Here is a 91645-nt window from a genome sequence, read left to right as displayed (position 1 = left end):
ACGCCGAGGCGGTCCGGTCGATCCCGGCGGGCAAGCGTGCCGTGGACTACATCTCCGCCGGCGGCGACATCCTGCTCACGGGAGACGCTGCATCGGTCGGGCCGATGGTCGACGCGCTCGCCGAGAAGGCCCGCGCCGACGAGAAGTTCGCCACGCTCGTCGAGACGTCGGTACTGCGCGTCGTCGCCCTCAAGGAGCGGATGGGCCTCATCGACTGCGGCTGACCGCGGCGGACGCCTCAGGTGGCTGGGCGTCAGGTGGCTGGGCGTCAGGTGGCTGGGCGTCAGGTGGCTGGGCGTCAGGCGCTGATCCGGGTCACCGGCATCGACGAGTCGGCCGGCAGGTCGAGGCGCGAGGCGTTCCTGCCCTTGAGCACCATCTGCGCTCCCAGCGCCGCCACCATCGCGCCGTTGTCGGTGCACAGTCCCGGTCGCGGCACGCGCAGCTCGATGCCGGCGTCGTCGCAGCGCTGCTGCGCCATGGCGCGCAGCCGGGAGTTCGCCGCGACACCACCGCCGATCTGGAGGTGGTCGGCGCCGTTCTCGCGGCAGGCGAGCACCGCCTTGCGGGTGAGGACGTCGACGACGGCCTCCTGGAACGACGCGGCGACGTCGGCCACGGGCACCGTCTCCCCCGCGGCCTCCTTGGCCTGCACCCAGCGGGACACGGCCGTCTTGAGCCCGGAGAAGGAGAAGTCGAACCGGTGCCGCTCCATGTCGCGTCCGGTCGTCAGCCCGCGCGGGAAGTCGATGACGATCTCACCGTCGCGCGCCGCCTTGTCGATGTGCGGACCGCCGGGGAACGGCAGCCCGAGGACACGGGCGACCTTGTCGAAGGCCTCCCCCGCGGCGTCGTCGATGGTGGAGCCGAGGCTGTGGATCTCGTGGGTCACGTCCGGGACGAGCAGCAGGGACGAGTGACCGCCCGAGACGAGCAGCGCCATCGTCGGCTCCGGCAGCGGGCCGTGCTCGACGATGTCGACCGCGACGTGCGATGCGAGGTGGTTGACGCCGTAGAGGGGCTTCCCGAGCGCGAGCGCCAGCGCCTTGGCCGACGCGACGCCGACCATGAGGGAACCCGCGAGGCCCGGGCCTGACGTCACCGAGATCGCGTCGAGGTCCCGCAGCTCGACCCCGGCCTCGCGGCAGGCGCGCTCGATCGTCGGCACCATCTCCTCGAGGTGGGCGCGGCTCGCGACCTCGGGCACGACGCCGCCGAAGCGGGCGTGGTTGTCAACGCTGCTGGCGACGGCGTCGACGAGCAGCTCTTCGCCGCGGACGATCCCGACACCGGTCTCGTCACACGAGGTCTCGATGCCCAGGACGAGGGGTCGTTCTGGCCTCATGAGTGGGCTCCGTTCTCCCCCAACAGCTTCCGCATGACAATGGCGTCAACGTTGCCGGGTTGGTAGTAGTTCCGTCGGGTCGTGATGACGTCGTAGCCGCGCCGCTCGTAGAGCGCGCGGGCGGGCTGGTTGTCGGCGCGCACCTCCAGCATCATCGCCTCCGCGCCGCCGCGTGTGGCGCGCGACTCGAGCTCGGCGAGCAGGTCGCCGCCGAGGCCGCTCCCACGACTGTCGGGCGTCACGGCGATGGTCATGAGGTCGGCGGTCGTGCCGCCGTGGTCGACCCCTCCGTATGCCGCGATCGCGCCGTCGCGCTCGGCGACGACGTAGTCCCGGCGCGGACGGCCGGCGAGCTCTGCCCACCAGGAGGCCTCGGACCAGGCGTCGTCGGGGAAGGCCTCGGCCTCGAGCCGGGCCAGGGTCGGGATGTCCGTCCAGGCCAGAGCCCGCAGCGTGGGGGCGCTCATGGGCGGAGCAGCTCGTCGGGCCGCCACACCCGCAGCCCGGGGAACCGGGCGAAGTCGGAGTCGTACGACACCACGTCGGCACGGTGCTCGATCGCGATGGCAGCCAGGTGAGCGTCGGGCACGAGATTGCCCCCGGATCCCGCCACTTCCAGGAGGCGGCTGAGCACGTCGAGGTGCTGCGGCGTCGGGCCCACAAGCCGGGCACCAGGCATCCCGAGCCATTCACGGACCTGTTCGCAGCTCTCGGTCACCGTGAGCGCCGACGGGAAAAGGCCCGCCTTGGTGCCTATCCGGACGAACGCGGTGATGCTCGACCACGTGAACCCAATCACGTCAGCGCCCACAAGCGACCGGTCCAGCCATTGCCGCGACGCCGCGTAGTCCGCACTGTCCGTATTATGGCATACAGAAGGACGTTCGCGTCGACGACCTTCACTTCCGCAGCCGCATCTTCCGGATGATCTCCTCATCCTCGAGCTCGCCGGCGAGCTGGAGGGCCTTGTCGAGGTTCACCGTGGGCACGCCCATCGACCGCGCGCGCGTCACTGACGTGGGGACCTGTCGGGCATCAGGGGCACCCGCGCGGATCGCGTCGTTGAGAGCCACCTTGAACGAGACGCCCCGCTCCTCCATGAGCCGGCGCACCAAGGACTCGGTGTCCGGGTCCAAGGTCACCGTCGTGCGCATGGTGACAGCATAGCATCACGAATGGTGATGCCTTGCTGTCAACTACGTCTTCGGGCCTTGGCGCTCCGACGTCGTCAGCGCGTCGGGGCGGCGCAGGTAGAGCGGCTCGACGGGCATGTCCTCACCGGCCGAAATACGTTGTGCCGCAAGCCTGCCCAGTACTGCGGCGTCGACGTCGAGGACCGGCACCTGGGTGGGGAACAGCTCCAGGTAGAGCATCGGCCCGCGCCCCGCCGTCGGCAGCGCGCGCACCTCCTCGGGGAGCTCCGCCGGCCGGTCCACGGCCGGGTCGGTGAGCCGCTCCACGGAACGCGCGCGGACGGCATACCGCGCCCAGTAGACCTCCTTGCGCCGGGCGTCGGTCGCGACGAGCAGCTCGCCGTCGACCATCGGCGCCGCCTGCTCGGCGAGGACATCGAGACTGGGCACGCCGTGGACGGGGATGTCGAGCGCGTGCGCCATCGTGATGCCGGTGACGATGCCGACACGCAGGCCCGTGAACGGTCCGGGACCCACGCCCACGACGACGTCGGTGAGGTCCTCGGGACGGCGGTCGGCGGCGGTCAGGCACCGCTGGATGAGCGGGGCGACCCACTCGGTGTGGGCGCGAGCGTCGATGTGCGACTCCTGAGCCAGCGCCGACGTGCCGTCGTGCAGCGCCACGGTGATCGCGGACGTCGAGGTGTCGATGGCGAGGATCAGCACGGGACCCCATCCTTCCAGCGGCGCCCGTGGCCGGTGACGGTGGCGGTGCGGACCTCGGTGTCGGGATCGGCCTCGAGGACGACCTCGAGACGGTCGTCGGAGAGGTCCTCGGCGAGCCCGTGACCCCACTCGACGACGGTGACGCTCTGCTCGAGGTCGGTGTCGAGGTCGAGGTCGTCGAGCTCGGCGAGCCCGCTCAGGCGGTAGGCGTCGACATGGACGAGGGCGGGCCCGCCGGCGAGCGAGGGGTGGACCCGGGCGATGACGAACGTGGGCGACGTGATCGGGCCACGGACGCCGAGCCCTTCGGCCAGGCCCTGGGTGAACGTCGTCTTGCCGGCTCCGAGGCCGCCGGTGAGGATGACGAGGTCACCGGCGCGCAGCGCGTTCGCCAGCGTCGCGCCGAAGGCCTGCGTGTCCTCGGCGGTGCGCAGCTCGCGGGCCGTCACGAGCCAGCCTTCCGCGGTCCGTTCTTCGTCTTCGACGGGCGGGCCGTGGTGGAGTCTGCCTTGGTGCGGGCGGCCTTGGTGCGGGCGGCCTTGACCTTGCGGCCCTTGGCGATGTCGGTGATGGTGCGCTTGGTCTTCCTGCCCGTCGTGCCGCGCCCCGTGCGGGCCGTCGCCTCCGCGGCCGCGGACCTCGCCTCGGCACGGTCGAGCAGCGCGAGGATCTGTCCGGTGACGAGCTCGGGGTGCTCAAGCATGATGAGGTGGCCAGCGTCGCGGACGACGACGAACTCGGCCTCGGGCAGGCGTTCGGCGATGAGCTCACTGCGGTCGAGCGGGGTGAGCTTGTCACCCTCACCGCACAGGACAAGTGCGTCCTTGTCGGCGAACGCCGCGAGCGTGTCGATCTCGTCGTGGTCGCGCAGGACCGGGATGAACGCCGCCATCACCTCGAACGGCGTCGCGAGGATGATGTCCGCGGCGAAGCGCACGAGCTCCTCGCTCACGGGGGAGTCGAAGCCGTAGAAGTCGATGACGGCGTCCTCGACCCGGCGCCCCGCCTTGCGCACGGGCGAGAGCCAGCGTTGCGTCGGGGCGAGGCGGCTGAGCAGGCGGGGAGCGCCCTGACCGATGGCGCGCCCGACGAGCGGTCCGAGCCCGAGGTCGGTGATGCCGTCGCCGGCAGCCGCGGTGGCCAGGAGGGCGACGGCCACGACGCGCTCCTTGACGAGGTCGGCGTGGTGGCGGGCGAGGGCCATCGTCGTCATGCCGCCCATGGAGTGCCCGACGAGGGCGACCGGGCCCTCCGGAGCGGCGGCGTCGATCACGGCACGGAGGTCATCTGCGAGCTGCTCCATCGTGAGCTGGCCCAGATCCGAGGCTTCCGAGCGACCGTGGTTGCGCTGGTCCCAGAGAACGACGCGGTAGCCCGCCTTGACGAGAGCCCGTCGCTGGAAGATCCACGACCGCAGGCTCAGGGTGTAGCCGTGGGTGAGCACGACCGTGGGCAGCGCCGGGTCCGGCTCGGCTGGCTCGTCGACCTCGACGTGGAGCTGGACGCCGTCGGCGGCGACGACCGTCAGCTCCTTGCCGGCCGTATGGGTGAAGCCACCCTCCGGGTCGAGGACCCCGAGCCGGCGCCGGTCCGCGGCCACGCGGTCGGCCTTGACTCCTGCGGCAGCGGCACCGACGGCCGCTGCGGCGGCGGCTCCAAGCCCGACCGCCGTGCTGACGCGGCCCATCAGGCGCCGCCCCCGACGCCCGCGCCGCCGACGAACACCCGCGGCAACCGGTTCGAGATGCGCGTGACGATCTCGTAGTTGATCGTCCCAACCGTCGCCGCCCAGTCCTGCGCCGTCGGCTCCCCGTCACCGCCACGGCCGAGGACGACGACCTCGTCACCGGCACGGCCGGCATACGAGGGACCGAGGTCGACGACGAACTGGTCCATGCACACGCGGCCCGCGATGGTGAGCCGCTCGCCGCCGATCTGCACGGGTCCGACACTGCTCGCGTGCCGCGGGATGCCGTCGGCGTAGCCCAGCGGGACGAGGCCGAGGACGGTGTCGCGTGGCGTCGTGTACTCGTGGCCGTAGCTCACCCCCTGGCCAGCAGGGGCGTCCTTGACGAGGGCGAGCCGCGCGGTGAGGCGCATCGCCTCACGCAGCCCGAAGGCCTCCGGGGCACCCAGGTCCGGGACCGGCGAGAGTCCGTAGACCGCGAGGCCCGGGCGGACGAGGTCGAAGTGCGCGTCCGGATTCGTCAGTGTCGCAGCGGAGTTCGCGAGGTGGCGCAACTGTGGACGTATGCCGGCCCGCTCGAGCTCCGCGGTCGCCTCGACGAACCGTTCGCGCTGGGCGAGGACGGTCGGGTGCTGCGGGGCGTCGGCGAGAGCGAAGTGCGACCAGACACCGACGACCTCGACTGCTCCTTCGGCGACGGCCGGGCCGAGGGCGGCGACGAGGTCGGTCCACCCGGTGCCGAGGGCGCCGTTGCGGGCGAGGCCGGTGTCGACCTTCGCGTGGATGCGGGCGGTGCGGCCCCGGTCGCGGGCAGCGGCGACGACCTCGTCGAGGGCCCAGGGCGCGGACACGGAGACGTCGAGGTCGGCGTCGATCGCGGCGCCGAAGTCGGCACCCGGCGGGTACAGCCAGGTGAGCGCTCGGGTCGTCACGCCGGCGCGGCGGAGCTCGAGGGCCTCGGTGAGCTGGGCGACGCCGAGCCATGTCGCGCCACCGGCGACGGCGGCACGCGCGGCCGGGACGAGGCCGTGCCCGTAGGCGTCGGCCTTGACGACGGCCATGACCTCGGCGTTCGTCGCGCGGCGGTCGAGCTCGCGCACGTTGTCCCGGATCGCGTCGAGGTCGACGCTCACCCACGCGGACACACCCTCGGGGGGCGCGGCGGGGTCGGTGACGACGGGCGCGGTCGGCTGGCTCATGGGAGCACCAAGTCTAGGTGCGCGCGGGTAACCGGCGCGCGAGCAGGTACCCGTGGTCACCCATCACGGTGGCTCATCCACGCGCATCGTGGCGCCCTGTCTCGAGGAGGCCTCGGCGTGGCGGGAGCGGGCCTGGACCGCCCCTCCCACAGCAGCCACGATCATGGCCAGCCCGACCGCTGTCCAGTCGATCGTCGCGGGCACGAGAGCGTCCACGGCGTAACCGACGGCGACGGACAATCCGATGCCCAGAGCCATGGCAGGGAGCGGGTGGCGTTGCCGACGGGTCGCTACGGCGACCCCACTCATGATGAAGAAGACCGACAGCAGGGCAACCATCAGCGTCGGCCAGTGACTCGTCACGCGCAACTCCCACCGTCCCGCCTTGGGGTGACGTCAACGTACCGCGCAGCCAAGGACACGCCACCACCGATACCAACAGCGACCTCCTCGACAATGCGTCGAGGAGGTCGCTATGCCGGACTGGAACGGCTAGGTGCGGCTGGTCGCTGAGACTCCGGCGCCAGCGCGACGCCTCAGGAGAATAACGAGCGGTGCGATCCACCCGATCGCCGGGAGGAGCGATGCGACCAGGGCAATCACGGCGCCCCCATCGCCACGGGTGGCTTTGACCAGATAGATTGCCAGCAACACCCCCGCGGCCCACAGGACGGCGAACAGGCCCTCAATTGGTGATATGGCGAACATCAGTCAATCGACCACTTTCTGATAAACGTTCCGTATCCGTTGACGCGAAAGCCCTGCACGCCATTAACCTCCTGGATTCCCGCCTTGATCACGGTCCAGTTAGTCCGGCATGTAATGGTGCCGTCGGAATTGTTCGTGTACGAAGGCCAGTAACTGATCTGACGACCCGGGACGAGGTTTGTGTACGAACCCTGACAGTACTCAATGCCATAGGCTCGCGCACCACTTGTCTGGTACTGGGCGGTTGTCTGTACCGAGGCGTATGTTACGCCCAAGAACGTCCACCACTGTTTGTACCAGCTGTTGCGGGTACCGGCCATGGCCGAGGCCTGCTGCACATCGGTCGGGTTGGCGCTCTCCGACGTGGCCACGCGGGTTGCCGCCCCAGGGTACTTCTTCGCGACCGCTGCCTCCCGACCAGGGACGGCGAAATCTGGGTCCGAGACAACCTCGACGCTTCGGCGTTGTTCTGCCTCTGACAGGGCCATAAACTTGGCGCGCTCTGACGGGTTCAACCGCTCGATGATTTGGGCGCGCGTGACCGTTGTTCCCTCCGGACCAGTCGAGGTGTCAGCCAGACCCGAGGCGCTGGCCGTTTGAGCCGCGAGGCCGAGGAGGCAGGCGATGGCGCCGAGAACTGCGATCAACGTTCTCCGAAATCCGTTCATGAGTTTCCCCTGCTGTTGCTCCGCCAGCGTCATTGCCAGCGGATGGTTCCTTGATACTTCCCCCCGGGCAGCAACCGTCAAACGGAGAGAGGAGAGTTCACCTTGCGTTCACTTCTGCGCCTCCACAGAGCGCCCGTAGCATCTCAGCGGCGAGCCAGGAGATGCGCCACGGCGTCCGGTATGCCGTGCGCGACCCTGAGTGCCCGCACCGGGCCTCCGCGTCCGGTCCGGTCCGCGGCGACCCCGTGTACGAGGGCACCCAGCGCCCCCGCCTCGGCGGCGGGCACCCCGGCAGCGAGCAGCATCCCGACCAGCCCCGCGAGGACATCGCCCGCCCCAGCCGTCGCGAGCCACGAGGGAGCATCGGACTGCGACCACACCGAGACATCGGAATCAGGCGAAACGACGACGGTCGTCGCCCCCTTGAGCAGGACCGTCATGCCGGTGCGCTCGGCGAGCAGGCGCGCATACCGCACCGGCTCCGCCTCGACGGCCGCGCGCTCGACCGTCGGCCGGTTGCGGGCGCGCGGAGTCGGTCCGAGACGGGTCAGCAGCCGGGCCAGCTCGCCCGCGTGCGGAGTGAGCAATGTCGCGCGGCCGCGGCGCGCCTCGACGACACCGTCGTCGACCAGTTCCAGTCCGCCAGCGTCTACGAGCACCGGCTCCTCACCAGCCAGCGCACGCCGGGCCACCTCGAGCTGCGCCCGCGCGTCGCGGCGCGTCGACGAGGTCTCGAGCCCAGGTCCGACGACCCAGGCCTGCACGCGCCCCTCCCCGATGACGGCCTCGGGCACGGCAGCCCGCACGAGCCCCACCGGGGTCGGGGTGCCGACATACCGCACCATTCCGGCACCAGCCTCGACGGCAGCGGTCACCGCGAGCACCGCTGCGCCCGTGTAGTTCTCGCCACCGGCAACGATGCCCAGCACACCGCGCGAGTACTTGTCGTCATCGGGCCCCGGCACCGGCCACCAGTCGGCCACGTCGTCGAACGTCAGCCGCCGCACCGACGGCTCGACGTCGAAGGTCAGCCCGATGTCGACGACGGTGAGGGCACCGCAGGCTTGTTCGGTCGGCGGGAGCAGGTGCACCGGCTTCGGCACCGAAAAAGTCACCGTTTCGTCGGCAAGCACCCCATCCGCGTCGAACACAGACCCATCCGCCGCCTGACCCGAGGGCACGTCCACGGCCACGACATGTGCGTCCTCGGCGATCGCCTCGACCCAGGCGACAGCGTGCTCGGGCAGCCCCGGACGCCCGCCCAGCCCGAGGATCCCGTCGACGACGATATCCGCCTCGGCGATGTCCTCGAGCGCCTCCGCACCGGAGACGATGACGACACCCGCCGCCCGCGCCGCCGCCAGGGCCTCCTCGTGGACGCGCCCCGGAACCACCGCGGCAGCGCACCGCAGCCCGGCGTCGGCGAGGTGCGCCACGGCATACAGCGCGTCGGCACCATTGTTGCCCCCGCCGACGAGCGCGACGACCGACTCGACCTCCAGCTGCGACGCCCGTGCCGCGACGACGTCCGCCAGCCCCTCGGCCGCGCGGGCCATGAGCTCCCCCGAGGCGAGCTCGGACTCGAGAGCCGCCTCCGCGGCATACACGTCCTCCGGCGACCACGCCTCGATCACGACAGCCCTCCCTCGGCGACCACGACGGCGGACGCGACGCCCGCGTCGTGCGACAGCGAGACATGGACGCGCTCGACGCCGAGCTCCTCAGCGCGGGACTGCACCGTCCCGGTCATGACGATGTGCGGCCGGCCGTCGTCGCGGCGCTCGACCGTGACGTCGGTCCAGGCCAGCCCTACCGGCGCCCCGAGTGCCTTCGCGAGCGCCTCCTTGGCCGCGAACCGCGCGGCCAGAGACCGCAGCGGCAGCTCCAGCTCGGCCGAGGTGAAGAGCCGCTCCCGCAGCCCCGGCGTCCGCTCCAGCGTCTCGGCGAACCGCGGGATGTCGACGACGTCGATCCCGGTGCCGACGATCATCCGCGCGCCCCGCTCGTCACCGTCGTCACCGGGCGCCGCTCACTCGACCGTGACGGACTTGGCGAGGTTGCGGGGCTGGTCGACGTCGAGGCCCTTGGCCGTCGACAGGTGCAGCGCGAAGACCTGCAGCGGCACGACCGTGAGCAGCGGCTGCAGCAGCGGCGACGACTTCGGCACCCGGATGACCTCGTCGGCGAACGGCACGACGTCCTCGTCACCCTCCTCCGCGATGACGAGCGTCCGCGCCCCGCGCGCCCGGATCTCCTGGATGTTGGAGACGACCTTCTTGTGCAGCTCGTGCGGGGTGTCCGGGCCGGGGACGACGATGAAGACCGGCTGGCCCGGCTCGATGAGCGCGATGGGACCGTGCTTGAGCTCGCCCGCGGCGAAGCCCTCTGCGTGGATGTAGGCGAGCTCCTTGAGCTTGAGCGCACCCTCCATCGCGATGGGGAAGCCGACGTTGCGCCCGAGGAAGAGCACCGAGCGCGTGTCGGCCATGAAGCGGGCGATCTCCTTGACCCGGTCCATGGTGCCGAGGAGCTCCTCGATCTTCGCGGGCATCTCGTGCAGCTCGCGCATGACCGCCTTGGCGTCGTCGGCGTAGGTGCCCCCACGCAGTTGGGCGAGGTAGAGACCGAGGATGTAGGACGCGGTGATCTGGGCGAGGAACGCCTTCGTCGACGCGACCGCGATCTCCGGGCCGGCGTGGGTGTAGAGCACCGCGTCGGACTCGCGCGGGATCGTCGAGCCGTGGGTGTTGCAGATGCTCAGGGTCAGCGCGCCGAGCTCGGTCGCGTGCTTGACCGCCATGAGCGTGTCCATCGTCTCGCCGGACTGGCTGATCGAGACGACGAGGGTGCGCTCGTTGACGATGGGGTCGCTGTAGCGGAACTCGTGGGCGAGGCTGACCTCGACGGGGATGCGGGTCCAGTGCTCGATGGCGTACTTCGCGACCGTTCCGGCGTATGCCGCGGTGCCGCACGCGACGATCGTGATGCGGTCGATGTTCGTGAGCTGCTCCTCGGAGATGCGCAGCTCATCGAGGACGAGCTCGCCGTCCTCCTTCGTGCGACCGAGCAGGGTGTCGCCGACGGCGTGCGGCTGCTCGTGGATCTCCTTCTCCATGAAGGTGTCGTAGCCGCCCTTCTCGGCGGCGGCGGCGTCCCACGTCACCTCGTAGGCCTTGCCCTCTGCGGGCGTGCCGTCGAAGTTGATGACCTCGTGCGACTCCGGGGTGATCGTGACGATCTGGTCCTGGCCCAGCTCGAGCGCGTGACGGGTGTGGCCGATGAAGGCCGCGACGTCGGAGCCGAGGAAGTTCTCGCCCTCGCCGAGCCCGACGACGAGCGGGCTGTTGCGGCGCGCGCCGACGACGACACCGGGCTGGTCGGCGTGGACGGCGAGGAGGGTGAACGCGCCCTCGAGGCGGTTCACGACCTGGCGCATCGCCGTCGTGAGGTCTCCGGTCTCGTCGAAGGCCCGACCGACGAGCTTGGCCGCGACCTCGGTGTCGGTCTCGCTGTCAAACTCGACGCCTTCGGCGAGGAGGTCCTTCTTCAGCGCGTGGAAGTTCTCGATGATGCCGTTGTGGATGAGGGCGAGCTTCCCGTCCTTGCCACCACGGTGCGGGTGCGCGTTGCCGTCGGTCGGGCCGCCGTGGGTCGCCCAGCGCGTGTGGCCGATGGCCGTGCGCGAGGCGTCGAGCGGGTGCTCGGCGAGGGCACCGCGCAGGTTCTCGAGCTTTCCCGCGCGCTTCTCCGCCTCGACTCCCTCGTCAGTGACGAGGGCGATGCCGGCCGAGTCGTAGCCGCGGTACTCCAGGCGGGCCAGACCCTCCATGACGACGGCCTCGGCCCGATCATCCATGGCCGTACCGACGTATCCGACGATTCCACACATGCGCGCAAGCGTAATGCGTCGCACGTGGTGGACCGAACCACGCGCGGGCACGCTTCAGGTGCGTTCTCGAACACGGTATGCCGTCCGCTCACCGTCCGTGGGCCACAATGGCCGGCGTGCCTGCCACCCCAGCCGTGCCGCCCGTGGGCCCGGACCCTGCGACCCCGCTGCCCTCGCCGTGGCTGGACTTCACCCGCGAGGACTGGGCTGCCCGGCGCAACAACCACCCGCTGAGCCTCACCCCCGACGAGATCGCCCGGGTGAGCGGCCTCGGGGACCGCGTCGACCTGCGTGAGGTCGAGGAGGTCTACCTCCCGCTGTCCCGACTGCTGTCGTTCTACGTCAACGCGACCGCCGGTCTGCACAGGGTCACGACGGACTTCCTCGGCGAGCGCCCGGCCAAGGTTCCCTTCGTCATCGGCATCGCCGGCTCGGTCGCCGTCGGCAAGTCGACGACCGCTCGCATCCTGCGCGAGCTGCTGCTGCGCTGGCCGCAGTCACCACGCGTCGACCTCATCACCACCGACGGTTTCCTCCGCCCCAATGCCGAGCTCGAAGCGCGAGGACTGTTGCAGCGCAAGGGTTTTCCCGAGTCGTATGACCGCCGGGCGCTGTTGCGCTTCGTCGCGGACGTCAAGTCCGGCAAACCGCACGTCGAGGCGCCGGTGTACTCCCACCTGACCTACGACATCGTCGAGGGCGAGTCGGTCGTCGTCGACCAGCCGGACGTGCTCATCGTCGAGGGGCTCAACGTCCTGCAGCCGGCGACGGTCCGCTCGGAACAGCGTGCCCGGCAGGTGCTGTCGGACTACTTCGACTTCTCGGTCTACGTCGACGCCCCCGTCGAGCAGCTGCGTGAGTGGTACGTCGAGCGGTTCCTGCGCCTGCGCGAGACCGCGTTCGCGTCACCGGAGTCGTACTTCCACCGGTATGCCGCGCTGACCGACTCCGAGGCCCGCGAGACCGCTGCCGGTATCTGGCAGCGCATCAACGAGCCCAACCTGGTCAAGAACGTCGAGCCGACGCGCGATCGCGCGACACTCGTCCTGCGCAAGGGCCCCGACCACGCCGTGACCCACATCCGCCTACGCCGGTTGTGACGGGCGGACCGTGACGAGAGTGCGATCAAGGACAGGGAGCGAAGTGCTCGTGGGGCGGCCCCACTGGAGCCAACGCTTCGCCGTGGGCATCTGGGGTCCCATCCTGCTAGCAGTCGGCGTCGTCGTATTCGTCAAGTGTGAGTGGTGGGGCGCCCCCCTGGCTGCCTTCTCGCTGTACATGCTCGCGGATCTGTGGCGCAAGGTCGCCGTGACGCCGACGACGCTCACTGCCCAGGGGAGAATCACCCGAAAGACGGTGGCACTCGCCGATATCGAGGACGCCGGAGTTTCGCCGATGAGCATCATCTGGGTCCAACCACGGGACCAGCGCGCCTTCGACCTCCGCATGGTGTCGCAGTACGGCAAGGCGGGAGCCGTCGGCGTCGCGGACTTCGCACCCCGCCTCGAGGAGCTGGTCAGGGCCGCCGGAGGCTCCGCCTCGCTCGACCTCGACCACAAACGGCCGCACCCCGAGGGCACGCACCCGACGTTCAGCGCCTGACTGGGCGGGGGACGCGTGATGAGTTGTCCCTTCCTGCGTGAGTCGTCCCCTCATGCGTGAGTCGTCCCCTCATGAAGGGACAACTCGCTACGGAAGGGACGACTCACCACTGCCCCCACCCGGCGGGGAGGCTCAGTACCAGTGCGGGAAGCGGTTGTTCCAGAAGTCCAGCGCGTTGCAGGGCGAGCCGTAGGACTTGTCGATGTACCACAGGCCCCACTTGATCTGGGTGATCGGGTTCGTGCGGTAGTCGTCCCCGAACTTCGCCATCTTGCTGGCGGGCAGGCTCTGCGGGATGCCGTACGCACCTGACGAGGGGTTCTCGGCGGTGTAGCGCCACGCGCTCTCGCCCTCCCAGAGCTGGCTGAGGCAGCTCCACTGGCCATCACCCCAGCCGTAGTCGCTGAGCATCGCGCGGGCGGCAGAGCGCGGGTCCTCCTTGGCGTTGTTGATCGCCGACTCGCGAGCCTTGTCGCGGGCGACCTTCTCGGCAGCGGCCTTGCGCGCCTTCGCGATCGCCTCGGCCTTCGCCTTGGCAGCAGCGGCCTCCGCCTCGGCCTTGGCCTTGGCGGCAGCGGCCTCTGCCTCGGCCTTGGCCTTCGCGGCAGCCTGGGCCTTGGCGTCGAGCACCGCACGCTGGGCGTTGGCCCCGGAACGGTCGTTGGAGATCCGGGCACTGTCGGCGGCACTCTGCTCGGCGGAGTCGCTGGCCTGCAGGAGAGCGGCGCGGCTGAGGGACAGCGGCTCGGACTCGGCGACCGCGTCCGTGGCGTTGACGCCGACGGCGCCGGTGGCGACGAGCGTCAGCGCCATCCCCGCAGTGACGGCGGGGCGCCGCGCGACGCCCACGGCCTGCGCGAGGGGAGCCTCGGCCGGACGTGCGTGGCGACCACGGTGACGGCCCCGGTACCTGCTCATGCGATGCGTTCCTTCTCCAGACAAGGGACAGCCCGGCTGCGTGGTGCAGACCGGGCTGCGTTACCAAATCGAGACCAACCTACGGCATGGCCCGCGAATGGACAAACGCGGGGGTGGGCGACCCACCCAGTGGGCCCGGGCACTCGGGACCACGGCATGCGGTATGCCGGCCGCGCGCGGTGCGCGGCCGGCATACCGAACGCTGGGCGTGGGTCGTCAGGCCTCGCCGTGCTCGGACTCGAGCAGGTCGGTGACGAGTGCCGCGATCGGCGAGCGCTCGCTGCGGGTCAGGGTGACGTGCGCGAAGAGCGGGTGGCCCTTGAGCTTCTCGATGACTGCGGCAACCCCGTCGTGCCGTCCGACGCGCAGGTTGTCGCGCTGGGCGACGTCGTGGGTCATGACGACCTTGGAGTTCTGGCCGATGCGTGAGAGCACGGTGAGCAGGACGTTGCGCTCGAGAGACTGCGCCTCGTCGACGATGACGAACGCGTCGTGCAGCGAGCGTCCCCGGATGTGCGTCAGCGGCAGCACCTCGAGCATGCCGCGGTCGAGGACCTCCTCGACGACCTCACGCGACACGAGCGCCGAGAGGGTGTCGAAGACCGCCTGCCCCCACGGGTTCATCTTCTCCTGCTCCGAGCCCGGGAGGTAGCCGAGCTCTTGGCCGCCCACGGCATACAGCGGGCGGAAGACGACGACCTTGCGCTGGGTGCGGCGCTCCATGACCGCCTCGAGGCCGGCGCACAGCGCGAGGGCGGACTTGCCTGTGCCGGCGCGGCCGCCGAGGCTGATGATGCCGATGTCGGGGTCGAGGAGCAGGTCGAGGGCGATGCGCTGCTCGGCGCTGCGGCCGTGGAGGCCGAAGGCGTCGCGGTCGCCCTTGACGAGCCGGACCTGCTTGTCGGCGCCGACCCGGCCCAGACCGCTGCCGCGCGGCGACAGGAGCTTGAGTCCGGTGTGGCACGGCAGCTCGGCGGCACCGAGGTGCTCGAGGCGACCGTTCTCGTAGAGCGTGTCCATCTCCTCGGTCGTCACCTCGACCTCGGCCATGCCCGTCCAGCCGGAGTCGACGGCGAGCTCGGCGCGGTACTCCTGTGCCTCGAGGCCGCAGGCCGACGCCTTGACCCGCATCGGCAGGTCCTTGCTCACGACGGTGACGACGTGGCCCTCGTTGGCGAGGTTGCGGGCAACCGACAGGATGCGGGTGTCGTTGTCGCCGAGGCGGAAGCCGGCCGGCAGCGAGCTCGGGTCGGTGTGGTTGAGCTCGACCCGCAGGGTGCCGCCCTCGTCGCCGACGGGGACCGGGGCGTCGAGCCGGCCGGCCTTGATGCGCAGGTCGTCGAGGAGCCGCAGGGCGGTGCGGGCGAAGTAGCCGAGCTCGGGGTGGTGGCGCTTGGCCTCGAGCTCGGTGACGACGACGACGGGGAGGACAACCTCGTGCTCGGCGAACCGGAGGATCGCGCGCGGGTCGGAGAGCAGGACCGAGGTGTCCAGGACGTAGGTGCGACCTGTCGGAGCGGAGGGCTTCGGTTTCGTGGCTGCTTTCCTGCGGGCGGCGCGCTGCCGGGAGCTCCCGGCGGTGGTCGGGGCGGTGGAAGCGGTCGAACGCGAGGTGGTGGCCACGGCAGATCTCCTAGGCGCGCACGGTGTGGTGCGCTGGCTCGAAGGTGCGGATCCCGGTCGGCCCTCTGCCACGAGCAGGGAGCCGGGACCGGTCCCTCCTCCGGAGCGAGGTCTGCTCCATGTGTCGGGCCTCCCGAACGCACCAGGGTGGTGCGTCACTGCCGAACCTACGTCCGGCCCGCGCTCGGCTGTCACGGATGTGTGGCGGCGTGTCGAGGTGTTCCGAGGAGTTCACTGTCACGACATGTGACTCATGTGACTGGTGGTGCAGGTGGGCATGTCGCGCCATCCCAGCTTTGCGCACGCAGAGCATGGGACCCGCCGCCCCTGCCAGGAGGTTGCGTGAGGTGCAACTACCGAAGTCGCACCTCGCGCAAGGTTCCTGCATGGGGCGGGAAAGTATGCCGGCCGCGCGTCTCAGGCGCCGAAGCGGCGGTGCCGTTCGCCGTACGCCCGCAGCGCCCGGAGGAAGTCGACCTTGCGGAAGTCCGGCCAGTACGCCTCGCAGAAGTAGAACTCCGAGTGCGCGCTCTGCCACAGCAGGAAGCCCCCGAGCCGCTGCTCCCCCGAGGTCCGGATGACGAGGTCCGGGTCCGGCTGACCCTTGGTGTAGAGGTGCTCGGCGATGTGCTCGACGTCGAGGATCTCGGCGAGCTCCTCGATCGTCGTGCCCCTGCCCGCGTGTTCGAGGAGGAGCGAGCGCACGGCGTCGGCGATCTCGCGACGGCCGCCGTAGCCGACGGCGACGTTGACGAGCATCCCGTCGACGTCGGCGGTGCGGGCCGCTGCGGCCATGAGGCGCTCGCGGGTCACGTCGGGCAGCAGCGACAGAGCGCCCACCGGGTGCAGGCGCCAGCGGCCGGTGCCAGCGAGGGCGTCGACGGCCCGCTCGATGATGCCGAGGAGAGGGCGCAGCTCCGCCTCGTCACGAGCGAGGTTGTCGGTGGAGAGCAGCCACAGGGTGACGACCTCGACGCCGACCTCCTCGCACCACGTCAGGAGGTTGGCGATGTTGTCCGCGCCGGCTTGGTGTCCCTCACTCGTGCCGGCACCGCGCGCCTTCGCCCAGCGCCGGTTGCCGTCGAGCATGACACCGACGTGCCGGGGCACGGAGTCGGCGCTCAGGTGCTTCGCGAGACGACGCTCGTATGCCGTGTAGAGCGGGTTGCTGAGCGCCATGCGGGTCACCGTACCGCCGGGATCGTGCCGATGACGTGGGGGCCACGTGGAGGACGAGTGTGATGCGGAACGTCCGCACGCGGCATACCGGAACCTACGGGAACGTAGGTATCGTTGAGGGATCATGACGAAGAGCCCGACCGACCCCTCCGTCGACACGCTCGAGGAGCGCGTCGACGCCGTCATGGACGCCGTCAAGCCGAAGCTGCGCGGCTGGCTGCACCTCGGGATGGCCCCCGTCGCGTTCGTCGGCGGGCTCGTCCTCGTCGTCCTCGGCGACACCGTCCAGGCCCGCGCCGCGGCGGCGGTCTTCACCCTGACGGCGGTGCTGCTCTTCGCGATGTCCGCGGTCTACCACCGGGGGACGTGGTCACCCCGCTGGGGCGCGGTCCTGCGCCGCATCGACCACTCGAACATCTTCCTCATCATCGCCGGCAGCTACACGCCGTTCGCGCTGATCCTCCCCCGCGACCAGGGCCGCACGTTGCTCATCCTCGTGTGGACGGGCGCGATCCTCGGGGTGATCTTCCGGCTCCTGTGGATCCACGCTCCGCGCTGGCTCTACGTCCCCGTCTACGTGGGGCTCGGGTCAGTGGCGATCTTCTTCCTCGGGCCGCTGCTGCGTCACGCCGGTCCTGCGGTCATGACGCTCGTCGTCACCGGCGGCGTCCTCTACACGCTCGGCGCCATCGTCTACGGCATCAAGCGCCCCAACCCGTCCCCGCGCTGGTTCGGGTTCCACGAGATCTTCCACGCCCTGACGATCCTGGCGTTCGTCACGCACTACATCGCCGCGTCGATCGTCCTCTACCAGCGCGTCTGACCCGGCTGCGGCCTCCTCCTCGGCCTGACGGTTGCGGTAGGACATCCGGCGCAGCCGCGAGTTCATGTTGCGCATGAGGAACCACAGGCACGCGATGAGGAAGACGAACGACACGAACGCCCACATGCCCGGCGCCGCCTGCTGGCTCGGCGTCAGCTGGTCGGGGTTGACGACCGACGGAGACAGGGACGGGGACGGTGTGGGAGTCGGCGACACCGCGGACGGCACGGTGGCGAGCCACGTCAGGTTCGAGATGAGGGTCATGACTGGCGCTCCTTGCGGGCGTCGAGGGCGAGGGTGAGGGTGCCGGACGTGGCGAGCGCGTCGGCCTCGGCAGCGTCCTCGGGAAGGCCGGCGAAGAGGTCGTCCTCGCCCTCCACGATCGGCACGTACGACATCGCCGCCTCGTAGTCCTCCCACGGCCAGACGCGAGCCTGCTCCTCCCGGGAGACCTTGAAGAAGTTGCCGTCGGGGTCGACCTGAGTCGCGTGCGCGAGGAGCGCGGCGTCGCGACGGTCGAACCACGCGTCGGCCTTGATGCGCGTGGTGACCGTGCGCTCCCGCTCCGGCGGCCAGTTCTCCAACCACGCCTCATACGGGCTCTCCTCACCGAGCGCGGTGAGGGCGTCGTGGAAGGCAACCACGCGGCCGCGGCTGAAGGTCTGGTTGTAGTAGATCTTCAGCGGCTGCCACGGCTCACCGGCGGTGGGGTATGCCGTGGGGTCGCCAGCCGCGACGAAGGCCGCCATCGAGACGTCGTGCGTCATGATGTGGTCGGGGTGGGGGTAGCCGCCGTTCTCGTCGTAGGTCGTCATGACGTGCGGACGGAAGCGGCGGATCTCGCGGACCAGGGCCTCGGTCGTGACGTCGAGCGGCTCGAGTGCGAAGCAGCCGTCCGGCAGCGGCGGCAGCGGATCCCCTTCGGGCAGACCGGAGTCGACGAACCCGAGCCAGCTGTGCTGGACGCCGAGGATCTCCTGCGCGCGCTTCATCTCGTCCCTGCGGACCTGGGCGATGTCGCGCAGGATGTGCGGGTCGTCGGCGAGGTTGGGGTTGAGGATGTCGCCGCGCTCGCCGCCGGTGCACGAGACGACGAGGACGTCGTGCCCCTCGTCGACGTACTTCGCCATGACCGCTGCGCCCTTGCTCGACTCGTCGTCGGGGTGCGCATGAACACACATGAGGCGGAGTCGTTCTGCCACGGAGAGGTTCCTTGCGTTCGGGTGGTCGCGGCCGCCGGTCGGACACGCGCGACAATGGGACTGGATCCATCTTCGCACCCCTCCATCCGAGGGGGGACGAGCCCTCTCACCCGGACACCCCACCGACAAGGACCTCCTCGATGCCGCTCCCGCGCCCCGCCCCCGGAACGACGCGCTGGTGGGTCATCGGTGGCGTGCTCACGGCGATCGCCCTCACCTACATGACGTGGTTCGCCTTCTCCGAGGCCAACGCGCTCAAGGCCACGGTCACCGACTACAAGGTCCTCTCGGACTCGCAGATCCGGCTCGGCTACGACGTCACCCGCCCGGACGGGTCGGCGGTGAGCTGCACCCTCGAGGCCCAGGACGTCCGGCACGGCCGCGTCGGCACCCTGACGGACGACGTGCCCGCCGGTCCGAAGACCGTGCACCGCGAGGTCACCGTCCGCACGAGCGCACGGGCGGTCACCGGTGTCGTCGCCTCGTGCGACCGCCCCTCCTCCCACTGATTGCCCGTTCTGGTCACGGCGACGGCGTGCATGACGACGTGCACATGCGAGCCGCCGTTGTTATCCTTGTGCTTTGCACCGCACGGGTCTGGGGCCCGCCGAAGCCAGAATCGGCTTTCGGCCCCGGACCCTTTCACGTAGGACCATCCCCTCGCGTCACCGGCCGTTGCCGTATGCCGCGGGGGCACCCAAGGAGTGACATTTCGTGAGCGAGACCGCTGTCAAGGCGAGCTACCTGACCCAGGAGGCGTACGACCGCCTCAAGGCCGAGCTCGAGGAGCTCTCGGGCCCGGGCCGCACCGACATCGCGCGCAAGATCGAAGCCGCGCGCGAGGAGGGCGATCTCAAGGAGAACGGCGGCTACCACGCGGCGCGCGAGGAGCAGGGCAAGATGGAGGCGCGCATCCGCCAGCTCACCCAGCTGCTCGACAACGCCATCATCGGCGAGACGCCCAAGGACGACGGCGTCGTCGAGCCGGGCATGGTCGTCACGGCCGAGATCTTCGGCGACGAGGAGACCTTCCTGCTCGGTTCGCGCGAGATCGCCGACGGCAGCCTGCAGGTCTACAGCGAGCAGTCCCCGATCGGCGCTGCCGTCAACGGCAAGAAGGCCGGCGACACCGCGAGCTACGAGGCCCCCAACGGCAAGCAGATCGAGGTCAAGATCCTCTCGGCGAAGCCCTACTCAGGCTGACGCGAGCACCCGTTGTGCTCTTGGGGAGCACACCGCGAAGGTCCGGACGGAAACTTTCCGTCCGGACCTTCGCGCTTCCCTCCGGAGGACGGCGGCCTCGCCACTCCTGGGCCGCCGTCAGTGGTCGAGCTGGGACTCCGGCTCGATGACCGTGTAGCCCTTGGAGCGCATGCCGTCGAGGACGCGCTGCTGGTGATCCGGTCCGCGGGTCTCGAGGCGCAGGGCGATCTCGACCTCGTCGACGTTGATCTCGGGGCCGGTGCGGATGTGCTCGATTTCGAGGATGTTCGCGTCGGCGGCGGCGCAGTCGGCGAGGATCGCGGCGAGCGACCCGGGGGTGTCCGGCACCCGGACCGAGAAGGTGAGGTAGCGCCCGGCCGCGACCATGCCGTGGCGGATGATCCGCATCATGAGCAGCGGGTCGATGTTGCCGCCGGACAGCACGGCGACCACGGGCCCGTCGAGCTGCACACTGCCGGCGTTGTCGAGGAGCCAGCCCGCAGCAGAGGCTCCTGCGGGCTCGACGACGAGCTTGGCCCGCTCCAACAGGAAGAGGAGTGCACGCGACATCCCACCCTCGCTCACCGTCTCGACGCTGTCGACGAGGTCGCGCACGATCGGGAAGGTCACGTCACCGGGGAGCCCGACGGCGATGCCGTCGGCCATGGTCGCCATCCGTTCAGCGGCCACCGGGTGCCCCGCGGCGAGCGAGGTCGGGTATGCCGCGGCCTGCTCCGCCTGGACGCCAATGATCCGCACGTCGGGCTTGAGCTCGCGCACGGCGAGGGCGATGCCCGCGAGGAGACCACCCCCACCGAGGCCGACGACGATCGTGCGCACGTCGGGGCACTGTTCGAGGATCTCGAGGCCACACGTCGCTTGACCGGTGACGATGTCGGTGTGGTCGAAGGGGTGGATGAGGATCGCACCGGTCTGCTCTGCCCAGGCACGGGCGTGGACGAGGCTCTGGTCGAGCGTCTCCCCCACCTGTTCGATCGTCGCACCGTAGGCCTTGGTCGCCTGCACCTTGGGCATGGGAGCGCGCACCGGCATGTAGACCTTGACGTCGATACCGAGCATCTGGCCCGCCAGCGCAACGCCCTGGGCGTGGTTGCCGGCGCTCGCCGCGACGACGCCGCGCGCCTTCTCCTCAGGGGTGAGGCGCGACATCCGCGTGTAGGCGCCGCGGATCTTGAACGACCCGGCGCGCTGGAGGTTCTCGCACTTGAGGAAGACGTCGCTGCCGACGCGCTGGGAGAGGCCGCGGTTGTACTCCATGGGTGTCGGAGCGATGACGGTCGAAAGCAGGTCGGCGGCGGCGCGGATCTCGGCCACCGTCACCTGTGACGGCGTGGATGTCATGGTGCGAAGGCTAGCCCCGTGCCAGCACGGCCCCGACGGCGATGGCGCGGATCCCGCGCCGTGCCGCAGAAAGTACTGCGTCACCGCGCGCAAACTGCGTCGGAGAGCGAGAGTCAGCAGACGGCGAGCGCAGGCCAGCAGCTCAGGGAACGGCGGGCCGGCTCGTGGGAGCCGAGGACTTCGCGGCAGTCGCGAGGCGCGCGATGACGGGGTCGACCTTGTCAGGGCCACCGCGCAGCACGATGAGCGCGCGGGCAGCCGACACCTGGTCGGGGCTCACCTTGATGCTGCGCTGGCTCATGACCACCCTCCTCAAAGTCCGTCCCCATCATCTCCCATCGCCGAGCTGTGTCCCTCGCCTTCATGCCTCGAGTCGCGGAGTCTTCGGCGGGTCGAAGCATGAAGGACGATCGGAACGACTTCGCCAAGTCGGACTCAGTCGGTGGTGCGGGCGTTGAAGGCGCGCAGCGCGAGCGGCGCGACGACCAGCGTGATCGCGAGCGACCAGATGAGCGTCGCGAGCTCCGGGTGGTGCAGCGGCCACGGCGCATCGGCCCGGACCGGGATCCCGGCGATGCCCCAGTTGTCGCGCATGGCCTGCGCCAGCGAGCTGATCGGGTTCCACTCCGCGATGGTCCGCAGCCACGCCGGCATGACGTCGGTCCGGGCGAAGGCGTTGGAGAGGAACGTGATCGGGAAGATCGTCGTGAACATCAGTCCGTTGACCGCCTCGATGGAGCGCATCGCCGAGCCGACGAGGATGCCCACCCAGATCATCGCGAACCCGAAGAGCAGGAGCAGCCCGTAGGCGAGCAGTCCCTTCGCGATGCCCTCGTTGATCCGCCAGCCGATGAAGAGGCCGGTCACGGACATCACGGCGACGCCGATGCTCGAGTGGATGATGGCCGAGAGGCTGCGGGAGATGAGGATCGACGACCGCTGGATCGGCAGCGATCGCAGGCGGTCAACCATGCCCTTGCCGATGTCGGTGTTGAGCCCGATGGCGACGATGAACGAGCTGAACGCAATCGTCTGCGCCATGATCCCGGGCAGCAGCCACGCCTTGTAGTCGACACCGGGGATCTGGATCGAGCCGCCGAAGACGAAGGCGAAGAGCAGCACGAACATGATCGGCTGGATCGTGACGTCGGTGAGCATCTCGGGCTGACGCTTGATGTGCGTGAGGTTGCGTCGCACGAGCGTGAGGACCTGGCGGACCATGCCCGCACCCTGCGGCTTCGGCGCGGACCGCTCGACGGCGATGGCTTCCGTGGCGGCGCTCATGCCGTCACCTCTTCCTGGTTGCTGGACTCTTCGGCCTTGTGCCCGGTGAGTGCGAGGAACACGTCGTCGAGGCTCGGCCGCTGCATGCCGAGGTCGTCGACATCGATGCCCGCCGACTCGAGGTCGGCCGCGATGCGCGCCAACGCGGACACGTCGCCACCGGGGGCGGTGAGCTTGCGCGCGTCGGCGTCGACGTGGACGTCACCGGCGACGACACCCCTCAGCAGGTCGGCGGCGCGCTCGACCTCGTCGTGACGCGACACGGTGACGACGAGGCTCGCTGCCCCGGACTGGTTCTTCAGCTGGAGCGGAGTGCCCTCGGCGATGATCCGGCCGTGGTCGATGACGACGAGCCGGTCGGCGAGCTGGTCGGCCTCGTCGAGGTACTGGGTCGTGAGGAGCAGCGTCGTCCCGTCACGGACGAGGTCGCGCAGCACGTCCCACAGCTCGACACGGCTGCGCGGGTCGAGCCCCGTCGTCGGTTCGTCGAGGAAGAGCACCGCGGGATGCGCGATGAGGCTCACCGCGAGGTCGATGCGGCGTCGCATGCCGCCGGAGTACTCCTTGACGATCTTGTCGCCCGCGTCGGTGAGCGAGAACCGCTCGAGCAGCTCGTCGGTGCGCGTGCGGACGAACCTGCGGTCCAGGCCGTAGAGGTCGCCGATGAGACGAAGGTTCTCGCGGCCGGTGAGCAGGTCGTCGACGGTCGCTGCCTGGGCGGTGAGCCCCATCGAGGCGCGCACCGCTTCGGGTTCGGCGACGACGTCATGGCCGGCGACGCGGGCCGACCCGCTCGTCGGAGTCGCCAACGTCGTCATCATCCGCACCGTCGTCGTCTTGCCGGCACCGTTGGGGCCGAGCAGCCCGAAGACGGTGCCCTGCGGCACCTCGAAGCTCACCCCGTCGACCGCGGTGAAGTCACCGAACTTCTTGACGAGGTCGACGGCCTCGATGACCGGCGCGCTCACGAGTTCATCCCGCGGCAGAGGCAGAAGGGGTGACCGGCCGGGTCGAGGTAGACCTTGAAGCCTCCCGACTCGGCGGGCTGGTGCTCGTGCACGGTCGCACCCGCGGCGAGCACGGCCGGCTCGGCGTCCGCGATGACCGGGACGGCGAAATCCAGATGGAACTGCTGGGGGTGCTCACCGCCGGGCCAGGTCGGCGGGACCCAGTCGTCGATGCGCTGGAACGCCAGCGTCGCGCGGCCGTCGGGTCGCTCCGGCGCAACGCCGCCTCCGGGCGGGACGAGGGTGGCCCAATCGCGGTCGGAGCCCTCCTCGAGCTCCCAGCCGAGCACCTCGCCATAGAACCGGGCGAGAGCGAGGGCGTCGGGACAGTCGAGGACGACGAGGTCGAGGACGGGACGGACAGGGGGTCGAGCGGGGTCTGCACTCATGACGACAACCCTAGGAGCGGCCACCGACACTGCCCACCCCTTTTATCCCGAGAGACCTCGGGCCAGCGTGGCCGCCAACGCTCGGGCTGCCTCCGGGTGAGCCTCCGCGAGCAACCCGCACGCGAAGAGCACGTATGCCGTGTCGACGCCTCGCGTCGCGGCCGCCGGAACCGTCCAGCCGCCTCCGTGATCGCCCGCCACCGCGCCGAGCACGATCTCCTGCAGCGACGCCGGACCGTGCCGCAGCACCCCACCGGACCCGAGCACGAGCCCGACGTCCGCCAGCGGACGGGGCCGCTCCCCCGCCGCCCGAGGCCGCCCGTGCCGGCGCACAGCGACGACCGCGGCCACCGTGGCCAGCTCCGCCTCCCACTCCCACTCCTGCTCCGACGACGCCCGGTGGTCGATCTCGACGGCGACCCGCGCGGCATACGACACAGCACCGTCCGACAACGACAGCGACTCGCGCGCCGCCGCCTCGACGATCCCGAGCGCATTCCAGCGCATGCCGAGGTCGGCCTCGACGGTGCGCTCCTGCCACAGCGTCCCCGCCACATCGCGCTCGATCGTCGCGTCCTCGCCCTGAGGACGCAGCACGGAGTAGACGTCGGTCGTCGCGCCGCCGATGTCGACGACGAGCACGTCCTCGCCGCGGACGTCGGCCAGCACCTCCACCCCGCGCAGCACTGCGTCGGGTGTCGCCGCGCGAACGAGATCGGCAAAACCCCTGCGGGACAAGCCTTTCCCGCCGATGACATGCTCGAGGAAGACACCGCGGATCGCCCCGCGCGCCGCATCAGGCGCGATGACGCCGATCCGCGGGAGGACGTTGCTCGTCACCACGTACCGGTGCCCGGTCGCGGCAAGCTCCGCGGCCACCTCCGAGGCAGCGTCGGCGTTCCCCGCCACCACGACCGGCGCCTTCACCTTCGCTCGAGCAAGCCGAGAACCGTTGTGTCGCAACACATCCGAGTTCCCACCGTCCGTCCCGCCGACGAGCAGCACGACATCCGGCGACGCCGCGCGGAGCTCGCGCACCCCGTCCCCGGACAGCGGTCCGGCGGACACGTGCACGACCCGCCCACCGGCGGACAGCGCCACCCGGTGCCCAGCCTCTGCCGTCACCTCGCGCTCGTAGCCGACGACCGCGACCCGCAGCCCGCCACCCGCGGACGAGCACACGAGCGTCGAGGCGACGTCACCGTGGGACGCGAGCGCACGGCATACCGAATCCACCCCGTCCATGACGTCGCTGGTGACGGTCGTCGGCGACGACGCCGCACCCACGAGAGAGCCCGAATCGGCCTCCACGAGAACGCCTTTGGTCCAGGTCGACCCGACGTCGACGCACGCGATGAGCGACACGGGACGACTCAGGTGAGCCGGTCGAGCGCCTGCTTCAGGTCCGCGATGAGGTCGTCGACGTCCTCGATGCCGACCGAGAGGCGGATGAGGTCGGCCGGAACCTCGAGCTCGGTCCCCGCGACGGACGCGTGCGTCATGCGGCCCGGGTGCTCGATGAGCGACTCGACGCCGCCGAGGGACTCACCGAGCGTCCACAGCTGCGTCTCGGCGCACACCTTGACCGCGACGTCCTCGCCACCCTTGACGCGGAACGCGACCATGCCGCCGAAGCGCTTCATCTGCCGCTTCGCGACCTCGTGGCCGGGGTGCTCGGGCAGGCCGGGGTAGATGACCTCGGTGACGCCGTCGTGGCCCTGGAGGAACTCGACGACCTTCTCGGCGTTGTCGCAGTGCCGGTCCATCCGCACCGCGAGCGTCTTGAGGCCGCGCTGCACGACCCATGAGTCGAACGGGCCCGCGATGGCGCCCATCGAGTTCTGGTGGAACGCGATCCGGTCCGCGGCGGGCTCGTCGTCGAACCACGGGACCGTGACGCCCTCGGCCACGACGACCGCGCCGCCGACGACGTCGGAGTGTCCGCCGCAGTACTTCGTCGTCGAGTGCATGACGATGTCGGCGCCGAGCGCGAGCGGCTGCTGGAGGTAGGGCGAGGCGAAGGTGTTGTCGACGACGAGCAGGGCACCCGCATCGTGCGCGACCTGCGCGAGCGCCTCGATGTCGGCGATGCCGAGCAGGGGGTTCGTCGGCGTCTCGACCCAGATCACGCGTGTCTTCCCCGGCTGGATCGCGGCGCGCACGGCCTCGGTGTCGGGGATGGCAGCGATGGTGTGCTCGACGCCCCACGGCTTCAGGACGCGGTTGAAGAGGCGGTAGGTGCCGCCGTAGGCGTCGGACGGCACGACGACGTGGTCGCCGGGCGCGAGCAGCGCGCGCAGGATCGTGTCCTCGGCGGCGAGCCCGGACGCGAACGCGAACCCGCGCTCGCCACCCTCGAGCGAGGCGAACCCGGTCTCGAGCGCGGTCCGGGTCGGGTTGGCGCTGCGGCTGTACTCGTAGCCGCCGCGGAAGCCGCCGATGCCGTCCTGCTTGTACGTCGACACCTGGTAGATCGGGGTGACGACCGCGCCCGTCGTGGGGTCCGGGTCCTGGCCGGCGTGGATGGCGCGGGACGAGAAGCCGAGGCCCTGGACACTGCTCGAGTCGGTCATGGGGTCAGCGTATGCCGCCCGCTCGCCTGCCCGTGCCCGGCACCCGCGCGGCCGATCAGGTTCATGAATACCCGCAGGTCAGGCTGGGTATGGTGCAGGGAGAAGCCCGCTGACCAGGCGGGACGTCTCGACTTCCCCAGGAGGGAACCATGCCAGGCACTCTCGGCATCATCGGTTGGATCATCATCGGCGGCCTCGCCGGCTGGATCGCCAGCAAGGTCATGAAGACCGATGCGGAGCAGGGCGTTCTGCTCAACATCATCGTCGGCATCGTCGGCGCCTTCATCGGTGGCTTCCTGCTGAGCCTGCTCGGCGTCGACACCGACGGCGCGGGACTGATCTTCACGTTCCTCACCGCCATCGCGGGCGCATGCCTGCTGATCTTCGGCGTCAAGGCGCTCACGGGCGGTCGCTCGCGCGTCTGACCCCGCCGTCGCCAGTGCGCCCGTCCACCGCGTGTGGGCGGGCGCACTGTCGTGAGCGCCCCGTTGCTGCTCCCACGGGGAATCATTGCCTCGACCCGGGCATTGCACTGAACAGCAGGTCCGCAGCCCCCTCACCGAAGGAGTCCCGATGTTCGGCTCGCGCGCCAAGACGACGATGCCCACCGCGGAGGAGGCGCTGCGCGGTCGGGACACCCGACCGTTCACCGTGCCGACCACGCACGAGGTGCTTGGCACGCCGCTCGAGGGTCCGTGGCCGGAGGGCACCGAGGTGCTCTACGTCGCGATGGGCTGCTTCTGGGGTGCCGAGCGCATCTTCTGGAAGCTCCCCGGTGTCGTGACGACGGCCGCCGGCTACATGGGCGGCTACACGCCGAACCCGACCTACGAGGAGACGTGCACCGGCCGCACCGGCCACGCCGAGACCGTCCTCGTCGCCTACGACCCGACGCAGACCACCCCCGAGCTCCTCCTCAAGGCCTTCTGGGAGAACCACGACCCCACGCAGGGCAACCGCCAGGGCAACGACATCGGCACGGCATACCGCTCCGCGATCTTCTGGACCACCCCGGAGCAGGAGCGGGCCGCGCGCGCGACCCGCGAGGCCTTCCAGGGTGAGGTGACGCGCGTCGGTGGCGGCGAGATCACGACCCAGCTCGCGTCCGCCGACGAGGTGGGCCCGTTCTACTACGCGGAGGACTACCACCAGCAGTACCTGCACAAGAACCCGAACGGCTACTGCAACCACGGCCCGAACGGTCTGACCTGCCCCGTCGGCGTCGCGAACCTGCCCGCGCAGACCGACATCGTCCCGCCCGCCTGATCCAATGAAGCGCCCTACGGGCGCGCCATCTCGTATGCCGTCCGCGCGCCTCGCGTGGCACAGTGCGGTCCCATGACCTCCACCTTCTCGGTGAAGCCGACGCTCGAAGGCGAGCTCGTGACCCTGCGCCCGATCCGCGCCGAGGACGCCGACCTCATCGACGCGATCATCCGCGCCGACGACGAGATCGCGCGGCTGACGGGATCGGTGGGGTCAAGGGACGAGCAGCCCGAGGGCATGCCGCTGGAGCGACTGCGCGAGATCTACGGGGAGTGGGCGGAGGCCGAGGACCGGCTCGTCCTCGGCGTCGTCGACCGGGCGAGTGGCGACCTCGTCGGCGAGGTGGTGCTGGCCGGGTGGGACGAGGCGAACCGGTCGTGCTGGTTCCGGACCCTCATCGGGGCCGCGGGTCGCGGGCGGGGCCTCGGCACGGAGGCGACCCGCCTCATCGTCGACCACGGGTTCCGCGAGCTCGGGCTGCACCGGATCACGCTCGAGGTCTATGACTTCAACCCGCGGGCGCGGCACGTCTACGAGAAGGTCGGGTTCGTCCACGAGGGAACGGGGCGCGACGCGCTGCTCTTCGACGGCGCGTGGGTCGACGTGCACTACATGGCGATGCTCGAGTCCGACCCGCGTGCCTGAACCAGCAGGGTCCGTTCAGAGGGCCTTGCTGATCGTGAGGACCAGGCCGATGAGTGCGGCGGTGAGGATGGCTGCGAACCCGGCGATGCGCAGCGGCGCGCCGACCTTCCAGTGATCCCGTGGGCCCGGCGCCTCGAACCCGGGGTGGGAGCCGACGTCCGAGCTGCCCGGTGGGCCACCGAAGCCGCCCTTGATCCCGGGCGTGGGCTTGGCGCCGCGCATCTGCAGGAAGCCGACGACGAGCAGGAGCACGCCGACCACGGCGAGGACGACGACGAGCCACCACCAACCAGTCATGCGTGCCAGCGTGCCACGGCCCGGGCGCGGGGCGGGGGTTCGGCGCCCGTCCAATCCGCGCGCAGGTCAGTGCGCCGGCACGGTGCCCAGCACGTCTCAGATGCCCGCGGCGACCTCGGTGCCCTGGCGGATGGCACGCTTCGCGTCGAGCTCGGCCGCGACGTCGGCGCCACCGATGACGTGCACCGGCAGACCGCTGCCGGCCAGCTCGTCGGCGAGGGTGCGCACCGACTCCTGACCGGTGCAGAGCACGACGGTGTCGACGGGGATGAGCCGCGTCGTCGGCACGGCAGCCGCGTCCGGCACGTCCTTCCGCCGGCGCCTGAGCGGCAGCCTTGACGGCTTGTCCACCGCCGGCGGAGCGATCGTCACGTGCAGCCCCGCGTCGTCGATCCGGTCATAGGTGACGCCGATGACCTGCTCGACTCCCTTGGCGCGCAACGATGCCCGGTGCACCCAGCCGGTCGTCTTGCCGAGTCCCTTGCCGATCGACGAGGACTTGCGCTGCAGCAGGACGACCTCATGCTTCGGGGTCTCGACCTCGGACTTCGCCAACCCACCTCGCGTCGTCGCCGGGTCGCCGACGCCCCATTCGGAGCGCCACAGGTCGAGGTCGAGGGTCGCTGACGGCTGCCCGGTGAGGAACTCGCTCACGTCGACCCCGATCCCGCCGGCGCCGATGACGGCCACGCGCGGGCCGGCCTCGCGCTCCCCGCGAACGAGCTCGGCATACGTCATGACCGAGGGGTGGTCGACGCCGTCGATGTCGGGGATGCGGGGCTCGACACCGGTCGCGACGACGACCTCGTCGAACCCACCGTCGCGCAGGTCCTGAGCAGACACCCGCTGCGACAGGTGCAGCCGCACCCCCGTCACCTCGACGCGGCGGCGGAAGTAGCGGATCGACTCGGCGAACTCCTCCTTGCCCGGGATGCGCTGCGCGATGGCGAACTGCCCGCCGATGTCGTCAGCCGCCTCGAAGAGGTCGACAGTGTGCCCGCGCTCGGCCAGCGTTGTGGCACAGGCCAACCCGGCCGGTCCGGCACCGACGACGGCCACCTTCTTGGCCGCCCGCGTCGGGCCGAGCACGAGCTCGGTCTCGTATGCCGCGCGCGGGTTGAGCAGGCACGTCGCTCGCTTGTGCTTGAAGGTGTGGTCGAGGCAGGCCTGGTTGCACGCGATGCAGGTGTTGATCTCGTCGACCCGCGACTCGGCGGCCTTCCTGACCCAGTCCGGGTCGGCGAGGAACGGCCGCGCGAGCGAGACGAGGTCGGCGTCCCCGGCGGCGAGGATGCCCTCGGCCACCTCGGGCATGTTGATCCGGTTCGTCGCGATGACCGGCAGCGACGTCTCGGACTTCAGTCGGGCGGCATACGACGCGAAGGCGGCGCGGGGCACGGAGGTGACGATCGTCGGGACGCGCGCCTCGTGCCAGCCGATGCCGAGGTTGAGCACCGACGCTCCGGCGGCCTCGACCTCGCGGGCGAGCGCCGCGACCTCGTCCCACGTCTGGCCGTCGGGCACGAGGTCGATGGCGGAGATGCGGTAGATGACGAGGAAGTCCGCCCCGACCTCCTCGCGGATGCGGCGGACGATCTCAACGGCGAACCGGCGGCGCTTCTCCGGCGTGCCGCCCCAGGCGTCGGTGCGTTTGTTGGTGCGGGGCGCGAGGAACTGGTTGATGAGGTAGCCCTCGGAGCCCATGACCTCGACCCCGTCGTACCCGGCCTCTCGGGCGAGCCGGGCGGAGCGGACGAACGCGTCAATGGTGCGTTCGACGCCTCGTGCGGTGAGGGCGCGCGGCCGGAACCTCGAGATCGGGCTCTTGATCGACGACGGCGCGACGCACCACGGCGTGTACGCGTAACGGCCGGCATGCAGCAGCTGGAGCGCGACGCGGCCACCCGCTGCGTGGACGGCGTCGGTGATGACGCGGTGCTGGCGCGCCTCGCGCGCAGTCGTGAGCTTGGACGCGAGAGGGAGGAGCGTGCCCTCGATGTTCGGCGCGAAGCCCCCGGTGACGATGAGTGCCGCGCCGCCGCGGGCCCGCTCGGCGAAGAACTCGGCGAGCTTCGGGAAGTCGCGCGCCCGGTCCTCGAGGCCCGTGTGCATCGACCCCATGACGACGCGGTTCTTCAGGGTCAGGTGGCCGAGGTCGAGCGGGGCGAGGAGGTTCGGGAAGCTCACTACTCGAGGGTAGGGACCGGGCTCGGCGATGCCCAGCCGCCCCGGTGTGGCCTTGCGCACCCCCACGGGGTGGCGCGCCTGCTCTGATCTTGCGTCGTCCTCTGGACCAGGGCGGCCCAAAGGACGACGCAAGATCAGAGCGCTACGAGCGCCGGGGTCCGCCGTGTCCCGCGCACCCCCGCGCCGCGGGTCAGTTGCGGGAGATGGCCTGGACGACGTCGCCCGTCTTCTCGTTCGGCAGCTCGCGGGCGAGGTCGGCCTGGCTGATGATGCCGACGAGCTCGTCGCCGTCGAGGACGGGGACGCGGCGAATCTGGTTGTCGGAGAACGCCTTCGACACGGTCGCCACGTCGTCGTCGGGGCCGACGCTGACGACCGTGCCCGACGAGATCTCGTCGACGCGGGTGGAGAGCGGGTCCTTGCCCTCGGCGATGGCCTTCACGACGATGTCGCGGTCGGTGACGACGCCCGAGAGCGTGCCGTCCTCGGCGCGCACCGGCATCGAGCCGACGTTGCTCGTCTTGAGCGCCTGCGCGGCGACGTCGAGGGTATCCGTGCCGTTGAGGTACTCGGCGGGGCTGGTCATGAGATCGCGTGCAGTGGTCATGCGGGGTGCTCACTCCTTGCTCGTGGCGGCCCGATGGGCCCCGGTGGGGCGGCCGGGCGGCCGCCTGCGTCCACCTCGCCCTCGACGCTAACGCGTCGGACGCACCCACGGTGGCCTGCTGCCTGATCGTTCGCTGTGAGCGCGCCGACGCCCCTCGCCCGGTCGCGGCTCAGCGCAGCACGCGCGCCACCGTCCACGCGATGAGCTCGGCCATCTGCGCGGGCGACCCCTGCGGACGCATGACGTAGGAGAGGACAAGACGGACGAGCACGTCGATGAGACCGTGCAGCCGCGTGTCGTCGAGGCCGTGGTCGTATGCCGCGACGCGCCCTTCGACGACCGTCACCGCCGCGTCCGCAAGCGAGTCCGCCCGTGTCGTGAGCAGCGGCAGCAGCTCGGTGTCGGCGCCGTGGTCGGCGAGCAGGATGGCGCGCATCAGCTCGTTGCTCTCGGCGCGCTCGAAGACGTTGCGGCAGGCGATCTCTGCCGCGGCGACGAGCTCGTCGCGGTCACTCCCTCCCCCACTCGACGCTGCCGCACCCCCACCGGCAGGCCGCTCGTCGAACCCGGCGTTGACCGCCTCGAGGAAGTGCCCGAGCTCCCACAGCACGAGAGCCTGGGCCAGCTCGGGTTTCGCACCGACCTCGTTGTACACGGTCTGCCGGCTCACGCCGACCCGGTCCGCGAGCCGGCTCATCGTCACCGCCGCCCACCCGTCGGCGACAGTGAGCTCGGCGGCCGCCTCGACGATGCGCTCGCGCAGCGGCGTCGAGGATCGGGGCGACCGCGCGGCAGCTGCCGGCGACGAGGACGCGGACGAGGACGGACTCACCGATCCATCATGCAACCTGCGGATCCACCGCCACGAAGTCGACCTTCTCGCGTACCCCGCAGTCCGGGCAGCACCAGTCGTCGGGAATCTGCGACCACGCCGTGCCGGCGGCGAAACCCTCGCGCTCCTCCCCCGCGACGACGTCGTAGGTGTAGCCACACCCGGGACAGCGGGCGGCGAGGATCTCCTCGACAGTCGGCGCACCGGCATACCCGCCCTCACCGGGCCCGGCACCCACGAGCGACCGCACCGGCGGCGGGTACTGCGCGAGCAGCCGCTCGCGCTTGCGTGGCGAGAGGTTCGCTCGCGAGAGGTCACCGTCGAAGTGCCGCAGCACACGCGGGTCCATCACGCGGCGCCACACGAAGGGGACGAGCGCGAGGACGATCATCCCGGCATACCCCGTCGGCAGGACCGGCGACTCCTCGAAGTCGCGCAACGTCTGGTAGCGCCGCGTCGGGTTCGCGTGGTGGTCGCTGTGCCGCTGCAGGTGGTAGAGCAGGACGTTGGTCGCGATGTTGTTGGAGTTCCACGAGTGCGACGGGTCGACCCGCTCGTAGCGCGACTTCTCTCCGTAGGCGACACGCTGGCGCAGCATCCCGTAGTGCTCCATGTAGTTGACGACCTCGAGCAGGGTGAAGCCGACCACGGCCTGGATGACAAGGTAGGGCAGGATCCCCCAGCCCAGCCAGAGCAGCAGCGCGCCCCAGAGCACCGCCGACATGAGCCAGGCGTTGAGGACGTCGTTCGAGAGACGGAACGGGTGCTGCTTGCGGCGGGCGATGCGGCGGGCCTCGAGGCCCCATGCACTCTTCAGAGAGCCCCACACCGTGCGCGGCCAGAACTGGTAGAAGTTCTCGCCGACCCGCGACGACGCCGGGTCCTCGGGCGTCGCGACGCGCACGTGGTGCCCGCGGTTGTGCTCGATGTAGAAGTGCCCGTAGAAGCTCTGCGCGAGCGCGATCTTGCTCAGCCAGCGCTCGTTGGCCTCCCGCTTGTGGCCGAGCTCGTGCGCGGTGTTGATGCCGATGCCACCGATGCAGCCGATCGAGACGGCGAGCCCGACCTTGTCGAGGACGGTTAGCCCGGAGATCGCGTCGGTCCCGATGATCCACATCGCCCCGACGAAGCCGGCGTACTGGATCGGCAGGTAGGCGTAGGTGATCCAGCGGTAGTAGCGATCCTTCTCGAGCGCCTCGATGACGTCGTCGGGCGGGTTGGAGCGGTCGAGCCCGGCGACGAGGTCGATGGCCGGGACGATGCCGAGGACGACGATCGGCCCGAGCCAGAACCAGACCTTCCAGCCGGTCAGCTCGTACATCCCGATGCCGAGGAACGCCAGCGACGGCACGACGAGCCCGATGAGCCAGAGGTAGCGCTTCTTGTCGGTCCACTGCTGCGTCGAACCCTGCGGGACAGTCGCGTTCGCGCCTGTGTCGGTGCCTGCGTTCGCGGTCATGGTCGGCCTCCTTGCCGGGCGGGCCGCCACGACCCGCTTTACAAATCACTATGACTTGTAAAGTGCGCCGTGGCAAGGGCCCATGTCGTTTTGCTCCTGGGGAGCACAACGAGAGGGTCCGGAGGGAAACTTTCCCTCCGGACCCTCAGAGTTCCGTCCGCTCGGGCCTCGACGAGCCCAGCGCGCCTCAGTCGACGAGGTGTGCCAGGAGGTCGGCCCGAGTGAGGACGCCGACCGGCTTGCCGTCCTCGATGACGAGCACCGCGTCGGCGGTCTCGAGCTCGTGGCGTGCGGTCGCGACCGGCTCCCCGGCGCCGACGAGCGGCAGCCCGACCCCCATGTGCTTCTCGACGGAGTCGGACAGGTGCGCCTTGCCGACGAAGAGCAGCTCGAGCAGGTCGCGCTCGCTCACGGCGCCGGCGACTTCGCCGGTCATGACGGGCGGCTCGGCCTTGACGACGGGCATCTGCGAGACGCCGTACTCGCGCAGGATCTCGATGGCGTCGCGGATCGTCTCGTTCGGGTGGGTGTGCACGAGCGCCGGCATGTCGCCGGACTTGGCCCGCAGCACCGTCCCGACCGTCGCGTCCTCGTCGGAGGTCATGAACCCGTAGGAGCTCATCCAGTCGTCGCTGAAGATCTTGCCCATGTAGCCCCGGCCCGAGTCCGGCAGGAGCACGACGAGGACGTCGTCCTTGGTGAGGTCCTTGGCGACCTCGAGCGCGGCGACGACCGCCATCCCGCACGAGCCACCGACGAGCAGCCCTTCCTCGCGGGCGAGCCGACGGGTCATCGCGAAAGAGTCCGCGTCGGACACGGCGACGATGCGGTCGACGACCTCGGGGTCGTAGGCGCTCGGCCAGAAGTCCTCACCGACACCCTCGACGAGGTAGGGCCGGCCGCTGCCGCCGGAGTACACCGAGCCCTCCGGGTCGGCCCCGACGATCTGGACGCGGCCACCGTCGGACTCGGGCCGGTCGGCCGACACCTCGCGCAGGTAGCGGCCGGTGCCGGTGATCGTGCCGCCGGTGCCGATGCCGGTGACGAAGTGGGTGATCCGGCCGTCGGTGTCGGCCCAGATCTCCGGGCCCGTCGTCTCGTAATGGCTGGCCGGGCCGTTGCTGTTGGAGTACTGGTCCGGCTTCCACGCGCCCGGCGTCTCGCGGACGAGCCGGTCCGAGACGGAGTAGTACGAGTCCGGGTGGTCCGGCGCGACGGCGGTCGGGCAGACGACGACCTCGGCGCCGTAGGCCTTGAGCACGTTGCGCTTGTCCTCGCCCACCTTGTCCGGGCAGACGAAGATGCACGTGTATCCCTTGCGCTGCGCGACGAGCGCGAGCCCGACCCCGGTGTTGCCGCTCGTCGGCTCGACGATGACTCCGCCGGGCTTGAGCTCGCCGGAGGCCTCGGCCGCCTCGACCATCTTGAGCGCGATGCGGTCCTTCACCGAGCCGCCGGGGTTCAGGTACTCGATCTTGGCGAGGACGGTGGCCTCGATGCCGTCGGTGACCGAGTTCAGCTTGACGAGGGGGGTGTTGCCGACGAGGTCGGAGATGTGCTCGGCGTACTTCATGCCTCCAGTCTCGCATCGTTCGCGGGAGCCGTATGCCGCCCGCCCACCGGATGCGTATGCCGCGCCCGCGTCGTCCGTATGCCGCCCGCCCGGGAACGTGGGTCACCTCGCCGGGCGTTAGCGTGTCAGGAGCGACGAAGGAGGCGAAGGACCGGCCATGGGACGGGCACGACGGGCACGCAAGATCGCGGCGACCGCGGCATACGGAGGCGGCGGTCTCGCGACGGCGGCGGCTGCGCTGGGCGCGGCGGGCTACGGGCTCATCAAGGCCGAGGCGCACGTCGCGCGACGTCTCGTCGGCACCCCCTTCGACACCTCTCCGGACGACAACGGCACCTACGGCGCCGGACCCGGCGATCCCATCGAGATCCTCGTCATCGGCGACTCCACGGCGGCTGGAATGGGGGTGCGTCGGCCGCACGAGACGATCGGCGCGATCATCGCGAGCGGCGTGAGCGCGCTCATGGGGCGGCCAGTGCACCTGACCAACCGGGCCGTCGTCGGCGCCGAGTCGAGCGACCTCGAGCGCCAGCTCGCGAACGGACTCGAGACGATCACCCGCCCCGACGTCGTCGTCATCCTCATCGGCGCCAACGACGTCACGCACCGCATCGACCGGGCGACGGCCGTGCGACACCTCGAGGTGACCGTGCGCCGGATCCGCGCGCTGGGCAGCGAGGTCGTCGTCGGCACCTGCCCCGACCTCGGCACCGTCGAGCCGCTCGCCCAGCCGCTGCGCCTGCTCGCCCGCCGCTGGAGCCGCGACCTCGCCGCCGCCCAGACCATCGCGGTCGTCGAGGCCGGCGGGCGCACGGTCTCGCTCGGTGACCTGCTGGGCGAGGAGTTCGCCGCGTCGCCGGCGACGATGTTCAGCGAGGACCGCTTCCACCCGTCGGCCGCCGGGTATGCCCGCGCGGCCGCGGCGCTGCTGCCGTCCGTGTGCGCCGCGCTCGGCGTCTGGGGCCAGGACACCGCGGACCGCCCGCCCGAGGCCCGGCGGGGCGAGGGTGTCGGGCCGGTCGCGGTCGCAGCCGGTCAGGCCGTGCGCGACGCCGGTAGCGAGGTGGCTCCGACCGAGGTCGGCGGCCAGGCCCGGGGCCCGCGGGGTCGGTGGGCGGTGCTGCTGCGCCGCCAGCACGACGCCGTGCCCGCCGCGCGCGACCCCAAGGCTGACGCGGAGCCGGCCGACGCGGCGGGCGCCCCCGAGCCCACCTGAGCACGCCCCCGCCGCTGCCAGCCCCCTCGCCCCACCGAGTGTCGACTCACTCAGGGCAGGGCGCGGCGCAGCGCGGCGAGCCGGGTCACGAGGTCCGGCACACCGGCCACGGCCGCGTCCCACGCGAGCACCCGCAGCTGGTCCATCAGCACACTCGGCCCCAGGTCCGGGACGGCGCTCCCCGGCGCCGTGGCTGCAGCCAGCTCGTCGACGAGGGCGCGCACGTCCCCGGACGCGCCGAGCGCGCGGTCCACGGGCAGCTCACGCCACCTGCGGACCACGCGCTCGAGCTCCCGGTCGATGTCCTCGGGAAGGTGCTGCACGTGATGCGGCTCGGTCACTCGCGCATGCGCGCGAAGAGCCGCAGGAACTCGATGTAGAGCCACACGACGGTGACGATGAGGCCGTGCGCGAGCAGCCAGCTGTACTTCTGCGGCGCGCCGGTCGCGATGGCCCGGTCGATCATGTCGAAGTCGAGCGCGAGCGACACCGACGCGAGGCCGACGGCGAAGACCGAGATGGCGATGCCCAACGGGCCGTCGCCGCCGAAGCCGAACTGCGGCGCACCGGGGAAGAACATGGCGTAGAGGAAGTTCACCACCGCGAAGATCGCGTAGCCGAAGATCATCATCGTCACGATGCGACGGAACTTGTCGGTGACCTTGATCAGACCGCTCTTGTACGCCAAGAACATGCCGATGAAGGTCGCCGCCGTGGCGACGGCCGCGGTCGCGACCACACCGGGCCACCGCTCCTCGAACACCTGCGAGACCGCACCGACGAAGAGGCCCTCGAGGACGGCATACCCCACGATGAGCGGCACGCTCAGCGTCTTCTTGAAGGCGATCACGAGACCGAGCACGAGCGTGCCGATCATGCCGCCCATCCACAGCATGAAGCCGAGCTCCGGGCTCCGCATCGCGACGATCCACCCCACCGCGCCGAAGCCGAGGACGAGCGCGAAGAGCCCGAGGGTCTTCATGATGACGTCGTCCATCGTCACCCGACCGGTCTGCACCGGGCCGGCGGACGGCTGGTTGTACATGTCCTGGAGCTGCTGCTGGCTGCCCCACTGGTCGGCCATCCCCTGCTGGGCGTAGGAGACGTTCATCGGGTTGTTCGGGTTCGCACCGCCCTGGCGACCGGGCTCCTGGAACGCGGCGTAGCCGGACTGGGCGTCCTGCTCGAGTCGGTTGAAGGCCGGGTTGCTGGCCATCGTGTCCTCCGTGGTGTCTGGCGCGGCGGCGTTCCGCCACGTCGTCACCCCATTCAACCGTGAAAGTGCCTCGGAACGTTCCCGAATCCTCGCCGAGCACGGTCACCTGTGGACAACGATCGCGAGCGTGGCACCCCACACGGTGCCCCCGACGGGAGTCGAACCCGCACCGGGAGCGATTTTAAGTCGCCTGCCTCTGCCAGTTGGGCCACGGGGGCGCGTTCAGTATGCCGTCCGCCTCACCTTTCCCGCCCCATGCGAGAACCTTGGGTGAGGTGCGGCTTCCGTCGTCGCACCTCACCCAAGGTTCCGCTCCCTCACCTCGACGGGCTCGTCGTCGGGGTGGGAGGCGCCGAGGCCCCTGAACCCGGCGCGCTCGGGGTCGCCGTCGGTGTGGCCGACGGCGAGCTCGTGGGGGTGGGAGTGACCGTGGGCGAGGCCGACGGTGACGCGGACGGTCCCGGGGACTCATTCACCTCCGGTACCGGCCCGGGCAGTGGCTGGATCGCCATGGGCGGGCGCCAGCCGTAGCCCTCGACGGTCTCCCACCCGGTCCGGGTGCCCCAGCGCAGCGGGAACACGTCCCTGGGCACCCGCAGCTCGCCGGTCGTCGGGTCGCGCAGCGGGTCGAGCTCCTCGGGCCCGCTCGACACCTCGACGAACTCGGGGCTCACGACGAGCGGTCTGCCGAGCTGGTCGAAGAGCCGTATGCCGTCGAGGCGCCGCCCGGTCTCGTCGTAGCCGTAGACATTCGTCACCGGCTGACCGTCGAGCACGAGCCCCGGTGTCGTCGGCGACGATCCCTCGTAGACCGTCTCGACGTACGAGTCGCGGTCGGAGAAGGCGACGAGGGCAAACGGAATCAGGATGATCGCGATGAGGTTGCCGATGACCCGCACCGGGCCGACCCAGTCACCCGTGAGCGCACCCCGCCGGGCCATGATCCCCAGCGCCACGGAGATCGCGGCGAAGAGCACTCCAAACGCAACGATGGACCGTCCGACGACCAGCGCCGGGATGACGGCGAAGGCGAAGCCGCGCACTGCCCACCAGATCGGGCGCAGGTCGCTCAGCCACGGAGCGACGCCCAGCACGTGGTCGCGTCGGCCCGCCCACCACTCCGAAAGCCGTTCTGCCGCAGGCGGTTTCGGGAGGTCCTCCACCACGCGCGGAGGCAGGCCGGCCGCGGAACGCAGCTCCGCGGCATACGTCTCCGGATCACCCAGGCGGTCCCGCAGGGTGCCCTCCCCCGGCTCGGCGAGCCGCTCCGCGAGGTCGGCCTCCATCCCGGTCGTGAACTCCTCGACATCCTCCGGCGGCAGGTCGGCGAGGGCCGCGCGAACCTGCGCGACGTAGTCCCGGACCTCCGCGCCCGTGGCCTTGACCGTGTCGTTCATGCCTTCACCCCTGCCTCGTCGAGCAGGCCGGCCATCGTCTGCGCGAAGGCGGCCCACGTCTTGCCCTGGCTGGCCAAGGCCTCGCGACCCTGGGCGTTGATGCCGTAGTACTTCCGGTGCGGCCCCTCGTCGCTCGGCACGACGTAGGACGTGAGCGCTCCCGCGCTGTAGAGCCGTCGCAGGGTGCCGTAAACCGAGGCGTCACCGACGTCCTCGAGCCCGGCCGCCCGCAACCGGCGGACCACGTCGTACCCGTAGCCGTCCTCGCGGGCGACGACGGAGAGCACGGCGAGGTCGAGGACCCCCTTGACGAGCTGGGTCGCGTCCACGGACACCTCCTGGTTCCTCGCGCCACCGGAATGTGACGCACGATGCACACTACTACGCATTCCGCATTACTGCGGACAGAACATGACCGGCGTGTCGGCACGAGTGGAACGCTCACAAACGGGCAAGGACACCGATAGGCTCTGGAAATTCCCTGACCAACGAAGGACAGACGACGCGCGCATGAGCACCACGGACGAAGTGCCCACCACGACCCCGCGCCGCCGCGGGCCCAAGAAGGGGACGCCGCGTGCGCCCCGGATGAAGCGCGAGGAACGCGAGCGTCAGCTCCTCGACGTCGCGGAGCGGGTCTTCGCCGACAACAGCTACCAGGCGACGACGATGGAGCTCATCGCCTCGGAGGCGGGGATCACCAAGCCCGTCATCTACGACCACTTCCGGTCCAAGGACCAGCTGCTCGTCGCCGTCGTCGCACGCGCCCGTGAGGAGCTGCTGGACTCGACCTCGGAGGCGCTGGACGCCGTGCCGTCCTCGGCTCCCATCGAGGAGTACTTCCGCGCCGGCGTGCGGGCGTTCATGGAGTTCTTCGAGCGACGCCGGGGCAGCTTCCGCGTCTACATGCAGGAGGCCGCGGTGGCCGCCGTTGCCGGTGCGGACATCGAGAACCTGCGCCAGGAGCAGGCGCGCGAGATCGCCGAGCGGTTCGGCGACATCCCCCAGGTCGCCGGCTACCCGATGATGATCCGCGAGGCGATGGCCGAGATCATGATCGCCACGAACGAGCGCGTCGCCAGCTGGCGGCTGCGCAACCCCGACATCGACCTCGACACCGCGGTGGAGATCGTCATGGCGGTGCTGTGGAACGGCTTCCGCTCCTACACCGAGGGTGACGTGCCGCAGGTGGACCTCACCCCGCGCTGAGCCCCACGTGGCGCGGGGTCACACGCCGTGGGTCACTCGCCGGAGGTCACGCGATGCTGAGCGCGATCCCGTCGAGGATGTCGTGCTCCGACGTGACCACCTGCGCGTCCGGCGACCGCTCGATCACGCGGCCGAGCACCTCGTGCCAGACGAGCGCGCCCGCGCCGATGACGTCGACGCGTCCGGGATGCATGAACCCGTATGCCGCCCGCTCGCCTCGCGTGGCCCGCAACAGCTCCTGCGCGGCGTCGCGGTGCTGCTGTGGGGTGAGCCGGGCGAGGTGGATCCGCTCCGGCTCGTAGGACGAAAGGCCCAGTGCGAGAGCGGTGTTCGTCGTGATGCTGCCGGCGAGTCCGACGACGGTGGCGATGCCCGACAGGTCGACCACCTCCTCGGCGCTGTCGAGCGCCGCGGCGACATCGGCGGTCGCGGCCGCGATCTCGGCGTCGCTGGGCGGGTCGCCCTCGAGGTGGCGCTCGGTCATCCGGACGCAGCCGACGTCGACGGAGCGCGAGCTCTCGACGTGGGTGGTCCCCCGGACGAGCTCGGTCGACCCGCCGCCGAGGTCGACGACGAGGTAGGGCCCGGGGATGCCGGCTGCGACGAGGTCGCCGTTCGCACCCGAGAAGGACAGCTGCGCCTCGACGTCACCCGAGACGACCTCGGGCGAGACCTCGAACCCGGCCGCCGCGAACGCCGCCTCGACACCGGACACGAACTCCCCGGCGTTGCGGGCGTCGCGCGACGCGGACGTGGCGACGAAACGCACCCGTGACGCACCCAGCTCACGGCACTGGACGGCATACGCGCTCGCTTGGGTGAGGGTGCGCTGCATGGCGCCGGGGTCGATGACCCCGGTGCGATCGACGCCGTACCCGAGGCGGACGATCTCGGTGCGGCGCAGGACGTCGGTGAGCCGGCCGTCCTCGTCGATGTCGGCGACGAGGAGGCGGATCGAGTTCGTGCCGCAGTCGATGGCGCCGACACGGGTCACGAGCGCTGCTCCTCGGCTGGATCCGACTGTCCGGCAGGGGATTTCGCAGGATCCATGAGCTCGGTGCACGGGTGCACGGTCCACCAGTCCGGCAGCATCGCGAGCGCCTCGTCACCGAGCGGGTTGACCCCGGGCCCGACGGCGAGCGAGTGGGCGACGAGGACGTGGAGGCACTTGACGCGGTTCGGCATGCCGCCGGCGCTGATGCCGTCGATCTCCTCGACCTTGCCGAGCTCGGCGCGGCGGGCGAGGTAGTCGTCGTGCGCCGCGGCGTAGCGCTCGGCGAGGTCGGCGTCCTGCTGCAGGCGATCGGTCATCTCGCGCATGACGCCCTCGGACTCGAGGGTGCTGATGGCACCGGTGAGGCGGGGGCAGGTCGCGTAGAACGACGTGGGGAACGGCGTGCCGTCGGGCAGGCGCGGCAGGGTGCGCAGGACGTCGGGCTCGCCGCACGGGCAGCGGTGCGCGACCTCGACGACGCCTCGGGGCACGCGCCCGAGCTGACGCTCGACGGCGTCGAGGTCCTCCTGCGCGACGTCCTCGGGTGTCACGGGCGGGCGGACGTTGTCGGTCACCGGCGCTGGTTGGCGGGCACGTCGGCCGCCTGCATCGAGGACCAGATCGTGTCGTACCACGGCTGGTCGGGGTCGCCGGCCCGGGCGACGGCGTCGGAGCGCTCGGACGCCTTGGGCTCGAGGACGGTGTAGGACTTCTCGCCGACCTTGACGAACTTCAGCCGCGTGCGCGCCTGCTGCTCGACATAGGCCGGGTCCTCCCAGCGGGCCTGCTCCTTCTGGAGCTCCTTGACCGTGGACTCCTGCTGAGCGACCTTCTCGCGCAGGGCCCCGATGTCGGAGCGCTGTTTGAGGTAGGCGTTCAGTGTCGGCGCCACGAGCACGACGAGGAAGAGCAGGACGCCGCCGAGCGCAACGCGGCGCACGGTGCGACGGTTGGACTTCGCCGCCGCGAGACGCTCGCGCCAACCGTTCGCGGAAACCGACCGGGAGGCCGTGCCCGCCGAGCTCGACGCGGTCGCCGAGCTCGACGCGGTCGAGCTCTCCTGGCGGCGCGTCCGGGCGCGCGGGGCCGGACGCGACGACGCAGGGCGTCGTGGCGACGACCCCGGTCCGCGACTCGTCCCGCGCGCCATACCGCTCAGCCCTTCGCCGTGTCGTCGGCAGTCGTGGGCGCAGCGCCCGAAGCGCCTGCCGCGAAGCGCGGGAAGGCGGCGGCACCGGCATACTCCGCGGCGTCGTCGAGCTCCTCCTCGATGCGCAGGAGCTGGTTGTACTTCGCGACGCGCTCGGAGCGCGCGGGGGCGCCGGTCTTGATCTGGCCGCAGTTCGTCGCGACGGCGAGGTCGGCGATCGTCGTGTCCTCGGTCTCGCCGGAGCGGTGGCTCATCATGCAGCGGAACCCGGCGCGCTGGGCCATCTCGACGGCGTCGAGAGTCTCGGTCAGGGTGCCGATCTGGTTGACCTTGACGAGGAGGGCGTTGGCCGTGCCGGACTCGATGCCGCGGGCGAGACGCTCGGGGTTGGTGACGAAGAGGTCGTCCCCGACGAGCTGGACGCGATCGCCGAGGCGGTCGGTCATCGCCTTCCAGCCGTCCCAGTCGTCCTCGTTGAGCGGGTCCTCGATGGAGACGAGGGGGTAGGAGTCGACGAGGTCGGCGTAGTAGTCGACCATCTCGTCGGCGCTCTTGCTCACACCCTCGAAGGCGTAGGACCCGTCCTCGAAGAACTCGCTGGCCGCGACATCGAGGGCGAGGGCGATCTGCTCGCCCGGGGTGTAGCCGGCCTTCTCGATGGCCTCGAGGATGAGGTCGAGGGCGGCGCGGTTGGAGTCGAGGTTCGGGGCGAAGCCGCCCTCGTCGCCGAGGCCGGTGGCCAGGCCCTTCTCCTTGAGGACGGCCTTGAGGGCGTGGTAGACCTCCGTGCCCCAGCGCAGCGCCTCGCGGAAGGTCTCGGCGCCGATGGGCGCGATCATGAACTCCTGGATGTCGACGTTGGAGTCGGCGTGCGACCCGCCGTTGAGGATGTTCATCATCGGCACCGGCAGGACGCGCGCGTTCGGGCCGCCGACGTAGCGGAAGAGCGGCAGGCTCGCGGACTCGGCGGCGGCCTTCGCGACGGCGAGGCTCACGCCGAGGATGGCATTGGCGCCGATCTTCTCCTTGTTCTTGGAGCCGTCGATGGCGAGCATCTCGGCGTCGACGAGGCGCTGGTCGTGCGCCTCGAAGCCGAGGAGCTTGGGGCCGAGCTCGTCGATGACGGCGTCGACGGCCTTCTCGACGCCCTTGCCGAGGTAGCGGTTCTTGTCGCCGTCACGACGCTCGACCGCCTCGAAGGCGCCGGTGGACGCGCCGCTGGGGACGGCCGCGCGGGCGATGACGCCGTCGTCGAGGGCGACCTCGACCTCGACGGTGGGGTTGCCTCGTGAGTCGAGGATCTCGCGCGCGCCGACGGCGTCGATGCTGGCCACTGGTGCTCCTGAAGTCGTGGGAGAACTGTCGGCACCGAGCCTAACGGCAGCGTACGGCGAGGCGACCGACCGACTCACGCACCGGCATACCCACTGTCAGGTCACGGGCATATCCCTGACAGGTCCCCTCCAGCGCTTGCACAGAACGGTTCGCGAACCGCCGGCTCACTCCCAGACCGGATCGATCCGGTCTGCGAGCAACGGGGTGGTTGGCGAACCGCTGTGGGTATGCCGTCCGTGGGTATGCCGTCCGCGCGCGTTCCATGGTGCGCCCACCTTCGGCGCCCCTCACCTCACGCGGCGGCCAGCTCGCGGCCGACGCGGGCCAGGAGCCGCTCGGGGTGCCGCAGGTCCGCCCAGGTCACCCGGATGACGCGGTAGCCGGCGTCGCGCAGCCGCTCCTCACGCTTCTTCTCGCGCATGAGCTCGAGCTTGCCCTCGGCCCCCTCGTACTTCACCGCACCGTCGAACTCGTCGACGACGCGATCGCCGACGAGGAAGTCGACCCGGCCGATCGTCCCTTCGCCGTCCTCGATCCAGACCTGGGAACGCACCATCGCGCCACTGCGCTGAAGGATCAGCCTCGTCAGCGTCTCCCCGGGTGACTCGGCACTGGGGTCGGCAGCTTCGATGGCGGCCCGGGCGCTGCCGATGCCGTACCGCACCCCGGGCAGGGCGAGCGCCGCCCTCAGGGCCTCGCGGGTCACGAGCCTGCGCTTCAGCGCCGCGTCCATGGCGACGACTCCGGCTTCGAAACCACTCGCCGCCGCCGTCAGCACGCAGGCGTCCGCGACGGGGACGACGCGAGGGCCATCGGCGGCACCGGCGTGTTCCAGCTGCTCCGCCGTGGCGACGTGAACGTGAAGCCCCGACCGGATCTTGCTCGCCTTCATGGGCGCCACGACATCGACGAGGTCGGTGTCGACGTCGTGGAGCGGCAGGCCGTGCAGAGCGAGTGCGGCGTGGTGCGAGGCGACCCATTCGGGGTGGGCGAGCAGGAGGCCCTTCACCGTGAGGACATAGCGCTCGTGGCCGTTCGCCGCTGCCCAGCGGCCCGTCGTGACGAGCACGCCGGGCCGGATGCGGTGCAGCTGCTTCGCCCGGACGGCCGCGCGCGCCACGGCCGGTGAGATGTGCCTCGCGGCCAGGTGGGCGCGCACCACCAGCCCGTCGTTCTCACGGGCCAGTCGGGCCAACGACGGCGCGAGCATCGCCGTGGCTGGGCGAGAGCTCGCCGCCGGGCTGTGGTTCGCCGCCGGGCTGTGGTTCGTCATGGCGGCAGCGTGCCCGAAATCGCCGCCGACGACGCCGGGTTATCCACAGCGGCAGGCGACGTGCCCCGGATCGGCGGCTGGCCGGCATACGAGCACAAGAGGTTCGCGAACCACGGGCATACTCGCAAACCGGATCGATCCGGCTGCCGAGCAAGGCGATGGTTCGCGAACCGCCTTGTGCAGAGCCCGTCGACAGGCCCCCGCGAGAAGCGGGCGCGTCAGAGGGCGGCGTGGGCGACGGCGATGGCGGTGCCGACGCGGGCGTTGTTGCGGACGAGCGCGAGGTTCGTCTCGAGCGAGCGGCCGTCGGACAGCTCGACGATCCGGCCCAACAGATAGGGCGTGATGTCCTTGCCCGTGACGCCGAGCCGGTCCGCGTCGGCGAGTGCCTGCGCTATGACGCCGTCGATGTCCTCGCGCGCCATCTCGTCCTCGACCGGCACGGGGTTGGCGATGGAGATGCCGGTGCCGAGGCCGAGGTCGAGCTGGGCCTTGACGAGCCGCGCCGCCTCCTCGGGGGTGTCGACCCGCATCGGCACGGCCACGCCGGACGAACGCGAGAAGAACGACGGGAAGTCGTCGGTGCCGTAGCCGACGACCGGAACCTCGAGCGTCTCGAGCATCTCGAGGGTGCGGGCGATGTCGAGGATCGACTTCACGCCGGCGCTGATGACGGCGACGGGTGTGCGCGACAGCTCGGTGAGGTCCGCGGAGACGTCCATCGTGTTCTCGCCGCCCTGGTGCACTCCCCCGAGGCCGCCGGTGACGAAGATCCGTATGCCGGCCAGCGCGGCGATGCGCATCGTGCTCGCCACCGTGGTCGCACCGTTGACGCCGGTCGCCACGACGTGGGCGATGTCGCGGACGCTCACCTTGCGGATGCCCTGGTCGGCGCCGAACAGCTCGAGCTCGTCATCGGAGAGCCCGACGGTGGGGCGGCCGTTGAGGATGGCGATCGTCGCGGGCACGGCGCCGCCGTCGCGGACGATCTGTTCGACCTCGCGGGCCATGCCGACGTTCGCCGGGTAGGGCATTCCGTGGCTGATGATCGTCGACTCGAGGGCGACGACGGGACGGCCGTCGGCGAGCGCTTCGCGCACCTCGGGGGCGAGGCTGAGCATCGGGTGCGGGGTGACGGTCGCGACGGGAGGGGTGGTCATGCGGGCAGCTCCTGGGTTGCGGGGTGGTCGGGAGTGAGGTGGGCCGCGACGAGGGCGGCGGTGAGGTCGGCGCGGACGGTCTCGGTGGAGGCGACGGTGAGGGCGGCGACGACCTGCCCGAACCGGGCCGCGGCCACCGGGTCCTCGCCCTGAAGCAGGGCGTGGACGTAGCCCGCGGTCATCGCGTCCCCAGCCCCGGTGACGTCCTCGACCACGGCCTCGGGGGCGTCGACGAGGACGACGCGGGATGCTGCGCCGTCGTCACCGGCGATGGAGAGCAGGCTTCCGCGGATGCCGCGGCGCACCCACACGTGGTCGACACCGCGCTCGTGGAGTGCGCGGGCGGCGGCCACCACCTCGGCCGGGTCGTCGCCGTCAGTCACGGGCGAACCGACCAGCGCGGCGAGCTCGTCGACGTTGGGAGTGACCGTGTGCACCGGAGCGGAGCCGTCGAGGGCGGGCGCGGTGTCGGTGGCCTTGGCGACGGACACCGGCTCGAAGAACGCCGGCACCCTCGCGTCGGCCGCGGCCCTCAGCAGCCAGCGCAGCACGTCGGCGCCGAGGTTGGCGTCGACGACGAGCGCCTCGACCCCGGCGAGCAGCTGCGGCACCCCGCCGAGGTCGGCGACCGTCAACTCGTCGGTGGCGCGCATGTCGGCGACGGCGACGAGCAGGTCACCGGCGTCGTCGAGGACAGCGGAGTACGTCCCGGTCGGGTGCGGCGACGTCACGAGGTGCCGGCACTGGACGCCCGCGGCCTCGGTGCGCGCGATGACGGTCCGACCGGCAAGGTCGTCACCGATGGGGGCCACGAGTGACGTGGGCGTGCCGAGCCGGGCGAGGTTCTCGGCGATGTTGCGCCCCACTCCCCCGACCGTTGAGGTCGACGTGCCGGGGTTGCTCGACCCCATGACGACCGGCACCGAGATCCGCACCTTCGCATCGAGGACGGCTCCGCCGACGACGAGGACGGACCCGCCCTCGGGGCGCACGACGTAGCCGCGGCCGAGGATCGCGCCCTTGCGGGTGAGGTTCGACAGGGCGACGGACACGGCCGCGCGGGTACTGCCGATGCGGGCCGCGAGGCCGGCCGCGTCGAGGAGCGGTTCGGCGCGCAGCAGGGCGAGGATCTCCTGCTCCTGCGGCGTCAGCTTCACATAGGAGATTTAAGCGTCACTTGATATATCAAGTCAACTGCCGTTGGCGGTGTAGAACTCGGCGACCTCGAAGTCGCCGCTGTCATTGAGGAAGAGCACCACCGCGGTGAACGGCTCGATCCCGTCGTCGACCCGGCACACGGTCGTGATGTCAGCGGTCACTCGAGGCGTGTCGGGGCAGCTCACGTCGACGTAGTACCCGTCGCTCATCTCGGTCACCGCGTCGGAGAGCACCGGCCCGGGCACCCGCCCGCTGGCGTCGGGGTCGACCTGACCGGTCCACTCCGCGGCGTAGTCCTGCGGGGTCTCCCACGGCATCGGGTAGCCCATCGCGAACCACATCACCATCGCGAGGAGGGTGGTCATGATCGCACCCCCGAGCGCGCCCAACCCGGCCGCGAGCCACGGGTTGAACCCCCTCGACGGCGGCTGACCGCCGGGCGCACCTCCGTATGCCGCCGGGCCGCCATACGGGTAGGGCGCACCGTGGGCGGGCGCAGCGGCATACGGTCCGGGCTGGCCGCTGGGAGGCGGGAAGGACGAGGACACGCAGGTCTCCTGGGGATGATCGGTGGGAGGCAGGGCTCAGCCTCCCATCCCGCGGGCACCACGTCCTGACGAACCGCACTTCGTGACGAAGCCGAGACGCCAGCCCCCTCGAGAGCGCAGCCCGACACCCGTCAGCGCACCCCCGCGCATCCCGGTGCCGTCATTCGAAGAGGTCGGCCACGCTGAAGCTGCCACTGTCTCCCCGGAAGACGACGACAACCCGCAGGTCCATGAAGCCGTCGGTGCCGGTGCAGATGGCCGTCACGTCGGTCGCGACCTTCGGGGTCGCGGGACAGGTCATGTCCTCGTACCACCCGGAGTCCATGAGGGCCTGTGCCAACGCCTCACCGCTCACCGATCCGTCGGCCGCGACGTCGACCCGGCTCGGGCTCGTCATCGGCCCGTCCACGGGCCCGAACGCGCCGAAGCCGAGGACCATGAAGAAGAGCATCGGCAGCAGCCACGCGAGCAGGACCCCGAGGAGCCCTCCGATGACGACGCCGAGGCCACCGGCGAGCCACAGGTTCATGCCTGCGGCCCGTGGCGCTGGCATCGGGCTCGTTCCGAAGGCGGATGACGCACCGTATGCCGCGGACGCACCATACGGTGATGGCGCACCGTATGCCGCGGGCGCACCGTACGACGTCGGCGCACCGACAGCGGGTGGGCCGGCATACGGACCGGACTGACCGGCATACGGATCGGGGTGAGCACTGGGAGGCGGGAAGGACGCGGACACGGGGACTCCTGACGAGCGCGCGGGGACGGCAGCGGCTCAGCGTCCCACTCGGCGGGCCGCGTGTCCCGCGGAACGGCGATTCGTGACGACACCGAGAGCGAGCCGACCCGACCCACCCGAGCTGCCGCTCAGCGCAGGCCGGCGGCCTTCTCCTCGGCCTTGATCCGCGCCCACGCGGCCTCGACATCTTCAGGGGTGGAGGCGTCGCCGTCGGCGAAGACGTGCGGGTGGCGGCGGACGAGCTTGTCGACGAGACCACCGGCGACGTCGTCGATGTCGAACCGCTCGCCCTCCTCCGCGGCGTCCTCGGCGACGCGCGCGTGGAAGAGCACCTGGAGCAGGACGTCCCCGAGCTCTTCAGCGAGGTGGCTGCGATCCCCGGACTCGATGGCCTCGACCGTCTCGGCGGCCTCCTCGGTGAGGTACTTCGCCAGCGACTCATGGGTTTGCTTCGCGTCCCACGGGCAGCCACCGGGCGAGCGCAGCCGGTCCATGACGGCGACGGCGTCGAGCAGCCGGGCGCCGGGCGGGTCCCAGGAGCCAACGACGACCTCGACCTCGGGCGGCGTCTCGAGGCGGGAGACCTCCGAGGCGATGGCGTCGGTGAGCCCCGGGTCGCCGTCGGCGGAGCCGAGCCAGACGACGTCGACGCCGGCGGCCGCCCGGTCCACGAGCAGGCGGGCGAGGTCGGCCGCCGCGGGCTCCTCCCCGACGGCCTCCACGTCGAGCCCGGCCTCGACCACGGCCGCGGCCGCCGGCTCGTCGGCCGCACGGCAGAACCGGCCCGTCGACGACTCGATGACCTGCCATGCGCTGCGGGACATCAGCCCGGGGGCGACCCGCGGGCTCGTCACGAGCAGGGCGAGCCGACCCGTCGTCATCGCTCGGCCGTGGTCACCGCTCGACCGTCGTCACTGCGGCGGCGCGAGCTGGGGCGAGGGCGACTCGGACGGCACGATCCAGTTCGGGGTGTCCGGGGTCACGGCGAGGTTGGCCGGGTCGTACTCGCCGTAGCGTGGGTTGACCGACACGTCGAGGCCGCGCAGCGTCTCGACGAGCGCCTGGCCCGACTCCTGGGTGAGCTTCATCCGGCTGAGGTCGGCCTGGACGAGCTGGACAGTCTCCGGCGCGGGCGTCTCCTGGAGCTGGGCGAGCTGGGCGCGGGCCGCGGACTCGCTCTGCGGCTGGCCCGCCTTCTTGGCCGCCTCGATCATGTAGGGCGCCTGGATGAGCAGGCTGAGCGTCGTCGACGGCGTCAGCGGCTGCTGCATCTGCCCCTCGAAGGCGGTGTTGATCTGGTCGGTCGCGACCTGCACCTGCTCGTTGGTGATGACGCGGCCGTCGACCTTCGCGGCGGTCTGGGCGGAGGTCGTCCCCGAGCAGGCACCCAGAGTGAGGGCACCCGCGAGCGCAAGCGCGGCATACGGTGCCTTGAACGCCTTGGAAGGCTTGGACGCCCGGACGGCCATCACTGGGGGTTCCCTTCGATCATCGGGTGGGCGTCGTCACCGTGGACGTCGCCACCTTGGCTGCTTCGCCGACATTGTCCATGACGACGCTGCGGATCACGCTACCGGCCCACTCGAGGACGTCGCGGTTGCGCAGTGGCTGGCCGCCGACGCGGGCGGTCATCGGGCGCGGCACGAGCATGACGCCGAGCGCGTCCTTGATGATCGCGCCGGGGTGGAGGCGCTTCAGACGCAGCTCCTGGCTCTCGCGCAGCTCGACCGGCCCGAAGCGGACGTTCGTGCCCTGCACCGAGATGTCGCGTATGCCGGCCGCGCGCGCCACGGTGCGCAGCCGCGCCACCTCGATGAGGTTCCGGACCGGCTCGGGCGGTGCGCCGTAGCGGTCGGTGAGCTCGGCCTCGATCTCGGCGAGCTGGCCCTCGTCGGCGACGGTGGCGAGCTTCTTGTATGCCTCGAGCCGCAGCCGCTCCCCCGGCACGTAGTCGTGCGGCAGGTGGGCGTCGACGGGCAGCTCGATCTTGATCTCGCCCAGCTCCTCGTCAGCCTCACCCTTGAAGCTCGCGACGGCCTCGCCGACGAGCCGGACGTAGAGGTCGAACCCGACTCCCGCGATGTGGCCGGACTGCTCGCCACCGAGGAGGTTGCCGGCGCCGCGGATCTCGAGGTCCTTCATCGCGACCTGCATGCCGGCGCCGAGGTCGGTGTGGCTCGCGATCGTCTGCAGCCGGTCGTGCGCGGTCTCGGTCAGCGGCGTCTCGGGCGGGTAGAGGAAGTACGAGTAGGCCCGCTCGCGGCCGCGCCCGACGCGTCCGCGCAGCTGGTGCAGCTGGCTCAGGCCGAGCCGGTCGGCGCGTTCGACGATGAGGGTGTTGGCGTTGGAGATGTCGAGGCCGGTCTCGACGATCGTCGTGCAGACGAGGACGTCGAACCGCTTCTCCCAGAAGTCGACGACGACCTGCTCGAGCCGGTGCTCGCCCATCTTGCCGTGGGCGGTGGCGACCCTGGCCTCGGGCACGAGCTCGCGGATGCGGGCCGCAGCCTTCTCGATCGTCGACACCTTGTTGTGGATGTAGAAGACCTGTCCCTCGCGCAGCAGCTCGCGGCGGATCGCGGCGGTGATCTGCTTCTCCTCGTAGGCGCCGACGTAGGTGAGGACGGGGTGTCTTTCCTCGGGCGGCGTTGCGAGAGTGGACATTTCGCGTATGCCGGTCACGGCCATCTCGAGTGTGCGCGGGATCGGGGTCGCGGACATCGCGAGGACGTCGACGGCGGTGCGGAGCGTCTTGAGCTGCTCCTTGTGCTCGACACCGAAGCGCTGCTCCTCGTCGACGATGACGAGACCGAGGTCCTTGAACCGGATCTGGTCCGAGAGCAGGCGGTGGGTGCCGATGACGAGGTCGATGCTGCCGTCGGCGAGACCCTCGATGACCTGCTGGCTCTCCTTCGCGGTCTGGAACCGGCTCAGCGCCCTGACCGTCACCGGGAACGGCGCATACCGCTCGGTGAAGGTCTGCAGGTGCTGCTGGACGAGCAGGGTCGTCGGCACGAGGACGGCGACCTGCTTGCCGTCCTGGATGGCCTTGAACGCGGCGCGCACGGCGATCTCGGTCTTGCCGTAGCCGACGTCCCCGGCGAGGAGGCGGTCCATGGGGACCTCGCGCTCCATGTCGGCCTTGACCTCGTCGATCGAGCTGAGCTGGTCAGGCGTCTCGACGTAGGCGAAGGCGTCCTCGAGCTCGCGCTGCCACGGGGTGTCCCGGGCGAACGCGTGGCCCTTCGTCGCCATCCGCGCCGAGTAGAGCTGGATGAGCTCGGCGGCGATCTGCTTGACGTAGCGGCGGGCGCGGCTCTTGGTCTGCTTCCAGTCCGAGCCACCCATCTTGTTGAGGCTGGGCTGCTCGCCGCCGACGTAGCGGGTGACCTGGTCGAGCTGGTCGGTGGGGACGAAGAGCCGGTCCCCGGGCTGGCCACGCTTGGACGGGGCGTACTCGATGACGAGGTACTCGCGGGTCGCACCCTGCACGGTCCGTTGCATCATCTCGACGAACCGGCCGACGCCGTGCTGCTCGTGCACGACGAAGTCGCCGGGCGTGAGCTGGAGCGGGTCGACCTGGTTGCGCCGGCGCGACGGCATGCGCCGCATGTCCTTGGTCGAGGGCCCGGCGGACGGGGTGCCGGTGAGGTCGGTCTCGGTGAGCAGGGCGAGCCGGCTCGGCGGGTGGAGGAACCCACGGCCGAGCTGGGCCGTGGTGACGTGGACGACGCCGGGGGCGAAGCCCGCGTCGTCGGTGAGGTCGTCGTCGAGGCGGGCCGGGACCTCGGCCTCGCCGAGGACCTCGGCGATGCGCTTGGCCGACCCGGGGCCGTCGGTGGCGACGAGGACGCGCCAGCCGTCGTCGGTCCAGCCGCGCAGGTCGCTCGCCGCGGCCTCGATGTCCCCGCGGTATGCCGGGGGGTCCTGCGTGTCGGTCGCCACGACGTCGGCGTCGCTGTCGTTCGCGGTCTCGGTGTCGAGGGCGAACGGGGTGAGGTCCCACCATGCCCGGCCGGTCGTGCGGGCGTGGTCGCGCAGGTCGGCCATCGTCCAGAACGACGCCTGCCCGAGGACGCGTTCGAGGTCGATCGGGACGGCGTTGCCGGCGGCGGCGTTCGCCCACCCGGCGTCGAGGAACTCCTGGCTCGTCGCGACGAGGTCGTGGGCGCGGGTGCGGATGCGCTCGGGGTCGACGGCGACGACGGCCGCACCCTCGGGGAAGGAGTCGAGCAGCGACTCCATGCCGTCGACGAGGGCCGGGGCGAGGGACTCCATGCCCTCGACGGCGATGCCGGCGGCGAGCTTGTGCAGCAGGTCGGCGGCGCCGGGCAGCTGCTCGGCGAGGGCGGCGGCACGGTCGCGGACGGTGTCGGTGAGCAGCACCTCCCGGCACGGCGGCGCCCAGAGGCCGTGCTCGGCGACCTCGAGGCTGCGCTGGTCGGCGACCTTGAACCAGCGCACCTCCTCGACGGTGTCGCCCCAGAACTCGATGCGGAGCGGGTGCTCCTCGGTCGGGGGGAAGACGTCGAGGATGCCGCCACGGACGGCGAACTCGCCGCGTCGCTCGACGAGGTCGGTGCGGCTGTAGGCGGCGTTCACGAGGGCTTCGACGACCTCGTCGAGGTCGTGCTCCTCACCGGCCTTCAGCGAGACCGGGGTGAGGTCGCCGAGGCCGGTGGCGATGGGCTGCAGGACGGCGCGCACGGGTGCGACGACGACGGAGAGCCGGCCGTGGGCGGCGTCGTCCTCGCTGCTCGGGGCCGGGTGGGCGAGCCGGCGCAGGACGGCGAGGCGACGGCCGACGGTGTCCGAGCGCGGGCTGAGCCGCTCGTGCGGCAGCGTCTCCCAGCTCGGGAAGTCGGCGACGGTGTCGGGGTCGAGGACGCAGCCGAGCGCCGCGGTGAGGTCCTCGGCCTCACGGCTCGTCGCGGTGACGACGAGGAGCGGCAGCCGCTCGGGCGCGGTGGCGAGGAGGCGCTGCACGGCGGCAGCGAGGAGCACCGGCCGGGCGCCCGCGCTGACCGAGACGTCGAGCGAGGGCGTGCCGGGACCGGTGGCGGTCTCGAGAAGGGAGCGGATCGCGGGGTCGGCGCCGAACGTGTCGATGACAGCGCCGAGCGGCGGAAGGTGCAGCGTGGGCATCACCACCAAGTCTAGGTCTGCCCACCGACGGTCAGGCTCGACCCCAACGCGCGCCTCCCTGCGAGCCCGGGCCGCCTCCGGAGTGGCACTGCTCTTTCATCGTCTATGACGGATAAGTACTCATACGTACCTATCCGTCATAGACGATGAAAGGGTGGTGTTCGACCGTGGGTCAGCGCTCGCCGGCCGGCGCGTGGAAGCGCTGCTGCGCGTCGAGCAGGCCGCGCGTCACGAGCATCTCGACCGCGTCGGCGGCGTCACCGAGGAGGAAGGGCAGCTCCTTGCGCTCGGTCGGCGAGAAGTCCTTGAGCACGTAGTCCGCAGCGTCCTGGCGACCCGGCGGACGACCGATGCCGACCCGCACCCGCAGATAGTCACGAGTCCCCAGCGACTTCGAGATCGAGCGCAGCCCGTTGTGACCGCCCTCTCCCCCGCCGAGCTTGAGCCGCACGTCGCCGGCCGGGATGTCGAGCTCGTCATGGACGACGACGAGCCGGTCGGGCTCCACCGAGAAGAACCCCATGAGCGCCTTCACCGGGCCGCCCGACTCGTTCATGTAGCTGTGCGGTACGGCGATCACCGCCGGCGGCCCGGGCACCCCACCGGGTCCCATCCCGATGCGCACCTGAGCCGCCGACGCCCGCGCCTTGTGCGCGCGCAACGTGCTGCTCGTCCGCGACGCGAGCTCATCGACGACCATCGCCCCGACGTTGTGGCGGTTGCCGGCATACGTCGGCCCCGGGTTCCCCAAACCGACCACCATCCACGTCTCACTCACGAGGGACGAGTATGCCGCGCGCCCGGCCGACATCCACCACCGATGGCCGGTCTCCTCTGTCCGCCTTTCCCTCTAGAGTCCGCCGTCATGGACTGCTACGACTGCGCGACCTGTACGGGGGACGACGACCTTGCCTCCTTCATCGCGGGCCCCGATGAGTGGCGTCCACGTCTGGTCCGAACCTGCCCAGACTGCTCGCACCTGCTGCTGCGCCACCAGCTGGGGCTGCTTCGCGCCACAGGTGTCGCCGTCAACGCCCTGCCATTCCGGATCGGCGTGCGGTACGAGGACTGGGGCGTCAAACCGCCGCGCAGCAGGTCACACCTGCGCGCGGTGAGCGATGACTGACAGGCGCGCGGACGGCATACGAGAAAAGGCCGCAGGCCCGGACCCCCCACGGGGACCGGGCCTGCTGGACCGAACGAGCTTGCGGCTCAGGCGTCCTCGGACTTCTCCTCGGAGTCGCCCTCGCTCTCGCCACCCTCGGCGTCGCCCTCGCCCTCGGCCTCGGCAGCCTCGGCGGCCTCCTCGTCCGACTCGTCGTGCTCGATGCCGGCCTCGGCCTCGGCCTCGGCGAGCTCGGCCTCCAGGGCCTCCTCGGAGATCTGCTGGGTGATGTTGACGACGAGCAGCTCCGCGTCGGAGACGAGCGTCGAACCGGACGGCAGCTCGACCTCGCTCGCGAGGATCTGCGTGCCGGCCTCGAGGCCCTCGACCGAGACGGTGAGCGACTCGGGGATGTTCGTGGCCTCGGCCTCGACCTGCAGGGTCGGGTTGTCGACGGTGACGACGGTCTCCGGACCGGCCTCGCCCTCGACGTGGACGGGGACGTCGACGGTGACCTTCTCGCCGCGGCGGACGATGACGAGGTCGATGTGCTCGATGACCGGCTTGATCGGGTCGCGCTGGACGTCCTTGGCGAGAGCCATCTGCTCGTCGCCGTCGAGGACGATCGTGAGGAGCGCGTTGGGGTTCTTCAGCGCCATCATCGCGTCGTGCCCGATGAGGGTGATGTGGACGGGCTCGGCGCCGTGGCCGTACATGACCGCGGGGATCTTGTGGTCGCGGCGGATCTTGCGGGCCGCGCCCTTGCCGAACTGGGTGCGGGCCTCGGCCTGCAGCTTGATGGTCTCAGTGGCCACGGGAGATTCTCCTGGGAAGGTTGCGAACTCGAAGGATGGCGCCGTGGGGGTGGCGCGGTGCGGTGGCCTCGACGCGGGACACGGCACGGACAGCGCGCGGGCCCGCGGACCCTGGTCGGGTCGCGACACCACCGCGTCGATCACGGACGAGCGTGGCCCTCACTGGCCGGTGCAGCGTCCCTCGCCGAGGCAACCCCGAGAGTCTAGGCGACGGGGTGCGTGGCTGACCAATCGGCCGGTATGCCGTCCGCTCCCGTGCCGTCGCCCGCTGCGGTGCCGTCGTGGGCGCCATCGCGAGTCGCGTCCGCCGGCACGTCGTCGTCGGGGCGCTCGCCCATCCGGACGGCGACGACGCCGCCGAGGATGAGCAGTCCGCCGACGAGCTGGACGAGGCCGGGCAGCTCGCCGAGCAGCACCCACGCGATGAGGATGGCGAAGAGCACCTCGGAGAGGCCGACGAAGCTCGCGACGGTCGCCCCGACGAGACGCGTGCCGATGACCCCGACGCCGTAGGCGATGGCGGCCGCGACGAGGGCGAGCTCGGCGACAGGCACCCACCAAGGGACGAAGGCTCCGGCGACGACGACCCGCGTCGAGGAGGTGGCGTAGTCGATGAGCCCGGTCGCGCTCGCGGCGACGAGGGCGACGGCGCCGACGGTGAGGCCGAGCCCGGCGAGCGCGAGGGGCGGCAGCGACTCCTCGTGTTCGTGGGCCGAGGTGACGTAGTAGGTCGCGAGGCCCACGGCCGCGAGCAGACCCCAGACGACGCCGACCCAGGAGATCTCGACCCCGGAGAAGACGTCGAGGACGAGCACCAGCCCGGCGACCGACAGCCCGACCCCGACGAGGGTCAGCCGCGAGGGCCGGCGACCGTGGACGGCCCAGAGCCAGCCGACGACGACCACGATCCCGAGGTACTCGAGCAGCAGTGCGACCGCGACCGACAGCGTCTCGACGGCGTTGAAGTACGCGAACTGGCAGCCGGCGACGGCGACGAGTCCGAAGGCGGCGACCTGTCCGAGGTTGCCGCGGCTGCGGGTGAGGAGGTGCCAGCGGCCGCGCAGCGACCACAGCGCGATGGGCAGCATGACGAGGGCCGCGCCGGCGACGCGCCACGTCACGACGCCACCGGGGGTCCAGCCGGTCGCGAGCAGCGCCTTGGCGAAGGCACCGGACGAGCCGAACGCCGCCGACGAGACCACGACGAGGACGAGCCCGAGCGCCAGGGTGCGCGGGTCACGCGAGGCACGCTGCGGCATACGGAATCTCCCTTGCACATCCAGAAACACGTCAGGGGTAAAATGTGTTCACACCCCTTACATGCCTCACGCTAGGGCCGCGACCTGTCAGGAGTCAAGATGGTTTTTGCCCATGACACCGAGCTGTCGCTGCAGTACGCCGCGGCGCTCATCAACACCGCGCCCGGCCACGGCGACTCGACGCAGGAGGACCTGCCGACGGTGCAGTCCCTCGTCGACCACCTCGACGCGTGGGAGTGGAGCGGCGGCCGTCCCCGCACGCGTGCCGAGCTGGACGAGGTGCACGCCCTGCGTCCGCGCCTGCAGGAGCTGTGGTCGCGCGACGTCGAGGGCCTCGTCGCCGGCGTCAACGAGCTGCTCGCCGAGCACCACGCCCTCCCCCGGCTCGTCCGCCACGACGACCTCGACTGGCACATCCACGCGACCGACGACGACGACCCGATCGCGCGGCGGATGGCGGTCGAGGCGGCGATGGCGTTCATCGACCTCATCCGCGCCGGCGAGACCGAGCGGCTGCGGGTGTGCGCCGCCGACGACTGCGACGACGTCGTCATCGACCTGAGCCGGAACCGCAGCCGCCGCTACTGCGACGGGACGTGCGCCAACAAGGCGCACGTCGCGGCATACCGGGACCGCCAAGGCCGCCGCGCCCGCAGCTCCTAGGCGCGGCCGCCGAAGAGGCTCGTCACCGAGCCGTCCTCGAAGACCTCCTTGATCGCGGCGCTGATGAGCGGCGCGATCGAGAGCACGGTCAGGCCCTCGAACTCGTTCTCCGGCGCGATCGGCAGCGTGTTCGTCACGATGACCTCGCGGGCGGCGCAGTCGATGAGGCGCTGCTTCGCCGGCGGCGACAGGATGGCGTGCGTCGCGGCGATGACGACGTCCTTGGCGCCGGCCTCCATGATCGCGTCGGCGGCCTTGGTGATGGTGCCGGCCGTGTCGATCATGTCGTCGACGAGGATGCAGACCCGGCCGGCGACGTCACCGACGACGCGGTTCGCGACGGTCTGGTTCGGCTGGTTGATGTCGCGGGTCTTGTGGATGAACGCCAGCGGCACGCCGCCGAGGCGCTTCGACCACTGCTCGGCGACCTTGATCCGGCCGGCGTCGGGCGAGACGACGGCGAGGTCCTGGTCGCCGTACTTCGCGGACACGTACTCCGAGAGGACCGGCTGCGCCATGAGGTGGTCGACCGGCCCGTCGAAGAAGCCCTGGATCTGGTCGGTGTGCAGGTCGACCGCGATGAGCCGGTCGGCACCCGCGGCCTTGAACATGTCGGCGACGAGGCGGGCCGAGATCGGCTCCCGACCGCGGTGCTTCTTGTCCTGGCGCGCGTAGCCGTAGAACGGCATGACGACGGTGATCCGCTTGGCGCTGGCCCGCTTGAGGGCGTCGATCATGATGAGGTGCTCCATGATCGCCTCGTTGATCGGCGCCGCATGGCTCTGGATGACGAACGCGTCCGAGCCGCGCACCGACTCCTCGTAGCGGACGTAGATCTCGCCGTTGGCGAAGTTGTAGGCGCTCGTCGGCACGAGCTCGGTCCCGATGAGCGCGGCGACCTCCTGCGCGAGCCCGGGGTGGCTGCGCCCCGAGAAGACCATGAGCTGTTTCTTGGGCTTCTTGCGGATGTTGGCTGACTTCGGCCGGTCCGCCTTGGAGTCCTTCACGCTCAGGCCCTTCCCTGCTCGTCGCCGTGGGTGGTGGGTTCCGTTGCGGCAGTGTCGGTATGCCGTGTGCCCGCCTCCGTGGCCGCCTGCGCCGCAGCCTCGGTCTTCGTTCCTGCGCGGGCACGGGCGACCCAGCCGTCGACGTTCTTCTGGCGCCCGCGGGCGACGGCGATCTGGCCCGGCTCGACGTCGCCGGTCAGGGTGCTGCCGGCGGCGACGTAGGCGCCGTCGGCGATGTCGACCGGGGCGACGATGACGGTGTCGGAGCCGACGAAGGAGTGCTTGCCGACGGTGGTGTGGTGTTTCGCGACACCGTCGTAGTTGGCGAAGATCGTGCCGGCACCGATGTTGGCGCCCTCCCCGATGGTGACATCACCGGCATACGTCAGGTGCGGAACCTTGGCACCGTCACCGATCTGCGCATTCTTGGTCTCGACGAAGCCGCCGATCTTGCCCTTCGCGCCGAGGACGGTGCCGGGACGGAGGTAGGAGAACGGGCCGACGCTCGCCTCGGGGCCGATCTCGGCGAGGTTGGCCTCGGTGCGCTTGACCTCGGCGCGCTCGCCGACCTCGGTGTCGGTGAGGGTCGTGTCGGGGCCGATGGTGGCGCCGGCACCGATCGTCGTCGCACCGAGGAGCTGGGTGTTCGGGAGGATCGTCGCGTCGCGGCCGATGGTGACGTCGACGTCGATCCACGTCGTCGCCGGGTCGACGATGGTGACGCCCTCGCGCATCCAGCGCTCGGTGTTGCGTCGGTTCAGCTCGCGGCCGAGCGTGGCGAGCTGGACCCGGTCGTTGACGCCCTCGGTCTGCCAGAGGTCGTCGATGAGGTGGGCGCCCACGGGCCGGCCGGCCTCGCGGGCGATGCCGAGGACGTCGGTGAGGTACTTCTCGCCCTGCGCGTTGTCGGTCCCGACCCGGCCGAGCGCCTCGCGGAGCACGGCCGCGTCGAAGGCGTAGATGCCCGAGTTGATCTCGGTGATCGCGCGCTGTTCCTCGGTGGCGTCCTTCTGCTCCACGATGCCGGCGACGGCGCCATCGGTGTCACGGATGATCCGGCCGTAGCCTTGCGGGTTGTCGAGGTTCGCGGTGATGACGGTCGCGGCACTGCCCGAACCCTCGTGGCGGGCTATGAGGTCGACGAGGGTGGCGCCGGTCAGGAGGGGGACGTCGCCGTACGTCACGAGGACGGTGCCCGAGAGGTCGGTCGGCAGGGCGTCGAGGGCGCACTCCGTGGCGCGGCCGGTGCCCTTGACCTCGTCCTGGTCGGCGATCGTCGCCGCCGGGTCGATCTCGGCGACGTGCGCGGCGACGAGCTCACGTTCGTGACGCACGACGACGGCGAGATGCTGGGGGTTCGTGGCGCGGGCGGCGGCCAGCGCGTGGCCGACGAGGCTGCGTCCGCCGATGCGGTGGAGGACCTTGGGGGTGGCGGACTTCATCCGCGTTCCCTCGCCGGCGGCGAGGATGATGACAGCAGCGGGCCGGGCAGTGGTCACGAGCGGGGCTCCCGAGGGTGGCGGGCGGCGTACTGCGTCACTCTACCGACGCCGTTCGGGGGGCGGTGCGCGCCTCTGGCCCCTATCGTGGGCGTCGCACGGGGAAGCGGCATCCGGCGGTCGGGTGCTGGGCACGGGCCCCGGGAGGCTCCATGGATGCGGCACGGCCGAGAGTGCGGGTGCACGTCGTCGGGATCGACGACGACCACCGCATGCTGCTCGCGCGCCGACCCCGGACGCGCATGTGGACCCTGCCGTGGAGCTACCTGAAGACCGGCGAAGACCCGACGGTTCGGGTGCGCGAGATGGTGCATGAGACCGGCGCGCTGCCGGCTCACCCACGCATCCTCGGCGTGGAGAGCACGACCCAGTACGGCGACCACCTCCTCGACCTGACCTTCCACACGACCGCGAAGCGGATCTGGAAGGCGACACCTGACGAGGCGTCCGCACTGTGGTGGAGCCTCGACGAGATCAGCTCGCTCGAGCTCACCAAAGAGGTGCGCAGCGCCCTGGTCCACGCCTGGCCCCAACACTGGCCCCATCTCTGAGGTCTCCCGACCGACGGGACGTCTCAGCGGCCGCGCGCCATGGTTCGTCACCGGCCTGCACGACACGGTTCGCGAACCGTCCCGTCCTTCGCAGGCCGGATCGATCCGGACTTCGATCAAGGCCGTGGTTCGCGAACCGCATCGGGTCAGCGCCGGGCACCCGCCAGCTCGGCCTGCTTGGCGGCGAGTGTCGGCCGGTGTTCGGGTCGCGCGACAGTGAGCAGGTCGGCGAGCAGCTCGTCGATGCGCCGGGGCACCTGGATGTCGTCGGCGCCGTAGTGCGCGATCTCGTCGAGCGCGAGGTCGAGCAGGTCCGCGAACGGCAGCGGTCGGTCCACGACCCGCACGACACCGGACCCGTCGAGGATGAGCGGGGACACGTCAGGCCGCTGCACCGCCGCTCGCAGCAGCCGGTGCAGCTCGTCAAGCACTTGGACGGCCGTCGTCGGGTCGTTGATCCCCGGTGAGAGAGCGCGCTCGGCGATGTCGACGAGCTGCCTCACCCCGAACTGCGGGTCCTGCGCGACGGTGCGGGTGCGGCCCAGCGTGATCGCGTCGTGAACCGCGTCGGCGAGCGCTTCCACGTCCGGCGCTCCCCCGCCGGGTCCACGATGGACTCGGGCGATCGGCTGGTCCTCGAAGACGACGTCACCGGGCCGGAACGTCAGCTCGACGACGACGCCGGCCTTCTCCGCGGCGCGCACGATCGCGCCCAGCTCGACGCGCTCGACGATGCCGTGCCGGTCGCGTGCCGAGATGGCGTATGGCCGCTCGTCCGGCTCCCAGCTCGCTTGCGGCTCGTCGTCGGTGTCGTCCGGCCAGCCGTCACCGAGCTCGGCAGCCGTCGTCCGCTGGATGCGGTCGATCGTCCGGTCGACCTGGATGGACTGGGTGATGTGGTGGATGAACGCGAAGAAGAGCGCGACGCTCGCGAGCACGAGGACGAAGGCGAACGTCACCGACAGCTGCGGAACGAACTCGGGGCCGTCGTCGCCGCCGCGCACCGACCGGAGAACGACGAGCGCGAAGAGGAACGAGGAGGTGAAGACACCGAGCGTCACCTGCACGATGCGGCTGCGCAGGAAGTCGCCGAGCAGTCGCGGGGTGAACTGGCTGCTCGCGAGCTGCATGACGACCATCGTGATCGAGAAGACGAGGCCGGTCACCGAGATCATCGCCGACGCGATGGTGCCGAGCAGGCTGCGCGCCGAGCCGGCGTTGCCGTTGAAGAGGAAGGTCTGGTCGAGCAGCAGGCGCCGGTCGACCTCGGGCAGGACCAGCGAGAGGGCGAAGGCCGCGGCGCAGATCACCGACGGCAGCACCCAGAACGGCTGCCAGATCCGGCCCCACCAGCCGATGGTCGTCGGGTCGCCGAGCGGTCCGACGGCTCGACGCGGTTCGCGGGAGTCGGAGGGTGCACTCACCACCCCATGATTACTGAGGCCGCCGATGAGCGCATGAATGCGGCGGCTCAGTCGTCGATCGTTCCACGGTCGTGACCGCACTCGCCGGGATGGGCCTCATCACGGTCTGCGCGGCACCGGGGCCGGCCCTGGCCCGCGCCTCGGGTGGTGGGTTCTTGGACGTTCATGATGACGCCGTTGAGAACCTTCAGGAGCCTTCTCCCTGTGATTTCAGAAGCTGAGAGACACGCTGGGGGGTTACCCCGAGAACCGCGGCGACCTCCCTCCCCTTGTAGCCCGCAGCGACGAGGTCCGCGACAGCCTCCCGCGACCGCTGCGCCGTGATGCGCTGCGCCTTCTCCATCTCCTTCACGGACTGCTTCAACAGACGTACCTTCTTGCCCAACCGATCCGGAAGCGCCGGAACTACCGCCACCTCAACCTCGGACTCGGGCACCCCCGTCACGAACGAGATTGCCTCACGTGCGTGCTCCTCAGCTTGTCCGAGCGAACGCACTTGCGACACCGCGCCAGGAGCGTCCGCAGACGTGAGGAGCCACCACTCCCCGCGCTTCTCTGCCCGCACCGTATAGGTCTTCACTTCCGCCACCATCCTTCTCCGAGCGCGGGTTCCAACTGTTTGAAGATCGTCTCGGCGAACAGGTTCGGCACGTCCTTCGACGAGCGGGACATGTCGTGGCCGTGTCCCCGACCCGTATGCCGGTGTGATTCGTCAGTTCATACAGCTCACACGAGATGCCTTGCGCCTTGGCCGCCTTGCGGATCTTCTTGATCACGTCGTTGCGCTTCACAACGTATGTCCATCCCTACTTGATGGCAAGCATAAAGGAGGGGTAGACAATTTCAGCAGCTGCCCTTCCGATGCCAACCACCACCGCGGGTACGCTCCCCTGGCCCGGTGCCGGCGTCCAGCCCGAGGCGCCGAGCTGTGGATGGCGCCGCGGAGACGAGCGGGCTGTGGATGACGGGTGAGCACGAGACGGGGCGGGATCGTCACTGAGACCGGATGGGTACGCGAATGGGTACACCCGGCACCGGGTCACACCCGGTCCGACCCCCCTGCCGCTGCCGACGTGCAGGTCAGGGCGGTATCACTGCTCCCCGGGTAGGAGTCGAACCTACGTCGCTAGTCCTGATTCAAAGTCAGGCGGGCCCTGCCGGCAGACCAACCGGGGAACGATGCGCCCGCGGCGAGCGGACGGCATACCTCCGAAAGGGTAGTTGACCCCACACCCGGCCCCGCCCACCGCGGAGGGCGACCCCATGCCCGACAGGGCAGAATGGCCGGGTGAGTCGAGACGAGGCGACGCCGAAGACACCGAAGGTGCGCACGCCGCGGGGGCGGATGACCGGGGCGCAGCGGCGCGAGCAGCTGATCGGGATCGGGCGCTCGCTCTTCGCAAACCGCGGTTACGAGGCGACGACGGTCGAGGAGATCGCGAGCGTCGCCGGGGTGTCGAAACCCGTTGTGTACGAACACTTCGGGGGCAAGGAGGGCCTGTATGCCGTCGTCGTCGACCGCGAGATCCAGTCCCTCCTCGGGGCGATCACCGGCGCGCTGACGAGCGAAGGCGGATCGCGGGCACTGCTCGAGCGCGCGGCGATGGCGCTGCTCGACTACATCGAGGGCTCGACCGACGGCTTCAGGATCCTCGTGCGGGACTCTCCGCCGGTGCAGCAGACGGGGACGTTCGCCTCGCTCATGTCGGATGTCGCGTCGCAGGTCGAGCACCTGCTCGCGGCGCAGTTCACGAACCGCAAGCTCGACCCGAAGCAGGCGCCGATGTATGCGCAGATGCTCGTCGGGATGGTCGCACTCACCGGGCAGTGGTGGCTGGAGAACCCCAAGGCGAAGAAGCGCGACGTCGCCGCGGCCCTGGTCAACCTCGCGTGGAACGGCCTCACCGGCCTCGAGGCCAAGCCGGAGATCACGAACGCCTGACCCGCCCCGGGCGAGCCTCGGGGTGAGCGCGGTCAGCCCTCGAGGTCGGGGGTGCGGCGCAGCCACCACTCGCCGAGGGCGACGTGCATCGTCAGCGCGAGCCAGAACGCCAGACCGAAGCCGGTGTGCCCCGGCGCCATGTCGTCGGTCCCGCCGCCGGTCGCGACGCGCAGCCCGATGAACAGCCCGACCCAGATGCGGATCGTGCCGATGCCGACGCCGACGGCGAAGGCCCGGATCATCCAGCGCCGGTGCTGCGCCACCCGACCGGCACGGATCGCCCGGAACGCCAGCAGCAGGCACACGACGAACCACGTCCCGAAGATCAGCGCGGCAGCCGCCTCGAGTCCCCCACCCCACGGGTGCAGCAGGCCGAACACGACGGCGAACACCCCACTGGCGACACCGCACGCCACGAGCACGCGACCCAGTCGCCGGTGCAGCGTGTAGTGCCGCGTCCGGAAGCGCCGGCTCAACTGCAGCGGTGCCCCGAGGAGGTAGACCACGCCGAGACCGATGTGCAGGTATGCCGTCCAGGGGTTCTCGACATAGCGCACCGCGAAGTCGTTGTCGGTCTGGGTGCCGGCGAGGATGTGCGGCCAGTCGGTGACGACGCGGATCGCCGCGAACACGAGGACGATCGCCAGCAGCACGCCGACGCCGACAGCGACAGCGCGCACGCCGGGAGGCTGGACCTCGTGCCCGGGGCTGGACATGCGACCACACTCCCACGCGCGGCGGGCGTGCGGGGTCAGACCGTGAAGTCGAGCTTGGGACCTTCGACCTGCTGGAACTCGACCCGGTTGCCCACGGGGTCGTCGGTGTGGAACCGCTGCACGCCGGGGATCGCGTGGTCCCAGCGCACCTCGCTGCCGGCACCGGCAACGGCCGCGGCCAGCGCCGACACGTCGTCGACGCCGAAGCACGGGTGCGCCTTGCGCGCGGGCACGAAGCCGTCCTCGACGCCGCAGTGCAGCTCCTGCTCCCCCGCCGAGAACCACACTCCACCGCGCGCGGCGAGGACTGGCGGCTTGGGGATCTCGGGCATCCCGCAGACGACGCCATAGAAGTGGCGCAGCAGGTCCTCGGATCCGGCCGGACAGGCGAGCTGGACGTGGTGCAGGCCGAGAATCGTCACGGTTGTTATCCTTCGCCGGTCGCGGTGTCGGTATGGGCTGCCCGGTCACCATCGCTCGTCGGCGCACCGTTTGCAGCATCGCCGGTTGCCTTGTGCGCCACCGCGAACACGCGGCGGAACGGGAAGAGCACCCCGACCTCGGTGCGCGGGTACGCCTCGGCGAGCGCGGCGGCATACGGCTCGAGGAAGGCGTCGCGTTCCTCCCCCTCGGGCAGGAGGTCGAGCACGGGCCGCAGCCCGGTCGCGCTCACCCAGTCGAGGACGGGGTTCTCGGAGTCACCGGCCGGGTCGAGGACGTGGGCATAGACGGTCTCCCAGGCGTCGACGGTCGTGCCGAGGCGGTGCAACAGCGTGAGGTAGGTGCGCGGCTCCCCCACCGCCGGCACCTCGAGTGCGGCGAGGAGCTCGTTGGCGCGCCCATGCCCGGACGCCGTCTCGCGCATGAGGGCGTGGCTCGGGGCGTCGAAGTTGTTCGGCACCTGGAGGGCGAACCACCCACCGGGCGCGAGCGCGCCGATCCACGTCTCGAGCAGGTCGAGGTGGCCGGGAACCCACTGCAGGGTCGAGTTCGTGATGATGACGTCCGGCGCGTCCCCGAGGGACGCGGGGTCCCACTCCTTGAGGTCGGCCTGGACCCACTCGACGCGGTCCGTGGTGTCGAGCGCGCGGGCCGCCTCGAGCATCGACTCGGCGGAGTCCACGCCGACGATGCGCGCGTCCGGCCACAGCTCGGCGAGGGTCAGGGTCGCAGGACCGTTGCCGCAGCCGAGGTCGACGACGAGCCGCGGGTCGTCGGTGTGCACCTGGGCGACGAGGTCGGCGAAGGGGCGGGAGCGTTGGTCCCCGAACTTCGCGTATGCCGTGGGGTCCCAGCTGGGTTGTGCCCGCATCCTGCGCTCCTTCTGCCGTGGCATGACCGTCGCCGTGCACTCTTCCCGGGATTTATCTTGATGTCAAGATACTTGATGGGAGTACCATCGCCCCATGCCCGAGGATGATGTCGACCGTATCGTCTCGGCGTGGCGCCGGGAACGTCCCGACCTCGACGTCAGCCCACTCGAGATCCTCAGCCGCGTCTCGCGCCTCGCGCGCCGGCTCGACCTCGCCCGCGGCGCCGCGTTCAGCGAGCACGGGCTCGACGGCTGGGAGTTCGACGTGCTCTCGGCGCTGCGCCGCGCCGGCGCGCCCTACGAGCTCTCGCCCGGCCAGCTCGTCGCCGAGACCCTCGTGACGAGCGGGACGATGACGAACCGGGTCGACCGGCTCCTCCAGCGCGGCTTCGTCGAGCGCCACCCCGACCCACGCGACCGCCGCGGCGTCCTCGTCCGGCTCACCAAGGACGGCATCCGCGCCGTCGACAACGCCCTCGACGACCTGCTCGGCCACGAGCGCGAGCTGCTCGCCGAGCTACCGACCGCCGAGCGCGCCGACCTCGCCGGGCGGTTGCGCACCCTGCTCGCACCCTTCGAACAACCCGGCCAGCAGGGCGGCTAGGAGACCACCTCGGCGGCTTCGAGCCACTCGAGCTCGAGCGCCTCGCGCTCGTCGACGATCGCCCGCAGCTCGGTGTTCAGCTCGAGCACTCGCGCGTGGTCGCTCACGTGCTCGGCCATGTCGGCGTGGATGCGCTCCTCCCGCGTGGCCAGTCGGGACAGCTGCTTCTCGACCCGGGCCATCGTCTTGCGCGCCTCGCGCTGCTCGGCCGGACTGGCCGTGGGCGTTGCTGCAGCCGTCGAGCCGCCCGAGTCCGTATGCCGTTGCGCGCCAACGGATTTCGCGCCACCCTTGCTACCGGGCGCCACAGCGGGAGGTGCGCTCGCGGCATACGCGGGCGTGGTGGTGGCGCGCAGGCGCAGGTACTCCTCGACGCCACCGGGGAGGTCTCGCACCCGCCCGTCCCCGAGGAGCGCGACCTGCCGGTCGGCGATGCGCTCGAGGAGGTAGCGGTCATGCGAGACGACGACGAGGGTGCCCGCCCAGCCGTCGAGGACGTCCTCGAGGGCGGTGAGGGTCTCGATGTCGAGGTCGTTCGTCGGCTCGTCGAGGAGCAGCACGTTGGGCTCGTCCATGAGGATGCGCAGGACCTGGAGCCGTCGCCGTTCGCCGCCGGAGAGGTCGCCGACGCGGGTCTGCTGGCGCGGGCCAGGGAAGCCGAGGCGCTTCGCGAGCTGGGACGCCGACACCTCGCGTCCGCCGAGGACGGTGACCTTGCGGACCTCCTCGACGGCGTCGATGACGCGGCGGTCGCGCAGCCGGTCGAGCTCGCGCACCTCCTGCGTGAGGTGCCCGATGCGGACCGTCACGCCCTCCTTGCGCTTGCCGGAGGACAACGGCACCTCGCCCGCGAGGACACGCAGCAGGGTCGACTTGCCCGAGCCGTTGACGCCGACGACGCCGATCCGCTCGCCCGGTGCGAGATGCCAGGTGACGCGGTCGAGCAGGGTGCGCCCCGGCTCGCCCGCCGACTCCCCCACGACGACCGACGCGTCGTGCAGGTCGACGACGTCCTTGCCGAGCCGGCTCGTCGCGAACGCCATGAGCTCGACGTCGTTGCGCGGCGGCGGCACGTCCTCGATGAGCGCGTTGGCGGCCTCGATGCGGAACTTCGGCTTCGACGTGCGCGCCGGTGCACCGCGGCGCAGCCACGCGAGCTCCTTGCGGAGCAAGTTGTTGCGCCGTTCGGCGGTGACGCGCGCCATCCGCTCGCGCTCGGCCTTGGCGAGGACGTATGCCGCGTAGCCGCCGTCGAACGCGTTCACCTCACCATCGACGACCTCCCACGTCCGAGTGGCGACGGCGTCGAGGAACCAGCGGTCGTGGGTGATCGTCACGAGCGCGTTGTCGGGACGCGACCGGTGGCGGACGAGGTGCTCGGCCAGCCAGGCGACGCCCTCGACGTCGAGGTGGTTCGTCGGCTCGTCGAGGAGGAGCACGTCGGGGTCGTCGACGAGCAGCTTGGCGAGGGCGAGGCGGCGGCGCTCGCCACCGGACTTGCCGGCGACGGTCGCGTCGAGGCCGCCCATCGCGGGCGCGTCGATGCCACCGAGGAGGCCGGTGAGGACGTCGCGGATGCGGGCGTCACCGGCCCACACGTGGTCGGGTCGGTCTCCGACGACGACCTCACGGACCGTGACCTCGGGGTCGAGGGTGTCGGCCTGGCTGAGCATGCCGACGGTGGCCCCGCCGAGTCGGGCGACCCGGCCGCTGTCGACGGAGCGGTCGCCCGCAAGGACGCGCAGCAACGTCGTCTTGCCGCCGCCGTTGCGGCCGACGACACCGATGCGGTCACCGCCGGCGACGCCGAGCGAGACGCCGTCGAGCACCTGGGTGGTGCCGAGCGCGAGGGCGGCGCGCTCGACGGAGATGAGTACCGCCACTAGTCGACTCGGGCCGGGATGACGTGGGCGCCGTGGACCGGGCCGACGGCCTTGCGGACCTCACGCGCCGTACCGGTCGCGGTGAGGGCGACGGTGAGGTCGATCGCCGCCTCGACGTCCTCGACGAGGAACGCGACCGTCGGGCCCGACCCGGACACGATGCCGCCGAGGGCGCCGAACTCCATGCCGCTCTCCAGGACCTCGCCGAGCTCGGGGCGCAGCGAGATCGCCGCGGCCTCGAGGTCGTTGGTGAGCTGGGCCGCGAGCGCCCGCGGGTCGCCGGAGCGCAGCGCGCTCATGAGCTCGGTGCTCGGCGTCGGCTCCGGCACGGGTGCGGATCCTCGCAGCCGGTCGCACTCGGCATACACCTCGGGCGTCGACAGGCCGATGTCGCTGATCGCGAAGACCCAGTGGAAGTTGCCCCGGGCCAGCACCGGCGCGAGCCGTTCCCCGCGCCCGCTGCCGACCGCGGTGCCCCCGCGGATGAGGAACGGCACGTCGGAACCCAGCTCCGCGGCATACTCCTCGAGCTCCTCGGACGACAGGCCGAGGGACCACATCCGGTCACAGGCGACGAGCGCCGCGGCCGCGTCGGCCGAACCGCCGGCCATGCCGCCCGCGACGGGGATGGTCTTGGCGATGGTGATGTGCACGGGCGCGTCGAGGCCGATCTCGTCGTGGAGGAGGCGGGCGGCGCGCATCGCGAGGTTGGAGTCGTCGGTCGGGACCGAGTCGGTGCCCGCACCGCTCACCGTGCAGCCCCAGTCGTCGTCGAGGGCGACAGTGACGTCGTCGTGCAGGTTCACCGCCTGGTAGACCGTCGAGAGGCTGTGGAAGCCGTCGTCGCGCAGCGGACCGACGAGAAGCTCGAGGTTGACCTTGGCCGGGACGCGCACCGTGACGGGCGCAGGGTCCGAGTGGGCCGAGGTCATGGCGCCACCCTAGTCATGCCGGGCAGTCGCAACGGCGTCGGCGATGGCTGCGAACTGCCGCACGTCGAGCTGCTCACCGCGGGTGCGCGGGTCGATGCCGGCCGCGACGAGCGCCGCTTCGGCCGCCGCGGCGGAGCCGGCCCAGGACGCGAGCGCGGCCCTGAGGGTCTTGCGGCGCTGGGCGAACGCGGCGTCGATGCAGGCGAAGACGTCCTCGCGGGTGGCCGTCGTGTCCGGCGGCGTGCGGCGGACAAGGGAGACGAGCCCGGAGTCGACGTTCGGGACCGGCCAGAAGACCGAGCGGGAGACGTTGCCGGCGAGGGCGACGTCGGCGTACCAGGCCGCCTTGACGCTCGGGACGCCGTAGACCTTGGAGCCGGGCTTCGCGGCGAGCCGCTCGGCGACCTCGAGCTGGACCATGACGAGGATCCGCTCGATGCTCGGGAACCGCTCGAGGAAGCTCAGGACGACCGGGACGGAGACGTTGTAGGGCAGGTTCGCGACGAGGGCGGTCGGGGCCTCGCCGGGCAGCTCGGTGACGCGCAGGGCGTCGGCCTGGACGACGGTGAGCCGGTCGGCGACGGCCGGGGCGACGGTCTGCACCGTCTCGGGGAGGGCCGCAGCGAGGGTGGGGTCGACCTCGACGGCGGTGACGTGCCGGGCGACGGGGAGCAGGGCAAGGGTGAGCGACCCGAGGCCGGGGCCGACCTCAACGACGACATCATCCGCACCGATGCCGGAGACGCGCACGATGCGCTCGACGGTGTTGCCGTCGATGACGAAGTTCTGCCCCCACGTCTTCGTCGGGCGGATCCCGAGGCGCGCCGCGAGCTCGCGGATCTGGGCGGCGCCGAGGAGCCCGGTGGTCGACATGGGCGACAGCCTATGCACGGAGACGCACGAAGGCCGTGCCCCCACCGTGGGTGGGAAGGCACGGCCTTCGGTGTGCCGTCCGGTGAGGACGGCGCGCGGGTCACGCGGGGTGCGTCACGCGGCGTGCGCGCAGCCCCACGGCTGGAGGCCACGGTCGGCGTAGACGCGGTTCGCGACGGTGATCTGCTCGGCCCGCGACGCGAGGTCGGCGCGCTGGGCGAAGTCGCCACCGCCGGCACCGAGCCACGTCCGGTAGTCGAACTGCAGGCCGCCGTAGTAACCGTTGCCGGTGTTGATCGACCAGTTGCCACCGGACTCGCACTGGGCGATGCGGTCCCACATGTCGGCGCGCGCCAGGTTGATCCCGGCGCCGGAGGAGCTGCCGCTGTCGGACGGCGCGGGCGCGCTGGACGTCGACCGGGGCGCCGGAGCCGGCTTGGGAGCGGGGCGCTCCTTGGTGCCGACGGCGACGACCTTGGCGACGGGCTGGGCGGTGACCTTCTCGGAGAGGACCTTCTCCGCGGTGACCTTGCCGTCGACGACGGTGCGGCTCACGGTGACGGCCTTGGAGCCGGCCTTGCCCTCGGTGACCGTCTTGCGGGTGCCCTCGTAGAGCGAGGCGTCCTTCTTGGTCGTCGTGGTGAACGGGATGGCGACGGTCTTGACCGCGTTGCCCGTGCTCACCCGCTGGACGGCGATCGCGAGGCCGTTCTTCAGCGGCGTCGTCGCGGCCGGAGTGACCTTGTCGTCGCGGTCGTAGCTGACCTTGAGCTCCTTGAGCACGTCGGCGACGGTGGCGCTCGTCGAGGTGCTCGACAGCTTCTTCTTGTCGACGCTGACGGTGACGGTCTTGGGGGTCGTCAGCGCGAGGGAGAGGCCCTGGCGGCCGATGGCCTGCGAGCGCGACGCGGACAGCTTGGCGTTGCTCGCGGCGCGGATGCCGAGGTCACGCAGAGCGGCGTCGACGGTGGTGGCCGTCGTCCAGTACTCCTTGGTGACACCGTCGACGGTGACCGTGAGCTTGCGTCCGTAACGGACGGAGATCTTGTCGCCGTCCGAGATCTTGGTGTCCACGGACGGGACGACCTCGTCGTGCTCGCCGAGGGTGATGCCCTTCTTCTCGAGGGCGTCGCCGACGGTCGAACCGAAGACGTGCAGGGAGGAGGACTTGCCGTCGACGCTGAGGGCGACGGACTTGTCGAGGGCGGCGACGCCGAAGGATCCGGCGGCCACGGTGAGTGCCGCAGCACCCTGGGCAGCGAGGCGCAGGGGACGAGAAATCAAGAGTGCTCCGATGATCGAACTCCCCGGACACCAGGTGCGGGCGAGCGTCCTCAGGGGTGGACGGCCGGGACCCCTCAGGGGTGGGGCCCCGACAACGAGGAAGCGAGGTCCGTCCGGCGTGAGCCGGCGTCCTCGCCCCTGTTTCGCCCGGAGCCCAGCTCCGGCCAACTCCACCACCCTGACCCGAAATCCGGCAAAGGTCAAATTTCGATAACGGTGACGTGGCCCACGAGTGTCCCCGATGCGTGACTCATGTGACGGGCGTGACGCCTGTGCCCCGCCCGGTCACCAGGGGTCCCGGTCACCAGGGGCCGTAGACGCGTTTCGAGTTCTCCGACAGCGCCTCGCACAGCGTGGGAACGGCGACCCCGAGCACGCCCGCCATGACCCGGACCGTGAGCGGGACGAGGTGTGGGGCGTTGATCGCGCCGCGGTGCGGATGCGGCGTGAGGTAGGGCGCGTCGGTCTCGACCAGCACCCGGTCGAGCGGCGTCACGGACAGCGCGTCGCGCAGCGCGTGCGCGTTCTTGAACGTCACGGTGCCCGCGAAGGAGAGGTGGTAGCCCTTGTCGACGCACTCCTGCGCCATCGCGACGTCACCCGAAAAGCAGTGCAGCACAGTGGTTTCCGGCGCGCCCTCCTCGTCGAGGATGCGCAGCACGTCGGCGTGGGCATCGCGGTCGTGGATCTGCAGCGCCTTGTCGAGACGCTTGGCGAGGTCGATGTGCCAGCGGAAGCTGTCCTGCTGCACGCCCTGCCCCTCCGGACCGGTGCGGAAGTAGTCGAGCCCCGTCTCGCCGACGACGCGCACGCGCGGGTGCCGGGCCAGCTCCTCGATCTCCGTGTATGCCGCGTCGAGACTTCCCTTCTCGGCCAACCCGGGCACCTCGTTGGGGTGGAGGGCCACGCCACCCAGCATCCCGGCATACCGGTCGACCATCTCGACGGTCTGACGCGCGGCCTCGAGGTCGCAGCCGATCTGGACCACCCGGTCCACCCCGACGGACGCGGCCCGCTCGAGCAGGTCCGCCACGTCGACCGCCACACCCTCACGCTCGATGTCGAGGTGGGTGTGGTTGTCGACGACAGGGATCGGCAGCGGGTCCGGCAGGTCCGGGACGACGCTGCGCGTCGGGGTGCTCGAGGTGCTCATCGTGGCGGGGCCTCAGGCCTGCTCGAGTCGGGCCAGCTCCTCGTCGACGACGGACTCGTCGAGCTTGGCGAAGACGCCCGTCGGCTTGGCGATCGGCGTCCCGACGACGACCGGGCGCGACTCCCAGCGCGGCGTGGCGGAGTAGTCGCCGGTGATGATCGGGTAGGTCCGGTCGCTGTCGGAGTCGAGCCCGTGGACGTCCTCGATGCGCGGCATGGGCATGAACTCGCCCTCGCCGCCGAGGAACGCGTGCACCCGGTTCGACGCGTGCGGCAGGAACGGCGCGAGGATCGTGTTGAGGTCGCTCACGCACTGCACCAGCGTGTGCAGCACCGTCGCGAGCCGCTCCCGCTCGCCCTCACCCTTGAGCCGGAACGGCTCGGTGTCGGCGACGTACTTGTTGACGTCCCCCACGGCCCGCATCGCCTCGGCGATCGCGGCCTTGACCCGCTGCTTGCCGAGCAGGTCGCCGACGGTGTCGAACGCCGTGAGGGTGGCGGCACGCACGGCCTCGTCGACGGGCTCGAGCGGGCCCGGCTGCGGGATCTCACCGAAGTTCTTCGCGACCATCGCACCGGCGCGGTTGACGAGGTTGCCCCAGCCGGCGACGAGCTCGGAGTTGTTGCGCTGCACGAACTCGGCCCAGGTGAAGTTGCTGTCCTGGTTCTCGGGGCCCGCGGCGCAGATGAAGTACCGGATCGCGTCGGGCCCGTAGCGGTCGAGGACGTCACGGATGAGGATGACGACGCTGCGCGACGTCGAGAACTGCTTGCCCTCCATCGTGAGGTACTCGCTGCTCACGACCTCGGTCGGCAGGTTCAGCACCCCGAACTCACCGGGCTCACCACCCTTGGCGCCGCGACCGGCGTACGCGAGCAGCTCCGCCGGCCAGATCTGGCTGTGGAAGGTGATGTTGTCCTTGCCCATGAAGTAGTAGGACAGCGCTTCGGGGTCGTTCCACCAGGTGCGCCAGCGGTCGTCGTCGCCGAGCCGGCGGGCCCACTCGATGGACGCCGAGAGGTAGCCGATGACGGCGTCGAACCAGACGTAGAGCCGCTTGTCGGGGTAGCGCGTCGCGAGCTCGCCCGGCAGCGGGATGCCCCAGTCGATGTCGCGGGTCATCGCGCGCGGACGGATCTCGTCGAGGATGTTGAGGCTGAACTTGATGACGTTGGGCCGCCACGTGCCGCTGGCTTCGCGTCCTTCGAGCCACTCACGCAGCGCGTCGGCGAGCGCGGGCAGGTCGAGGAACCAGTGCTCGGTCTCGGTGAAGTTCGGCGTGGCGCCGGTGACCTTGCTCCTGGGGTCGATGAGGTCGGACGGCTCGAGCTGGTTGCCGCAGTTGTCGCACTGGTCGCCGCGGGCCTCGGTGTAGCCGCAGATCGGACAGGTGCCCTCGATGTAGCGGTCGGGCAGGGTGCGGCCGGTGCTCGGCTCGAGCGCGACGAGCTGGCTCTGGACGATGAAGTAGCCGTTGTCGAGGCAGCGGGTGAACAGCTCCTGGACGACCTGCTCGTGGTTGACCGTGGTCGTGCGGGTGTAGAGGTCGTAGGAGCAGCCGAGGTCGGCGAGCTCGCTGGCGATGATCGCGTGGTTGGTGTCGACGAACTCCTGCGGCGTGACGCCCGCCTTGTCCGCGAGGACGAGGATCGGGGTGCCGTGCTCGTCGCTGCCGCTGACCATGAGCACGTCGTGGCCAGCCATCCGCATGTAGCGGCTGAAGACGTCCGAGGGCACGCCGAACCCGGCGACGTGGCCGAGGTGGCGCGGCCCGTTGGCGTAGGGCCAGGCGACAGCGCTGAGGATTGTGCTCACCCGTGAATCCTAGGCGGGCGACGCAAACGGGTTCCTGCCCGATCCGGCTCGCGAGCCGCACACGTGCTCGTGAGCCGGATCGATCCGGCTGACGAACGAGCCGACGGCTCGCGAGCCGGATTGAGTATGCCGTCCGCGTGAGTATGCCGTTCGCGCGCCGCGCGTAATTCGCTCGCCGAGGCGGTCGGCCACCTGTCACGCTTCTCCGCGCCCGCTGCCGTCCGGACGCGGGCGGCACAACACCACCACGGCGCCCTAGGAGGTGCGCGATGAAGCAGATCACCCCCCGGCTCATGAACTGGGCCTCCATCCTCGAAGACTCGACCAAGGAGCAGGCCCAGCGCACCTCGGAGCTGCCCTTCGTGTTCCCGCACCTCGCGCTCATGCCCGATGCCCACCTCGGACTGGGTGCGACCGTCGGCTCGGTCATCCCGACCGAGCGGGCGATCATCCCGGCTGCCGTGGGCGTCGACATCGGCTGCGGCATGATCGCGGTGCGAACCCAGTTCGTGCGCGACGACCTGGGTGACCGGTCGCTGACGCCCCTGCGGGAGGCCGTCGAGCGGGCCATCCCGCTCTCGGCGGGTGCCGCCAACCGCAAGGTCGTCGCGACCGCAGAGCCCCGGGTCGCCGAGCTCGAGGCGCTGGCCGTCGACGCCGGCTTCGACCCCGACCAGCGGGCCGCCCGGTGGCGGGTGCAGCTGGGGACCCTGGGCTCGGGCAACCACTTCGCCGAGTTCAGCCTCGATGAGCAGGACCGGGTCTGGGCGTTCCTGCACTCCGGGTCCCGGGGCGTGGGTAACAAGATCGCGCAGCACCACATCGCGATCGCTCGCCGCCTCATGGACCGGTACTGGATCTCGCTCCCCGACAAGGACCTCGCCTACCTCGTCGAGGGGACGGACGAGTTCTGGGCCTACATCCGCGAGCTCCGGTGGGCGCAGCACTACGCCCTGCTCAACCGGGACGAGATGATGGACCGGATGCTGCGGCAGCTCGGCGAGTTCCTCGGGACGGCCGTGCAGGAGCAGGAGCGGGTCAACTGCCACCACAACTTCACCCAGGAGGAGAAGCACTGGGGCAAGAAGGTGTGGGTCTCGCGGAAGGGCGCCATCGAGGCGCGGGAGGGCCAGCCCGGCCTCATCCCCGGTTCGATGGGCACGCGGTCCTACGTCGTCGAGGGTCTCGGCAACCGTGTGTCCCTCAACTCGGCACCGCACGGTGCGGGGCGGCAGTTCTCACGGAGCGCAGCCCGGCGGAAGTTCAGCCGGGACGAGCTGCGTGAGGCGATGGTCGGCATCGAGTACAAGGACTCGGAGGCCTTCGTCGACGAGATCCCGGGCGCCTACAAGGACATCGACCAGGTCATGGCCGACGCCGCCGACCTCGTCAGGGTCCGGCACACGCTGCGGCAGGTCGTCAACGTCAAGGGCGACTGAGCGCGCCTGGTCAGGCACGGTATGCCGTGTGGTCCCCATTGCGGGACCACACGGCATACCTGCATGTGCCGTCGGCGTCACCGAGGGCGGACGGTGAGGATCTGGGACATCGTCCCGAAGGGGCCGGTCTCGTCGTGCAGCACCGACGACGTCAGGCCGACGCCGGACGACCCGAACGAGACGCTCGTGTCGAAGCCGAGCCACTCCCCCGCCGGCTCACGGTAGACGTGCGCCGTGAGGTCGAGGTTGGGGAAGTGCACCTCCTGCGGGCTCTCGCGCACCGTCATGCCGTTCGCGATGTCGAACAGCCCTGCGGCGCGGGCGAGCTCGCTCACAGGCTCGTCGGCGAGCGGCACGTCGGAGCGCACCCAGAACGCCGCTCGCCCGGGCTCGACCTGAGCGCGCCGCAGCTCGACCGACGCGATGAAGCCTCCCGGCCAGACCGTGGTCGGGTCCCATGCAGGCGTCTCGTCCGGAGCCGGTATGCCGGCCAGCGGGCTTCCGCTCACCGCTGCGGTGTCGCGCGTGGCGAGGAGCCACGCCCGCAACGAGACGGCGGGACGGCCCCCGTGGGACAGGACGGCCTCGACGAGCTCGATGGTGCGCCCGGGTCGCAGCACCCGGACCTCGGCCTCGCAGGGTTCCATCGGCAGAGTGCCGAGGATGTCCCACGACAACCGCCCGAGGACGAGCCCGTCGTCTCGGCGGGAGTCACGGTCGGCCTCGACGGCGTGGGCGAGGACGCCGAGCGCCGGGGCGACGTGCTGTTCGTCGAGGTTCCATGCGCCCTGCACGTGCTCGGTCGGCTCCCACGTCGACTCACCGATGCGCCGGAAGTAGCTCATCGCCCCATCGTCGGTGCTGACGTCGCGGAACCCGCAAACGGGGGTCTCATCGAGTAGACATGACCTCGACACAGGTGCCCGCCACGCCAGCCACGGCGAGCACGGACAAGGAGGTCGAGATGCTGGCCGCACTCACGGGCATGGGGCTCTCCGCCGCGGCGGGGCTCAACGCCTACATCCCGTTCATGATCGTCGCGCTCATGGCGCGGTTCACCGACGTCATCACGCTGCCCGAGGGGTTCTCGTGGATCGAGTCGCCGTGGGCGATCGGCGTGGGCGCGGTGCTCCTCCTCACGGAGGTCGTGCTCGACAAGATCCCGGCGATCGACACGGTCAACGACACGATCCAGACCTTCATCCGGCCGAGCATGGGCGGGCTCATCTTCGCGGCGACCAACGCGGCGGACAACCTCGACCAGTCCGCGTTCATGAAGGACAACCCGTGGATCGGCGTCGTCCTCGGCATCGTCGTCTCGGGCCTGGTCCACACGGGCAAGATGGCCGCCCGACCCGCGATCAACGCCGGCACCTTGGGCGCCGGGGCACCGGTCGTCTCGACCGCGGAGGACGCGGGCTCGATCGGGCTCTCGCTCGTCGCGATCTTCATCCCCATCCTCGTCATCGTCGCGCTCATCGCCCTCGCCTGGCTGCTCGTGTGGATGTGGCTCAAGGTCCGCAGGTGGCGCAAGCGGCGCGACGCCCACTACGGCGAGCGGACGGCATACCGAACCCCCTGAGACCCATCTCGTTCGTCGCATCGTGCCCGCGCGGGCACGACATCGAGCGACGGGGACGAGAGGTCAGCGGCTCTCGTGGAATCCGCGGACGAGGACCGCGATCGCGGTGCGCACGAACGGTTCCCGCTGCGCGGCCGGCAGGCGCGTCGCCGAGGCGAGGACTCCCTCGATGGCGGCGACGGCGGCGGGAGCGGCCACATCGGCGTCAGTGCGTCCGCTCGCGACGACGATGCGGCTCACGAGCGTCACGATGCCGGTGCGCCACACCTCGAAGACCTCGAGCAGTGGGGGCCGACGGGGCGCCTCGAGGGCGAGCTCGGCGAGGGCGCGCAGAACCGCCGGGCGCCGCAGCCAGCGCAGGGCGAGGTCGGTGACCTCGGTCGCCAGCGCGTCGGGGTCGTCGGCGTGGTCGGTGGCGCTCGAGGTGAGGGCGTCGACGTCACGCGTCAGTTGGTCCCGGACGTGCTCGGCCAGGCCGATGAGCAGGGCCTCGCGCGAGCGGAAGTAGGCCGAGCACGTGCCCTCCGGCAGTCCCGCCTCCGCATCGACCGCCCGGTGGGTCAGGCCGCGCATGCCCGCGTCCGACAGCACGGAGACGGCGGCATCGAGCAGCTCGGCTCGCCGCCCGCCGCCCGTGGCACGGAGGGTGGGCTCGGTGGTCTGCGTCGTTGCCATCCAGCCCATTGTGCCCTGCAGGGAGGAGGCGGAGTTGGCGCACCGACTTCTACAGGTGTAGTATTCTTTCTACAGACGTAGAAGAAAGGACACGCCATGGGACCTCTCACCGGCCTCGCCACCATCACCACTGCCCTGCTCGTCCTCACCGTCGTCGCCGGCATCGCCGTCGTCGCCCTCACCGCTTGGGCCGTCACCGACATCCGCCGCAGCCGGGCCACCGGCGTCGCCACGTCCGACAGCACCGTGTCGCAGGCTCCGGTCGCCGCCACCACCGCAGCGTCGACCCGTCAGCTGCGCCCCGTCGGCAGCCACTGATCCCGAGCTGAACCCACTCCGGACGCCTCGGCGCGAGTCACACCTCGCGCTCAGGCACACCGGGCAGGATGTGGCGCATGCGGCGCCGGCACCTCACCGAGACATGGCTCGTCCTCGGTGTCTCCCTCGGCGCGTCCGCCGTGTGGGCGGTGCTCTCGTTGCTCCGCAAGCTCACCGCCGGTCAGCCCCTCGGCGAGCAGACGACCGCGATGAACTCGGCGGTCACACCCGACCGGCCGTGGCTCGACCTCGCCTACCAGCTCGCCCAGATCGGTCTTGCCCTCGTCCCGGTCGCGCTCGCGCTCCATCTGCTGACGCGCGACGACCCGCGCGCCCGGTTCGGCATGGGCGCCGACTTCACCAAGCCGTGGCAGGACCTCTGGCGCGGCGTCCTGCTCACCGCCGTGATCGGCATCCCCGGCCTCGGCCTCTACTTCGTCGCGCGCGGCCTCGACCTCAACACGACCATCGCCGCGGCGAACCTCGGCGAGACGTGGTGGGCCCTGCCCGTCCTCGTCCTCGCTTCGGTGCAGAACGCCGTGCTCGAGGAGGTCGTCATGGTCGGCTACCTCTTCAAGCGCTGGGGGCAGGCCGGCTGGTCGACGTGGCGAATCATGCTGACCTCAGCGGTGATTCGCGGCACCTACCACCTCTACCAGGGCTTCGGCGGGTTCGTCGGCAACGTCGTCATGGGGCTGGTCTTCGGCTGGCTCTACACCCGCACGAAACGGGTCGGACCCCTCGTCGTCGCGCACACCCTGCTCGACGTCGTCGCCTTCGTCGGCTACGCGCTGCTCAAGGACCGCGTCGGCTGGCTCTAGGTGAGGAAGTCGCGCAGGACGACGGCCTCGTTGTGGGTCTCGTCGCGGGCGCCGTAGAGCAGCGTGACCCGTTCGTGTTGCTCCCAGATCTCGCGTGCCTCCGGGAGTGCGGGGTTGTCGTCGAGCTCGGCCCGATAGCGTTTCGCGAACTCCTCGAACCGCTCCGGTACGTGCCCGAACCAGCGCCGCAGCTCGGTGCTCGGGGCAAGGTCTTTCGCCCACGCGTCGAGGGCCGCCTTCTGCTTGCTCACCCCACGCGGCCACAACCGGTCGACGAGCACGCGGTAGCCGTCGCTCTCGGCCGCGGGCTCGTAGATGCGTTTCGTGACGTACGTCGTCATCGACCCAGACTGACAGACACACGGCGACCACACCGGTGAGCGGGCGCGGTCAGGCCCCAGCCCGGGTCACTGCGGCGGCTCGATGATGGAGTCGGCGGACGGGGCAGCGACCGGCTTGGCTGCGTTCCACTCCGAGAACGTCATCTCGCCCGGCTCGTCCTTGGGTGCCGTGAGCTTGATCAGGGTGGCCTTGCCGTCGGCGGTCACGACCATGCTGGCGCCGCCACCGCCCACCCGGTCCGAGAGGGTGTAGGCCTTCTGGCCGTCGACGGTCGTCTCCTCGACCTTGGAGTTCGCGCTCTCGAGAGCGGACATGTCCTCCGCGAAGATCTCGTCGAGCAGCCCCTTGAGCGTCATGTCGCCCATCTCCTTGGCCTCGGCGGCCGGGACGAGGACGTACTTGCCGTCGAGCATCTTCGCGGCCTCGGCGCCCGCCTGGGTGGTCCAGAACGTCGTGTCGCCGGTCATGTAGTTCTTGCCGCCGACGGTGAGGATCGTGGCCTCACCCTCGCCGCCCATCCCCATCGTGAGGGCCTGGTTGGTCCCGTCGAGCGTGCCGGCGAGGTCGATGCTCATCTGCTTGCCCTCGTCGGTGACCGACCCGACGACCCGACCGCTCTTGGCGGCCAGGGCGGTGGCCTTGGCCTGCTTGACGAGCTCGGCGCCGCTGGGCTTCTTCGGCGCCTCGGCGGTCTTCGCGGGGCTGCCCGCCGAGCCTCCGGCGGTGTCGCCGGAGTCGGAGGAGCCACAGCCGGCGAGAGCCAGCGCGGCGACGACAGGAACGATGCCGGCTCGAAGGACGCGGCGGGAGGACATGGACATGATCGGCAAACCCCTCGTGAGGCGCGGCGGTGCGCCCCATGCGCCCACCATCGAGCGGACCCTAGCGCCCCACACCGGACCGGCGCTCAGGAAATGACCCGACCGGAAGGTCACGTTCCGGACACAGCCGAGCGGGCGGCATACCGACGGATTCCTTCGGTATGCCGCCCGCTCACCTTCGGTGCGGTGCTCGCCTCAGCGGCTGTGCCGCATCGCGGTGCGCAGGTCGAAGTTCAGCTGGCTGATGACGTCCTGCGGGATGCCCTTGGGGCAGGCGGTGGAGCACTCGCCGATGTTGGTGCAGCCGCCGAAGCCCTCGTGGTCGTGCTGGTTGACCATGGCCACGACGCGGGCGTCGCGCTCCGGCTGCCCCTGCGGCAGCTCCCCGAGGTGGACGACCTTGGACGCGGTGAAGAGCATCGCGCTCGCGTTGGGGCACGCCGCGACGCAGGCGCCGCAGCCGATGCACTCGGCGGCCATGAAGGCGCGGTCAGCGTTGTCCTTGGGGACGGGCGTGGCGTGCGCGTCGGGGGCGGCACCGGTGTTGGCCGAGATGTAGCCGCCGGCCTGGATGATGCGGTCGAACGCGCTGCGGTTGACGACGAGGTCCTTGATGACCGGGAACGCGTTGGCGCGCCACGGCTCGACGGTGATCGTCTGCCCATCCTTGAAGGAGCGCATGTGCAGCTGGCAGGTCGTCGTGCGCTCGGGTCCGTGGGCGTGGCCGGAGATCATCAGGCCGCACATGCCGCAGATGCCTTCGCGACAGTCACTGTCGAACGCGATCGGCTCCTCGCCCTTGGCGTTGAGCTGCTCGTTGAGGACGTCGAGCATCTCGAGGAAGCTCATGTCCGGGCTGATGTCGGACACCTCGTAGGTGACGAAGCCGCCCTTGTCGGCGGGTCCGGCCTGACGCCAGATCTTGAGGGTCAGGTTCATGAGGTCGCTCATTACTTGTAGCTCCGCTGCTTCAGCTCGATGAAGTCGTAGACGAGGTCTTCCTTGTGCAGGACGGGTGCGCCCATGCCGGCGCCCACCTGCTCGACCGCGACGTCCTCGGGGTCGGTGAGGGTGTCGGGGGTGAACTCCCACGCGGCGACGTAGGCGAACTCGTCGTCGTGACGCAGTGCCTCGCCGTCCTCGGTCTGGGACTCGGACCGGAAGTGGCCACCGCAGGACTCGCGCCGGTGCAGGGCGTCGATGCACATGAGCTCGCCGAGCTCGAGGAAGTCGGCGACGCGGCCGGCCTTCTCGAGCGACTGGTTGAGCGTGTCGGCGGCGCCGAGGACGCGGACGTTGCGCCAGAACTCGGCGCGCAGGCCGCGGATGAGGTCGATCGCCTTGCGCAGGCCCTCCTCGTTGCGCTCCATGCCGCAGTACTCCCACATGATGTTGCCGAGCTCGCGGTGGAAGCTGTCGACGCTGCGCTCGCCGTTGATCGCGAGCAGTCGTTCGGTGCGCTCCTCGACGAGGCGGCGGGCCTCGACGACGGCCGGGCTGTCCTCGGTGAGCTCGTTCTTCGGAGCGGTGGCGAGGTAGTCGCGGATCGTGTTGGGGAGGACGAAGTAGCCGTCGGCGAGGCCCTGCATGAGGGCGGAGGCGCCGAGACGGTTCGCGCCGTGGTCGGAGAAGTTCGCCTCACCGGCGACGAAGAGGCCCGGGATCGTCGACTGCAGGTCGTAGTCGACCCAGAGGCCACCCATCGTGTAGTGCACGGCGGGGTAGATCCGCATCGGCACCTTGTACGGGTCCTCGCCGGTGATGCGGGCGTACATGTCGAAGAGGTTGCCGTACTTCGCGCGGACCGCGTCCTCGCCGAGGCGCTTGATCGCGTCGGCGAAGTCGAGGTAGACGCCGCGGCGGAAGTCGCCGACGACCGGGCCGACGCCGCGGCCCTCGTCGCAGACGTTCTTGGCCTGGCGCGAGGCGATGTCGCGGGGCACGAGGTTGCCGAAGGAGGGGTAGATCCGCTCGAGGTAGTAGTCGCGGTCCTCCTCGGGGATGTCGCGCGGGTCCTTGTCGGCGTCCTCGCGGCGCTTGGGCACCCAGATACGGCCGTCGTTGCGCAGCGACTCGGACATGAGGGTGAGCTTCGACTGGTGCTCGCCGGAGACGGGGATGCACGTCGGGTGGATCTGCGTGTAGCAGGGGTTGCCGAAGTAGGCGCCCTTGCGGTGGGCGCGCCAGCCGGCGGTGACGTTGGAGCCCATGGCGTTCGTCGAGAGGAAGAAGACGTTGCCGTAGCCGCCGGACGCGAGGACGACCGCGTCGGCGAGGTGGGTCTCGATCTCGCCGGTGACGAGGTCCCGCACGATGATCCCGCGCGCGCGGCGGTCCTCACCCTCACCATCGACGATGAGCTCGAGCATCTCGTGTCGGGTGAACTGCTCGACCGTGCCGGCGGCGACCTGCCGCTCGAGTGCCTGGTAGGCGCCGATGAGGAGCTGCTGACCCGTCTGGCCCCGCGCATAGAACGTGCGCGACACCTGCACGCCACCGAAGGAGCGGTTGTCGAGCAGGCCGCCGTACTCGCGGGCGAACGGCACGCCCTGGGCGACGCACTGGTCGATGATGTTCGCGCTCACCTCGGCGAGGCGGTAGACGTTGGTCTCGCGGGAGCGGTAGTCACCACCCTTGACGGTGTCGTAGAAGAGGCGCTGGATCGAGTCGCCGTCCTCCTTGTAGTTCTTCGCGGCGTTGATGCCACCCTGCGCCGCGATGGAGTGCGCGCGTCGCGGGGAGTCCTGGAAGCAGAACGACTTCACGTGGTAGCCGGCCTCGCCGAGCGTCGCCGCGGCCGCGCCACCGGCGAGCCCGGTGCCGACGATGATGACCGACATCTTGCGACGGTTCGCCGGGTTGACGAGGGCGGCCTCGAACTTGCGGGTCGTCCACTTCTTGTCGATCGGTCCCTCGGGCGCCTTGGCGTCCGCGATCGGGGCGCCGACGGTGTAGAGGCCCTCGACGAGCTTCGTGGAGTTCTCAGTCATGCGAGTCACCTTGGTGTCGTTGCGAGTGAAAAGCGTTGTGCCGTATGCCGTCCGCGCGCCTGCGCACGTCAGTCGCCGATGAGCCCGAAGGCGATGGCCAGCGGCGGGATGAGGAAGCCGACGACGACGACGGTCGCGAGGACCCACCCGACGAGCTTGGCCCGGGCGTGCGCGGCCGGGGTGGAGGTCCAGCCGAGGGTCTGCTGGGCGCTGTAGGCGCCGTGCTTGAGGTGCATGAACAGCGCCACCATGGCGGCGACGTAGATGAGCACCATCCACCAGACCTGGAAGGTCGCGACGACGAGCTGGTAGGGGTTGTTGAGGATGTCCGGCCCCTGCTTGTGAGGGTTCGGGGAGATCTTCGGGACCGTGAAGTTGAGCAGGTGCCACACGATGAAGACCAGGAGGAAGGTCCCGCCCCAGCGCATCCACTTCGCCGTCGCCACCGTCTTCACCGCGTCGTACTTGACGCGGCGCGCGGAGTCCGCGCGGCTCCACAGCGTGTACGCGGCATACGCATGGCCGATGATCGAGAGGATCAGGACCACCCGGATGATCCACAGCAGGCCGGCATACGGCAGCATCGGCTCGCCGATGGTGCGGAGGTGCTCGGCGTAGCTGTTGAACGCCTCCTCCCCCTGCAGGGCCTTGAGGTTGCCGTAGGCGTGGAGGAGCAGGTAGCCGACGAAGATCAGACCGGTCACTGCCATGAGCAGCTTGAGGGCGACTGTCGTGCTCCGCGCCGTGGTCCCGCGTGGGGAGAGCGTCGTCGTGGGCATGACCGAAAGGTACCGCGCGCTCCGGCGCCGAACACGCTCAGGCAGACCTAACTCACGTGTGAGATATGCACGTTACCCATCCGTAGGTCGACGCGTGGGGTGCCGATGGCTGCTGGTGAGCATGCCGTATGCCGTCCGCTCGGCCGCGTGGGCACGACGACCCGTTCCGGCTCGCGAACTACGGCGTCACTCGTATGCCGGATCGATCCGGCTTGCGAGTCACTGGACGGCTCGCGAGCCGTTTCGTGCAGGGCGCACCGGGATCGAGGGCCGGGGGGTCAGCGGGAGGCGGCGAGGACGGCGTCGTAGAGCGCCTTCTTCGAGAGCCCTGTCGCGGAGGCGACATCGGCGCACACGTCCTTGAGCCGCTCCCCTGCCGCGACCCGGTCGCGTATGCCGGCCAGCTGGCTCTCGACGTCGCTCACCTGGGCGTCGGCGCCGGCGACGACGAGGGTGATCTCGCCCCGGGGGTCGTCGGAGGCCCAGGCGACGAGCTCGACGAGCGAGCCGCGGCGCACCTCCTCGTAGGTCTTCGTCAGCTCGCGGCACACGGCGGCCCGCCTGTCACCACCGAACGCCTCCTCCATCGCCGCGAGGGTCTTCGCGACCCGGTGCGGCGCCTCGAAGAAGACCATCGTCCGGTGCTCGTCCGCCAGCGCGACCAGCGCCCGGGCCCGCTCGCCCGGCTTGCGTGGCAGGAAGCCCTCGAAGCAGAACCGGTCGACCGGCAGCCCTGACACGGCGAGCGCCATGAGCACCGCCGACGGCCCGGGGACGCAGGTCACCCGGGCGTCGATCCCGATCGCGGCACTCACGAGGCGGTACCCCGGGTCCGAGACGGACGGCATACCGGCGTCCGTGACGACGAGGACACGCGCCCCCTCGCGAAGTCTCTCCACGAGATCCGCGGTCCGGGACGCCTCGTTGTGCTCGTGGTAGCTCACGACCGACCCGCGCGGCGAGACGTCGAGCGCCTGGCAGAGCCGGCGGAGGCGGCGGGTGTCCTCGGCCGCGATGACGTCGGCGGTGGCGAGCTCGTCGGCGAGGCGGGGCGCGGCGTCGCGCGGGTCGCCGATCGGGGTCGCGGCCAGCACGAGGACGCCGGGGTCGGTCATGGGCGCTATTGTCCCCGACGGGGGCGGTGATGACCGGCCTCGGGGCGAGCCGATCGGGCCTCGCGCCAGTGGGATGACCTGATGTGGAAGGGGAGATCGAACATGCGCAAGTTCGGAGCGTTGGCGATCGCGGCCGTCATCGGCTTGACCGGCTGCGGTGGTGGCGGGGTCGGCGTCGCGAACGATGGAGGCGCCAAGGCCGCGGAACTCGGGGTGGGGGACACCACCGATCTCGGCGACCTGGTGTCCTCCATGAAGGTCGACCTGACCCTCGACAGCGTTGACTCGGAGTTCCAGTGCCCGGAGCCACCGTACGACGCCGAGCCCAACCAAAGGTACGTGCGGTTCAACGTGACACTCGCCCCGAAGGACGGGAAGAAGACCGGTCCTCTCTCGTCGTTCGAGTGGGTCGCCGTCGACAAGGCCGGGACGGAGTCGAAGGTCGACTGGCGGGTTGCGCAGCTGTGCGTTCCCCCGAAAGAACAGGTGCCGCTGGGGTTCACGGATGACAAGCCGGTCAAAGGCAGCCTCATCTTCCCGGTCCCGGCGGGCACGACGGCGGTCATCGGCCGAGTTCCGTGGATCGACCCGCAGCCTTCGTTGACCTTGAAGGTTTCCTGAGCCGCGGCACAGGTCGCCTTGCCTACGATGGGCCGGTGACCCGGACCGACGAGCTGCGCGAACGCCTGCTCGGGACCCGTCCCACGGACCGGCTCTGGGGGTGGGTCGGTCCGCTCCTCGTCGCCGCGATCGGCGGGTTCCTCCGGTTCTGGCAGCTCGGCCGGCCGGACTCCCTCGTCTTCGACGAGACCTACTACGTCAAGCAGGGCTGGTCGCTCATCCGCTTCGGCGTCGAGATGCGCGTCGAGGGCAAGAACGAGGACGCCGACAAGCTCTGGAACTCCGGCAACGTCGACGTGTTCTCGAACCAGCCGGACATGATGGCGCACCCGCCCGTCGGCAAGTGGGTCATCGGCGCCGGCGAGTGGCTCTTCGGCGGGCCGACGAACCCCTTCGCATGGCGGGTCGCCGTCGCCCTGCTCGGGACGCTGTCGATCCTCATCCTCGCGCGGGTGGCGCGGCGGATGTTCGGGTCGACGCTCCTCGGCTGCATCGCGGGCCTGCTGCTGGCGGTCGAGGGCACCCACCTCGTCATGTCGCGCACGGGGATCCTCGACATCATCGTGAGCTTCTTCGCCCTCGTCGCGTTCGCGTGTCTCGTCGTCGACCGCGACCGCTCCCGCGAACGGCTCGCGCAGTGGGCCGGGAGCCGCAGCGAGACCGGCACGGACGGCATACGGACTCTGACGCGCGGACCGTGGCTCGGGGCGCGGCCGTGGCGGTGGGCCGCGGGGGTGGCGCTCGGTCTGTGCATCGGGACGAAGTGGTCGGGGCTGTTCTTCCTCGCGGTGTTCGGGCTGATGACGGTGCTGTGGGACCTCGGCGCGCGGCGGGCCGCGGGGATCCGGCCGTGGTGGCGCGAGGGGCTGCTCAAGGACGGGCCGTATGCGTTCGCGCAGCTCGTCGTGACGTCGGCCGTCGTCTATGTCGTGTCGTGGACCGGGTGGTTCCTGACCGACCGCGGCTACCACCGGCAGTGGGACACCTTCAACCCCGGGCAGGGCATCCAGTGGCTGCCGCCGGTGCTGCGCAACTGGGTGAAGTACCACCAGGACATGTGGCAGTTCAACACCACCCTGACGACGCCACACTCGTACCAGTCGAACCCGTGGGGCTGGATGATCCAGGCCCGGCCGACGTCGTTCTTCTACGAGGGGACGAAGCGGGGCGAGGGGTCGTGCACCGTCGACTCGTGTTCGGCCGCGGTGACGACGATCGGCACGGTGTCGGTGTGGTGGGTCGGCATCGTCGCGCTGCTCGTGTGCCTCTTCTGCTGGATCGCGCGCCGCGACTGGCGGGCCGGGGCCGCACTGGCGGGAGTCGTCGCGGGGTACGGGCCGTGGTTCATGTATCAGGAGCGGACGATCTTCTCGTTCTACTCCGTGGCGTTCGAGCCGTATGTCGTGCTGGCGATCGTCTTCTGCCTTGGGCTCGTGTTGGGTGGGCGTGGCGCGTCGGTGTCGCGGCGGCGGTGGGGGGCCGTGGTCGTCGGCGGCTACGTCCTCGTGACGATCGCGCTGTTCGCGTGGTTCTACCCGATCTACACGGGCGCGGTCGTGCCGTATGAGCAGTGGCACCGACTCATGTGGTTCCCCTCCTGGATCTGAGCCGCACCGCACTGTCAGCCCTGCGGCATACGGTGTGAGACATGTTCCTCCTCGGTGACGACGGGCGGCTGGTGCTGAGCCCGAGCGACCTGCGGCTCGCATCGCAGTGCGAGTTCGCGCTCGTGCGCGAGCTCGACATCACCCTCGGGCGCGCGCCGTCGATGTCCGAGCCCGACGAGGCGATGATGGCCCGGCTCAAGGAGCTCGGCGACCAGCACGAGCAGCGCGAGCTGCTCCGTCTCTCCGCGGCATACCCCTCTCGCGTGGTGGGCATGTCGCGACCGGCGCACGACCTCGCCTCGCTCACCGCTGCGCATGCGGAGACCCTCGCGACGCTGCGCGGTGGCGCGGCCGACGTCGTGGCGCAGGCGACCTTCTTCGACGGCGGGTTCCTCGGGTTCGCCGACTTCCTCGAGCGCACCGACGACGGCTGGCTCGTCAGCGACACCAAGCTCGCCCGGCATGCCTCGGTGCCGGCCTTGCTGCAGATCGCCGCGTATGCCGCCCAGCTGCGGTCTGCGGACATCCCCACCGCGCCGGTGGCCCGCCTCGTGCTCGGCAGTGGGCTGAGCACGGACCACCTGCTCGACGACATCCTCCCGGTGTATGCGGCGCGGCGGGAGCGGCTCGAGTCGGTGCTGGCCGAGCACGCCGCGGGGTCGGAGCCGGCCGCGTGGGGTGACCCGCGCTGGCTGGCGTGCGGGCGCTGCGAGGTGTGCGAGGTCGAGGCCGAGACGGCGCGGGACGTCTTGCTGGTCGCCGGTGTGCGACTGCCCCAGCGACGGCGGCTCATGGACGCCGGGGTGAACACGATCGAGGCGCTGGCGACGCGCACCGATCCGGTTCCCGACGTGCGCGAGTCGGTGCTGGCCCGGTTGCGTGAGCAGGCCCGGCTGCAGCTCGTCCAGGAGGCCGACCCGGACGCCCGTGTCGTCGCCGAGGTCGTGTCCGCGGAGGCGCTGCGGGCCATGCCCGCACCGAGCGAGGGCGACGTCTTCTTCGACTTCGAGGGCGACCCGCTGTGGCGCGAACGCGGTTCGCACGACTGGGGACTGGAGTACCTCTTCGGGCTCGTCACCGTCGACGGTGTCGACGTCGCGGGCGGGGAGAAGCCGCCGTTCACGACGTTCTGGGCGCACGACCGCGAGCAGGAGAAGCAGGCCCTCATCGACTTCGTCGCGTGGCTGCACGAGCGCCGCGAGCGGTGGCCGGACCTGCACGTCTACCACTACGCGCCCTACGAGAAGTCGGCGTTGCTCCGGCTCGCTGCTCGGCACGGGGTGTGCGAGGACGACATCGACCAGTTCCTGCGCGAGGGCGTCTTCGTCGACCTGTATGCCCTGGTGCGCGCGGGCATCCGCGTCTCGCAGCGCTCGTACTCGATCAAGAAGCTCGAGCCGCTCTACATGGGTGCGCGCGAGGCCGGCGTCGCCAAGGGCGACGACTCGATCGTCGCCTACCACCGCTTCGTCATCGCCACCGAGCTGGGCGACGAGGCGTCGGCCCGGCGCGAGATCACCGACATCGCGAACTACAACGAGGAGGACTGCGTCTCGACGCTGCTGCTCCGCAACTGGCTGCTGGCCCGGCGGGACGAGGTCGCGGACGGCGAGAGCGGGGCGAACGGCGCGACGGCGGCGCCCGAGCAAGGTGACGGGTCTGCGCCCAGCACCCCGGCGTCGACGGTCAACGATGCACGGCTCGCCCTCATGCAGCTCGAGGCCCAGCTCAAGGCGCACCTCGAGGGCATCAAGCCACAGGACCGCACGGCCGAGCAACAGACCATCGCCATGGTCGCGGCGACACTCCTCTTCCACGCGCGCGAGGACAAGCCGTTCTGGTGGAAGCACTTCGACCGCCTGCGCCTTCCGGTGTCCGAGTGGATGAACGAGCCCGGGGTGTTCATCGTGAAGGGCGCGGAGGTCGTCGATGAATGGCACCGGGACACCCCCAAGCAGCGGCCCCGGCGCACCATCGTCGTGACTGGTGAGGCCCTGGGCGGGGTGCCCCTGGAGCCGGGTGCCGACGTTGCCGCGGTCTATGCCGCTCCCCCGCCTGCGGGCGTCGAGGTCCAGCCGGGCCATCTCAACGCCAAGTCACCCTCGGGTGTCAAGGTCATCGGCGTCGAGGACGTCGCGTCACCGGACAACCACATCCACCAACGGCTCACCCTGGAAGAGCTCATGCCCAAGGACGGGACCGAGCACGACCTCGCCCCCGTGGGACTCGTCCCCAGCAAGATCGTGCCGAGCACGTCGATCGAGGCGGCGCTGCAACGCTTGGGCGAGCGCGTCCAAGGCGCGTTTCCCGCGTTGCCGCAGTCCGCGGGGGTCGACGTGCTGCTGCGCCGGTCGCCGCGGCTCCGGTCGGGGGGTGCGCTGCCCGAGGTCGGTGAGGGGGACGACCGGTTCGTGCGGGCGATCGAGTCGGCGCTGCTCGACCTCGACGGCTCCGCGCTCTCGGTGCAGGGGCCGCCGGGGACGGGCAAGACGCACGTCGCCTCGCAGGTCATCGCGTCGCTGGTGCGTGACCATGGGTGGCGGGTCGGGGTGTGCGCCCAGTCGCACGCCGCGATCGAGAACGTCCTCGACGCGGTCGTCCGCGCGGGTCTCGCTCCGGAACAGGTCGGCAAGGCCGTGAAGGAACCAGGTGTGTCGACGGCGTGGACGGAGCTGGCCAAGGCCGACGACCTCGCCGGGTTCGCCGCCGATCAGGAGGGTGGCTACGTCATCGGCGGCACCGCCTGGGACCTCACGAACCCCAAGCGGGTTCAGCCGGGCCAGCTCGACCTGCTCGTCATCGACGAGGCCGGGCAGTACTCGCTCGCGAAGACGCTCGCCGTCGCCGAGTCCGCGGACCGACTGCTCCTCCTCGGCGACCCGCAGCAGCTGCCGCAGGTGTCGCAGGGGACCCACCCCGAGCCGGTCGACGACTCGGCCCTCGGCTGGGTCATCCGCGCCGAGCGCGAGGACGAGAGCGTCCTACCGGCGTCGCACGGCTACTTCCTCGAGACGACGTGGCGGATGCATCCCGCGCTCACCGAACCGGTGTCGCGCCTGGCGTATGCCGGCCGGCTGCGTTCGCACGAGGACCGGACGGCGAAGCGTTCGCTCGACGGCGTCGACCCCGGCCTGCACGTCCGGCTCGTCGAGCACCGCGACCGGTCGCAGTGGTCTCCCGAGGAGGCCGACGTCGTGGTCGATCTCGTGCGCTCGCACCTCGGCCTGTCGTGGCAGGTGTCCCCGGACGCGGCCGCGCGGCCTCTCGAGGAGTCCGACATCCTCGTCATCACGCCCTACAACGCGCAGGTCGGCACCCTGCGCGCGGCACTCGACACTGCGGGCTTCCTCGACGTCGCGGTCGGCACGGTCGACAAGTTCCAGGGCCGCGAGGCGGCGGTGGCGATCCTGTCGATGGCCGCGTCGGCGCACGCGGACGTGCCGCGTGGGATCGGCTTCCTCCTCGACCGGCACCGGCTCAACGTCGCGATCTCTCGAGCCCAGCACGCCGCCTACGTCGTGCGCTCGGCCGTGCTCACCGACTTCGCACCGCGGACCCCCGACGAGCTCATCGCGCTGGGTGCCTTCCTCGGGCTGTGCGAGCGTGCCGTCTCGACGCAGACCGTCACCCCAGCCTGACGACTGATGGCCAGTTGCCGCACTGACGGCGCTGAGTCGTCCCTTTCCTGGTCAGTCGCCCTTCGCGTGGTGAGTCGCCCCAGCATGAGGGGACGACTCACGCACTGAGGGACGAGTCACCGCGCCAGTCGCCC

At 70.7% G+C, this 91645-nt stretch carries 92 protein-coding genes, 2 tRNA genes and 1 pseudogene; 23 read left to right on the top strand and 72 right to left on the bottom strand.

Annotation, left to right across the window (positions count from 1 at the left end; all coding sequences use genetic code 11):
* Positions 1 to 224 (top strand): annotated as a pseudogene (locus BCF74_RS09400) (glycoside hydrolase family 3 N-terminal domain-containing protein); the annotation flags it as partial.
* A 74-nt stretch (positions 225 to 298) separates the two neighbouring features.
* On the opposite strand, the gene tsaD reads toward BCF74_RS09400, so the two are convergent.
* From tsaD to glmS, 13 genes are all read right to left on the bottom strand, one after another.
* A complete protein-coding gene (gene tsaD / locus BCF74_RS09395; RefSeq protein ID WP_106297698.1) occupies positions 299 to 1345 on the bottom strand; it encodes a tRNA (adenosine(37)-N6)-threonylcarbamoyltransferase complex transferase subunit TsaD in 1047 nt (348 codons plus the stop codon).
* Positions 1342 to 1812 (bottom strand): ribosomal protein S18-alanine N-acetyltransferase, encoded by a 471-nt coding sequence (gene rimI / locus BCF74_RS09390; protein ID WP_106297697.1) that lies wholly within the window; start codon positions 1810 to 1812, stop codon positions 1342 to 1344. The genes tsaD and rimI overlap by 4 nt, the downstream gene beginning before the upstream one ends.
* On the bottom strand, positions 1809 to 2156 hold the full coding sequence (locus tag BCF74_RS09385) for a TA system VapC family ribonuclease toxin (protein ID WP_245889285.1): 348 nt from the start codon (positions 2154 to 2156) through the stop codon (positions 1809 to 1811). The genes rimI and BCF74_RS09385 overlap by 4 nt, the downstream gene beginning before the upstream one ends.
* An 88-nt stretch (positions 2157 to 2244) precedes the next feature.
* Positions 2245 to 2499, bottom strand: a complete 255-nt coding sequence (locus BCF74_RS09380; protein ID WP_106297695.1) for an antitoxin — start codon at positions 2497 to 2499, stop codon at positions 2245 to 2247.
* A gap of 42 nt (positions 2500 to 2541) precedes the next feature.
* Entirely contained in the window at positions 2542 to 3204 is a 663-nt protein-coding gene (gene tsaB, locus BCF74_RS09375; RefSeq protein WP_106297694.1) for a tRNA (adenosine(37)-N6)-threonylcarbamoyltransferase complex dimerization subunit type 1 TsaB, read from the bottom strand.
* Complete coding sequence (gene tsaE, locus BCF74_RS09370) at positions 3198 to 3653, bottom strand: tRNA (adenosine(37)-N6)-threonylcarbamoyltransferase complex ATPase subunit type 1 TsaE (RefSeq protein ID WP_106297693.1); 456 nt, start codon at positions 3651 to 3653, stop codon at positions 3198 to 3200. Before tsaE ends, tsaB begins: the two co-directional genes overlap by 7 nt.
* Entirely contained in the window at positions 3650 to 4891 is a 1242-nt protein-coding gene (locus BCF74_RS09365; protein WP_106297692.1) for an alpha/beta fold hydrolase, read from the bottom strand. The genes tsaE and BCF74_RS09365 overlap by 4 nt, the downstream gene beginning before the upstream one ends.
* Positions 4891 to 6090, bottom strand: a complete 1200-nt coding sequence (alr, locus tag BCF74_RS09360; protein ID WP_106297691.1) for an alanine racemase — start codon at positions 6088 to 6090, stop codon at positions 4891 to 4893. Before alr ends, BCF74_RS09365 begins: the two co-directional genes overlap by 1 nt.
* Positions 6091 to 6153: 63 nt before the next feature.
* Positions 6154 to 6453, bottom strand: a complete 300-nt coding sequence (locus tag BCF74_RS09355; RefSeq protein ID WP_146132919.1) for a hypothetical protein — start codon at positions 6451 to 6453, stop codon at positions 6154 to 6156.
* Between the two features lie 344 nt (positions 6454 to 6797).
* The gene (locus BCF74_RS09345) at positions 6798 to 7499 is read right to left on the bottom strand and encodes a hypothetical protein (RefSeq protein ID WP_106297688.1); all 702 of its coding nucleotides are present in this window, start codon (positions 7497 to 7499) and stop codon (positions 6798 to 6800) included.
* A 110-nt stretch (positions 7500 to 7609) separates the two neighbouring features.
* Positions 7610 to 9100 carry a bifunctional ADP-dependent NAD(P)H-hydrate dehydratase/NAD(P)H-hydrate epimerase gene (locus BCF74_RS09340; RefSeq protein ID WP_106297687.1) on the bottom strand — a complete coding sequence of 497 codons (1491 nt, stop codon included), beginning with the start codon at positions 9098 to 9100 and terminating at the stop codon, positions 7610 to 7612.
* Entirely contained in the window at positions 9097 to 9456 is a 360-nt protein-coding gene (locus tag BCF74_RS09335) for a holo-ACP synthase (RefSeq protein WP_106297686.1), read from the bottom strand. The genes BCF74_RS09340 and BCF74_RS09335 overlap by 4 nt, the downstream gene beginning before the upstream one ends.
* A gap of 39 nt (positions 9457 to 9495) precedes the next feature.
* Complete coding sequence (gene glmS, locus BCF74_RS09330) at positions 9496 to 11355, bottom strand: glutamine--fructose-6-phosphate transaminase (isomerizing) (RefSeq protein WP_106297685.1); 1860 nt, start codon at positions 11353 to 11355, stop codon at positions 9496 to 9498.
* A gap of 107 nt (positions 11356 to 11462) precedes the next feature.
* Between glmS and coaA the strand changes: the two genes are divergently transcribed.
* Both coaA and BCF74_RS09320 read left to right on the top strand, forming a co-directional pair.
* The gene (coaA, locus tag BCF74_RS09325) at positions 11463 to 12455 is read left to right on the top strand and encodes a type I pantothenate kinase (protein WP_218279233.1); all 993 of its coding nucleotides are present in this window, start codon (positions 11463 to 11465) and stop codon (positions 12453 to 12455) included.
* A gap of 82 nt (positions 12456 to 12537) precedes the next feature.
* Complete coding sequence (locus tag BCF74_RS09320; RefSeq protein ID WP_146132918.1) at positions 12538 to 12957, top strand: hypothetical protein; 420 nt, start codon at positions 12538 to 12540, stop codon at positions 12955 to 12957.
* 132 nt (positions 12958 to 13089) lie between these two features.
* Here the strand turns inward: BCF74_RS09320 and BCF74_RS09315 are convergent, their stop codons facing one another.
* From BCF74_RS09315 to BCF74_RS09305, 3 genes are all read right to left on the bottom strand, one after another.
* Positions 13090 to 13875: an aggregation-promoting factor C-terminal-like domain-containing protein gene (locus BCF74_RS09315; RefSeq protein WP_245889283.1), complete on the bottom strand. Its 786-nt coding sequence runs from the start codon at positions 13873 to 13875 to the stop codon at positions 13090 to 13092.
* Between the two features lie 216 nt (positions 13876 to 14091).
* The gene (gene phoH2 / locus BCF74_RS09310) at positions 14092 to 15369 is read right to left on the bottom strand and encodes an RNA 5'-3' helicase PhoH2 (protein ID WP_106297706.1); all 1278 of its coding nucleotides are present in this window, start codon (positions 15367 to 15369) and stop codon (positions 14092 to 14094) included.
* A gap of 546 nt (positions 15370 to 15915) precedes the next feature.
* Positions 15916 to 16677 carry an isoprenyl transferase gene (locus tag BCF74_RS09305; protein ID WP_106297682.1) on the bottom strand — a complete coding sequence of 254 codons (762 nt, stop codon included), beginning with the start codon at positions 16675 to 16677 and terminating at the stop codon, positions 15916 to 15918.
* 124 nt (positions 16678 to 16801) lie between these two features.
* Between BCF74_RS09305 and trhA the strand changes: the two genes are divergently transcribed.
* Positions 16802 to 17500, top strand: a complete 699-nt coding sequence (trhA, locus tag BCF74_RS09300; RefSeq protein ID WP_106297681.1) for a PAQR family membrane homeostasis protein TrhA — start codon at positions 16802 to 16804, stop codon at positions 17498 to 17500.
* Between the two features lie 260 nt (positions 17501 to 17760).
* Here trhA and mca read toward each other — a convergent pair whose 3' ends face one another.
* Entirely contained in the window at positions 17761 to 18702 is a 942-nt protein-coding gene (mca, locus tag BCF74_RS09295) for a mycothiol conjugate amidase Mca (RefSeq protein ID WP_106297680.1), read from the bottom strand.
* A gap of 140 nt (positions 18703 to 18842) precedes the next feature.
* On the opposite strand from mca, the gene BCF74_RS09290 reads away from it, so the two are divergent.
* Together BCF74_RS09290 and greA are read left to right on the top strand one after the other, a co-directional pair.
* Positions 18843 to 19211 carry a DUF4307 domain-containing protein gene (locus tag BCF74_RS09290; protein WP_106297679.1) on the top strand — a complete coding sequence of 123 codons (369 nt, stop codon included), beginning with the start codon at positions 18843 to 18845 and terminating at the stop codon, positions 19209 to 19211.
* A gap of 205 nt (positions 19212 to 19416) precedes the next feature.
* Positions 19417 to 19905, top strand: coding sequence for a transcription elongation factor GreA (greA, locus tag BCF74_RS09285; protein WP_106297678.1), 489 nt, complete (start codon positions 19417 to 19419; stop codon positions 19903 to 19905).
* Between the two features lie 117 nt (positions 19906 to 20022).
* On the opposite strand, the gene ilvA is transcribed toward greA, so the two are convergent.
* From ilvA to BCF74_RS09255, 7 genes are all read right to left on the bottom strand, one after another.
* Entirely contained in the window at positions 20023 to 21267 is a 1245-nt protein-coding gene (gene ilvA / locus BCF74_RS09280; protein ID WP_106297677.1) for a threonine ammonia-lyase, read from the bottom strand.
* 142 nt (positions 21268 to 21409) lie between these two features.
* Complete coding sequence (locus BCF74_RS17330) at positions 21410 to 21568, bottom strand: hypothetical protein (protein ID WP_170070202.1); 159 nt, start codon at positions 21566 to 21568, stop codon at positions 21410 to 21412.
* Positions 21569 to 21702: 134 nt separating this feature from the next.
* Entirely contained in the window at positions 21703 to 22551 is an 849-nt protein-coding gene (locus BCF74_RS09275; RefSeq protein WP_106297676.1) for an ABC transporter permease, read from the bottom strand.
* Positions 22548 to 23519: an ATP-binding cassette domain-containing protein gene (locus BCF74_RS09270; RefSeq protein WP_106297675.1), complete on the bottom strand. Its 972-nt coding sequence runs from the start codon at positions 23517 to 23519 to the stop codon at positions 22548 to 22550. Before BCF74_RS09270 ends, BCF74_RS09275 begins: the two co-directional genes overlap by 4 nt.
* Positions 23516 to 23947, bottom strand: coding sequence for a VOC family protein (locus BCF74_RS09265; protein ID WP_106297674.1), 432 nt, complete (start codon positions 23945 to 23947; stop codon positions 23516 to 23518). Before BCF74_RS09265 ends, BCF74_RS09270 begins: the two co-directional genes overlap by 4 nt.
* 42 nt (positions 23948 to 23989) lie before the next feature.
* On the bottom strand, positions 23990 to 25312 hold the full coding sequence (locus BCF74_RS09260; RefSeq protein ID WP_106297673.1) for a glutamate mutase L: 1323 nt from the start codon (positions 25310 to 25312) through the stop codon (positions 23990 to 23992).
* 8 nt (positions 25313 to 25320) lie between these two features.
* Complete coding sequence (locus BCF74_RS09255) at positions 25321 to 26520, bottom strand: cystathionine gamma-synthase (protein WP_106297672.1); 1200 nt, start codon at positions 26518 to 26520, stop codon at positions 25321 to 25323.
* Between the two features lie 149 nt (positions 26521 to 26669).
* Between BCF74_RS09255 and BCF74_RS09250 the strand changes: the two genes are divergently transcribed.
* The 3 genes from BCF74_RS09250 (at position 26670) to BCF74_RS09240 (ending at position 28431) form a co-directional block, all read left to right on the top strand.
* Positions 26670 to 26945, top strand: coding sequence for a GlsB/YeaQ/YmgE family stress response membrane protein (locus BCF74_RS09250; RefSeq protein WP_106297671.1), 276 nt, complete (start codon positions 26670 to 26672; stop codon positions 26943 to 26945).
* Positions 26946 to 27093: 148 nt separating this feature from the next.
* Positions 27094 to 27786, top strand: coding sequence for a peptide-methionine (S)-S-oxide reductase MsrA (gene msrA, locus BCF74_RS09245; RefSeq protein WP_106297670.1), 693 nt, complete (start codon positions 27094 to 27096; stop codon positions 27784 to 27786).
* Between the two features lie 72 nt (positions 27787 to 27858).
* The gene (locus BCF74_RS09240; RefSeq protein ID WP_106297669.1) at positions 27859 to 28431 is read left to right on the top strand and encodes a GNAT family N-acetyltransferase; all 573 of its coding nucleotides are present in this window, start codon (positions 27859 to 27861) and stop codon (positions 28429 to 28431) included.
* A gap of 15 nt (positions 28432 to 28446) precedes the next feature.
* Here the strand turns inward: BCF74_RS09240 and BCF74_RS09235 are convergent, their stop codons facing one another.
* The 6 genes from BCF74_RS09235 to BCF74_RS09210 all read right to left on the bottom strand — a co-directional run bounded on the left by BCF74_RS09235 (position 28447) and on the right by BCF74_RS09210 (position 35386).
* Positions 28447 to 28728 carry a hypothetical protein gene (locus BCF74_RS09235; RefSeq protein WP_106297668.1) on the bottom strand — a complete coding sequence of 94 codons (282 nt, stop codon included), beginning with the start codon at positions 28726 to 28728 and terminating at the stop codon, positions 28447 to 28449.
* Between the two features lie 96 nt (positions 28729 to 28824).
* Positions 28825 to 30915 (bottom strand): NADPH-dependent 2,4-dienoyl-CoA reductase, encoded by a 2091-nt coding sequence (locus BCF74_RS09230; RefSeq protein WP_218279232.1) that lies wholly within the window; start codon positions 30913 to 30915, stop codon positions 28825 to 28827.
* A gap of 190 nt (positions 30916 to 31105) precedes the next feature.
* Positions 31106 to 31522 (bottom strand): CBS domain-containing protein, encoded by a 417-nt coding sequence (locus tag BCF74_RS09225; RefSeq protein ID WP_106297667.1) that lies wholly within the window; start codon positions 31520 to 31522, stop codon positions 31106 to 31108.
* 169 nt (positions 31523 to 31691) lie between these two features.
* Complete coding sequence (locus BCF74_RS09220; RefSeq protein WP_106297666.1) at positions 31692 to 32354, bottom strand: TetR/AcrR family transcriptional regulator; 663 nt, start codon at positions 32352 to 32354, stop codon at positions 31692 to 31694.
* Positions 32355 to 32361: 7 nt separating this feature from the next.
* Complete coding sequence (locus tag BCF74_RS09215) at positions 32362 to 33813, bottom strand: fatty acid desaturase (protein WP_106297665.1); 1452 nt, start codon at positions 33811 to 33813, stop codon at positions 32362 to 32364.
* 187 nt (positions 33814 to 34000) lie between these two features.
* Entirely contained in the window at positions 34001 to 35386 is a 1386-nt protein-coding gene (locus BCF74_RS09210; protein WP_106297664.1) for a cystathionine beta-synthase, read from the bottom strand.
* Between the two features lie 157 nt (positions 35387 to 35543).
* Here BCF74_RS09210 and BCF74_RS09205 point away from each other — a divergent pair, with 157 nt between their 5' ends.
* Positions 35544 to 36602, top strand: coding sequence for an SGNH/GDSL hydrolase family protein (locus tag BCF74_RS09205; RefSeq protein WP_106297663.1), 1059 nt, complete (start codon positions 35544 to 35546; stop codon positions 36600 to 36602).
* Positions 36603 to 36652: 50 nt separating this feature from the next.
* Here the strand turns inward: BCF74_RS09205 and BCF74_RS09200 are convergent, their stop codons facing one another.
* The 5 genes from BCF74_RS09200 to BCF74_RS09180 form a co-directional block, all read right to left on the bottom strand.
* On the bottom strand, positions 36653 to 36943 hold the full coding sequence (locus BCF74_RS09200; protein ID WP_106297662.1) for a hypothetical protein: 291 nt from the start codon (positions 36941 to 36943) through the stop codon (positions 36653 to 36655).
* Positions 36940 to 37818, bottom strand: coding sequence for a Bax inhibitor-1/YccA family protein (locus BCF74_RS09195; protein WP_106297704.1), 879 nt, complete (start codon positions 37816 to 37818; stop codon positions 36940 to 36942). The genes BCF74_RS09200 and BCF74_RS09195 overlap by 4 nt, the downstream gene beginning before the upstream one ends.
* A gap of 143 nt (positions 37819 to 37961) precedes the next feature.
* A tRNA-Leu gene (locus BCF74_RS09190) sits at positions 37962 to 38036 on the bottom strand.
* Between the two features lie 99 nt (positions 38037 to 38135).
* Complete coding sequence (locus tag BCF74_RS09185; RefSeq protein WP_106297661.1) at positions 38136 to 39215, bottom strand: HAAS signaling domain-containing protein; 1080 nt, start codon at positions 39213 to 39215, stop codon at positions 38136 to 38138.
* Positions 39212 to 39544, bottom strand: a complete 333-nt coding sequence (locus tag BCF74_RS09180; RefSeq protein WP_106297660.1) for a PadR family transcriptional regulator — start codon at positions 39542 to 39544, stop codon at positions 39212 to 39214. The genes BCF74_RS09185 and BCF74_RS09180 overlap by 4 nt, the downstream gene beginning before the upstream one ends.
* 181 nt (positions 39545 to 39725) lie before the next feature.
* Here BCF74_RS09180 and BCF74_RS09175 point away from each other — a divergent pair, with 181 nt between their 5' ends.
* Positions 39726 to 40424: a TetR/AcrR family transcriptional regulator gene (locus BCF74_RS09175; protein WP_170070201.1), complete on the top strand. Its 699-nt coding sequence runs from the start codon at positions 39726 to 39728 to the stop codon at positions 40422 to 40424.
* A 46-nt stretch (positions 40425 to 40470) separates the two neighbouring features.
* On the opposite strand, the gene BCF74_RS09170 is transcribed toward BCF74_RS09175, so the two are convergent.
* The 13 genes from BCF74_RS09170 to pth form a co-directional block, all read right to left on the bottom strand.
* Positions 40471 to 41418, bottom strand: a complete 948-nt coding sequence (locus BCF74_RS09170; protein WP_106297658.1) for a Ppx/GppA phosphatase family protein — start codon at positions 41416 to 41418, stop codon at positions 40471 to 40473.
* Entirely contained in the window at positions 41415 to 41993 is a 579-nt protein-coding gene (locus BCF74_RS09165) for a DUF501 domain-containing protein (RefSeq protein ID WP_106297657.1), read from the bottom strand. The genes BCF74_RS09170 and BCF74_RS09165 overlap by 4 nt, the downstream gene beginning before the upstream one ends.
* Positions 41990 to 42358, bottom strand: a complete 369-nt coding sequence (locus BCF74_RS17325; RefSeq protein WP_170070199.1) for an FtsB family cell division protein — start codon at positions 42356 to 42358, stop codon at positions 41990 to 41992. The genes BCF74_RS09165 and BCF74_RS17325 overlap by 4 nt, the downstream gene beginning before the upstream one ends.
* Before the next feature lie 215 nt (positions 42359 to 42573).
* Entirely contained in the window at positions 42574 to 43902 is a 1329-nt protein-coding gene (gene eno, locus BCF74_RS09155; protein ID WP_106297655.1) for a phosphopyruvate hydratase, read from the bottom strand.
* A gap of 293 nt (positions 43903 to 44195) precedes the next feature.
* Positions 44196 to 45176, bottom strand: coding sequence for a PDDEXK family nuclease (locus BCF74_RS09150; protein WP_146132917.1), 981 nt, complete (start codon positions 45174 to 45176; stop codon positions 44196 to 44198).
* A gap of 218 nt (positions 45177 to 45394) precedes the next feature.
* Positions 45395 to 46336, bottom strand: a complete 942-nt coding sequence (locus BCF74_RS09145) for a pseudouridine-5'-phosphate glycosidase (RefSeq protein WP_106297653.1) — start codon at positions 46334 to 46336, stop codon at positions 45395 to 45397.
* Positions 46333 to 47493 (bottom strand): carbohydrate kinase family protein, encoded by a 1161-nt coding sequence (locus BCF74_RS09140; RefSeq protein WP_106297652.1) that lies wholly within the window; start codon positions 47491 to 47493, stop codon positions 46333 to 46335. Before BCF74_RS09140 ends, BCF74_RS09145 begins: the two co-directional genes overlap by 4 nt.
* Positions 47494 to 47526: 33 nt before the next feature.
* Entirely contained in the window at positions 47527 to 48042 is a 516-nt protein-coding gene (locus tag BCF74_RS09135; protein ID WP_106297651.1) for a hypothetical protein, read from the bottom strand.
* A 160-nt stretch (positions 48043 to 48202) separates the two neighbouring features.
* Positions 48203 to 48781 (bottom strand): hypothetical protein, encoded by a 579-nt coding sequence (locus tag BCF74_RS17070; RefSeq protein ID WP_146132916.1) that lies wholly within the window; start codon positions 48779 to 48781, stop codon positions 48203 to 48205.
* A 128-nt stretch (positions 48782 to 48909) separates the two neighbouring features.
* Complete coding sequence (locus BCF74_RS09125; RefSeq protein ID WP_106297649.1) at positions 48910 to 49662, bottom strand: nucleoside triphosphate pyrophosphohydrolase; 753 nt, start codon at positions 49660 to 49662, stop codon at positions 48910 to 48912.
* 30 nt (positions 49663 to 49692) lie between these two features.
* The gene (locus BCF74_RS09120; protein WP_106297648.1) at positions 49693 to 50250 is read right to left on the bottom strand and encodes a SurA N-terminal domain-containing protein; all 558 of its coding nucleotides are present in this window, start codon (positions 50248 to 50250) and stop codon (positions 49693 to 49695) included.
* A 19-nt stretch (positions 50251 to 50269) separates the two neighbouring features.
* Entirely contained in the window at positions 50270 to 53926 is a 3657-nt protein-coding gene (gene mfd / locus BCF74_RS09115; RefSeq protein WP_106297703.1) for a transcription-repair coupling factor, read from the bottom strand.
* Between the two features lie 172 nt (positions 53927 to 54098).
* On the bottom strand, positions 54099 to 54689 hold the full coding sequence (pth, locus tag BCF74_RS09110; RefSeq protein WP_106297702.1) for an aminoacyl-tRNA hydrolase: 591 nt from the start codon (positions 54687 to 54689) through the stop codon (positions 54099 to 54101).
* A gap of 102 nt (positions 54690 to 54791) precedes the next feature.
* On the opposite strand from pth, the gene BCF74_RS09105 reads away from it, so the two are divergent.
* Positions 54792 to 55052: a hypothetical protein gene (locus tag BCF74_RS09105; protein WP_146132915.1), complete on the top strand. Its 261-nt coding sequence runs from the start codon at positions 54792 to 54794 to the stop codon at positions 55050 to 55052.
* A gap of 86 nt (positions 55053 to 55138) precedes the next feature.
* Here the strand turns inward: BCF74_RS09105 and BCF74_RS09100 are convergent, their stop codons facing one another.
* Positions 55139 to 55846, bottom strand: a complete 708-nt coding sequence (locus tag BCF74_RS09100; RefSeq protein WP_106297646.1) for a 50S ribosomal protein L25/general stress protein Ctc — start codon at positions 55844 to 55846, stop codon at positions 55139 to 55141.
* A 203-nt stretch (positions 55847 to 56049) separates the two neighbouring features.
* Complete coding sequence (locus BCF74_RS09095; protein ID WP_106297645.1) at positions 56050 to 57105, bottom strand: EamA family transporter; 1056 nt, start codon at positions 57103 to 57105, stop codon at positions 56050 to 56052.
* A gap of 99 nt (positions 57106 to 57204) precedes the next feature.
* Between BCF74_RS09095 and BCF74_RS09090 the strand changes: the two genes are divergently transcribed.
* Positions 57205 to 57768 (top strand): CGNR zinc finger domain-containing protein, encoded by a 564-nt coding sequence (locus tag BCF74_RS09090; protein ID WP_106297644.1) that lies wholly within the window; start codon positions 57205 to 57207, stop codon positions 57766 to 57768.
* Here BCF74_RS09090 and BCF74_RS09085 read toward each other — a convergent pair.
* Positions 57765 to 58775, bottom strand: a complete 1011-nt coding sequence (locus BCF74_RS09085) for a ribose-phosphate diphosphokinase (RefSeq protein ID WP_281257180.1) — start codon at positions 58773 to 58775, stop codon at positions 57765 to 57767. The two genes, BCF74_RS09090 and BCF74_RS09085, sit on opposite strands and share 4 nt — an antisense overlap.
* 2 nt (positions 58776 to 58777) lie before the next feature.
* Positions 58778 to 60274 carry a bifunctional UDP-N-acetylglucosamine diphosphorylase/glucosamine-1-phosphate N-acetyltransferase GlmU gene (glmU, locus tag BCF74_RS09080; RefSeq protein WP_106297643.1) on the bottom strand — a complete coding sequence of 499 codons (1497 nt, stop codon included), beginning with the start codon at positions 60272 to 60274 and terminating at the stop codon, positions 58778 to 58780.
* 152 nt (positions 60275 to 60426) lie between these two features.
* Here glmU and BCF74_RS09075 point away from each other — a divergent pair, with 152 nt between their 5' ends.
* Positions 60427 to 60825 (top strand): NUDIX hydrolase, encoded by a 399-nt coding sequence (locus BCF74_RS09075; RefSeq protein WP_106297642.1) that lies wholly within the window; start codon positions 60427 to 60429, stop codon positions 60823 to 60825.
* 146 nt (positions 60826 to 60971) lie between these two features.
* On the opposite strand, the gene BCF74_RS09070 is transcribed toward BCF74_RS09075, so the two are convergent.
* The 3 genes from BCF74_RS09070 to BCF74_RS09060 form a co-directional block, all read right to left on the bottom strand.
* Positions 60972 to 62249 (bottom strand): DUF2254 domain-containing protein, encoded by a 1278-nt coding sequence (locus BCF74_RS09070; protein WP_170070197.1) that lies wholly within the window; start codon positions 62247 to 62249, stop codon positions 60972 to 60974.
* A 187-nt stretch (positions 62250 to 62436) separates the two neighbouring features.
* Entirely contained in the window at positions 62437 to 62829 is a 393-nt protein-coding gene (locus BCF74_RS09065; protein WP_106297640.1) for a hypothetical protein, read from the bottom strand.
* A gap of 517 nt (positions 62830 to 63346) precedes the next feature.
* Positions 63347 to 63425: transfer RNA gene (locus BCF74_RS09060), tRNA-Gln, on the bottom strand.
* 169 nt (positions 63426 to 63594) lie between these two features.
* On the opposite strand from BCF74_RS09060, the gene BCF74_RS09055 reads away from it, so the two are divergent.
* The gene (locus BCF74_RS09055; RefSeq protein WP_106297639.1) at positions 63595 to 64191 is read left to right on the top strand and encodes a TetR/AcrR family transcriptional regulator; all 597 of its coding nucleotides are present in this window, start codon (positions 63595 to 63597) and stop codon (positions 64189 to 64191) included.
* A gap of 32 nt (positions 64192 to 64223) precedes the next feature.
* Here BCF74_RS09055 and BCF74_RS09050 read toward each other — a convergent pair whose 3' ends face one another.
* The 3 genes from BCF74_RS09050 to BCF74_RS09040 all read right to left on the bottom strand — a co-directional run bounded on the left by BCF74_RS09050 (position 64224) and on the right by BCF74_RS09040 (position 66219).
* Positions 64224 to 64871 carry a DUF2306 domain-containing protein gene (locus tag BCF74_RS09050; protein WP_170070196.1) on the bottom strand — a complete coding sequence of 216 codons (648 nt, stop codon included), beginning with the start codon at positions 64869 to 64871 and terminating at the stop codon, positions 64224 to 64226.
* Between the two features lie 71 nt (positions 64872 to 64942).
* Positions 64943 to 65329, bottom strand: coding sequence for a VOC family protein (locus tag BCF74_RS09045; RefSeq protein WP_106297637.1), 387 nt, complete (start codon positions 65327 to 65329; stop codon positions 64943 to 64945).
* A gap of 5 nt (positions 65330 to 65334) precedes the next feature.
* Positions 65335 to 66219 carry a methyltransferase domain-containing protein gene (locus BCF74_RS09040; protein WP_106297636.1) on the bottom strand — a complete coding sequence of 295 codons (885 nt, stop codon included), beginning with the start codon at positions 66217 to 66219 and terminating at the stop codon, positions 65335 to 65337.
* 94 nt (positions 66220 to 66313) lie between these two features.
* Between BCF74_RS09040 and BCF74_RS09035 the strand changes: the two genes are divergently transcribed.
* Positions 66314 to 66823, top strand: a complete 510-nt coding sequence (locus BCF74_RS09035; protein WP_106297635.1) for a MarR family winged helix-turn-helix transcriptional regulator — start codon at positions 66314 to 66316, stop codon at positions 66821 to 66823.
* On the opposite strand, the gene BCF74_RS09030 is transcribed toward BCF74_RS09035, so the two are convergent.
* From BCF74_RS09030 to metG, 6 genes are all read right to left on the bottom strand, one after another.
* Positions 66820 to 68706: an ABC-F family ATP-binding cassette domain-containing protein gene (locus BCF74_RS09030; protein WP_106297634.1), complete on the bottom strand. Its 1887-nt coding sequence runs from the start codon at positions 68704 to 68706 to the stop codon at positions 66820 to 66822. The two genes, BCF74_RS09035 and BCF74_RS09030, sit on opposite strands and share 4 nt — an antisense overlap.
* Positions 68706 to 69638 (bottom strand): 4-(cytidine 5'-diphospho)-2-C-methyl-D-erythritol kinase, encoded by a 933-nt coding sequence (locus BCF74_RS09025; protein WP_106297633.1) that lies wholly within the window; start codon positions 69636 to 69638, stop codon positions 68706 to 68708. The genes BCF74_RS09030 and BCF74_RS09025 overlap by 1 nt, the downstream gene beginning before the upstream one ends.
* 9 nt (positions 69639 to 69647) lie before the next feature.
* Positions 69648 to 70511, bottom strand: coding sequence for a 16S rRNA (adenine(1518)-N(6)/adenine(1519)-N(6))-dimethyltransferase RsmA (gene rsmA, locus BCF74_RS09020; protein ID WP_106297632.1), 864 nt, complete (start codon positions 70509 to 70511; stop codon positions 69648 to 69650).
* A gap of 114 nt (positions 70512 to 70625) precedes the next feature.
* Positions 70626 to 71795 carry a resuscitation-promoting factor gene (locus BCF74_RS17885; protein ID WP_170070195.1) on the bottom strand — a complete coding sequence of 390 codons (1170 nt, stop codon included), beginning with the start codon at positions 71793 to 71795 and terminating at the stop codon, positions 70626 to 70628.
* Between the two features lie 301 nt (positions 71796 to 72096).
* Positions 72097 to 72948 carry a TatD family hydrolase gene (locus BCF74_RS09010; RefSeq protein WP_106297630.1) on the bottom strand — a complete coding sequence of 284 codons (852 nt, stop codon included), beginning with the start codon at positions 72946 to 72948 and terminating at the stop codon, positions 72097 to 72099.
* 12 nt (positions 72949 to 72960) lie between these two features.
* Positions 72961 to 74763, bottom strand: a complete 1803-nt coding sequence (metG, locus tag BCF74_RS09005) for a methionine--tRNA ligase (RefSeq protein ID WP_106297629.1) — start codon at positions 74761 to 74763, stop codon at positions 72961 to 72963.
* A 269-nt stretch (positions 74764 to 75032) separates the two neighbouring features.
* Here metG and BCF74_RS09000 point away from each other — a divergent pair, with 269 nt between their 5' ends.
* On the top strand, positions 75033 to 76202 hold the full coding sequence (locus BCF74_RS09000) for an RtcB family protein (protein ID WP_106297628.1): 1170 nt from the start codon (positions 75033 to 75035) through the stop codon (positions 76200 to 76202).
* A gap of 77 nt (positions 76203 to 76279) precedes the next feature.
* Here the strand turns inward: BCF74_RS09000 and BCF74_RS08995 are convergent, their stop codons facing one another.
* The gene (locus BCF74_RS08995; protein ID WP_106297627.1) at positions 76280 to 77047 is read right to left on the bottom strand and encodes a thioesterase family protein; all 768 of its coding nucleotides are present in this window, start codon (positions 77045 to 77047) and stop codon (positions 76280 to 76282) included.
* 119 nt (positions 77048 to 77166) lie between these two features.
* Here BCF74_RS08995 and BCF74_RS08990 point away from each other — a divergent pair, with 119 nt between their 5' ends.
* Entirely contained in the window at positions 77167 to 77784 is a 618-nt protein-coding gene (locus BCF74_RS08990; RefSeq protein WP_106297700.1) for a DUF4126 domain-containing protein, read from the top strand.
* Positions 77785 to 77847: 63 nt separating this feature from the next.
* Here the strand turns inward: BCF74_RS08990 and BCF74_RS08985 are convergent, their stop codons facing one another.
* Positions 77848 to 78459 (bottom strand): TetR/AcrR family transcriptional regulator, encoded by a 612-nt coding sequence (locus tag BCF74_RS08985; protein WP_170070194.1) that lies wholly within the window; start codon positions 78457 to 78459, stop codon positions 77848 to 77850.
* 96 nt (positions 78460 to 78555) lie between these two features.
* Between BCF74_RS08985 and BCF74_RS08980 the strand changes: the two genes are divergently transcribed.
* A complete protein-coding gene (locus tag BCF74_RS08980; RefSeq protein WP_106297625.1) occupies positions 78556 to 78777 on the top strand; it encodes a hypothetical protein in 222 nt (73 codons plus the stop codon).
* A 77-nt stretch (positions 78778 to 78854) separates the two neighbouring features.
* Positions 78855 to 79598, top strand: a complete 744-nt coding sequence (locus BCF74_RS08975; protein WP_106297624.1) for a CPBP family intramembrane glutamic endopeptidase — start codon at positions 78855 to 78857, stop codon at positions 79596 to 79598.
* Here the strand turns inward: BCF74_RS08975 and BCF74_RS08970 are convergent.
* The 6 genes from BCF74_RS08970 to rsmI form a co-directional block, all read right to left on the bottom strand.
* Complete coding sequence (locus BCF74_RS08970) at positions 79595 to 79939, bottom strand: DUF488 domain-containing protein (RefSeq protein WP_106297623.1); 345 nt, start codon at positions 79937 to 79939, stop codon at positions 79595 to 79597. The genes BCF74_RS08975 and BCF74_RS08970 overlap by 4 nt on opposite strands.
* 66 nt (positions 79940 to 80005) lie before the next feature.
* Positions 80006 to 80761, bottom strand: coding sequence for a LolA-like protein (locus BCF74_RS08965; RefSeq protein WP_146132914.1), 756 nt, complete (start codon positions 80759 to 80761; stop codon positions 80006 to 80008).
* A gap of 195 nt (positions 80762 to 80956) precedes the next feature.
* Positions 80957 to 81700, bottom strand: a complete 744-nt coding sequence (locus BCF74_RS08960) for a succinate dehydrogenase/fumarate reductase iron-sulfur subunit (RefSeq protein ID WP_106297699.1) — start codon at positions 81698 to 81700, stop codon at positions 80957 to 80959.
* Between the two features lie 11 nt (positions 81701 to 81711).
* Positions 81712 to 83751, bottom strand: coding sequence for a fumarate reductase/succinate dehydrogenase flavoprotein subunit (locus BCF74_RS08955; protein WP_106297621.1), 2040 nt, complete (start codon positions 83749 to 83751; stop codon positions 81712 to 81714).
* A gap of 68 nt (positions 83752 to 83819) precedes the next feature.
* Positions 83820 to 84530 (bottom strand): succinate dehydrogenase cytochrome b subunit, encoded by a 711-nt coding sequence (locus tag BCF74_RS08950; RefSeq protein ID WP_106297620.1) that lies wholly within the window; start codon positions 84528 to 84530, stop codon positions 83820 to 83822.
* 278 nt (positions 84531 to 84808) lie between these two features.
* Entirely contained in the window at positions 84809 to 85645 is an 837-nt protein-coding gene (gene rsmI / locus BCF74_RS08945) for a 16S rRNA (cytidine(1402)-2'-O)-methyltransferase (protein ID WP_106297619.1), read from the bottom strand.
* A 120-nt stretch (positions 85646 to 85765) separates the two neighbouring features.
* Between rsmI and BCF74_RS08940 the strand changes: the two genes are divergently transcribed.
* The 3 genes from BCF74_RS08940 to BCF74_RS08930 are packed head-to-tail and all read left to right on the top strand — an operon-like array spanning position 85766 to position 91511.
* Positions 85766 to 86266, top strand: coding sequence for a hypothetical protein (locus BCF74_RS08940; RefSeq protein WP_146132913.1), 501 nt, complete (start codon positions 85766 to 85768; stop codon positions 86264 to 86266).
* A 35-nt stretch (positions 86267 to 86301) separates the two neighbouring features.
* Positions 86302 to 87873 (top strand): dolichyl-phosphate-mannose--protein mannosyltransferase, encoded by a 1572-nt coding sequence (locus BCF74_RS08935; protein ID WP_106297617.1) that lies wholly within the window; start codon positions 86302 to 86304, stop codon positions 87871 to 87873.
* Positions 87874 to 87914: 41 nt separating this feature from the next.
* A complete protein-coding gene (locus tag BCF74_RS08930; RefSeq protein WP_106297616.1) occupies positions 87915 to 91511 on the top strand; it encodes a TM0106 family RecB-like putative nuclease in 3597 nt (1198 codons plus the stop codon).
* Positions 91512 to 91645: the final 134 nt, after the last annotated feature.

Origin of the sequence: Knoellia remsis (assembly GCF_003002895.1) — a bacterium.
GTDB lineage: Bacteria > Actinomycetota > Actinomycetes > Actinomycetales > Dermatophilaceae > Knoellia > Knoellia remsis.
This window is presented reverse-complemented; position numbering and strand designations above follow the sequence as displayed.

What these genes read in the sequence shown, in the direction of transcription:
- tsaD (WP_106297698.1), bottom strand. Translation starts at nt 1,345, where the DNA reads ATGAGGCCAGAACGACCCCTCGTCCTGGGCATCGAGACCTCGTGTGAC.
- rimI (WP_106297697.1), bottom strand. Translation starts at nt 1,812, where the DNA reads ATGAGCGCCCCCACGCTGCGGGCTCTGGCCTGGACGGACATCCCGACC.
- BCF74_RS09380 (WP_106297695.1), bottom strand. Translation starts at nt 2,499, where the DNA reads ATGCGCACGACGGTGACCTTGGACCCGGACACCGAGTCCTTGGTGCGC.
- BCF74_RS09365 (WP_106297692.1), bottom strand. Translation starts at nt 4,891, where the DNA reads ATGGGCCGCGTCAGCACGGCGGTCGGGCTTGGAGCCGCCGCCGCAGCG.
- alr (WP_106297691.1), bottom strand. Translation starts at nt 6,090, where the DNA reads ATGAGCCAGCCGACCGCGCCCGTCGTCACCGACCCCGCCGCGCCCCCC.
- BCF74_RS09345 (WP_106297688.1), bottom strand. Translation starts at nt 7,499, where the DNA reads ATGACGCTGGCGGAGCAACAGCAGGGGAAACTCATGAACGGATTTCGG.
- BCF74_RS09335 (WP_106297686.1), bottom strand. Translation starts at nt 9,456, where the DNA reads ATGATCGTCGGCACCGGGATCGACGTCGTCGACATCCCGCGGTTCGCC.
- glmS (WP_106297685.1), bottom strand. Translation starts at nt 11,355, where the DNA reads ATGTGTGGAATCGTCGGATACGTCGGTACGGCCATGGATGATCGGGCC.
- coaA (WP_218279233.1), top strand. Translation starts at nt 11,463, where the DNA reads ATGGCCGGCGTGCCTGCCACCCCAGCCGTGCCGCCCGTGGGCCCGGAC.
- BCF74_RS09315 (WP_245889283.1), bottom strand. Translation starts at nt 13,875, where the DNA reads ATGAGCAGGTACCGGGGCCGTCACCGTGGTCGCCACGCACGTCCGGCC.
- BCF74_RS09305 (WP_106297682.1), bottom strand. Translation starts at nt 16,677, where the DNA reads ATGGCGCTCAGCAACCCGCTCTACACGGCATACGAGCGTCGTCTCGCG.
- trhA (WP_106297681.1), top strand. Translation starts at nt 16,802, where the DNA reads ATGACGAAGAGCCCGACCGACCCCTCCGTCGACACGCTCGAGGAGCGC.
- BCF74_RS09290 (WP_106297679.1), top strand. Translation starts at nt 18,843, where the DNA reads ATGCCGCTCCCGCGCCCCGCCCCCGGAACGACGCGCTGGTGGGTCATC.
- ilvA (WP_106297677.1), bottom strand. Translation starts at nt 21,267, where the DNA reads ATGACATCCACGCCGTCACAGGTGACGGTGGCCGAGATCCGCGCCGCC.
- BCF74_RS17330 (WP_170070202.1), bottom strand. Translation starts at nt 21,568, where the DNA reads ATGAGCCAGCGCAGCATCAAGGTGAGCCCCGACCAGGTGTCGGCTGCC.
- BCF74_RS09275 (WP_106297676.1), bottom strand. Translation starts at nt 22,551, where the DNA reads ATGAGCGCCGCCACGGAAGCCATCGCCGTCGAGCGGTCCGCGCCGAAG.
- BCF74_RS09265 (WP_106297674.1), bottom strand. Translation starts at nt 23,947, where the DNA reads ATGAGTGCAGACCCCGCTCGACCCCCTGTCCGTCCCGTCCTCGACCTC.
- BCF74_RS09255 (WP_106297672.1), bottom strand. Translation starts at nt 26,520, where the DNA reads ATGACCGACTCGAGCAGTGTCCAGGGCCTCGGCTTCTCGTCCCGCGCC.
- BCF74_RS09250 (WP_106297671.1), top strand. Translation starts at nt 26,670, where the DNA reads ATGCCAGGCACTCTCGGCATCATCGGTTGGATCATCATCGGCGGCCTC.
- msrA (WP_106297670.1), top strand. Translation starts at nt 27,094, where the DNA reads ATGTTCGGCTCGCGCGCCAAGACGACGATGCCCACCGCGGAGGAGGCG.
- BCF74_RS09240 (WP_106297669.1), top strand. Translation starts at nt 27,859, where the DNA reads ATGACCTCCACCTTCTCGGTGAAGCCGACGCTCGAAGGCGAGCTCGTG.
- BCF74_RS09235 (WP_106297668.1), bottom strand. Translation starts at nt 28,728, where the DNA reads ATGACTGGTTGGTGGTGGCTCGTCGTCGTCCTCGCCGTGGTCGGCGTG.
- BCF74_RS09225 (WP_106297667.1), bottom strand. Translation starts at nt 31,522, where the DNA reads ATGACCACTGCACGCGATCTCATGACCAGCCCCGCCGAGTACCTCAAC.
- BCF74_RS09215 (WP_106297665.1), bottom strand. Translation starts at nt 33,813, where the DNA reads ATGACCGCGAACGCAGGCACCGACACAGGCGCGAACGCGACTGTCCCG.
- BCF74_RS09210 (WP_106297664.1), bottom strand. Translation starts at nt 35,386, where the DNA reads ATGAAGTACGCCGAGCACATCTCCGACCTCGTCGGCAACACCCCCCTC.
- BCF74_RS09205 (WP_106297663.1), top strand. Translation starts at nt 35,544, where the DNA reads ATGGGACGGGCACGACGGGCACGCAAGATCGCGGCGACCGCGGCATAC.
- BCF74_RS09195 (WP_106297704.1), bottom strand. Translation starts at nt 37,818, where the DNA reads ATGGCCAGCAACCCGGCCTTCAACCGACTCGAGCAGGACGCCCAGTCC.
- BCF74_RS09185 (WP_106297661.1), bottom strand. Translation starts at nt 39,215, where the DNA reads ATGAACGACACGGTCAAGGCCACGGGCGCGGAGGTCCGGGACTACGTC.
- BCF74_RS09175 (WP_170070201.1), top strand. Translation starts at nt 39,726, where the DNA reads ATGAGCACCACGGACGAAGTGCCCACCACGACCCCGCGCCGCCGCGGG.
- BCF74_RS09150 (WP_146132917.1), bottom strand. Translation starts at nt 45,176, where the DNA reads ATGACGAACCACAGCCCGGCGGCGAACCACAGCCCGGCGGCGAGCTCT.
- BCF74_RS09145 (WP_106297653.1), bottom strand. Translation starts at nt 46,336, where the DNA reads ATGACCACCCCTCCCGTCGCGACCGTCACCCCGCACCCGATGCTCAGC.
- BCF74_RS09125 (WP_106297649.1), bottom strand. Translation starts at nt 49,662, where the DNA reads ATGACGACGGGTCGGCTCGCCCTGCTCGTGACGAGCCCGCGGGTCGCC.
- BCF74_RS09120 (WP_106297648.1), bottom strand. Translation starts at nt 50,250, where the DNA reads ATGGCCGTCCGGGCGTCCAAGCCTTCCAAGGCGTTCAAGGCACCGTAT.
- mfd (WP_106297703.1), bottom strand. Translation starts at nt 53,926, where the DNA reads ATGCCCACGCTGCACCTTCCGCCGCTCGGCGCTGTCATCGACACGTTC.
- pth (WP_106297702.1), bottom strand. Translation starts at nt 54,689, where the DNA reads ATGGTGGTCGGTTTGGGGAACCCGGGGCCGACGTATGCCGGCAACCGC.
- BCF74_RS09105 (WP_146132915.1), top strand. Translation starts at nt 54,792, where the DNA reads ATGGACTGCTACGACTGCGCGACCTGTACGGGGGACGACGACCTTGCC.
- BCF74_RS09095 (WP_106297645.1), bottom strand. Translation starts at nt 57,105, where the DNA reads ATGCCGCAGCGTGCCTCGCGTGACCCGCGCACCCTGGCGCTCGGGCTC.
- BCF74_RS09090 (WP_106297644.1), top strand. Translation starts at nt 57,205, where the DNA reads ATGGTTTTTGCCCATGACACCGAGCTGTCGCTGCAGTACGCCGCGGCG.
- BCF74_RS09075 (WP_106297642.1), top strand. Translation starts at nt 60,427, where the DNA reads ATGGATGCGGCACGGCCGAGAGTGCGGGTGCACGTCGTCGGGATCGAC.
- BCF74_RS09055 (WP_106297639.1), top strand. Translation starts at nt 63,595, where the DNA reads ATGACCGGGGCGCAGCGGCGCGAGCAGCTGATCGGGATCGGGCGCTCG.
- BCF74_RS09040 (WP_106297636.1), bottom strand. Translation starts at nt 66,219, where the DNA reads ATGCGGGCACAACCCAGCTGGGACCCCACGGCATACGCGAAGTTCGGG.
- BCF74_RS09035 (WP_106297635.1), top strand. Translation starts at nt 66,314, where the DNA reads ATGCCCGAGGATGATGTCGACCGTATCGTCTCGGCGTGGCGCCGGGAA.
- BCF74_RS09025 (WP_106297633.1), bottom strand. Translation starts at nt 69,638, where the DNA reads ATGACCTCGGCCCACTCGGACCCTGCGCCCGTCACGGTGCGCGTCCCG.
- rsmA (WP_106297632.1), bottom strand. Translation starts at nt 70,511, where the DNA reads ATGTCGACCACCGGGCTCCTCGGCGCCGCCCAGATCCGCGAGCTCGCG.
- BCF74_RS09010 (WP_106297630.1), bottom strand. Translation starts at nt 72,948, where the DNA reads ATGAGCACCTCGAGCACCCCGACGCGCAGCGTCGTCCCGGACCTGCCG.
- BCF74_RS09000 (WP_106297628.1), top strand. Translation starts at nt 75,033, where the DNA reads ATGAAGCAGATCACCCCCCGGCTCATGAACTGGGCCTCCATCCTCGAA.
- BCF74_RS08995 (WP_106297627.1), bottom strand. Translation starts at nt 77,047, where the DNA reads ATGAGCTACTTCCGGCGCATCGGTGAGTCGACGTGGGAGCCGACCGAG.
- BCF74_RS08990 (WP_106297700.1), top strand. Translation starts at nt 77,167, where the DNA reads ATGCTGGCCGCACTCACGGGCATGGGGCTCTCCGCCGCGGCGGGGCTC.
- BCF74_RS08985 (WP_170070194.1), bottom strand. Translation starts at nt 78,459, where the DNA reads ATGGCAACGACGCAGACCACCGAGCCCACCCTCCGTGCCACGGGCGGC.
- BCF74_RS08980 (WP_106297625.1), top strand. Translation starts at nt 78,556, where the DNA reads ATGGGACCTCTCACCGGCCTCGCCACCATCACCACTGCCCTGCTCGTC.
- BCF74_RS08975 (WP_106297624.1), top strand. Translation starts at nt 78,855, where the DNA reads ATGCGGCGCCGGCACCTCACCGAGACATGGCTCGTCCTCGGTGTCTCC.
- BCF74_RS08970 (WP_106297623.1), bottom strand. Translation starts at nt 79,939, where the DNA reads ATGACGACGTACGTCACGAAACGCATCTACGAGCCCGCGGCCGAGAGC.
- BCF74_RS08965 (WP_146132914.1), bottom strand. Translation starts at nt 80,761, where the DNA reads ATGTCCATGTCCTCCCGCCGCGTCCTTCGAGCCGGCATCGTTCCTGTC.
- BCF74_RS08960 (WP_106297699.1), bottom strand. Translation starts at nt 81,700, where the DNA reads ATGAACCTGACCCTCAAGATCTGGCGTCAGGCCGGACCCGCCGACAAG.
- BCF74_RS08955 (WP_106297621.1), bottom strand. Translation starts at nt 83,751, where the DNA reads ATGACTGAGAACTCCACGAAGCTCGTCGAGGGCCTCTACACCGTCGGC.
- BCF74_RS08950 (WP_106297620.1), bottom strand. Translation starts at nt 84,530, where the DNA reads ATGCCCACGACGACGCTCTCCCCACGCGGGACCACGGCGCGGAGCACG.
- rsmI (WP_106297619.1), bottom strand. Translation starts at nt 85,645, where the DNA reads ATGACCGACCCCGGCGTCCTCGTGCTGGCCGCGACCCCGATCGGCGAC.
- BCF74_RS08930 (WP_106297616.1), top strand. Translation starts at nt 87,915, where the DNA reads ATGTTCCTCCTCGGTGACGACGGGCGGCTGGTGCTGAGCCCGAGCGAC.